The organism is Sphingomonas liriopis, assembly GCF_024211255.1.
Taxonomy (GTDB): domain Bacteria; phylum Pseudomonadota; class Alphaproteobacteria; order Sphingomonadales; family Sphingomonadaceae; genus Sphingomonas; species Sphingomonas liriopis.
The window spans coordinates 1-111610 of sequence record NZ_JAMLDY010000011.1 but is presented as its reverse complement, the minus strand read 5'-3'; the positions used below and the strand labels follow the sequence as shown (position 1 = coordinate 111610).

The window sequence follows — 111610 nt, the reverse complement described above, 5'->3', positions numbered from 1 at the left end:
CCAGCCGATCGTCGACCGGCTGCGCGCATCATGGACCAGTATCGAGCATTTCGTCGTGATGGACGGTGAAGGCCCGGGCACGTTCGCCGCGCTGATCGCCGCCGAGGATGGCGATTACGCTTGGGCTACGGGTCCGGAGCGTGAGCCGTGCATGCTCTGCTATACCAGTGGCACCACGGGCAATCCCAAGGGCGTGCTGTACGAGCATCGCTCGACGCTGCTGCATGCGATGCTGGTGGTGTCGCCGGCGGTGCTGGGCCTGTCATCGGCGGAGGTGCTGTTGCCGGTCGTGCCGCTGTTCCATGCCGCCGCCTGGGGGACGCCGTTCGCCGCGCCGCTGGCGGGAGCGAAGCTGGTCTTCTCCGCGGTCAACGACGCCAAGGTGCTGTGCGAGCTGATGAACCGCGAGGGCGTCACCATTTCATCGGGCGTACCGACGGTGTGGCTGGCGATGTTCGCGCATATCGATGCGACCGGCGAGACGCCGCGGGCGCTCAAGATGGCGACGATCGGCGGATCGGCGGCGCCGCGGGCGATGATCGCGCGGCTGATGGATATGGGGGTCGAGGTCAAGCATCTGTGGGGGATGACCGAGACGTCGCCGGTCGCGACGGTGGGCTCGCCACCCGAAGGATGGGAGGAGTGGACGCGCGACGACCAACTCGACCTGCTGACCAAACAGGGGCGCATCCCCTATGGCGTCGAGCTGACGGTGATCGACGACGATGGCCGCCAGCTGCCGCGCGACGGCGCCAGCGCCGGGCGGCTGCACATCCGCGGCCCCTGGGTGGTGAAGCGCTATTTCGGCGCCGAGGCGGATGCGATCGATGCCGAGGGCTGGTTCGACACCGGCGACGTCGCGGTGATCCACCCCGACGGCACTATGCAGATCACCGACCGGTCGAAGGACGTCATCAAGTCGGGCGGCGAATGGATCAGCTCGGTCGATCTGGAAAATGCCGCGATCGGCTGCCCCGGCGTCGCCGAGGCGGCGGCGATCGGCATCGCGCATCCCAAGTGGGACGAACGCCCGCTGCTGGTCGTGGTGCGCAAGCCGGGCAGCGATGTCGGCGAGCGCGCGATCCTCGACCATCTGGCGGGCGTGGTGGCGAAATGGTGGCTGCCCGATGCGGTGGTGTTCGTCGACAGCCTGCCGCACACCGCGACGGGGAAATTGCTGAAGACGGCGTTGCGGGAGCAGTTCAAGGATTACCGGCTGGCGGCGTGAGGCGCGGAGTGATGTGGGGCTTCGACTTGCCAACATCCTTCGTCACCCCGGACTTGTTCCGGGGTCCACTCTGCGGCGAGGCGCGGCGGCTTGAGGGGAAACCGTGCGCCCGTGGCCCGGTGGACCCCGGAACAAGTCCGGGGTGACGGAGGAATTGGGAGAGATTCGACCTTCCGACGACGCATGACACCGCCCGGCATCCCTTTCGGCGATCGTGGGCTGACATTTCCCGCCCCTTCCCTACAGTCCGCTCATGGCGATCGGACTGGACAATGCGGGCTTCAGCGATGCGCTGGTAATCCTGGGGGCGGCGGGGCTGGTGATCCCCGCCTTCGCGCGCTTTCGGGTCAGTCCGGTGATCGGGTTCATCCTAGTCGGCATGCTGGTCGGCCCCAAGGGGCTCGGCATGCTGACCGCGCAGGCGCCGTGGCTCTATTATTTCACCATATCCGATCCGCATTCGATCGAGCCGTTCGCCGAATTCGGCATCGTGCTGCTGCTGTTCTCGATCGGGCTCGAACTGTCGTTCCGGCGGCTGTGGGCGATGCGCGCGCAGGTGTTCGGCACGGGACCGGCCGAGCTGATCGGATCGGCGGTGCTGATCGCGGTGGCGGTGCACATGCTGGGACAGGATTGGGCGGGGGCGGCGGGGCTCGGTCTGGCGCTCGCGCTGTCGTCGACCGCATTGGTGCTGCCGCTGGTCGGGACGACGAGTCCGGTGGGGCGCAGCGCGTTCGCGATGCTGCTGTTCGAGGATCTGGCGCTGGTGCCGATCATCTTCGCGCTGGGCGCGATGGCGCCGACCGCCTCCGATGAGGGCTGGGTCGGCATCGCCGGCGTCGCGCTGCGCGGGGGCGCAACGGTCGTCGTCATGTATCTGGGCGGGCGGCTGGTGCTGCCGCGCCTGTTCGCGCAGGCGGCGCGGACCAAAAGCCCCGAGCTATTCCTTGCCGCCTCGCTGCTCGTCGTCATCGTCGCCAGCGTCGCGACCACCGCCGCCGGGCTGTCGCCGATCGTCGGCGCGCTGCTCGCCGGGCTGCTGATCGCCGAGACGGAATATCACAGCGAGGTCGAGGTGATGACCGCGCCCTTCAAAGGGCTGGCGCTCGGCGTATTCCTCATCACCGTGGGGATGAGCGTCGACCTCGCCGAGGTACTCGCCAACTGGCCGTCGCTGCTCGCCGCGGTGGTCGCGGTGGTCGGGGTGAAGGCGATCGTCACCTACCTCCTGCTGCGCGTCGCGCAGACCGGGCGCGGCATCGCGGCGGAGACGGGGCTGCTGATGGGCAGCCCGTCGGAGACGACGCTGATCGTGCTGGCGACCGCGGCGCAGGCGCAGCTGATCCTGCCGTCGACCGCCGCCTTCTGGCAGACGGTGACCGCGATCGGGCTGACGATCACGCCGCTGCTCGCCAAGAGCGGGCAATTGCTGTCGCGCGGGATCGAACGGGGCCGTCCCGGCGACGACCTGCCGATCGACGACACCGGCGAAGGCCCGGGCGCGGTGGTGATCGGCTTCGGCCGCGTCGGGCGGATGGTCGCCGACCTGCTCGCCGTCCACGGCCAGCGTTATATCGCGGTCGAGGCGGACATCGATACCGTCACCGAGGCGCGTGCGGCGGGCTACCCGCTGCTGTTCGGCGATATCGCGCGCGCCGAGCTGGTCGACCGGCTCGACCTCGCGCGGGCCCGCGCGCTGATCCTGACGATGGACGATCCGGTGCTGACCGTGCGCCTCGCGCGGCGGATGCGCGCGCTGGCGCCCGACCTGCCGATCATCGCGCGCGCCCGCGATCCGCGTCATGCCGCAGAGCTGTACCGCGCCGGGGTGACCGATGCGGTGCCCGAGACGCTGGAAAGCTCGCTGCAACTGTCGGAAGCGGTGCTGGTCGATCTGGGCGTCGCGATGGGGCCGGTGATCGCCTCGATTCACGAGAAGCGCGACGAACTGCGCCAGTCGATCCGCGCCGAGGCGGAGATGGATCGCGATCCGCGCATCCGGCGGGTGCGGCGTCTGGGCGAGGCGTTGTAGAGACCGGAGAGCCCATCACGACCCGTTCGTGCTGAGCCTGTCGAAGCACCTGGGACCCACCTGCCCTTCGACATGCTTAGGGCGAACGGTGGAGGGTGTTCAGGTGTACAGATCGACCACCGTCGCCCCCTCGCCCACCGCGTCGAGCAACAGCGTGCGGTGGCAATGCTGCGGATCGCGTTCGTAGCAGAGCAAGGCGCTCGGCATCTCGGCGGCAAGGCCGAGCATGATCGCGGCGGCCGCCTGCGCCTCCGGCAGTTCCAGTTGCTCGTCGTAGACCGCCTCCAGCGTCGCGACGTCGCCCTTCTTGGCGGCATCGCGTCCACGTTTGGGGGTACCGAGCGCTTTCAGGTGGACGTAATCGATCCCCGCCTCCTTCAGGCTGGCGGCGAGCGACGATTTGGAAAAGCCCGGGCGGCGCGACAAGGGCAAGGCGCGTACATCGATGACGCGCCGTACGCCGGCCTTCGTCAGCGCAGCGAGGAAATCGGCCATCGTCGTGGCCTCATAGCCGATGGTGTAGATCGTGGTCATGGCAACCCGAACGCACCGGGGCCGCGGTGCGTTGCCCGCCGCGTCCGCGGAGCCTAATGCGCGTGGCATGATTCATGACATCCATATCGTCGGCGGCGGCCTCGCCGGATCGGAAGCGGCGTGGCAGCTTGCCGAGGCGGGATTGCGCGTCCGTCTGTCGGAGATGCGCGGTTCGGGCGAGCGCACGCCCGCGCACCAGACCGATCACCTCGCCGAGCTCGTCTGTTCGAACAGCTTCCGCTCGGACGATGCCGAATCGAATGCGGTCGGGCTGTTGCATCAGGAGATGCGTGCGCTGGGATCGCTTATCATGGCCCAGGCGGATGCGCATCGCGTGCCGGCGGGGTCGGCGCTGGCGGTGGATCGCGACGGCTATTCGGCGGGGGTCACCGCGGCGCTCGCCGATCATCCCAACGTCACGCTGGTGCGCGAACGGGTGGACGCCCTGCCGGAGGGGCCGGCGATCCTCGCTACCGGGCCGCTGACCGCTGCGGCGCTGGCCGAGGCGATCGGCGGCGCGACGGGCAAGGAGGCGCTCGCCTTCTTCGACGCGCTCGCGCCGATCGTCCATGCCGATACGATCGACATGGACGTGGCGTGGAAGGCGTCGCGCTGGGACAAGGGCGAGGCCGACTACATCAACTGCCCGATGACGAAGGACGAGTATCTCGCCTTCCACGCCGGGCTGATCGCCGGGGAAAAGACGCCGTTCAAGGACTGGGAACAGGACACGCCCTATTTCGAGGGGTGCATGCCGATCGAGGTGATGGCGGAGCGCGGGGTCGACACGCTGCGCTACGGCCCGATGAAGCCGGTCGGGCTCGACGACCCGCGTACCGGGCGCTGGCCCTATGCGGTGGTGCAGCTGCGCCAGGACAATGCGCAGGGCACGCTGTGGAACATCGTCGGGTTCCAGACCAAGCTGAAACATGCCGAGCAGGTGCGGCTGTTCCGCACCATCCCGGGCCTGCAGAACGCCGATTTCGCGCGGCTGGGCGGGCTACATCGCAACACCTTCATCCGTTCGCCCGAACTGCTCGACCCGACGTTGCGGTTGAAGAGCCGGCCCAATTTGCGCTTCGCCGGGCAGATCACGGGATGCGAGGGCTATATCGAGAGCGCCGCGATCGGGCTGCTCGCCGGGCGCTTCGCCGCGGCGGAACTGCGCGGGGAGACGCTGGCGCCGCCGCCGATCGAGACGGCCCTGGGCGCGCTGCTCGGCCATATCACCGGCGGCGCGGAGGCGGCGACGTACCAGCCGATGAACGTCAATTTCGGGCTGATGCCGCCGATCCCGGGCCGGACCAAGAAGGCCGATCGCAAGCGGATGTACACCGACCGCGGCCGCGCGGCGTTCGCGCAATGGCGTACGCCGGTTGCTGCACCTGAGCCCGTCGAAGGATAAGCAGCGTCAGCTGTCCTCGGCCGATGCCGCCTGCTGCGCCGGCGGGCATTTGGCGCGTGAGGGCGCCTTGCGTTTGACCGCGGTGGTGGCGAATTCGGTGGCGTTCATCGCGCCGGATTTGTCGCGGTCGGCGGTGGCGAACTTGGTCGTCGCCCGGATCGCCCATTCGTCGAAGTCGAGGCGGCCGTCGCCGTTGGTGTCGAGCTTGGCGAACGCCTTGCGTCGTGCGGCGAGATATTCGTCGCGCGTGACCTTGCCGTCGCGGTCCTTGTCGTAGCGGTTGAAGCGCTTTTCCTCGCGCGTCGCGGCGGTGGCTTCGGGGACCTGCGGATCGGCTGACAGAGCCTCGCCAGACGCTACCGCCTGCGGCTGTGCGGGAAGGATCGGCACCGACCGCGCCTCGCCGCCGTGGAGCAGCATCCAGCCCGCGCCGGCCGTCGCCAGGATCGCACCGCCGCCCGCCCAGTATCGCCACATGATCCGCGTCCCCCGACTATCCGGCAGTCGAGGCTATCAGCAATCCGGCCCCGCGCAAGAGTTCAGCGACCGGCGATCTGGAACCGCGTCATCCGGGCGAAGTCGTGGACGGGCGTCGTCCCGTCGATCCGCAACAACTGGAACAGGGCGAGCGCGCCCAGTGGCCGGATCGACCGCGGCCACGTCTTGGCAAAGCCGGTCGCGAATGCTTCCCTCGCCTGCGACATCGCGATATCGGCGATCCTAGGCGCGCTGACATGCAGCGCCAGATCGGCGAGCGCCCACCCCCGCCCCGCCGCCGACACGCCATCCGCATCGCCGTCCATCAGGCGCGCAACGAGGCGGAACAGTCGCGCCCCGCGCCGCTCGGCGTGGCTGGCGAGCCCGTCGGCATCGAGCGGATCGAGCAGCACCTCCCACCCTTCGACCAGGGTCGCGAGGTCGGCACCGGTGACGCCGTGGGGCAGCGCCGCGGCCTGCAGGTCGCGCAACACAGGTTCGGCGGGCGCGGGCGCGATGTCGAGCCGCACGAGCGCGTCGTGCCACCAGGTCAGCCGCATCTGCCCGACCAGCGGCTCGCGCGTCGTCCGCACGATCCCGGCGAGCCGCGCGTCGAGCGCGAGCATGGCGGCGAATCCCGCACGAACGCTTGCCGGCGCATAGCCGATCGCGAGTTGCCGGTCGGAGGGAAGCGGATCGGTCATCCGATCCCGCTGCCCCGCCACGCCGCGATACGCAAGCCGGCGGGGGCGTGTTCGCGCGAAACCGCTACGAGTAGCGAGGCGCAATACAGGGGCGACGGGGATGCCGCCGCCCCCCGGTCGATCAGATGATCTTCTTGACCGTGGCAACGATCTTTTTGGCGTCGATCAGCGCCTTCTTCTCGAGGTTCGCCGCATAGGGCAGCGGCACGTCCTCGTTGGTAACGCGCAGTACCGGCGCGTCGAGGTCGTCGAAGCCCTCCTCCATCACGATCGCGGTGATCTCGCTCGCGATCGAGCAGGTCGGCCAGCCTTCCTCGACCACGACGAGGCGGTTGGTCTTGGCAAGGCTCTTGAGCACCGTCTGCTTGTCGAGCGGGCGCAGCGTCCTGAGGTCGATCACCTCCGCCTCGATACCCTCGCCCGCCAGCGTCTCGGCGGCTTCGAGCGCGAGGCCGACGCCGATCGAATAGCTGACCAGCGTGACGTGGCTGCCCTCGCGCATGATCCGCGCCTTGCCGATCGGCAGGACGTAATCGTCGAGCTTGGGGACGTCGAACGAGCGGCCGTACATCAGCTCGTTCTCGAGGAAGACGACGGGGTCTTCCGAGCGGATCGCCGCCTTCAGCAGGCCCTTGGCGTCGGCCGCGTCGTAGGGCGCGATGACGATCAGGCCGGGGACGCTCGCATACCAGGGACCGTAATTCTGGCTGTGCTGCGCGCCGACGCGGCTCGCCGCGCCGTTGGGGCCGCGGAAGACGATCGGGCAGCGCATCTGGCCGCCGGACATGTAATTGGTCTTGGCCGCCGAATTGATGATGTGGTCGATCGCCTGCATGGCGAAGTTGAACGTCATGAATTCGATGATCGGCTTCAGGCCACCCATCGCCGCGCCGGTGCCGACGCCGGCGAAACCGTATTCGGTGATCGGCGTGTCGATGACGCGGCGATCGCCGAACTCCTCGAGGAGGCTCTGCGTGACCTTGTAGGCGCCCTGATACTGGGCAACCTCCTCGCCCATCACGAAGACGCGGCCGTCCTTACGCATCTCCTCCGCCATCGCGTCGCGCAGCGCTTCGCGGACGGTGGTCTTCACCATCTCGGTGCCTTCGGGGATCGCGGGGTCCTGAACGCCGTCGTTCTTCGCCGCCTCGAACAGCTGGCGCGCGCCGGTCTCGACCTTTTCCTGCGACGGGTGAGCCGAGTCCTCGACCTTATCGGCCGGCTTCTTCTCGTCCGCCTTGGCATCGGCCTTGGGGCTGTCGTCCTTGGTCCCAGCCCCTGCCGACGTCGCCGCGTCGGCGCTCTCGCCATCCTCGAGCAGCGTCGCGATGACCGCGCCGACCTTCACATTGTCTGTGCCTTCGGCGACGACGATCTTGCCGATCGTGCCTTCGTCGACGGCTTCGAACTCCATCGTCGCCTTGTCGGTCTCGATCTCGGCCATGATGTCGCCGGACTTGACCGTGTCGCCTTCCTTCACAAGCCACTTGGCGAGCGTGCCCTCCTCCATCGTGGGGGACAGCGCGGGCATCTTGATCTCGATCGCCATCAGTAGGACTCCACCAGCACGTCGGTGTAGAGCTCGGTTTCCTCGGGCTCGGGCGTGCTTTCGGCGAAATCGGCGGCTTCGTTCACGGTCTTGCGGATGTCCTGTTCGATGGTCTTGAGGTCGGCCTCGGTCACGCCCTCGGCCTCCAGCAGCTTCTTGACGTGCTCGATGGGGTCGGACTTGTCGCGTACCCCCTGCACTTCCTCGCGGCTGCGGTATTTGGCGGGGTCGGACATGGAATGGCCGCGATAGCGATAGGTCTTCATCTCGAGGATGACCGGACCCTTGCCGGCGCGGACCCAGGCGAGCGCCTCCTCGGCGGCACCGCGGCAGGCGAGCACGTCCATGCCGTCGACCTGGATGCCGGGAATGCGGAAGCTCTCGCCGCGGCGATACAGCTGATCCTCCGCCGAGGCGCGGTTGACCGACGTTCCCATGGCATATTGGTTGTTCTCGATCACGAAGATGATCGGGAGCTTCCACAGCTCGGCCATGTTGAAGCTCTCGTACACCTGGCCCTGGTTGGCCGCGCCGTCGCCGAAATAGGCGAGGCACACGCCGCCGTCGTTGCTGTACTTGTGACCGAAGGCGAGGCCGGTGCCGAGCGACACCTGCGCGCCGACGATGCCGTGGCCGCCGTAGAACTTATGTTCGGTCGAGAACATGTGCATCGAGCCGCCCTTGCCGCGGCTGATGCCGGCGGCACGCCCGGTGAGCTCGGCCATGATGACCTTGGGATCGATGCCGTAGGCGAGCATGTGGCCATGGTCGCGATAGCCGGTGATGACCGAATCCTTGTCGCCGTCCAATGCCGACTGCAGGCCGACCGCGACCGCTTCCTGGCCGATGTAGAGGTGGCAGAAGCCGCCGATGAAGCCCAGACCATAGAGCTGCCCCGCCTTTTCCTCGAATCGGCGGATCAGCAGCATGTGCCTGTAGAAGTCGAGCAGCTGCTCCTTGGTCGCTTCGAACGGCTTGGGATCGGCGGGGCGCTCGCGATTGGAGAGCGGTACGGCGGGAGGAGCAGGCGATTTGGCCACGTATTACCTCAACGGTCCTGGGGAAGTGACCGAGCCTATAGGCCGGGTTGTGTTGGAACATCAATTCCCTGGGCCAAGTTGGCTGTGACGTAGCGTTTCCGGGATGCGCACTTCGCTCCTCCCCGGCACGGGGAGGTGGCATCGCGCACCGGTGACGGAGGGGGCTTTCCGCAGGCGATGTGGTTTGTGGAGGCCCCCCTCCACCATGCTGCGCATGGCCCCCTCCCCGTGCCGGGAGGAATGAGGACGAGATAGACCAACTATGTTGCCCTTCCCGCCCGCGCGCGGCAAAGCTCGCCCCCGCATGGCCACCCATCCGTTCCGCATCGCCAATTTCCGCAGCTATTGGCTGTCGCGCCTGTCGGGGACGATCGCGCAGACCGCGCTGGCGATCGTGATCGGGTGGCAGGTGTACAGCATCGCGCGTGAGACGATGGACGTGCGGCAGGCGGCGTTCCTGCTCGGCATGATCGGCGCGGCGCAGTTCGTGCCGCTGTTCCTGCTGACCCCGGTCACCGGCCTGGTCGCCGACAGCATCGACCGGCGCTGGATCGTGCGGGGGACGACCGCGCTCATCACCGCGGTCGCGGCGATGCTCGGTGTGCTGACCTGGCTGGGCGATCTCACGTTGCCCGCCCTGTTCGTCGCGGCGGTGCTGATCGGCATCGTGCGCGCCTTCACCGGCCCGGCCTATTCGGCGCTGGCCCCCAATTTGGTGCCGCGCGAGAGCCTGCCGACCGCGATCGCGATCTCGTCGATCGCGTGGCAGGTCGGATCGATCGCGGGGCCGAGCGTCGGCGGGTTGCTCTACGCGGTCCATCCCGATGTCGCATACGCTGCGATCACCGGCCTGTTCGCGCTGGCGCTGGCCACGATGTTCCTGATCGGCCCGGTGCCGCAGCCGCCCGCACAGACCGACAAGCACCCGCTTACCCGCATCCTCGACGGCTTCCGCTACGTCGCCAACAACCGGCTGGTGCTGGCGACGATCACGCTCGACCTGTTCGTCGTGCTGCTCGCCGGCGCGACCGCGCTGCTGCCGATCTATGCGCGCGACATCCTGCACGTCGGCGCACAGGGGCTGGGCGTGCTGGCGGCGGGCATGGGGATCGGCGCGGCGATCGCGGCGGTATGGTTTTCGTTCAAGCCGATGGATTCGAACGTCGGCACCAAGATGCTGATCGCGGTGATCGTCTTCGCGGTGGCGGTGTTGACCTTCGGCCTGTCGACCAGCTTCCCGCTCAGCCTTGCGGCGCTGATCGTCGCGGGCGGGGCCGACATGGTGTCGGTCTACGTCCGCCAGTCGCTGATCCAGCTGCACACGCCCGACGAGATGCGCGGCCGGGTGAGCGCGGTGTCGCAGCTGACCATCTCGGCGAGCAACGAACTGGGCGAGGCGGAAAGCGGGCTGATGGCGTCGCTGCTCGGCCCGGTCGGCGCGGTCACGTTCGGCGGGATGGCGGCGATCGTCGTCACCCTGCTGTGGGCGCGGCTGTTCCCCGAACTTCGCGCCGCGCGGACCTTCGATCCGCCGGATATGTTACAGGTCGAACCCCAACACGGAGAAGCCAAGCCATGAAGGCCAACACCATCCTGGAGACGATCGGCAACACGCCGCACATCCGCGTGTCGAAGCTGTTCCCGGACTCCGAAGTATGGATCAAGTCGGAACGCTCCAACCCCGGCGGGTCGATCAAGGACCGTATCGCGCTCGCGATGATCGAGGCGGCGGAGGCGAACGGCGACCTCAAACCCGGCGGCACGATCATCGAGCCGACCAGCGGCAACACCGGCGTCGGCCTCGCGATGGTCGCGGCGGTGAAGGGCTACAAGCTCGTCCTCGTCATGCCCGAATCGATGTCGCTCGAGCGGCGGCGGCTGATGCTCGCTTATGGCGCGACCTTCGACCTCACCCCGCGCGAGAAGGGGATGAAGGGCGCGATCGAGCGCGCGATCGAGCTCGTGCACCAGACGCCCGGCGCGTGGATGCCGCAGCAGTTCGAGAACGGCGCCAACATCGACGTCCACGTCCGCACGACGGCGCAGGAGATCCTCAACGATTTCCGCGATTCGCCGATCGACGTCATCATCACCGGTGTCGGCACCGGTGGCCACATCACCGGCGTCGCCGAGACGCTGAAGAAGGCATGGCCGAACCTCAAGGTCTTCGCGGTCGAACCCGCCGCCTCCCCCGTCATCGCCGGTGGCCAGCCCGGGCCGCACCCGATCCAGGGCATCGGCGCAGGGTTCATCCCGCGCAACCTGCACACGCAGGCGCTGGACGGCGTGATCGAGGTCGACGCCGCGGTCGCCAAGGACATGGCGCGGCGCTCGGCACGCGAAGAGGGTATCCTCGTCGGCATCTCGTCCGGCGCGACGCTGGCGGCGATCCTGCAGAAGCTGCCCGACCTGCCCGACGACGTGCGCGTACTCGGGTTCAACTACGACACCGGCGAACGCTATCTGTCGGTCCCGGACTTCCTGCCCGAACAGTGAGCGTGTTTTCGCCCTCACCCTTCGGCGCTACGCGCCTCTTCCCTCTCCCGGCGGGAGAGGGAGGGAGCGCCGCAGGGTTTCCATGAAAGTAATACTTTCATGGTGACCCGCAGGCGCGGAAGGGTGAGGGCGACTTGATCGCATGATGTCGCGTCCACTTTCTGCCGTCCTCGCTGCAACGGCCCTCGCCGCCGTCGCGGTGCCGGCGCTCGTCGTCACTCACCCGCCGGCGATCCCCAAGCCGCACAAGCGCGTCGCCCTGCCGCGCCGCGTCGTGCCCGCGGCCGAGCTGCCGTCGGTCGAGCCGGTCGCCTATGTCGACCTGTCGCCGGAGGACGCCAAGGCGTTCAACGCCGAGGTCCCCTTCTCCACGCTCCCCAATCCGCCCGCACGGCCGTTCCGCTTCGCCGGCAGCGACGAGGAGCGTGCCCGCGCCACCGACTGCATGGCGGCGGGCGTGCTCTACGAGGCGGGCGACGATACCGAGGGCGAGCGCGCCGTCGCGCAGGTCGTGCTCAACCGGCTGCGCCATCCGGCGTTTCCGAAGACGGTGTGCGGCGTGATCTTCGAAGGCGAGGAGCGAAGCACCGGGTGCCAGTTCAGCTTCAGCTGCGATCACGCGCTGACCCGCTGGACGCCGACCGGCGATGCGTGGCGGCGGGCGCGCGAGGTTGCCGCCGCGGCGCTGTCGGGCGCGGTCTACCGGCCGGTCGGCTATGCGACGCACTACCACACCGACTGGGTCGTGCCCTATTGGCAGGCGAGCCTCGACAAGGTCGTCGCGGTGCACAGCCATCTGTTCTTCCGCTGGACCGGCTGGTGGGGCACGCCGCCGGCGTTCAACCGGCAGGTGAGTTCGGCCGAACCGGTGATCGCACAGCTCGCGCCGATCTCCGACGCGCACAAGACGGCGGCGGCGCTCGCCGAGGCGGAGACGGCGCTGCTGGAGGCGTCGGAGGCGTTGGGCATGGTCGTCGCGTCCGACGCGGCGAGCGAGACCGCCCCGCTCGCGCCGGCGAGCGGGGATACGGACAGTTTCCTCGTGACCTTGCCTTCCGGCGTTCAGCCCGACCTGTATCCGACATTGGCCGCCAAGGCGTGCGGCGAGCGCAAGACCTGCCGATTCGCCGCCTGGACCGACGCGGGCAAGACGCCGGCGAGCGCGCCGCTGACCGCCGATCAGGTCGCGACGATGGCGTTCAGCTATCTGCGCGACCGCGATACGGGACTGGAGCGGACGCTGTGGAACTGCGCGCAATTCCCGCGGGCCGACCGGCGACAGTGCATGAAGCGGCAGGTGCTGCTCACCGCCCTGCCCGCACCCGTTGCGACGTCGACGCCGGTGGTGGCGAAGGGGCCGGACGATCTGGGCGGGGTGCGGCGCAAGGCCGAACCGGCGCTGGCGACGACGCCCGGGATTCCAGGGAAATAGTGGCGTTCGTTCCCGAACGGCTCCCCACTCCCCTCGTCACCCCGGACTTGTTCCGGGGTCCACCGTTCCGCGGGCGCATCGCGCCGATGACAAAGCGTAGGCCTCGCCGCGGAGTGGACCCCGGAACAAGTCCGGGGTGACGGGGGAGTTTGCGCGGGTGCACGTATCCCATTTACGCTCCATCCCGCGAGCAACTACCTGCGCCCGCGGATCGCCTTCACCAGCGCGGCCTTGTCCATCTTCGACCGCCCCGCGATCCCGATCTCGCGCGCTTCCTTCAGCAGGTCCGCCTTGGTTCGCTCTTCCAGCTGCGTGCCGCGATGGTCGAGCGAGCCGTTCGCCTTCGCATTGGCGATGCGCGCCGCCTTTTCCTTCGAATTGCCCTGCTTGCGCAGCTCCTCGTACAGGCCGTCATCCTTGATCTGCGCGCCGTGGTCCTTCGCCATCATCCGTCTCCTCGTCTCCGGCGCCCGAAACGCGCGGATCCGAAAACGGTTCGAAATTCGATGTGACAGACAGGCGACAAAGCCGGAATGCGTTCCTATATGGCCACCCGCCCGATGTGAGCCCCCGCCATCATGCTGACGACCCATCCCTTCGAAGACGACACGCTGCACGAAGAGTGCGGCGTATTCGGCGTGTCCGGCAGCGACAGCGCCGCCGCGCTCGTCGCGCTCGGCCTCCACGCGCTCCAGCACCGCGGTCAGGAGGCCGCCGGAATCAGCAGCTTCGACGGCCATCATTTCCACACGCATCGCGCGATGGGCCATGTCGCCGGCAATTTCGACCGCGACGACGTGATCCGCGCGCTCCCCGGCACGTCCGCGGTCGGCCACGTCCGCTATTCGACCACCGGCGAGACTGCGCTGCGCAACGTCCAGCCGCTTTATGCCGACCTGTCGACCGGCGGCTTCGCGGTGGCGCACAACGGCAATATCTCCAACGCGATGAAGCTGCGCCGTGAGCTCGTCCGCCGGGGATCGATCTTCCAGTCGACCTCCGACACCGAAACGATCATCCACCTGGTCGCGACGTCGAACTACCGCACGCTGCTCGACCGGTTCATCGACGCGCTGAAGCAGATCGAGGGCGCCTACAGCCTCGTGGTGATGACGCCCGAGGGGATGATCGCGTGTCGCGACCCGCTCGGCATCCGGCCGCTGGTGATGGGCAAGCTGGACGGCGCGGTGATCTTCGCGTCCGAGACGGTGGCGCTCGACGTGTGCGGCGCGACCTTCGAACGGCAGGTCGAGCCGGGCGAGCTGGTCATCGTGCAGGGAACGGAGGTACGATCGATCCGCCCGTTCGCACCGATGGCACCGCGGCCGTGCATCTTCGAATGGGTCTATTTCAGCCGCCCCGATTCGATCGCGGGCGACCAGTCGGTGTACACGGTGCGCAAGGCGATCGGCGCGCAGCTGGCGATCGAATCGCCGGTCGAGGCGGATTACGTCATCCCCGTCCCCGATTCGGGCGTGCCCGCCGCGATCGGCTATGCGCAGGAATCGGGCATCCCGTTCGAACTCGGCATCATCCGCTCGCATTACGTCGGCCGCACCTTCATCCAGCCGGGCGACAAGGTCCGCCACCTCGGCGTCAAGCTGAAGCACAACGCCAACCGCGCGCTGATCGAGGGCAAGCGGATCATTCTCGTCGACGATTCGATCGTCCGCGGCACCACCAGCCTCAAGATCGTGCAGATGATGCGCGATGCCGGCGCGGCGGAGGTGCACATGCGCATCGCCTCGCCGCCGACGCGGCACAGCTGCTTCTACGGCGTCGACACGCCCGAGCGCGCCAAGCTGCTGGCGGCGAAGCACGACGTCGGCGGGATGACCGACTTCATCCACGCCGACAGCCTGTCGTTCGTGTCGATCGATGGCCTGTACAAGGCGCTGGGCGAGGCGAAGCGCGCCGACGTGCGGCCGAAATATTGCGACGCCTGCTTCACCGGCGATTATCCGACGACGCTGACCGACCACGACGACGTCGCCGAGGTCGACCAGTTCGCGATGCTGGAAGAGCGGGTCAACTGATGGCGAAACCATTGGAGGGGCAACTGGCGCTGGTCACCGGCGCCAGCCGCGGCATCGGCGCCGCGACCGCCATCGCGCTGGGTGCGGCGGGCGCGCATGTCGTGCTGACTGCGCGTACCGCCAAGGATCTGGAAGGCGTCGAGGAGACGATCTTCGACGCCGGCGGATCGGCGACGATCGCGCCGCTCGACCTGACGCAGACCGACAGTATCGCGCGGCTGGCGACGGCGGTCGGCGAGCGCTGGCAGGCGCTCGACGTGCTGGTGCTCAACGCCGGGATGCTCGGCAGCCTCGCCGCGGTGCCGGCGATCGATCCCAAGGAACTGGCGCAGGTGCTGACCCTCAACGTCAGCGCGCAGGTGGCGATGATCCAGGCGTTCGACCCGATGCTGCGCAAGGCGAAGTCCGCGAAGGTGATCGGCGTCACCTCCAGCGTCGGCCGCAATCCGCGTGCCTATTGGGGGGCCTATGGCGCGTCCAAGGCGGCGTTCGAGACGCTGCTCGAAGCCTATGGCGACGAGACGAGCGAGATCAGCGCGATCCGCACCGCGGTGCTCGACCCCGGCGCGACGCGGACCCGGATGCGCGCAAGGGCCTATCCGGGCGAAGCGCCGGAGTCGGTCAAGCCGCCCGAGGTGGTGGCCGAACGCATCGTCGCGCTGGCGATCGCAGGTTTCGCCGCGGGGCATCGCGAACGGGTGCGCTGACCCGCTCGCAATGACGATCAGGTTTTGACCAGCGTCACCTGCGCGACGTCGATACCGCCGCCGCGGAAACCGCCTTCGCAATACATCAGGTAATAGCGCCACAGGTCGCGGAAACGCGCGTCGAGGCGTTCGGGCAGCCGCCCTTCGCGGTCGGCCGCGTCGAACCGCTCGCGCCAGCCACGCAGCGTCTCCGCATAATCGAGGCCGAAGGCATGGGTGTCGGTCCACGCCAACCCCCGCGCCTCGCACAGCGCGCGGAAGCGGCTTTCCGACAGCAGCATGCCGCCGGGAAAGACGTAGCGCTGGATGAAGTCGACGCTCTCGGCATAGCGTTCGAACACGTCGTCGGCGATGCTGATATACTGGATCGCCGCCCGCCCGCCGGGCTTCAGCATCCGCGCCAGCGTATCGCAATATGCGGGCCAATAGGCCTGCCCCACCGCCTCGACCATCTCGATGCTCGCCACCGCGTCGTAGGTGCCGGTGACGTCGCGATAGTCGGTCAGCGAGACGGTGACGCCGGGCAGCGCGCGCGCATCGACTGCTGCTTTCTGCTCGGTCGACAGGGTGAGTGCGTGGACCCGGCGCCCGGCCGCCGCGGCGGTGGCGGCGAATGAGCCCCAGCCGCAGCCGATCTCGAGGATCGTGTCGCCCGGCGCGGTGCCGGTGCGGGTCAGGATCGCGGCGAGCTTGCGGTCCTGCGCCATCGCCAGCGTGTCGCCGGGCGCATAGATCCCGCTCGAATAGGTCAGGCCGGGATCGAGCCATTCGCGGTAGAAGTCGTTGCCGAGGTCGTAATGGTCGGCGATGTTGCGGCGCGCACCCTTGCGGTCGTTGCGGCGCAGCGCGTGCCAGCCGCGCAGCAGCAGCTTGGGAATACCCCCCGCTCGTGCCGCGCCGGCCAGCGGCACGCGGTTGCGCATGAACAGGTCGAACAGCGGCACCGGATCTGGACTCGACCAGTCGCCGTCCGCCCAGGCTTTGTACCAGCCGACCGACCCGCCGCTCGCCAGCCGGACGAGCGCGCGCCAGCGGTGCAGCGTCACGATCGGCACCGGTCCCGGCATACGGCCGCCGAGCAGCCGGCGCCTACCGTCGGGCAGCCGCGCGTCGATCGCGCCGCTCGCGAGGCCGGCGTCGATCCGGTCGAGGAACCGGTGGAAGATCGGGGCGAGCGCGCGTTGCTGTATCGTGTCCCGAAGCATGTCGGGCGCGCTCATGCCGCAGGTTGTCGTGTGTGGGAAGGCCTGAACCTTGCCTCCGTTCGCGCTGAGCCTGTCGAAGCACCTTGGACGCCGACTAGCCGAGGCGCGATCTTGATGACTGTAACTGAACCCGTTCGTGCTGAGCCTGTCGAAGCACAGGTGAGTCTCATCTGCCCTTCGACAGTGAGCAGGTGAAACGTTGGAGCATTCCAGAGTCATCGGGCGGGGATCATGGCCTCCCCCAGCGTCAGGATCGCCGTGACGTGGCGCCGCGCGATCTCGAGCGCATCGTCGCCGTAGCCGCCGCCGACCGTGCTCGCGAGCGGCACGCCGCGGGCGAGCCGCGCGACCAGCCGTTCGCGGCGGACGAGGCCGTCGAGCGTCAGCGACAGCCGGCCGAGGCGGTCGCCGGCGAAGGGATCGACGCCCGCCTGATACAGGATCAGCTGCGGCCGGTATTCGGCGAGGAAGGGGGCGAGCGTGTCCTCCAGCGTCGCCAGATATGCCTCATCGCCCAGCCCGTCCGCCAGACCGACGTCGAGCGTCGATCGCGCCTTGCGCGCCGGAAAATTCTTGTCGGCATGGATCGAATAGGTGGCGATCCCCGGCCTGCCGGCGAGCAAGGCGGCGGTGCCGTCGCCCTGGTGCACGTCGCAATCGACGACCGCGAGGCGATCGACCGTCCCCTCCTCGACCAGCCGCACCGCGGCAAGCGCGAGGTCGTTGAACACGCAATAGCCCGCACCGGTGTCGGCGAGCGCGTGGTGGCTGCCCCCCGCCGTGTTGGCGGCGAAGCCGTGGCGCAGCGCGAGATGCGCGGCGAGCCAGGTGCCGCCGGGCACCACCGCCGCGCGCGCCGCGACCGCGGGGGTCACCGGAAAGCCGATGCGGCGCGTCTTCATCGCAGGCACTCGCGCCTCCAGCACCTCGGCGACGTAATCGGGATCGTGCACCGCCTCCAGCCACGCGCGCGGCATCGGTTCGGGCGTGTGCCATGCGACGCGCGCACCCTCGGCGATCAGCAGGTCGCGGATCAGACCGTTCTTGTTCCAGCGATAGGTGGAGCGCGCCGGGGCGGGCGCGACATAGGCGGGATGATGGACGATCGCGATCACGCCCCTTACGTAAGGGCTCGAGCGACGCCGCCCAAGCGGCGACCCGAGGAGAGCCGCATGACCGATACGCCTGCCCCCGCCCCCGCTCCCTATGTCCGCCCCGACGTGCGCGGCTTCCTCGACTATCTCAACGCGATGCCGGGGCCGCGCACGCACCAGATGACGCCGGAGGCGGCGCGGCAGGTCTATGCGGCGATGAAGGACGTCGCCGATCCGCCGGTCGGCGACCTCGCGCTGGTCCGAGACCTCGTCATCCCCGGCCCCGCCGGCAGCATCCCCGCCCGGCTGTTCGATGCGCGCGAAACGCGCCAGCCGGGGCCGGCGCTGGTCTTCTTCCACGGCGGCGGCTTCGTCATCGACGATCTCGACACGCACGCCAGCTTCTGCGCGGAGATCGCGCGGGTGCTCGACGTGCCTGTCGTCGCGGTCGACTACCGGCTGGCGCCCGAACATCGCTGGCCCGCCGCGCCCGACGATTGCGAGGCGGCAGCGCGCTGGGTCGCGGACAGCCCCGCCGAACTGGGGCGCAGCGTCACCAGCCTGATCCTCGCCGGCGACAGCGCCGGCGGCACGCTGACGATCGTCGCGGCGATGGACCTCCGCGATCGGCCCGCCGCGGTGCCGGTGATCGTGCAGGCGCCGATCTATCCCGCCGCCGACACGTCGCGTGACTATCCCTCGTTCGACCGGTTCGCCGACGGCTTCCTGCTGACCCGCGACACGATGCTGTGGTTTGCCGACGCCTATGCCGCCGATGTCGCGCACAGCCGCGGTTCACCGCTGCTGGGGCCGCTGGAGGGGTTGCCGCCGGCGGTGATCGTCACCGCCAGCCTCGATCCGATCCGCGATCAGGGGCGTGCCTATGCCGCCGCTCTGGTGCAGGCGGGCGTGCCGGTCGTGTTTCGCGAGGCGGTCGGCAACATCCATGGCTTCGTGACGCTGCGCAAGGCGATCCCGTCGAGCCAAGCCGACGTCGCTGGCTATCTCGCCGCGCTGAAGGACGTGATCGCGGAGGCGGAGGGCGCGCGCGTCATGGCGCAGGCGGCAGGACGATGAGCGACCTTCCCTACCGCCCCTGCGCCGGCGTGATGCTCGTCAACCGTGCGGGCAAGGTCTTCGTCGGCCAGCGGATCGATACGACGCTGGAGGCGTGGCAGATGCCGCAGGGCGGGATCGATCCCGGCGAGGACGCCTATACCGCCGCGCTCCGCGAGCTGGGCGAGGAGACGGGCGTGGCGCCCGACAAGGTGACGCTGATCGCCGAGGCGCCGGGCGAGTTCCTCTACGACCTGCCCGCCGACATGGTCGGCAAGGTGTGGAAGGGCAAATGGCGCGGACAGCGGCAGCGGTGGTTCCTGTTCCGCTTTCTGGGCGAGGACGGCGACATCGACATCGCGACCGTGCATCAGGAGTTCCGCGCGTGGCGGTGGAGCGATCCCGCGGATCTGCCGGCCATGATCGTGCCGTTCAAGCGCGCGCTGTACGAGGATGTGCTCGCCGCATTCCAGCCTCATCTCGCCGCAGGTGAAACGGGTTGAGCCGTTTGGGGGTTGGCTGTCCGGGGCGAGGCGGTAGAGCCGGGGCGTGCGCCGTTTCCTCCCCCTGATCCTCGCTCCGTTGCTGCTCGCCAACGCCGCCGCCGACGAGGCGCCCGACGATACCAAGGTGCCGATCCCGGCGGCGATCCGGTCGATGCTCGACGCCGCGATCGAAAGCGGCAACGACGGCGACGTGTCGGTGGTGGTCAAATACGCCCGGCTCGCCGATCCGGCGAGCGCCGACGCGGTGCTGGCGATCGCACAAAAATGGCGCAACGATCGCGCGCAGGCGCGCCAGACGACGATCCGCCAGGCGAGCATGTTCGACCTGTGGAGCGGCCGCGCCGAGCTGGGCGGCTATGTCACCACCGGCAACACCGACAGCAAGGGCGGCTCCGCGGTGCTCGACCTGACCCGCGAAGGGCTACAGTGGCGCCACAAGTTCCACGTCCAGGCGGACTATCAGGAAAACGCCGAAATCACGACGCGCGAACATTATCTCGCCAGCTACGAACCCAATTTCAAGATCGACGACCGGCTCTACGTCTATGGTGCCGCGCAGTACGAGGCGGATCGGTTCCTGGGTTACTACAACCGCTATTCCGCCTCCGCCGGCGTCGGCTACAGCGCGATCAAATCGCCCAAGATTCGTCTCGACCTCGAACTGGGGCCGGCGTTCCGGCAGACCGCCTTTACTGACGACACCGAGCAGAGCAACGTCGCCGCCCGCGGCACGCTGGCGTTCAACTGGCGGCTGCTGCCCGGTTTGTCGGTGACGCAGAACGCGTCCGCCTATGTGCAAAGCTACAATTCGACGCTGAGCGGCACGACCGCGGTCAACGCCAAGCTGATCGGGCCGCTGTCGGCGGCGCTGTCGTACAACGTGCAATATGAAAGCATGCCGCCGGCGGGATCGGTGTCGACCGACACGACGAGCCGCGCGTCGCTGGTGTACAGCTTTTAGGAAGAGGCGAAACTTCTCCATCTGCCCTCCGTCACCCCAGCGCAGGCTGGGGTCCACCGCGCCGCAAGCGCATCGCCCGCGCATCCAGCCGCTCGCCTCGCCGCGGAGTGGCCCCCGGAACGAGTCCGGGGTGACGAAGGATGTGGGGCAACGGTTCCCCCCGCCCCGCCCTTCGTCTAGCATCCCCGGATGAGAGGATTGTCGGAACACGAGCGCGCGCTGGTCGAGGGGATCGACCAGGCGGCGATGCTGGATCAGGTCGAACGCTGGGCGGCGGTGAACAGCGGGACGCGGAATCTGGTCGGCGTCGCGCGGATCGCCGGTTTGCTCGCCGACGCCTTCGCGGTGTTGCCGGGAGAGATCACGCTGGTCGAACCCGAACCGGTCGAGGCGGTCGGCATCGACGGCACCGTGAGCAAACTGGAGCACGGCCGGCACCTGCACCTCAGCGTTCGCCCGGAGGCGCCGGTGCGGATGCTGTTCACCGGTCATATGGACACCGTCTATCCGGCCGATCACCCGTTCCAGACGCTGACCACCCGCGACGACGGAACGATCAACGGTCCCGGCACCGCCGACATGAAGGGCGGCCTTGCGGTGATGCTCGCGGCGCTGACGGCAGTCGAAAGGGCCGGCAACACCGCCGCCTTCGGCTACGACGTGGTCATCAATTCGGACGAGGAAACGGGATCGCTGTCCTCCGCCGGCCTGCTCGCCCGCGCCGCGGCGGAAAAGGTCGCGGCGCTGACCTACGAACCCGCGCTCGCCGACGGCACGCTCGCCGGCGCGCGCGGCGGTACGGGCAACTTTTCGATCGTCGTGCGCGGGCGCAGCGCGCACGCCGGGCGCAACCCTGAGGACGGGCGCAACGCGGTCGTCGCCGCCGCGGCGCTGGCGGTCAGGCTCGTCGAGGCACGCGCGCCGGGGCTCGCGGTCAACCCGGCGCGGATCGACGGCGGCGGGCCGAACAACGTCGTGCCCGACCTCGCCATCCTGCGCGTCAACTTCCGCCCGGCCAGCGCGGCGGAGATCGCGCGCGCGCAGGAGGCGATCGCCGCCGCCGTCGCCGCGGTCGCCGCCGCGCACGACGTGCGGATCGAGGTGCATGGCGGCTTCAACCGCCCGCCCAAGCCGCTCGACGCCGGCGCGGAGCGGCTGTTCGCCACCGTCGCCGAAGCCGGCGCCGACCTCGGCCTGACGATCGGCTGGCGCGCGACCGGCGGGGTGTGCGACGGCAACAACATCGCCGCCGCCGGCGTCCCCGTCGTCGATACGATGGGCGTGCGCGGCGGTGCGATCCATTCGACGGACGAGTATATGATCGTCGACAGCCTCGCCGAGCGCGCCGCGCTGTCGGCGCTCACCATCAGCCGCATCATCGCGAAGGGACGGCCATGACGTTTCGGATCAGGGCGGCGCGGACGCGCGACCTGCAGCACCTCTACGAGATGGCCAAGCTGACCGGCGGCGGCTTCACGAACCTGCCGCCCGACCGCACGTCGCTGCGCACCAAGCTCGAACGCAGCGCCGCCGCCTTCGCGCGCGACGAGGCGACGCTGGGCGACGAACTGTTCGTGCTGATGCTCGAGAACGTCCGAACCGGCGAGGTGCGCGGCACTTGCCAATTGTTCACGCAGGTCGGGCAGCAACATCCCTTCTACAGCTATCGGCTCGGCACGCTGACGCAGCACAGCAAGCAGCTCGCTCGCACCTTCCGCGCCGAGATGCTGGCGCTGACCACCGATCTGGAGGGCGCGTGCGAGGTCGGCGGGCTGTTCCTCCATCCCGGCGAGCGCGCCGGCGGGCTGGGACTGCTGCTCGCACGCAGCCGCTATCTGTTCATCCGCGCCCACCGCGCGCGCTTCGCCGACCGCATCCTTGCCGAGCTTCGCGGGATCATCGACGAAGCGGGCGGCTCGCCATTCTGGGACGGCCTCGCCGGGAGGTTCTTCGGGATGAATTTCCAGGACGCGGACCAGTTCAACGCGATCAACGGCCACCAGTTCATCGCTGACCTGATGCCCAAACATCCCATCTACACCGCGATGCTGTCCGAAGCGGCACGCTCGGCGATCGGCCTGCCCCACCCGTCAGGCCGCGCGGCGATGCGGATGCTGGAGAACGAAGGCTTCCACTACGAAAACTACATCGACATCTTCGACGGCGGCCCGACGATGACCGCGCGCACCGACAAGGTCCGCACGATCGAGGCGGCGCGCGAGGCCCGGATCGTCGCGATCGATGGCGACGGCGGCGACGAGGCGCTGGTCGCGACCGGCCGGCTCGGAGATTTCACCTGCGCCTTCGGACTGGTGCGCAGCGTCGGCGACGGCATCGTCCTGTCGCGCGACTGCGCCGAGGCGCTGGGCGTGGCGGAGGACGACACCGTCCTCCACGTCGGGCGGTGGTAAGATGCTGACCGAGATCAATTTCGACGGCATCGTCGGGCCGAGCCACAATTATGCCGGCCTGTCGGCGGGCAATCTCGCCGCGACCGCGCATGCCGGGCAGGTGTCGCAGCCGCGCGCCGCCGCGCTGCAGGGGCTCGACAAGATGCGCGCCAATCTGGCGCTGGGGCTGACGCAGGGGGTGCTGCTGCCGCACCGGCGGCCCGACCATCGCTGGCTGGCGGCGCTCGCGACGACCTACGACACCGCCCCAACGGTGTTGCAGGCTCAGGCGATGTCGGCCTCGGCGATGTGGGCGGCGAATGCGGCGACCGTCTCGCCCGCGCCCGATACGGCCGACGGGCGCTGTCACCTGTCGGTCGCCAACCTCATGACGATGCCGCATCGCAGCCACGAATGGCCCGAGACGCTGGCGCAGCTGCGCACCGCCTTCGCGCATGAGGCGTTCGCGGTGCACGGCCCGGTGCCGGCGCCGTTCGGCGACGAGGGCGCGGCGAATCACATGCGGCTGGCCGCAAGCCACGATGCGCCGGGGGTCGAGGTGTTCGTCTACACCCTGCCCGGCGGCCCCTTCCCCGCGCGCCAGCATCCGACCGCGAGCGAGGTGATCGCCCGCGCGCACGGGCTCGATCCCGCACGCACGCTGTTCGTGCAGCAATCGGCCGAAGCGATCGCCGCCGGCGCTTTCCATAACGATGTCGTCGCGGTCGCCAACGAGCGCGTGCTGTTCGCGCACGAACACGCCTTCGCCGACAAGGAACGGTTCTACGCCGACCTGCGCCGCCTGCTGCCCGAGGTCGAGATCGTCGAGGTGGCGGCGAGCGACGTGAGCCTTGCCGACGCGATCGCCTCCTATCTGTTCAACGCGCAGCTGGTGACGACCGACGCCGGCCCGACGCTGATCGTGCCGACCGAGGCGCGAGCGACGCCAACGGTATGGAACTGGCTGGAACGCCACCGTACCGGCAACGGACCGATCCGCCGGGTCGAGACGGTCGACGTCGCCCAGTCGATGGCGAACGGCGGCGGTCCCGCCTGCCTGCGCCTGCGTGTCGTCGCCGACCCTGCGACGATCGACCCACGCTTCCTGGTCGACGCGGCGAGGCTCGACCGGATCGCCGCGGTCGTTCGCCGGTGGTGGCCCGAGGCGATCGACCCCGCCGCGCTCGGCGACCCGGCGCTGGTCCGCGACGTCGAGGCGGCGCATGGCCAGCTGCTCGACGCGCTCGACCTGTCGGGTTACTTGACGGTTAACCACGCCGGCTGAACCGGAACGCGCGGTTTTCCGCCATTGGCCCGCGGCTTGCTATGCGCCCGCCATGTGGACCCGGATCAAGCGCCTTTTCACGATCAAGACCAAGTTCGAGGCGTTCCTGGTGATCTACGGCCTCGGCCTCGGCGCGGTCGAGCGGGGCGTGCATTACCTGCAGCAATATCCCGGCTGGGGTGGCTGGATGCTGTTCGCCTGCTGCCCGATCGCGGTGTTCATGGTCGGCGGCGTGCTGCTCGATTCGGTCGAGCGCCGCCAAGAGGACTAGCGGCCCCCGATAGGATAAGTTCGTCGCATCCTGCGCCCGCCGCCCTATCTGGAAGCGCATGAACGGGCTTACCCATTTGCAGCGGCTGGAAGCCGAAAGCATTCACATCATGCGCGAAGTCGTCGCCGAGGCGGAACGCCCGGTGATGCTGTATTCGGTCGGCAAGGATTCGGCGGTGATGCTGCATCTCGCCAAGAAGGCGTTCTTTCCGGCGCGTCCGCCCTTCCCGCTGCTGCATGTCGATACGACGTGGAAATTCCGCGCGATGTATGATCTGCGCGCGCGTGCGGCGGCGGATGCGGGGATGGAGCTGATCGTCCACACCAACCCCGATGCGGTCGCCGCCGGGATCAACCCGTTCGATCATGGCGGCCGCCATACCGATCTGTGGAAGACCGAGGGGCTGAAGCAGGCGCTGAAGGCCGGCGGCTTCGACGCAGCATTCGGCGGTGCGCGGCGTGACGAGGAGAAGAGCCGCGCGAAGGAGCGCATCTTCTCGTTCCGCTCGGCGAGCCAAGGCTGGGACCCCAAGGCGCAGCGGCCCGAATTGTGGAAGCTCTACAACGCGCGCATCCATCGCGACGAAAGCATCCGCGTCTTCCCGCTGTCCAACTGGACCGAGCTCGACATCTGGCAGTACATCCTGGCCGAGGGGATCGAGATCGTCCCCCTCTATTTCGCCGCGCCGCGCCCGACGGTGGAGCGCGACGGCATGCTGCTGATGGTCGACGACGATCGTTTCCGCCTGCATCCCGGCGAGGTGCCGGTGGAGCGCTCGATCCGGTTCCGCACCCTGGGCTGCTACCCGCTGACCGGTGCGGTGGAAAGCGAGGCGGCGACGCTGCCCGCGATCATCCAGGAGATGCTGCTCACCACCACCAGCGAACGCCAGGGCCGCGCGATCGACCACGATCAGGCCGCGAGCATGGAGAAGAAGAAGCGCGAGGGGTATTTCTGATGACCGTGATTCGTCACCCCGGACGTGTTCCGGGGTCCACCGAGAAGCTGGGCGCGCAGCTTGAGCCTCTATCGCGAACCTTTCGCACGCGGAAGAGTGGACCCCGGAACACGTCCGGGGTGACGGGGGAATGGCACCCATGACCGCCTACACCCCCGACGCGCTGATCGCGGCGGACATCCACGCCTATCTCGACACCCACGCGCACAAGTCGATGCTGCGTTTCATCACCTGCGGGTCGGTGGACGACGGCAAATCGACGCTGATCGGGCGGCTGCTGTACGATTCGAAGACGATCTTCGAGGATCAGCTGAGCCAGCTCGAGGCGGACAGCCGCCGGCTCGGGACGCAGGGGCAGAACATCGATTTCGCGCTGCTGGTCGACGGCCTCGCCGCCGAGCGCGAACAGGGGATCACGATCGACGTCGCCTATCGCTTCTTCGCGACCGACAAGCGCAAGTTCATCGTCGCCGACACGCCCGGCCACGAACAATATACCCGCAACATGGTGACCGGCGCCTCGACCGCCGATGCCGCGGTGATCCTGGTCGATGCGCGCAAGGGCGTGCTGACGCAGACACGGCGCCATTCGTTTCTCGCGCATCTGATCGGCATCCGCCAGCTGGTGCTCGCGGTGAACAAGATGGACCTCGTCGGGCACGATCAGGCGACGTTCGACGGAATCGTCGCCGATTATGCCGAGTTCGCCAAAAGCATCGGGATCGAGGGCTTTACCGCCATCCCGCTGTCGGGCCTCAGCGGCGCCAACATCACGACGCGGTCGGAGGCGATGCCATGGTACGACGGCCCGGCGCTGCTGCCGCATCTGGAAAGCGTCCCGCTCGATGCCGATCGCGCCGCTAAGGCGCCGTTCCGGCTGCCGGTGCAATGGGTCAACCGCCCCGATCTCGACTTCCGCGGGTTCGCCGGCACGATCGCGGGTGGGCGGGTTCGCGTCGGCGATGCGGTGCGGATCGTGCCGTCGGGACGGACCACCCGCATCGCGCGGATCGTCACCTTCGACGGCGACCGCGATCAGGCGAGTGCGGGCGAGGCGGTGACGGTGGTGCTCGCCGACGAGGTCGACTGCTCGCGCGGCGACGTCATCGCCGCGGCGGACGCCCCGCCCGAGGTCGCCAACCAGTTCGAGGCGACGATCGTCTGGCTCTCCGACACCGCATTGGTGCCGGGGCGCGGCTATTGGCTGAAATCGGCGACGCGCACCGTCGGCGCGACGGTGCAGCCGCCGGGCCATGTCGTTGACGTCAACACGCAGGCGCAACTCTCCGCCAAGACGCTGGAGCTGAACGACATCGGCGTCGCCGAGGTGTTCACCGACGCGCCGATCGTCTTCGCGCCGTACGAGGACAGTCACGAACTCGGCGGCTTCATCCTGATCGACCGCGAGACCAACGCAACCGTCGCGGCGGGCATGATCCGCCACGCGCTCCGCCGCGCGCAGAATGTCCACTGGCAGTCGGTCGACATCACGCGCGAGGCGCATGCGCGGCAGAAGGGGCAGTCGCCGCGGCTGCTGTGGTTCACCGGCCTGTCGGGATCGGGCAAATCGACGATCGCCAACCTCGTCGAGAAGAAGCTGCACGCACTCGGCCGCCACAGCTTCCTGCTCGACGGCGACAACGTGCGCCACGGGCTCAACAAGGACCTCGGCTTCAGCGACGCCGACCGGATCGAGAACATCCGCCGTGTCGGCGAGGTCGCGCGGTTGATGACCGATGCCGGGCTGATCGTGCTCACCGCGTTCATCTCGCCGTTCCGTGCCGAGCGCGACATGGTGCGCGGGCTGCTGCCACCGGGCGAGTTCGTCGAGATCTTCGTCGATACCGCGCTGGCGGCGGCCGAGGCGCGCGACGTCAAGGGCCTGTACGCCAAGGCGCGCGCCGGCGAGATCGCGCACTTCACCGGCATCTCCAGCCCCTACGAACCGCCCGAGCGGCCCGACATCCATATCGATACCGTGCGCGAAAGCGCCGAGGCTGCCGCCGAACGGATCGTCGAGCATGTGCTCGGCGTGTGGAGCTTCGAGCTGTGAACGACGTCGATCTCGCCCGTAGCGTTGCCGAGGAGGCGGGCGCATTGCTGCTCGCGATCCGCGATTCGAGCGCGGCGACCGGCAAGGCGCTGGGCGACGCCGGCGATGCCCAGGCCAATGCGCTGATCCTCGAGCGGCTGCGCGCGGCGCGGCCCGACGACTTCATCCTGTCCGAAGAGTCGCTCGACGACCGCGCGCGCTGCGCGGCCGAGCGGGTGTGGATCGTCGATCCGCTCGACGGCACGCGCGACTATGCCGAGGGGCTGGACGATTGGGCGGTGCATATCGGCCTCGCCATCGGCGGCCGGCCGACGGTGGGCGCGGTGGCGGTGCCGACGACGGGGCGTATCTACACCACCGCGGAGGCGTGTGCGCGGACGCGCGTCTGCGGTCTGCCGCCGCGGATGGTGGTCAGCCGCACGCGCGCGACCGACATGGTCGAGCGGGTCGGCACGTTGCTGGAAACGACACGGGTCGGCATGGGCTCAGCAGGTGTGAAGGCGATGGCGGTGGTCGATGGCCGCGCCGACATCTACCTCCACGACGGCGGCCAGTACGAATGGGACAATTGCGCGCCCGCCGCGGTGGCGCTGGCGGCGGGGCTGCACGCGTCGCGGATCGACGGCAGTCCGCTGGTCTACAATTGCGCCAATCCGTTGCTGCCGGATTTGCTGATCTGTCGGCCGGAACTGGCGGAACAGGTGCTGGCGGCGGTGGCGGCGGTTCGGTGACCCATCCCGTCCGTGCGTGGCGGGGGACTAGATGACGGCAGCCGCTTCCGCCTTCCCCTCCGCGACACTCGCCGCATCGGCGTAGCGGCGCGCGATGATCGCGCAGGCGATAAGCTGGATCTGGTGAAACAGCATCACCGGCAGCAGCACCGCGCCCACTTGCGCTGCCGGAAACAGCACGCCCGCCATCGGCACGCCCGAGGCGAGGCTCTTCTTCGACCCGCAGAACAGCAGCACGATCCGGTCCTCGCGCGAGAAGCCGAGCATCCGGCCCGCGAGCCAGGTGAACAGCAGCACGATCCCCAGCAACGCGGCGCACAGCCCGCCGATCAGCGCGAGGTCGGCGCCCGACACGCGGCTCCACAGCCCCTCGACCACCGCGGCACCGAAGGCGGTATAGACGACGAGCAGGATCGATCCCCGATCGACGATGCCGAGCAGCCCCTTGTGCCGCGCGATGACGCCACCGACCCATGGCCGCAACAGATGCCCGGCGACGAACGGCACCAGCAATTGCAACACGATCGATTCGACAGCCGCCAGCGAGATGCCGCTCCCCTGCCCGCCGATGCCGCTCCCCATGCCGCTCATCGTGACCGCGACCAGCGCCGGGGTCAGCACGATGCCGATCAGGTTGGAGAAGGACGCGCTGCACACCGCCGCGGCGACGTTGCCGCGCGCGATCGCGGTAAAGGCGATCGACGACTGCACCGTCGAGGGCAGCAGGGTGAGGAACACCATCCCCGCCGCGACCGGCCCGACCAGCCCCGGTACGTTGGCGAACGCCAGCCCCAGCAACGGAAAGACGACGAAGGTGGTCGCGACGACCGCCAGATGCAGCCGCCAGTTGCGCGCCCCCTCCCAGATCGCGTCGCGCGACAATTTGGCGCCGTGGAGGAAGAACAGCAGCACGATCCCGACATCGGCGGCATCGCTCGCGATTCTCCCCCACATGCCGCGGGCGGGCAAGACGCTCGCCAGCAACACCGTGCCGAGCAGCATCAGGATGAACGGTTCGAAAAACGACAGGAAACGCCGGATCATGCCCCGCCCTAACGGCTAAGGGCGACGATGGCACCCCCGCGGCGACGACCGTGGCCCAGAAACGGAAACCCCCGCCAGACCAGTGGCCTGAACGGGGGAAAATCCTGGTGCACCCAGAGCGATTCGAACGCCCGACCCTCAGATTCGTAGTCTGATGCTCTATCCAGCTGAGCTATGGGTGCACTCAGGAGGCGCGCTGATAGCAGACGGGCGCGGGCGCGCAAGTGCGTTGCGCCATTTTCTTGGGGCGCATACAGCCAGGGCCATGAAAACCGCCCCCGCGCTCGTCCTCCTCGCCCTCGCGCTGCCGGCCTGTACGCGGGACGATACGGTCTATCCGTCGCTCTCGCCGCGCGCGGTGGAGAAACTGGGGTTCGCGGAGCCCGAGGTGGCGGTGGTCGAGGCCAAGCCCGATCCGGCGCTCGACGCGCGCATCGCCCAGCTGGGTCGTTCGCTCGACGCGCTCGCCAAGGGCGCAACCACCGATGCCGCAAAGGCGGAGGCCGCGGCACGGCGTGCGCGCGGCCAGGCGGTCGGCAGCGATGCGTGGCTGGAGGCGCAGACCGCGCTCGCCCAGCTCGACGACTGGCGCGCGCAGACCTCGTCGCTGCTCACCGATATCGATCAGATTGCCAGCGACCGCGCCGCCGCGCTGGCCCCCGCCTATCCCGGCCTCGCCACCCTGCGCGAGCGCGCCTCGGCCGAGAATCAGCGACAGAGCGCGACGATCGACCGGCTGCAAGCGGCGCTACCCGCCGCCTAGCGCTTCCACTTCAGCAGCGGCAGGATCGTCGAATAATCGTCGGTCCATGCCGCGAGTCCCGCGCGCGGGGTCAGCGGCGTCCAGTCGCCATTGTCCTTCGCCAGCGCAGCGAGCGTCGCGCGGTCGCGCGACAGCGCGATCCACTGGCTGGCCGATGCGATCGCGGTATATTTGGGCGGCTGGTAATAGAGTTTCGCCGCGTGCCAGCCGCCATCGCGCGCCACCGCCGCGACCACGGGTTCGAGGTCGAGGAAGCGGTTGGAGATATGGACCATCAGCAACCCCTTGGGCTGCAGCACGCGCGCATAGGTCGCGAACGCCTCGCGCGTCATCAGGTGCATCGGGATCGCGTCGGACGAAAAGGCATCGAGTGCGAGCAGGTCGAGACCCGCTGACGCTTCGCGCTCCAGACTGAGCCGCGCATCGCCGACGCGGATCGCCGGATCGGGCAGGCAGTTCTTCAGATAGGTGAACTGGCCGGTGTCGCGCGCGATGCGGATCACCGCCGGATCGATCTCGTAGAAACGCCAGCGCTGGCGCGGCTGCGCGTAGCAGGCGAGCGTGCCCGTGCCGAGGCCGACGACGCCGACCCGCGCCTGCGGTCCATACAGTCGGTCGAGCGCCCCCATCGCGCGGCCGATCCCCGATGGCGGGGCGTAATAGGTCGTCGGCAGCCGCTCGAGCACCGGGCTGCCGGTGAACTGGATGCCATGGACGGTGGTGCCATGGTCGAGCTCACGCACGCCGCGTCCGTCGCGCACCGTATAGACGCCGAAATAGCTACGCGTCCGCGCGCCATGCTCCAGCGACAGCTCGACCGCGCGCCAGCCGCCGAACATCACCAGCGTCGCGGCGAGGATGATCGCATAGGCCGGCCGCGCGCCGACTGCGGCGATGCCGATCGCGGCGATGCCGATGAAGGTGAGGCCCTGATGCCCCTCGCCGAACAGCGCCGTCGGCCCGCGGAAGGTGAGGCCGGCGAGCACCAGCAGCACGGCGACGACCACGGCATAGGCGATGCGCCGCTTGGCGGGCGTGACCCACAATCCACGGATGCGCGCGGTCAGGAACACCTGCGGCACCAGCAGCCCGGCGGCGAAGATCAGGATGGGATATTCGTAGGTCCAGTCGAACACCACCGGCGCGACCAGCGCGGCGAACACTCCGCCCAGTGCTCCGCCGAACGCCATCGCCAGGTAGAAGCCGGTCAGCCGGTCGGGCTCGGGCCGCAGACGGTACATCTGCGAATGCAGCGCGACCGAGACCATGAACAAGAGCGTCAGCGCGATGGCGAGGTTGACCAGCGGCGATTCGTTGAAGCCCCCGATCATCACGCCGCCGAACATCAGGATGGTGATCGGCGCGATCCGGGTCAGCAGGTCGGCAACGCTGCGATCGGCCGCGAAGGCGATCGTGAAGCTGAGCAGGTACAGCCCGAGTGGCAGCACCCAGAGCAGCGGCATCGCGACGATATCGGTGGTGATATAGGTCGAGGTCGCGAGCATCAGCCCCGACGGCACCAGTGCCAGCGCGATCCAGTGCAGCACCCGGCGACGTGTCGCGGGCGCGCTTGTCGGCCGCGCCGTCTCGCCGGTCGCGGCACGCGGCAGCCGCAGCGTGCAGGCAAGGACGAGCAGGATCAGCAGCACATAGCCGCCGGTCCACATCCAGCTCTGCGCCCTGAGCGCCAGCAGCGGTTCGACCAGCAACGGATAGGCGATCAGCCCGCCGAAGCTGCCGAGGTTGGAGGCGGCGTAGAGCGCGTAGGGATCGCTGCCCCGGCTCGCGATGCTGAACCAGCGTTGCACCAGCGGCGCCTGCGCGGAGACGGCGAAGAACAGCGGCCCGATCGACGCACCGAGCAGCCACGGCACCCACAGCGCGGGCGTGACGTTCGCCGGACCGGCGGCCAGCGACAGCCCGATCGGCAGCCACGCCGCTGCAGCGAGCAATACGCCCAGATGCACGACCGCCTGATACAGCGGCCTGATCCGCCCCAGCGCATGGGCGTAGGCGTAGCCGGCGAGCAGCAGCGTCTGGTAGACGAGCATCGCCGAATTCCACACCGCCGGCGCGCCACCCAGCCGCGGCAAGGCCATCCGCGCGACCATCGGCTGGACGAGGAACAGCAGGAACGATCCGGCGAGGATCGTCGCGACGAAGGTGATCCGCGCAGCCCGGCCGATCCCGGCCTCAACCATGGAGCAGCCGCGCTGCATGCGCCGCGTGATAGGTCAGCACACCCGCGCAGCCAGCGCGCTTGAACGCCATCAGCGTTTCCAGCACCAGCGCATCGCGTTCGCCCGCGCCGGCCGCGACCGACGCCTCGATCATCGCATATTCGCCCGACACCTGGTACGCGAAGACCGGCACCTCGAACCGCTGCTTCACCCGCACGACGATGTCGAGATAGGGCAGCCCCGGCTTCACCATCACGCTGTCGGCGCCCTCGGCGAGGTCGAGCGCGACCTCGCGCAGCGCTTCCTCGGCGTTGGCCGAATCCATCTGGTACGTCTTCTTGTCGCCCTTCAGCAGGCCGCGGCTGCCGACCGCGTCGCGGAACGGGCCGTAGAAGCCGCTGGCATATTTGGCGGCATAGCTCATGATCTGGACGTTGTGGGCGCCCTCGCCCTCCAACGCCGCGCGGATCAGGCCGATGCGCCCGTCCATCATGTCGGACGGCGCGATGATGTCGGCGCCGGCGCGCGCCTGGTTGACCGCCTGATGGATCAGCAGATCGGCGGTCGTGTCGTTGACGACATAGCCCGCCGCATCGACCAGCCCGTCGTGGCCGTGCGTCGTATAGGGATCGAGCGCGACGTCGGTCAGCACGCCGACCTCCGGCACCGCATCCTTGATCGCGCGCGTCGCCCGGCACATCAAATTGTCGGGATTGAGCGCCTCGCGCCCGTCGTCGGTCTTGAGCTGCGGCGGCGTGTTGGGGAACAGCGCGATGCACGGGATGCCGAGGTCGCGTGCCTGCTTCGCCCGCGCGACGATGCCGTCGACCGACCAGCGCGAGACGCCGGGCAGGCTGGGGATCGGCTGTTCGACGCCCTGCCCCTCCACCACGAACAACGGCCAGATCAGGTCGGCGGGGGTGAGGACGGTTTCGGCGTGGAGCCGGCGGCTCCAGCCGCTCGCCCGGGTACGGCGCAGTCGCAGCGCGGGAAAGGATGCAGACATGCGCGGGCTTTGCGGGATCGTGCGCCCCTCGGCAAGCGTTACGCTCGCGTAATCCTTGTGGGGGAACACGTCCGTGCCTGAATTCCGATCGGCGGCGATGATCGTCAATGCGAAGTCCCGCAAGGGCCAGGCCCTGTTCAAGCGCGCCTGCGCGGCGATGGACGGCCTGCCCTTCCCGGTCGATGCGCATGCGGTCGAGGACCCCGAGGATCTTGAGGCGACGGTGGAACGCGCGCTGGCCAGGAAGCCCGACCTCGTCATCCTCGGCGGCGGCGACGGCACGGTCAGCGGCCTCGTCGACCTGCTCGTCGGCAAGGGCATCACGCTGGCGGTGCTGCCGCTCGGCACCGCGAACAGCTTCGCGCGCACGCTGGGGCTGCCGCTCGATATCGAGGGCGCGATCGACGTCATTCGTACCGGGCGGCCCAAGCGGATCGACCTCGGCATGATCGACGGCGACTATTTCGCCAATTGCGCGGCGATGGGGATCAGTCCGCAGATCGCCGAAACGGTGCCGCATGGCCTAAAGAAACTGCTCGGCCGGATCGGCTATCTCGGCTGGGCGACCTATCAGTTCGCGCGGTTCAAGCCGTTCATGCTTACCGTCGACGACGGCCATGAGGTGAAGCGAATGCGCGTCGTCGAGGTGCGCATCTCCAACGGCCCCTATCATGGCGGCACCTGGCTGGTCGACGAAGCGTCGATCAATTCGGGCGAGATCGTCGTGCAGGCGGTGACCGGCCGCTACAAGCGGACGCTCGCCAAGAACTGGGCAGCGAGCTTCTTCGGCCACGATTCGCGGCATCAGGATACGATCGCCTTTTCGGGCAAGTCGCTGAAGATCGACACCAAGCCCTCGCTGCCGATCTCGATCGACGGCGAGGTGCTGGCGCATACCCCGGTCACCGCGAAGGTCGCGGCGGGGGTGATCGAGGTGATGGTGCCGGCGGAGACGAACTGACGGGAAACGCAAATCCCGCCGTTCGCCCTGAGCCTGTCGAAGGGCCTGAGTCTCCATGCCCTTCGACAGGCTCAGGGCGAACGGTGCGAGGGGCGGTCTACCCCACTGGCATCTGCTTGCCGGTCGGTTCGGAATCCGCCTTGGCATGCTCCTCGCCCTGGACCGCCGGGATCAGCCGCCCCTTGCGCCAGCCGCCGGCGCGATAATAAGCGATCGTCATCACCATCGACGCCGCCGACCCCGCAGGGAAACTCCACCAGATCGCATCCGCGCCCCAGCCGGGCTCCAGCGCATAGGCGAGGCCCAGCCGGATCGGAAACAGCGCGATGGCGAGGATCACCAGCGGGCCGACGACGGCACCGTTGGCGCGCACCGTCGCCGACAGCACCATCGACACGCCGAACAGCAGGAAGCTTGCCGAACCGATGATGTTGATATGCGCGGCAAGGTCGATCGATCCGGCATCGCTGCCGAGAAACAGCCCGAGCACCAGACGGTCGAGCAGCGCGAGAACCACGATCAGCGCGGCGGTCATCGCGAGGTTCAGGATCACCCCCGACCGCGTGATCCGCGCCACCCGGTCCCAGCGCCCGGCACCGATATTCTGCGCGACCATCGCGCTGACCGCGGCGCCGACCGACATCGCCGGCATCTGGATATAGGTCCACAGCTGCGACGCCGCGCCGTACGCGGCGGTGGTCGTCGTGCCATAGCCGTTGACCAGCCCGATCATCGCCAGCGCCGATCCGGTCGCGACCAGCATCTGCAGCCCCATCGGAATCCCCTTGGCAATGATGGGGCCCAGCAGGGTGCGGTCGGGAATCAGATAGCGCCACTCGCTGCCGCGCAGCCGCACCACCAGATCGCGCCGGTAGACGAAGGCGAGCAACGCCGCGAAGGACACGGTATTGGCGATGAAGGTGGCGAGCGCCGACCCCTCGATCCCCAGCGCGGGGATCGGCCCGATGCCACGGATCAGCACCGGGTTCAGCGTCACGTCGACTAGCGACCCCAGCGCCATGAACTTGAGCGGCGTCACCGAATCGCCGGTGCCGCGCAGCGCCATCGTCAACAGCACCGACAGGAATCCCGTCGGCATCGAGACGAAGATGACGCGCAGATAGGCGAGCGCCAGCGGATAGGCGTCGGCGGGCGTCCGCAGCGTCGTCAGGATCGCGGGCGCCGCGAACCAGCCGACGACGACGACCAGCACCGACAGGACGCCGAACAGGCCGAACGCGGTGCCGAACACCCGCCGCATCCCGTCGATATCGCGCCGCCCCATCGCCTGCCCGATCAGGATCGTCGCCGCCATCCCGAACCCGAACACCGCCGAGATCAGCAGGAACATGACCAGCCCCGCATTGGTCGTCGCCGCCAGCGCGCGCTCGCCAAGCAGCTGCCCGATCCAGATCGCGTTGATCGACCCGTTGATCGACTGGAGCACGCTCGACCCCAGGGTAGGGAGCGCGAACAGCAGCAGCGTGCGGCCGATCGGGCCGGACGTCAGGTCACGCTTCGGTTTGGCCATCGGTCTTCCCCCTCATCGTCGGTCGTGCAGGATGGTGGAGGGACCCGCCCACCATTGCCACCCTTCCTCCGTCACCCCGGACTTGTTCCGGGGTCCACCCGTCCGCGTAACCAACGGCCGGCGGGCGTGCGGAACGGTGGACCCCGGACCAGGTCCGGGGTGACGGGGGAGGTAGACCAAGCGTGTTACCCCAGCCGCGCCAGCGCCGCGGACAGCCGCTCGGCCTCCGCCGCCTTGTCGGCATGATCGGCACGCGCCTTGTCCACCGCCTCGGGCTTGGCCCGCTCGACGAAGCTCGCGTTACCAAGCCGCCCGGCGAGCGCATCGCGTTCCTTCTCCGCCGCCGCGACGCCCTTGGTCAACCGCGCGCGCTCGGCATCGAGGTCGATGACGCCGTCGAGCGGAATGACATAGGTCGCCTCGTCGACGACCAGCTGGATCGCCGGGCCGGCCGGCGCCGCATCCTGCGACACGTCCTGCAACCGCGCGAGCTTGCGCAGCGTCGTATGGGCGCCGTTCAAACGCCGCTGCGTCGTCGCATCGGCATCGCGGACATAGGCGGTCATCGGCGCGCCCGGCGCGATGCCGAGCTCGTTCTTGGCCGCGCGAACCTCGCCGATCAGGCGGATACGCCAGTCGATGTCGGCCATCGCCTCGGGATCGATGCTCCGCGCATCCGCCTGCGGCCAGTGCGCGACAATCAGCTCGTGGTCGCGCGGGTTGGCGTGCCACAGTTCCTCGGTGACGAACGGCATGAACGGGTGGAGCAGCACCAGGATCTGGTCGAGCACCCACGCCGCCACGCCGCGCGTCTCCACGGCATGGTCGGGATAGGTCGCCGCATCCTCGCCCAAGGTCGGCTTGATGAGCTCGAGATACCAGTCGCAGAACCGGCTCCAGACGAACTGGTAGATCGCGTCCGCCGCCGCGTCGAAACGCAGGTCGGCGAGCGCAAGGTCGATGGCCTGGATCGTCGCGATCGTCTCGCCGATGATCCATTTGTTGACCGGCAGCGTCGCCGCGGGCGCGTCGAGCGAGGTGCTCGCGCCGATCCCGTTCGCCTGGCAGAAGCGGCTGGCGTTCCACAGCTTGGTCGCGAAGTTGCGATAGCCCTCGACCCGCTTCTCATCCATCTTGATGTCGCGGCCCTGGCTCTCCATCGCCGCCATGAAGAAACGCAGCGCGTCGGCGCCGTAGGTGTCGATCAGCCCGAGCGGATCGACGGTATTGCCCTTCGACTTCGACATCTTGGCGCCGTCGGCGGCGCGGACGAGGCCGTGGAGGTAGAGCGTCCTGAAGGGTACATCCTTCATGAAATGGATGCCCTGCATCATCATGCGGGCGTCCCAGAAGAACAGGATATCGAAGCCCGAGATGAGCACGTCGTTGGGATAACGCCCGCCGAGCGTCGGGTCGTTGTTCTCCGGCCAATCCATCGTCGCGAACGGCCAAAGTGCTGAGGAGAACCACGTGTCGAGGACGTCGGGATCGCGCCAGATCATTGGATAAGGATGTTTCTCCGGTTCGTTAATACCCTTGAGGTACGCATCAGCAACACTATCCACTACTTCCACATCATCGACGTAATGCAGGCGTGCTTGAGCTAAAGCCTCTTCCTCGGTTTCACCAACGAAGATAGCAAAATTTCCATTGGCTCCATCGTATGTGCGGCTACCATTCGTTTCTATTTTAGGCCCAAACCACGCCGGGATCTGGTGGCCCCACCACAATTGGCGGGATACGCACCACGGCTGGATATTGTCCATCCAGTTGAAGAAGGTCTTTTCCCAGGTCTTGGGGACGATCTTGATCGCCTCGCTGCGCACCGCCTCGATCGCCGGCCTGGCCAGCGTCGCGGCGTCGACATACCATTGGTCGGTCAGCCACGGCTCGATCACCACGCCCGACCGGTCGCCATAGGGCGTCTGGATCGTGCGCGGTTCGGCGTCGTGCGTTTCGCCGTCCTTGTCGACGTGCGGGATCAGGACTCCGTCCGCCTTGAGCCGTTTCACGACCGCCTTGCGCGCGTCGGCCGTCGTCAGGCCCAGCAGGTCGGCGGGGATCAGGCCGTCACGCGTCTGCACGACCTGCGCCTTGGCATCGAGCATGTTGAGCATGTCGCGCGCCTCGATCCCCGCGCGGCGACCGACCTCGAAATCGTTGAAGTCGTGGCCCGGCGTGATCTTCACCGCACCGGATCCCAGTTCGGGGTCGGCATGCTCGTCGGCGACGATCGGGATCAGCCGGCCGGTAATCGGCAACCGCACCTGCTTGCCGATCAGCGCGGTGTAGCGCGCGTCGTCGGGATGGACCGCGACCGCCATGTCGGCGAGCATCGTCTCGGGCCGCGTCGTCGCCACCTCGATGAAGCCCGATCCGTCGGCGAGCGGGTAGCGCAGGCGCCAGAAATGCCCCTTGATCTCGCGTGTCTCGACCTCGAGGTCGCTGATCGCGGTGCCGAGGCCCGGGTCCCAGTTGACCAGCCGCTTGTCGCGATAGAGCAGGCCCTGCCGGTGCAGCTCGACGAAGACCTTGAGCACGGCCTTCGAAAAGCCCTCGTCCATCGTGAACCGCTCGTTCGCCCAGTCCATCGAACAGCCCAGGCGCCGCAGCTGGCGGGTGATCTCGCCGCCGCTCTCCGCCTTCCAGTCCCAGACCTTGGCGACGAACTCCTCGCGGCTGAAATCGGTGCGCTTCTGCTGGCGCAGCGCCATCTGCCGCTCGACGACCATCTGCGTCGCGATGCCGGCATGGTCGGTGCCGACCACCCACAAGGCGTCCTTGCCCTTCAGCCGCGCATGCCGCGTCAGGATGTCCTGCAACGTATTGTCGAGCGCATGGCCGATGTGGAGGCTGCCGGTGACGTTGGGCGGCGGGTTCACGATCGTCCACGGCTCGGCGTGCGGCCGGTCGGGACGGAACAGGCCCTTGTCCTCCCAATGCGCATACCAGCGCGATTCGATGGCGGCGGGGTCGAAGGTCTTGGGAAGCTCGGTCATGGCCCGCCTGTAGCCACACGGCGCGCCGCTGAGAAGCCGGCCCGATCCCATCGCGGTATACGACCGCTTAACCCCGCCATTTTAAGGCGATCCGGATCAAGGATTCGATTGCCCATGTCGCGCGACCTGCACCACGACCACGACGAACTGCGTGCGATCATGCATCGCTTCGCCACGATGATGGCCCAGGGCCCCGATGCGTTCGATGCCTCGCTGCACCGCGACCGCGTCGCCTTCTCGCAGCTGTTCCAGGCACATATGGTCGCCGAAGAGAAGGCGGCGCTCATCGCGCTGGGCAATGATCCAAAGCGGCTGAAGGGATCGGCCGACCTGAAGGCGCTGTTCCGCGATTACAGCGCGCACGTCAGCGCCTGGACGCCGCCGCGGATCAAGACGGATTGGCACGGATATCGCAACGCGGTGCTGGCGTTGCAGAAACGGCTTCGCACCCGGATGGACTGGGAGGAACGGGAGATCCACCCCCGCCTCCCCCGGTATCGCGCCGCCTAGCGGGCGTCCTTCGTCCAGCGGTCCATCCAGCCGAGCACTTCGCGATACCATTGCCGCGAGTTGCGCGGTTTCAGCACCCAATGGTTCTCGTTGGGGTTGACCAGCAGCCGCGACGGGATGCCGCGGCGCTGGAGCGCGGTGAACGCCGCCAGCCCCTGCGTGTAGGGGATGCGGAAGTCCTTTTCGCCGGTGATGACCAGCTGCGGCGTCTTCCAGTTCTGGACGTGGTTGACCGGGTTCCATTTCTCGAACGCGGCGGGGTCCTCGTAATAGGCCTTCTGCCCATGTTCCCATTCGTCGAACCACAGTTCCTCGGTCTCGTACGCCATCGCGCGCGCGTCGAAGACGCCGTCGTGCTGGACGATGCACTTGAAGCGATCGGGCCACTGGCCTTCGATCCAGTTCATCATATAGCCGCCGTAGGAAGCACCGAGCGCGCAGGCGTTGTTCGCGTCGAGCCAGCCGAACCTGTCGGTCGCGGCCTTCAGCCCCGCCTTCAGATCGTCGAGCGGCCAGCCGCCCCAATTGTTGCTGATCGCATCGGTGAAGGCCTGGCCGTAGCCGGTGGACCCATGGAAATCGACCGCGACGAGGCCGTAGCCCGCGCCGGCGAACACCGCCGGGTTCCAGCGGTACGACCAGCTGTTGTCGCTCGACCCCTGCGGCCCGCCATGGACCATGAACGCGATCGGCACCTTGCCCGTGCTGCCATAGGGCTTCACCGCATAGCCCCGGACGGTATCGTTGTTGGCGCCGGTGAAGCCGAACCGGGTGACGGTCGGCATGTCGATCCCGGCGAGCTTCGCGGCGTTGACCTCAGTCAACCGCGCGACCTTGCCCTTTGCGGGCACGCTGTAGAAATCGTCGGGCGCGGTCAGGCTGTTCATCGCCACCACCGCGCCCTTCGGCGTCGGCACGACCGCGGAGACATGCCCCTGTTGCGTCAGCCGCGTCACCTTGCCGGTGGCGGGATCGACGCTGAACAGCGGGTTTTCCTGCGTGTCCTGCGCGGTGACGTAGATGCGCTTCGAATCGGGCGACCAGGCGATCGAGCCGACCGACCGGTCCCAGCTTTCGGTCAGGCTGCGCACCTGCCCTGTGGCGAGATCGCGCAGCATCAGCACCTGCCGGTCGGCCTCGAACCCCGGCCGCTTCATCGCGAACCAGGCCAGGCTGCGCCCGTCGGGCGAGACGGTCGGCAGATTGTCCGTCGCCGTGTTGCCCTCGGTCAGATTGACCGGCGCGGCGGAACCGTCGGCGGGGGCGGACCAGATGTCGAGGTTGGTCGACAGCGGCTCCGTGTTGCCCGCGACGCGCAGCGCGAAATAGACGGTCTTGCCATCCGCGCTCCACGACACTTCCTCAGCCCCGCCGAAGGGACGCGAAGGCGCATCGCCGTCGAGCCCGTGCTCGATCGCGACGCCGTCGCCCGGCGCGCCCGCGGCGGTCAGCGGCAGGACGAACAGCTGCGAATGCGTGCCGTCGACCCAGGTGTCCCAATGGCGCACGAACAGCTTGTCGTAGACGCGGCCCTCGCCTGCGTTGGGGTCCTTCTTCTCGACCGCGGGGGCAAGGCTCGGCGCATTGGGCTTGCGATCGGCCCAGACGAGGATCCTGTCCGCCGCGGGCGACACCTTGAAGCCGCCCAGCCCGCCCTGGAACCCGGTCAGCTTCTTCGGCGCACCGCCGGTGACCGGCACCGACCAGATCGCATCGTCGCCACCCTTGTCGGACTGGAAATAGACCGTCTGGCCGACGATCTGCGGCGCATTCTCGTTGACCTCCGCCTCGTTGAGCAGCGGTTCCGGCTTTGCGCCTTTGCGCGACAGGTCGAGCCGCCACAGGTCGTAGCGGCCGCGGTTGGCGGCGAGATCGGTCTCGCGCTGTGCCCATACCAGCCACTTGCCGTCCGCCGAAACGGTCGGCGCGCCGATACGGCTGAGGGTGGAGACGTCATCGATGGTCAGCTGGCGGGCGGCGGCAGGCGCGGTCAGCGCGGCGGTGGCGAGCAGGCTCGCGGCGAGGAGGGTCTTCATGGGGCGGAGGGTATGCCGATCGCGGGGCGGGAGCAACGGCTCTCCTCGCTCACATTCGTCATCCCCGCGCAGGCGGGGATCCATACTGGCTGACGCTTCGGCTCGAGTCACCGACGGTAGTGATTATGGATCCCCGCCTCCGCGGGGATGACGCGTGAGGGCAGAGAGGAAAACCCCCTCAGCGCATCTGCGCAGTAATCTTCGCGATCTCGCGCGCGACCATCGTCTCGACCATCTCGGGCAGATTGGCATCCAGCCATTCGCGCAGCATCGGGCGCAGCATCTCGCGCACCAGGCCCTCCAGTGTCCCGTCGCTCTCCGGCTCGGGCTTGACGAGCAGCTTGCTCAGCGTCTCGAGCGAGCCGAGGCTGGCGGCGGCGGTGCGTTGCGACAGGATCGGTTCGTCGGTCATCGCAGGTTGAACGGGTGCCGCGCGCGCAGGTTGCGGCGCGGCGGCGTGCGGCGGCGGTGCGGGCGCCGCCTGCACCCGCGGAGCAGACGCGGGTTCGGGCTCCGGTTCGCGCTGCGGCGGCAGCTCGCGCTGCGCCACGGGCTGCGGCATCGGGTCGCTCAGCTCCAGCACCTCTTCGGGCTCGGGCTCGATCGGCTGCGGCACCGCGCGCGGGCGGCGGCTGCGCGCCTGCGTGCCCTCGCCTTCTTCGGCGATGATCCGTTTGATCGACGAAAGGATCTCTTCCATCGACGGTTCGGCGCTCATATCCCCCATGGCCCTTTTACGTCCCTGCCCGTCTGCAAGCGCCCTTATTGGCGGTTCGGCGAGGACGCACCTGTGGTTAATGCGGGGCTTCTGTCAACCGGCGTATCGAGCAGCGGGTCGAGCGGTTTGGTGACGGTCGCGGTCTGCGGCGGCGTCTGCGCGGTGGTCGTCGCCACCGGTGCGGGCTCGCCGTCGCTGGCGAAATCGTTGATCCGGTTCCGCACGCGCTTGTAGTTCACCGTCGGGTCGTACAGCGCGCCGCCGTCGAGCCCCAGGTCGCGCGCCTCGGCATCGCCCATCGCGGCGAGCAGCGCGAAGCCCGCGACATAGGCGTCGCGCCGCGCCGTCACCAGCGTCACCTGGCTGTTGAGCAATTCCTGTTCGGCGTTGAGGATGTCGAGGATGGTGCGCGTGCCGACGCTGTTCTCGGCGCGCACGCCCTCCAGGCTCAGCTTGTTGGCGTTCACCGCGGTTTCGGACGATGCGATCACCTGCTGCGACGACTGCCATACCGCATAGGCGGAACGCGTCTGCGAGATCACCGCACGCTCGGTCGCGGTCGCCAGCTCCAGCGCCTGACTGCGCTGCGCCTCCGCCTGCCGCACCTGCGCGCCCGGCCGCCCGCCCTGGAACAGCGGCAGCGTCAGTTGCAACCCCGCCGATGCCGAGGTGCCGGAATTGGGTGAGATGCTGGAATTAGGCAGCGATCCCAGATAGTTGAAATAGTTCGCGCCGGTTACTGCCGACACCCGCGGCAACCGCCCCGCCTTGGCGGCGCCGATGTCGTAGCGCGTCGCATCCGCCTGTCGCCGCGCGGCGATCAGATTGGGGTTCTTGCCCAGCGCCTCGCTCACCGCATTGGTCGGCGAAGTGGGCAGATTGGGCAGCACCGGCGGCTCTTCGAGCGCGACCGGCGGCGATCCCACCACCTGGATGTAGTTTTCGCGGCTGGAGATCAGCTGCGCCTCGGCCTGTTGCAGCTGCGCGCGGGCGAGCGCCAGCCGTGCCTCCGACTGCGCGACGTCGGTGCGGGTCAGGTCGCCGACCTGAAAGCGATCACGGCTGGCGCGCAGGTTGACCTCGAGCACGCGGACGTTCTGCTGGTTCAGCCCCGTGATCGCCTCGTCGCGGATCACGTTCATATAGGCGGCGACGACGTTGGTGAAGGTGTTCGCCTCCGTCCCGCGCAGCGTCGCGCGGCCGGCATCGACCCGCGTTTCGGCCGCGCGCACCGAATTGCGCACCGCGCCGCCCTGATACAGCGGCACCGACAGGTTGAGCGATCCCTGCCCGTTGCGCTCGGGATTGAGGAAGTTGTTGTTCGCCTGCAGGACATTGTCGGTGATCTGCCCGGTCGCGTTGACACCCGGCAGGCCGCTGGCACGCGCGATCGGCACGCTTTCGTCCGTCGCGCGCAGCGCCGCGCGCTGCCCGGTCAGTGTCGGGTTCGATGCATAGGCCTTGGCCAGCGCCTCGCGCAGCGTTTCGGCGCCCGCCGGTGCAGCCAGCCCCACCAGTGCCGCGCCCCCCAGCAACAGTCCGCGCATCATCCCCCCGTCGCCCATCTACTAGAACCTGAAACGCTGTGGACTGGAAAAGCCCGGCAGGATCACGCAATCGCTGTCGAGGAACGGCGACAGGCCGAATCCGCCATCGGTCTTGCGCCCGCTCGCCAGCCGCGTGACGCCGCGCTCGACCAGCCCGGTAACGACGCGGCCGCCGGTCCTGACCTGTCCGACCAATGCATCGGGAACGTGCTCGATCGCCCCGTCGATCACCAGCACGTCATAGGGCGCACCCTCTGCGTCACCGGCGCCGAGCGGTCCTTCGACGACGCGCACGTTCGCCGTGCCCGCCAGCGCCTCGCGCGCCAGCGCGGCGAGCGAGGCATCCTCCTCGACCGCGACGACCTCGGCGACGATCTGCGCCAGGATCGCGGCGGCATAGCCACCCGCGGCGCCGATCAGCAGCACGCGATCGCCCTTTTCCAGATAGGCTTCGGTCAGCAGCCGGCCGGTGACCATCGGCAGGTTGATCGCCCGGCCGCCGGCGACCGGCAGCGCGGTGTCCCGATACGCCATCGCACGCTGCGCGGCGGGCACGAACGCCTCGCGCGGCAGCGTATTCATCGCGACGAGCACGCGCTGGTCGCTGACCGCATTGGTGCGCAGCTGGCTCGCGACCATCGCGTGCCGCATCGTTTCCGACGCGGCGCCATCCGGCATGATGTTGTCGAGGCTGATGTTCATGATGACCCCTCTCGCACAACCGTATTATGTGCGCAATACACTTCGTGACAGACCGGCTTGTATCGCGCGCGTTCCGCCGCGCCAAGCGTCGGTTGCGGCCGATGTCGCGCATGGCCAGCGCGTGTGGTAGCGGGTAAGGACGCGGCCATGATCCCTGCGACCTATCACAAGTTCATCGACTGGATCGGCGACGGCACCGGCCTGCCCGATACGATCCTGCACATCCATGCGGGGCTGGCGGTGCTGATGCTCGCCCGCCTCGTCACCCGCCGTTCGCTCGGCAGCTTCGTGCCATGGTCGTTCGTGCTCCTCGCCGAAACGTTCAACGAGGTGATGGACCGGCTCAACTTCGGTTCGTGGCGCTGGGCGGATACGACGTCGGACGTGCTCAACACCCTGTTCTGGCCGACGGTGATCTGCCTCGGCATCCGCCTGCGCCCGATGCTGCTGCCGCGCGACGTCGCGCGGGTGAGGATGACGGACGGCGGGATCGACGACGCGACGCCCTGACGCGCGCACTCGTTGGAGGCCCGACCGGGAATCGAACCCGGGTGCAAGGATTTGCAGTCCTCTGCGTCACCACTCCGCCATCGGGCCTCGACGCGGGAGGGCGGCTGATGATCGGTTTTCCCGCGACCGTCAACCGCCGATTTGCAGCAGCCGTTCCAGCATCGCGACCAGCGGCAAGTCGGCGGGCGGCATGGCGAGCGCACGCATCGCCGCCGGCCTGACCCAGGCGAGCGCGCTCGCCTCCAGCGCCCGTGGCGTGCCCCGCCAGTCGCGGATCGTGTAGAGCAACAGCAGCAGGTGCCGCTCGCCCAGCCCCGCGCTGGCGAAGGTCAGCGGCGTCAGCGCCCCGGCGTCCACCGCGATGCCCAGCTCCTCGGCCAGTTCGCGGACCAGCGCACCTTCCAGCGTCTCGCCCGGTTCGATCTTGCCGCCGGGAAATTCCCACAGGTCGGCCATCTGCTTGCCCGGCGGCCGGCGTTGCAGCAGCACCCGCCCCTCGCCGTCGATCAGCGCGGCGGCCACCACCGGCATCAGCCGCAGCGGCATTGCCGCCGGTGCGGCCCCATCGTCAGCCATTCCTTAAGCCTTCCCCATTATGGCGGATCGCATGACATCGCGTCACCCGCTTCTCCGTCGCCTGTTCGGGCGGTTGACGCCAGCCCTGCGTGACGTCCGGGGTGCGACCGCGGTCGAATACGGGCTGATCCTGGCGATGATCGTCGTCGTCATGATCGTCGCGCTGAAGGGGCTCGCCGGCGTCACGGTCGGCATGTGGACCGACGTCAGCACCAAGGTCATCAGCGCCAAGTGAACCCAGGCGCCCGTCGCCCCGAAAAAAGCGATTCGGCCTTAAACCTTTGGCAACCTCGTACGGCTAATCATGATCGCGCTGCTCCGGTTCACCGGTTCAGCCGGGTGACTGAAGTTTCGAATAATGGAGACCGGAATGCAGACGATTCGCAAGTTCATCAAGAACAGCAAGGGCGCGACCGCCATCGAGTACGGCCTGATCGCCGCGCTGATCGCCGTCGCCGCGATTGCTGCCATGCAGGGTCTGGGCTCGAAGCTCACCAAGACCTTCAACAACGTTTCGTCGAACATGACCGCCACGTAAGAGCGCGTCGTTCGACTGAAAGTACCGGGGCGGCGGAACATCGGTTCCGCCGCCCCTCTTTCGTTAGGCGCCGACGATGACGGAAGTGGCGCTACAGCCGCCCCATCGCCAGGAACTTCTCGCGCCGTTCCCGCCGCAGCGTCTGTGCATCGCGGTTCGCCAGCGAATCGAGCGCCTCGGCCACCGCATCGCCCAGCAGGCGAGTCGCCTCCGCCGGATCGCGGTGCGCGCCGCCCAGCGGCTCGGGCACGATCGTGTCGATCACGCCGAAGCCCTTGAGATCCTGCGCGGTCACCCGCATCGCCTCGGCCGCGTCCGCCGCCTTGTCCGCGGTGCGCCACAGGATCGACGCGCAGCCTTCGGGGCTGATGACCGAATAGATGGCGTGTTCGAACATCAGCACGCGATTGCCCGCCGCCAGCGCCACCGCGCCGCCCGATCCACCCTCGCCGACGATCGCCGCGACGACCGGCACGCCGGCGGCCAGGCACGCCTCGGTCGAGCGCGCGATCGCCTCGGCCTGCCCGCGCTCCTCCGCCTCGATGCCGGGGAAGGCGCCCATCGTATCGACCAGCGTCACCACCGGCAGGCCGAACCGCTCGGCCAGCCCGACCAGACGGATCGCCTTGCGATACCCCTCGGGCTTGCCCATGCCGAAATTGTGCCGGAGGCGCGTCGCGGTGTCGGAGCCCTTCTCATGCCCCAGCACCATGACCTTGCGCCCGCGGAAGGTCGCGAAGCCGCCCATGATCGCCTGATCGTCGCCGAACGCGCGATCGCCCGCCAGCGGCACGAATTCATCGAACAGCCCGGCAACGTAATCCTTGAAATGCGGCCGTTCGGGATGCCGCGCGACCTGCGTCTTCTGCCACGGCGTCAGCTTCGCGAAGGTATCGCGAAGCAGCTTGTCGGACTTCGCCTGCAGCCGCGCCAGATCGGCGGCGATGTCGATCGTGCCGTCCGCCGCGGTCGCGCTCAGTTCGTCGATCCGACCCTGCAGTTCGGCAATCGGTTTTTCGAATTCGAGGAAGCTCGCCATAGTGCCGCCGGTTAAGGACGCCGCGGCCCCGCGTCAACGCGAAGGCATGTCGCGGAGCGGATGGCGCGTGTTGACCAGCTCGACCAGCCGGCTGGCATCGACATGCGTGTAGATCTCGGTCGTCGCGATATCGGCATGGCCCAGCATAGATTGCAGCGCGCGCAGGTCGGCACCACCGGCGAGCAGATGCGTCGCGAAGGCATGGCGCAGCACGTGCGGGCTGACCCGGTCGGGCGACACCCCCGCCTCCGCCGCCAGCGCCTTGACCAGCTGGTACAGCCGCACCCGCGTCAGATGCCCCTTGCCCGACGGGAACAGCCATGCGCGATCGACCGCGACATGCGTCCGCCACGCCGCCACCGCGGCGCGCGCGCGGTCGGAGATCGGCACCAGCCGTTCGCGCCCACCCTTGCCCTTCAGGATCAGGAACGGGCGGTCGGGATGGATCGCGTTGCGCGGCAGGCTGACCAGCTCGGTCGCGCGCAGCCCCGATCCGTAGAGCAGCTCGACCAACGCCGCGAGCCGCAGGTCGTTGGGCAGCGGATGCGTCGCACTGGTTCGCTCGGCGATCGCCGCGAACAAGCGGTCGACGTCGGCGCGACCCAGCACTTTGGGCAGCGCCCGCGCCGTCCCCGGCCTTGGCAGCGCCTTGCCCGGATCGTCGCCGCGATGCCCCTCGTCGAGCAGGAACGCATAGAATCGCCGCAACGCCGCCGATTTGCGCGCCACCGTGCTGCGCGCCAGCGTGGCCCAGCCTTCGGCCAGCGCCTGCAACTGCGTCTCGCCCGCCGCGACCAGCCCGTCCGGCACCGCCGCGGACGCCAGCATCAGGTCGCTGCGATAGGCGGCGATCGTGTTCGCCGCCGCACCGGCCTCCGCACCGAGCATCTCGAGGAACCGCTCGATCAGCGCCGAATCGCTCAAACCCGCGCCAGCGCCTCCGCCGCGATCATCCGCGCCTCGCCTTCCAGCCCGACCGCGCGCAGCGCCCCGACGATGCGATACAGCATCGCCGGCGGCACGCCACGCCACGCCGGCGTCTGCATGCCGATCGCGGCGAGCAGCACGACATTGCCTTGCTGCCCCTCCGCCGCGGCGCGATCGATCGCGCGCGTCCAGGCGTTCTGCGCACCGATCCGCACGTCCAGCGCCTCGGCGGCCCGCTCGATATCGTCGGGCGCCAGCCGCCCGAGCCCCGCCAGCCCGGCGAAGAACAGTCTCTGCTTCAGCGCCGCATCGCCGCGGCCCGCATAGGAGGACAATTGGCGATAGCTCAGCCGCCCGCCCGCGTCGGGATCGGCGAGCGCGATCATCGCCCAGGCGTCGCTGCCCTCGTCCACCGCCCCGCGCCAGCGCGCCGCGCCGCGATCGATCCCCGCGGTCAGCATCGACGCGACCAGCAGGGGCGCCTCCTCGATCCCCGTCCGCACCGGCAGCCGCGCCGCGGCGCGCGCGGTCAGCACCAGCCGCGCATAGGGCGGCTCGCCGCCCGCTTTGTCGGCGACACCCCACAACTGCCGCATCGCGGCCAGCCGCGCATCCACGTCGTTGCCGACATAAGCGGTGCGCAGGTCGTTGGCGGTGCCGCTCGCCGCGGCGGGCATGTCGTTGGCGGCATCGACCGCGCTGTAGAGGTCGACCAGCGCCGCGGCCGACAGCACGCCCTGCCCCGCCGCCGCATCCGCCGCACCGATCCGGTCGGCGAGCGGGATACCCGGTGCCAGCGCATACCAGTAGCGCGCCTGCCGCCCGGTCGCATCGAACAGCTCGTCGGGGATCGTCACGCCGGTCGCCGCGGCAAGGCCGAAGCGCCACGCGGTCAGGTCGCCGACGCCCGCCCATTCGATCGTCACCGCCTGCCCGCCGCCCGGCGCCGCGCCGACGACCTTCTGCGCCAGTTGCAGGTCGATCCCGCTCGCGACATTGCGCCGCCGCGCCGCGGTCAGCAGCGCCTTAGCGCGCGCCGGCTCGGCAGCGAGGCCGGCGCACATCGCCTGCGCCAGCGTCCAGCCGCGCTCGCGCGTCGCGGCAAGCCCGGCGTCGGCGATCCCGCACAATTCCGCCGGATCACCCGTCGCCAGCGCCGCGTTCATCGCGACCTGATACAGTTTCGGCGTGTAATCCGCGTTGTCGACGCTCTGCACGACCGCGCGCGCCGCCACCGCCTCGCCCATCCGCAGCAGCAGCCACGCGCGCTCGGCGGCGAAATCGGCGCCGTTGAGCTTTTCGGGCGTATCGAGCTGCGCGACCAGCGTCCGCCGCAACAGGATCGACAGCCAGCGCGACGGCAGCGGCGCGGCGACCCGCCGCATCAGCCCCTCGACGAAGCCGCCGTCCGCACCGCGGAACGCCTCGGGTCCCAGCGCGCCCTCGCGCGGGCCTGCCGGTCCGATCCGGTCGAGCGAGCGGCGCGCGAATTCAGGCATCTCATATTGCGCCAGCACGTCGGGATCGACCGTCGGCGTGGCCGTGGGCGTCGCACTGGCGGTCGGCGTCGGCGTGTCCGTCGGCAACGGCTGGACGAAGCCGGTCGCCGCCGGCGCCGGCGCTGCCCCGGTCGCGGCGGGTCGCGGCGCGCTCGTCGTGGCCCGCGCGGTGGGCTGCGCCGCCGGTTCGCCGAAGCCCGGCGGCAGGATCGATTCGGGACGCTCCTGTCCGTTCGCCGCGCCATAAGCGTTCAGCGCGGCGACCGCGATCGTCAGGACCGCGCCGCCCCGCGCCAGCGAGAGCAGCCGCGCTCTAGCTGAGGTTGGCAAGCGTCACGGCCTTTTCGACATGGGTCTGCGGCCGCTCGGACGCGCGGCCGGCGAGTAGGAACAGGCCGCCGACCACCACCACGAGGACGACGATGACGGAAAGGACGAAGCGCGACATAGAAGACCTTGCGACACGGAAACGCGAACCGGAGCTTTTGCCCCGTCCTGACCCGCTGTATAGCGCACCCGGCCATGTTGCAAAGCGCTTCCCCCTCCGCCGGACCCGACCGCACCGCCACGTCGCGGGCGATCGTGCTCGTCGGGCTGATGGGGGTCGGCAAATCGACCGTCGGCCGGCGCCTCGCCGCCCGCCTGCGCCTGCCCTTCGTCGATGCCGACCATGCGATCGAGGAAGCGGCGGGGATGACCGTCGCCGAGATCTTCGAACGTTTCGGCGAACCCTATTTCCGCGACGGCGAACGCCGCGTCATCGCCCGGCTGATCGACGGCACGCCCAAGGTGATCGCGACCGGCGGCGGCGCGTTCATCAACGCCGACACGCGCGCGCTGATCCTCGGCCAGTCGACCGCGATCTGGCTCCACGCGCATCCCGACGTGCTCGCCGAGCGCGTCGGCCGCCGCGACACCCGCCCGCTGCTGCGCGGCAAGAACCCGCGACAGGTGCTCGCCGAGCTCGCCGCGATCCGCAATCCCATCTATGCCGAGGCGCATATCCACATCACCAGCAACAAGACGCCGCACGAAACCACGGTCAACGCGATCCTGAAGGCGATCCGCGACGGTTCCAGCGCGGGCGCGGCACCGGCATGACACGCATCACCGTCGATCTGGGGACGCGCAGCTATCCGATCCTGATCGAGGCGGGGCTGCTCGCCCGCGCCGCCGAACACCTCGCGCCGCTCGCCCGCGGCCGGACGATGGCCATCGTCACCGACGAGAACGTCCGTCCGCATCTGGCGACGCTGCAGGCCGCGCTCGCCGACGCCGGCCTCGCCAGCGAGGCGATCGTGCTGCCGCCGGGCGAGACGACCAAAAGCTGGACGCATCTTACCGAGCTGTGTGACCGGCTGCTCCAACTCGGCGTCGAGCGCGGCGACCATGTCGTGGCACTGGGCGGCGGCGTGATCGGCGACCTCGTCGGCTTCGCCTGCGCCATCCTCAAGCGCGGCTGCGGCTTCGTCCAGATCCCCACCACCCTGCTGGCGCAGGTCGACAGCTCGGTCGGCGGCAAGACCGCGATCAACACCCGCGCCGGCAAGAACCTCATCGGCGCCTTTCACCAGCCCTCGCTCGTCCTGATCGACCCGTCGGTGCTCGACACGCTGCCCCTGCGCGAGGTTCGCGCCGGCTATGCCGAAGTCGTCAAATACGGCCTGATCGACGATCCCGCCTTCTTCGCCTGGTGCGAGGCAAATGGCGCGGCGCTGCTGGCCGGCGACCCGGACGCGCGCCATTACGCCATCGCCCACGCCGTCGCCGCCAAGGCGCGCATCGTCGCCGCCGACGAGCATGAAACCAACGGCACCCGCGCCCTCCTCAACCTCGGCCACACCTTCGGCCATGCGCTGGAGGCGGAGGCCGGCTTCGACGGCAGCCTGATCCACGGCGAAGGCGTCGCCGCCGGCTGCGCCCTCGCCTTCGCCTTCTCCGCCGCGCAGGGCATCTGCCCGCCCGGGGACGCCACCCGCGTCGCCGCCCACTGGCGCGCCGTCGGCCTCCCCGACGGTCTCGCCGCCTCGGGCATCACCGCCAGTGGCGCCCGCCTCGTCGACCACATGCGCCACGACAAGAAGATGGCGGCGGGCACCCTCCCCTTCCTGCTCGCGCGCGGCATCGGCCAAACCTACCTCGACAAGACGGTCGACCTCGCCACCGTCGAAACCTTCCTCGACGCCCAGCCCCGCTGATGCCCAACGGCATCGCCAAGCAGAATCTGCCGACGAAGGTCTGCCCGGCCTGCAACCGCCCGTTCGCGTGGCGCAAGAAATGGGCGAAGGACTGGGACGCGGTCGTTTATTGTTCGGACGCGTGCCGGAAGAAGCGGTGAGGGCGTGGTTCGGTGGTGAGCCGACAGGCACCTTTGCGCTGGCCCAGAGGCGAAGCAGACGTTGCGGCCAGCCGCCTCATACGTGATACATACGTCATGATCGCACTGGCCTTGTTGCTGCAAGCAGCTTCCGCTCCTCCTGTTCCTCCCCCTCCCAAGGAGAGCTACTTGGCTGCGGTTGCGCTTTGGCGAGATAATGCACCGTCGGAGGCGGAAAGGCGTTCGGCTATTGATAGGGCGGTCGGGATGGCCGCGTCCGGCGCGCTCGCCGAAGTAGGCATCCAGGTCATCTACACGAAACGAGGCTCTGTTAGCCGATGGCTAACCAAATTTGACCAGTTGAAGCCCATTATCGCGCGGCATGTCCCTGCTGATTTGCACAAATCCGATGGACTTGTAGCAGATTGTGTCATCAACGATCTTGCCTACGCTCTGTCTTCGGATGAGATCGGCAGAGTCAGAGAGTTTTTTTCAACGGTCGCGGGAAAGAAATTCTGGTCTATATCCGGTGTATTCCACGATGCCATGCTAGAATGCTATAGGACAACGCTCAACTTAAAGGCCGATTATGCCGACTTTCTCGCAGTCGGTCTGCGCCCGCCCAAGCCACCGAAGCCGAGCAGGCCGCAGGGAAACCTCGTATACTAAAGAACCGATCAGACGCCCGTTTATTGGGATCAGGATGCATTACCACATCGTCCCGCATTGATTTTTGACGACTGACGCTGGAACGGCTGGGAATGGGCGTTAGCAGCCATGAATGGGTACAACCCCCTCAAGCCCCCCGCATCGTCCACGCCAGCCACAGCCAGCCCGCGATCAGCAGCGCGCCGCCGATCGGCGTGATCGCGCCGAACCAGCGCGGCGCGCCCAGCGCCATCAGGTAGAGCGTCGCGGCGAAGATCGCGCCGCCGACGACGAACAGCCAGCCCGGCCCGCGCGCGTCGAAGCGGATCGCGACCAGCGCCGCGACCGCGTGGATCAGCTGGTAATGCGCGCCGATCTTCAGCCATTCCGCCGCCGGGCCGCTCGCGCCATGCGCGCCGAACGCGCCCGCCGCGACCGCGATGGCGCCGGCCAGCGCCACCAGGATACCGAGGATCATCGCGGATCATTCCCCCAGGGTTGCTGTTCGGCGACCATCGCGCGGGCGGCGCGCAGGTCGCCCGCCTCGATCTGGATGCGCAGCCGTTCCTTGTCGCGCGACCGGTACGTCTCTTCGGCACGGTCGATCTCGGCACCGGCGATGCCGAGATCGCGCATCGCGACGCGCGCCATCTTCACCGCCGATTCGAGCACCTCGCGCACGACGAACACCGACGAGGCCGCCTTCAGCCTGACCAGCGCGCGACGGTCGAACGCGCGCACGTAGATCGCGGCATTGGGGAACGCCTCCTTCACGCCCTCCAGCATATCGGGCTGGATCTGGTCGCCGTCGATGCAGAACAGGATCAGCTCCGCGTCCGCCGCGCCGGCCTGTCGCAGCAGGTCGAGGCGGGTGCCGTCGCCGTAATAGACCTTGGCGCCGAACTCCCCGGCGATGTCGATCATCTCGATATCGGTGTCGATCAGCGTCACCGGAATGCCCTGCGCCAGCAGCATCTGCCCGACGGTCTGACCGAACCGCCCATAGCCGACGATGATCGCATTGGCGCCGTCCGCCGTGGGGCCGTCACGCGCCTGGTCCTTCGCCACCGGCTCCTCGCGGAATTTGCGCGTCGCGCCCATCAGGAACGGCGTCGTCGCCATCGACAGCGTGATGATCGCGCCGAACAGGCTGGCAGCGTCGGGCGCGATCAGCAGCCCGGCCTGCGCCTGTGCGAACAGCACGAAGCCGAACTCGCCGCCCTGACTGAGCAGCAACCCGAGCGCCAGCGCGCTGCGCCACGTCATCCGGAACGCGAGGCCGATGGCCATGATGACCCCGGTCTTGGTCGCGATCAGCGCCAGCGCCATCAGCGCGACGAACACCGGCCGTTCGGCGATCGCCTGCAGGTTGAGCATCATGCCGACCGCGAGGAAGAACAGGCCGAGCAGGATCGACCGGAACGGCTCGACGTCCGCCTCCAGCTCGTGCCGATAGGGGCTGTCCGCCAGCATCACGCCCGCGATGAACGCGCCCAATGCCGTCGACAGCCCCAGCGCCTCCATCACCGCGGCGCTGGCGATGACGGTGAACAGCGCGGCGAAGACGAACATCTCGCGCTCGCCGAGATTGCCGATCAGCCGGAACAGCGGCCGCAGCAGGAAACGCCCGGCGAGGATCAGCCCGCCGACCGCCAAGACGGTATACAGCGCCAGCAGCCACCCCGGCGGGCCGTTGGCATCCGCCGGATTGCGGCTCATCGCCGCGACGATCGTGATGAGCGGCACGATCGACAGGTCCTGGAACAGCAGGATCGAGAACGCCCGCTCGCCGAACGGCGTCCGCATCCGCCCCGAGGATTGCAGCATCGGTAGCACCTGCGCGGTCGACGACAGCGCCAGCGGCAGCCCCAGCGCGAACGCCGCGGGGACCGAGAAATGCGCGAAGCCCCACACCACCGCGGTGATCGCCAGCCCGCAACCGACGACCTGCATCAGCCCGAGGCCGAAAATCTCCTGCTTCATCCGCCACAATCGCGTCGGGTTCAGCTCCAGCCCGACGACGAACAGCAGCAGCGTGATGCCGAGTTCGGCGATCCCCATCTTCGATTCGGCATCGCCGACCACGCCCAGCACATGCGGCCCGACGACCGCGCCGGCGACGAGGAAGCCCAGCGTCGCACCCAGTCCGAGCTTGCGGAACAGCAGCACGAAGGCGAGGCCGGAGCCGAGCAGGATCACGCCATCGCGAAGCATCGACACGTCGTGTGCCGCCTCATGCATGCGCGTGCGCCTCGCGTGCGGCGAAGGCCGCTTCCGCCGCCGCCTCGAACGCCAGCCGGATCGACGGATGCCGCGCGGTATAATCGAGCGCCGGCTGGAACACGGCGAGGCCCGGCCAGTCGGGCATATCCCCCGCGCGCGCCAGCCACGCGGTCAGCGCATCGCGCGCCGCCGCCAGTTCCTCGGGCGTCCTGCCGAGGATCGCGGCGCCGAGCAGCGACGCCGATGCCTGCCCCAGCGCGCACGCCCGCACCAGCAACCCGACCTCGCTCACCCGCCCGTCGTCGCCGACGCCGACGTCCACCGTCACCCGGCTGCCGCAGATCGGCGAGCGCTTCTCCGCGCTCGCCTGCGCATGGTCGAGCCGCGTGTGATGCGGGATCGACGCCGCCAGCCGCAGGATCTCGGCATTGTAGAGCGGAGCATTCATTGCGCGTTACCCATGCTGTCGGCCTGTTCCACGCTCTGCCGCGACCCGAACACCGGCTGTCCGCGACGGCGGCGGTCGACGAAATCGGCGATCCCCGCGCTCGTCGCATTGAGGAGATTGTACGTCCGCGACGCGGTCATCCATTCGGGCCGCCGCGCCGGCCCGCCGCGCGCGGTATCGACCAGCAAGGCGGCGACGAGGAAGCCGAGGCTGGCGATGATGAGCCCCTTCAACGCGCCGAAGCCGAAGCCCAGCGCGCGATCGACCGGCCCCAGGATCGACTGCCGCGTCCGCTTGCCGATCGCATTGGCGACCAGCTTGCCGCCGATATAGGTGCCCCCCGCGATCAGCGCGAACGCCGCCACCGCCGCGCCCGACGGCGTGCCGATCACCGCAGACAGCTTGGCGGCGAGCGCGACGTGGAACAGCTTGAGCATCGCGACGATCGCCACCCAGGCGAACAGCGACAGCACCTCGGTCACGAAGCCCCGCTTGAGCCCGAGCAGCGCCGCACCCGCGACGCAGAGGAGAACGATGATATCGAGTGCGGTCAGCGCCATGCATTCGGGAATAGGGATGCGGGGGCGATGCCGCTAGTCCCGGTGGCACGGGAGACGCACACGAGATATTCCCTTCGCCCTCACCCTTCCGGCGCTTCGGGGCACCCATGAAAGTATTACTTTCATGGGACCCCTACGCGCCTCCCTCCCTCTCCCATCGGGAGAGGGAAGAGACGGCGAAGCCGTCGATAGGGTGAGGGTGAGGCGGAGCGCCCGGCCCCGTCACCGTCCCAGCATATGCTCCACGAACGCACCGAGCGTCGCGAAGCCGGTCAGGCGCAGCGCATTCTCGTCCTTCGCCACCGCGCTCGGCACCAGCGCGCGTTCGAACCCCAGCTTGCCCGCCTCCTTCAACCGCAGCGCGCCGTGTGCCACAGGACGAACTTCGCCCGACAGTGCGACCTCGCCGAACGCCACCGCATCGATCGGCACCGGCCGCTCCGACAGCGCCGACACCAATGCCGCCGCCACCGCCAGATCGGCCGCCGGGTCCTGCACGCGATACCCACCCGCAATATTCAGATACACCTCGGCGTTCGAGAAGCTCAGCCCGCACCGCGCCTCGAGCACCGCCAGGATCATCGCGAGGCGCCCGCTGTCCCAGCCGACCACCGCACGCCGCGGCGTCGCGCCGCTCGCCAGCCGCACGACCAGCGCCTGGATCTCGACCAGCACCGGCCGCGTCCCCTCCAGCGCGGGGAACACCGTCGTCCCCGTCACCCCCTCGTCGCGCTGCGTCAGGAACAGCGCCGACGGATTGGACACTTCGGTCAGCCCCTCGCTCTGCATCGAGAAGACGCCGATCTCGTCCGTCCCGCCGAATCGGTTCTTGATCGCGCGCAGGATGCGATACTGATGGCTGCGCTCGCCCTCGAACGCCAGCACGGTATCGACCATATGTTCGAGCACGCGCGGCCCCGCGATCGACCCGTCCTTGGTGACGTGCCCGACCAGCACCAGCGCGGTGCCGCGCTCCTTGGCGAAGCGGATCAGTTCCTGCGACGACGCACGCACCTGGCTGACCGTGCCGGGCGCGCCCTCGATCAGGTCGGAATGCATCGTCTGGATCGAATCGATCACCAGCAGCGCCGGCGGCGGCCCCATCGACAGCGTCGTCAATATGTCGCGCGTCGAGGTCGCCGCCGCCAGCTGCACCGGCGCATTGCCGAGCCCCAGCCGCCGCGCGCGCAGCCGGATCTGGTCCGCCGCCTCCTCACCCGAGACATAGGCGACACCGCGCCCTGCGAACGCGAGCTTCGCGGCCGCCTGCAACAGCAAGGTCGATTTGCCGATGCCCGGATCGCCGCCGATCAGCGTCGCCGACCCCTCGACGAAGCCGCCGCCGAGCGCCCGGTCGAGCTCGGCAATGCCGGTCGCCATCCGTTCGGGAAGCACGATATCGGCGTCGAGCCCGACCAGCTGCACCGTGCGACCGCCGGTACGCAGGTCGTGCTTGGCCTGAAACGGCGTGACGACCGTACCCGCCTCCTCGACCAATGTGTTCCACTCGGCGCAATCGCCGCACTGCCCCGCCCAGCGATGCGACACCGATCCGCACGCCTGACACACGTAACGCTTCTGTGGTTTCGCCATGGATGGCGGTGTAGCGAAACGAGAACGGGAAGGGAACAAAAATCCTGCGAGAGCCGGGACAAGGCCACGTCAAACTCCTCCGTCACCCCGGACTTGTTCCGGGGTCCACCGTCCCGCAGGCGTCTCGCGCAATGACGAGCCGTGCGCCCCGCCGCAGAGTGGACCCCGGACCAAGTCCGGGGTGACGAGGGAGTTGGTCGGGCGGCGGACCAATCAGCCCGGTATCTTCAGCCCTCGCTGCACCGCCGGCCGCGCCAGCCCGCGTTCGAACCACTTGGCCACATTCGCGAACCGCTCGAACCCGACCAGCTCCCCCGCGCCGTAAAAGCCGGTCAGCCCGTTGACCCAGCCCAGCATCGACACGTCCGCGATCGAATAGTCATGCCCGAGGAACCAGTCTTTCCCCGCCAGCGCCGCGTCCATCACGCCGAGCAACCGCGCGGCCTCCGCGACGTAGCGGTCACGCGGGCGCTTGTCCTCGTAGTCCTTGCCGGCGAATTTGTGGAAGAAGCCGACCTGCCCGAACATCGGCCCGACGCCGCCCATCTGGAACATCACCCACTGGATCGCCCGCCAGCGCCCCGCCGGATCGGCCGGCACCAGTTGCCCGGTCTTGTCGGCGAGGTACAGCAGGATCGCGCCGCTCTCGAACAGCCCGAACGGCTCGCCCCCCGGGCCGTCCGGATCGACGATCGCCGGGATCTTGCCGTTGGGATTGAGCGACAGGAACGCATCCGACTTCTGGTCGTCGGATGCGAAGTCGATCTTGTGCACCTCGTACGGCAGGCCGATCTCCTCGAGCATGATCGACACCTTCACCCCGTTGGGCGTGGGCAGCGAATAGAGCTGGAGCCGGTCGGGATGCGCGGCGGGCCAGCGCCGCGTGATCGGAAAGTCGGACAGATCGGTCATCATCGCGTCCCTCGTCGTGGAAGGCCGCCGACATAGTCACGCCGCATTCGCGACGCTATGGGCGGCACCATCATGCAACCGTCGGACCTTCGCGTCGCGCTGTTCAGCGGCAACTACAATTACACCCGCGACGGCGCCAACCAGGCGCTCAACCTGCTCGTGCGCCATCTGCTCGACCGCGGCGTGACGGTGCGCGTCTATTCGCCGACCACCGACCATCCCGCCTTTCCGCCGACGGGCGACCTCGTCTCGGTGCCCGCGATCCCCGTGCCGGGCGGGCGCGAGGAATATCGCCTCGGCCGTTACCTGCCGAAGGCGACACGCGAGGATCTCGAGGCGTTCGCTCCCAATATCGTCCACGTCTCCGCGCCCGAATTCCTCAACCACGGCGCGGTGACCTGGGCTCGCAAGCACGGCGTGCCGAGCGTCGCCTCGTTCCACACCCGCTTCGAGACCTATTTCCGCTATTACCGGATCGGCTTCGTCGAACCGGTCATCAAGGCGATCATGACCCGCTTCTACAACCGGGTCGATCGCGTCATGCCGCCCAGCCCCAGCATGGGCGAGGAGCTGCGCGCCTGGGGCGTGACCACCCCGATCACCATCTGGTCGCGCGGCATCGACCACGACCGGTTCAAGCCGGCGCGCCGCGATGACGCGTGGCGCCGCAGCCTCGGCATCGCCGATTCCGACATCGCAATCGGCTTTCTCGGCCGGCTGGTGAAGGAAAAGGGCCTCGACGTCTTCGCCAAGGTCGCCAAGGACCTCGCCCGCCGCGGCGTGCCGCACAAGGTGCTGGTGGTCGGTAAGGGCCCCGCGCAGGACTGGTTCGCGCAGCAGGTGCCGGGCGCGATCTTCGCCGGCTTCCAGTCGGGCGACGATCTCGGCCGCGCGGTCGCGTCGATGGACGTGTTCTTCAACCCGTCGATCACCGAGACGTTCGGCAACGTCACCACCGAAGCGATGGCCGCCGGCGTCCCCGTCGTCGCCGCGCGCGCGACCGGCGCGGTCGACCTGGTCGAGGACGGCGTCACCGGCTTCCTGGTCGAGCCCAAGGACGTGACCGGCTATGCCGATGCGATCGCGCGGATCGTCGCCGATCCGGCGCTGAAGGCGGCGATGGGCGACGCAGGCCACGCCCGCGCCGCCGGCTATCTGTGGGATACCGCGAACCAGACGGTGCTGGACACGTATATGGAGTTGCACGGGGGGTAGGCCGACTTACCGGGCGGCGACACTTTCAACGCATCCCCCGTCACCCCGGACTTGTTCCGGGGTCCACCGTCCCGCGGGCGTATCGCTCCCACCTCAAGCCGCTTGCCTCGCCGCGGAGTAGACCCCGGAACAAGTCCGGGGTGACGAGGAGATTTGAGGCGCACGCCCCCCCGACACGCTCACCCCGCCCGCCAGTCGAACGTCAGCGGCGCCTCGCGAAACGCGAACCGGTCGAGGTGGCTCGCCACCACGCCCTGCATCCGCGCATCGTCCTCGCCCTCCGGCACGGTCAGCACCAGATCGAGGCTGTCGCTGTCCGCCCGCATCGCCAGCACCGATCCGTTGGGGAAGACGATGCTCCCTTCCTCGGGTGTGAAGCTCACCTCCATCTTGTGGCTCCAGTGCTTGGCGAGCTGCTGGAGATAGCGGCTGGCCGACCCCGTCGGCACGCGTGCGACCGAGACGCTCATTTCAGCCGCTCGATCTTGCGCACGACCTCGTCGATCAGTTCGGCGACCGCGTGCGAGGCGTCTTCGGACAGGTCGTCCGCCTCCAGCCGGTTCTGCAGCACGGTGCGCAGGTTGCGCATCGCCCGGCGGATCGGCGCGCGGTCGCTGCGCGCGCGGTGCGCGCCGACCTCGGCCAGCCGTGCCATCAGCGCCGCGACCTGCTCGGCATGTTCGGCGAGGTGCGCCGTCCCTGCCCCGGTCACGACGAAGCGTTTGCGCGCGGTCTCCGACGGCTGTTCGGCGATCAGCTCCATCTCGGCGAGCATCGTCAGCGCCGGATAGACCATCCCGGGGCTGGGCGCATAGGCGCCCCCGGTCAGCTCCTCGATCGCCTTGATGAGTTCGTAGCCGTGGCGCGGCTCGTCGGCGATCATCCTGAGCAGCACGAGCCGCAGCTCGCCGCCGTCGAACATCCGTCGCCGGCCACCGCCGCCACGGCCGTCCTCGCGCGGATCGCCACGCCCGAAGTCCCAGCGCACCGCGAACGGGCCCCGCGACCATTCCCCGCCGCCCCGCGGCCCGCAACCGCGTCCACCGCGGCCATGCATATGTGCAAACATCGTATCATCCTTCTGTATCACGATGCGCTCAAGATATATCGCAGCTTTCCGGTGTCAGGACCGTTCGAGATATATCTTGATAGTCGGTTCGAAAGTCTCACCGCGCATGACCTTTCGCGCATCCGACGTGGGGGATGACGCGCCCTGCCCGTCGCCCTATCTCGTGCGGATGGCAGACCTGCTGACCGGCATCGAACCGGAGCCAACCCCCGATCCCGTCCGCGACGACGCTCCCCTCGCCGACCGGCTGCGCCCGCGCGCGCTGGACGCGGTCGTCGGGCAGGAGCATCTGACCGGCCCCGACGGCGCGATCGGCCGCATGGTCGCCGCGGGGCGGTTGTCGTCGATGATCCTGTGGGGTCCGCCCGGCACCGGCAAGACGACGATCGCGCGGCTTCTGGCTGCCGCGGTCGACCTGCGCTTCGTCGCGATCAGCGCGGTCTTCTCAGGGGTAGCCGACCTCAAGAAGGCGTTCGCCGAGGCGCGCGACCACGCGCGGATCGGCAAGCGCACCTTGCTGTTCGTGGACGAGATCCACCGTTTCAACCGCGCGCAGCAGGACGGCTTCCTCCCCTATGTCGAGGACGGCACGGTGACTTTGGTCGGCGCGACGACCGAGAACCCCTCGTTCGAGCTCAACGCCGCGGTGCTCAGCCGCGCGCAGGTGCTCATCCTCCACCGCCTCGACGCCGCCGCGCTCGCCAAGCTGCTCGACCGTGCCGAGGCCGTGGAGGAGCGCCCCCTGCCCCTCACCCCCGACGCGCGCGCCGCGATGATCGCGCAGGCCGACGGCGACGGCCGCTTCCTGCTCAACCAGGCCGAAACATTGTTCTCGGTCCGGCTCGACGCGCCGCTCGATCCCGCCGGCCTGTCGGATTTCCTGCAGCGCCGCGTCGCCGTCTACGACAAGGATCGCGAGGGCCATTACAACCTCATCAGCGCGCTGCACAAAAGCATCCGCGGTTCCGATCCCCAGGCCGCGCTCTACTATCTCGCGCGCATGCTGACCGCGGGCGAGGAGCCGCTGTTCCTGCTGCGCCGCCTGACCCGCGCCGCGGTCGAGGACATCGGCCTCGCCGACCCGCAGGCGCTCGTCCAGTGCATCGCGGCCAAGGATACCTACGACTTCCTCGGCAGCCCGGAGGGCGAACTGGCGATCGCGCAGGCGTGCCTGTATCTCGCCACCGCCCCCAAATCGAACGCCACCTATATGGCGCAGAAGAAGGCGTGGCGCAGCGCGAAGGAGACGGGGTCGCTGATGCCCCCCGCCAACATCCTCAACGCGCCGACCAGGCTGATGAAGCAGATCGGCTACGGCGCCGACTACGCCTACGACCACGATGCCGAGGACGCCTTCTCGGGCGCCAATTACTGGCCCGACGAACTGTCGCCGCAGACCTATTACGAACCGTCGGGACGCGGCTTCGAGGCGCGGCTACAGGAACGCCTGGCGCATTGGGACGCCTTGCGCGCCAAACGCCGGCCCTGATCCTGCCGCACCCTCTGGACTACGCGGCCCGCCTGTCGCATGGAGCGCGCGAATGCCGGTTTAGCTCAGCTGGTAGAGCAGCGGTTTTGTAAACCGAAGGTCGCGGGTTCGATCCCTGCAACCGGCACCACCATCACAATTGCGCGCTCTCGGCGACCTGTCGCGCCGCCGCCGCGCTGCGGTCGTAATAATAGAGCGCCGGCGCCTCATAGGTGATGAGGTACAATCGGCCACCGATCATCGCGCCCCGGCCCTCGCCGCGCCGCCGCAGCGTGTCGTCCTGCCGGACGAAGCTGTAGGTGAAATGCACCCCCTTCGCGCCGGCGAAGGTCGCCGGTTCGATCGTGCCGATCGTCATCGACGCGGTGCCGAGCGCGATGCGGTAGCTGTTCTCCAGCAGCGCGGGAATGTCGGTGACCAGCATCGTCGTCGATACCGTCGGCAACGGCTTGGTCTTGCGGCTGACCTCGCGGAACAGCGGCCGTCCGCTCTCGATCCCGCCGTAGAAGGTGAGGTCGTTGAGCGCGTCGCCATCCAGCGTCCACGTTTCCGCCGCGCGTCCCGGCCGCGCGCCCAGCCGGTTCCATTCGGACGTCGGCAGCACCGTCATCGCCGACTTGGCGACCGCGATCCGCTGGCCTGCTACGACCAACTTGTTGCCGGCTGCGGCCGGCACCCCGCAGGCGAGCGCGACGGCGGCGAGCGGCAGAAAAAGGGAACGCAGGCGCATGGACGACCTCATGAGGCGACGAGGGTGGCGATGATCGATGCATCGTTGGCATCGGGTTTGCGGCGGAGGTATTCGCGTAACGCGGTCTTGGCGGGCTCGACCTGCTGGCTACGCATCAGCGCCAGCCCTAGGCCGCGATACGCCTCCGCGCCGGCGTCGCCGCGGGCGATCGCCTCCTGATAGAAACCCGCCGCGCTCACCAGATCGCGCGGATGGCCGCGCATGCGGTACAGCTCGGCACGGGCGAACAGCAGCGGCGTCGCCCAGCCGCCCACGGCGAGCTGGCCGAGCAGATATTCGCTGCCGCCGAAATCGTTCAGCCTGATCTGGTCGTCGAGCAGCATCGGCAGCCACGGCGCGATCGCCGCACGGTAACCGTCGACGCCTGCCGACCCGTCCGCGTCGGGAAGCTCCGCCGCGGCGGAGCGCAGATAGGTCGCCCGCGCGAGGTTGGTGGGGTGCGAGGCGAAGAAGCCCGCGGCATAGCGCTGGTCGGGCTTGCGATGCCGCCCGATCGCGGTCGCGTCCGCCTCTCCCATCATCCGGTCCCAGATGTCGGCGGCGGCGTGCGAGGGATAATGCGACGCGGCGAGATAGCGGACGCCGATCATGTCCGCCGCTTTCTCCTGCGCGCGATCGAACGCGTAGAAGCCCCCGACCATGTCGACCTGAAACGCCGCGCTGTTGGCGACCAGCACCGATGCCCATGCCATCAGGTCGGTGCCGCTGCGCCGGTTGCGGAAATCGGCGAGGCCGTGGCGCAGCTCGAAATGCCCGAACTCATGTCCCAGCACCGCGCCGAGCTCCGCCTCGCTGCGCAACCGCAGCAGCGCGCCCGACCAGATCGTCATCATGCCATTGGGCCGCATCGTCGCGTTGAACGCGGGCACATGGACGATGTAGAGCCGCACGCCCTTGCACCGATCCTCGCCGACGGTGCGGCACAGCACGCCGCGCACGAAGGCGTTGAGCGCGGGATCGCGCATCACGTCCGCCGAATCGCGCAGCCGCCGCTCGTCCTCGTCGGCGATCATCCACGCGCCACGCTCGTCGACGTTGGTCGGCTCGTACGCCGCGACATAGGGCGGTAACGGCGGCACCTTCTCCGCCGCGCTTCCAGCGCCGGCGACCGCGGTCGCCGCCAGCATCGCCGCCATCAGGCGCCGCACGATCACCGCCCCGCCGATGCGACGACCGTGGCCGCCGCCGGCCGGCCGGGAAAGCCCTCGAGCAATTGCCGCACGCGCTTGTCGGCCCCGTCGGCCTCGCGCACGTCGCCGCCCATCTGCAGGTCGGCGTTGAGCCAGACGAGCTCGCCGGTGTGCAGGTCGACGAGGCCGGCGAACCCCTTGTGCACACCGGCGGTGACCGGCACGCGCGCCAGCGCCGCGAACACCTGCAGCACCTTGCGCCCCGTCGAGCCGAAATGATCCTCGGTGGTGACGAACAAAGCATAGTCCGCGCCCGACAGGCCGGGCAGCCGCGCGACGTCGGCGCCCAGGCTCCATGCGAACTGGTCCTTGCGCTTCTTGGTCGGCAGGCGGTTGCCGGGAAAGAACTGGAACTCGATCACCGATTGCGCGACCGCATCGAACAGCGCCTGATATTCGGCGAGCGCCGCCGCATCGGCACCGACCGGCTCGACATAGTCGACGACGGTATTGCCGAGCTGCCCTTGCGCCTTCGCCAGCGCACGGCCGATGTTCTCGCGCGCCTGCTGAGTCCAGTCGGCGTTGGGTTCGAACATCCCCGCGGTCGATTGCGCACCCACCCTGATCGACGGGCGGAGCAGGACGATCCGCGCGGTGCCCGGCTGCAGCGTGAAGCCCGGCTTCACCCCGGTCTTCTCCTGCGCCTGCACCGGCACGACGGCCAGCATCGTCGCCGCCATCACGGCCAGCATCGTGCGCACGAATCGCATCGCTATTCCCCCTCGACCGGACTCCCACATCCGATTCGCAGCCGAAACTATCACGCCGGATGGGGCTGGCAAGATGCCGGCGGGAGGGCACAAACCGCCACGACGGGCGTTACGCCGGCGCAATGGTTTCTCGTCCCCTGAAGGTCGCCAGCTACAATATCCACAAGGGCATCGGCCTCGACCGCCGCCGCAACCCGGAGCGCGTGCTGGAGGTGCTGCGCGAGGTGGATGCCGACGTCATCGCGCTGCAGGAGGCCGACCGCCGCTTCGGCACGCGCGAATCGGTGCTGCCCGGCCACCTGCTCGACGAACACAGCGACTGGAAGCCGGTGGAGTTCGGCATGCGCGCGCTGTCGATGGGCTGGCACGGCAACGTCATCCTGGTCCGCAAGTCGGCGGAGGTCGTCGCCCGCGCCGCCATCCATCTGCCCTCGCTGGAACCGCGCGGTGCGGTGATGGCGGAGGTCGCGACGCATGCCGGCATCGTCCGCATCGTCGGCATGCACCTCGACCTCTCCGGCCTGTGGCGGCGGCGGCAGGCGGCGGCGATCATCGCGCAGGTCGATGCCGCGACCGAACGGCGGCCGACGATCCTGATGGGCGACCTCAACGAATGGACCGCCGCGGCGGGATGCCTGCGCGATTTTTGCCGCGACTATCGGATGGCGGCGACCGGCCCCAGCTTCCATTCGCGCCGGCCGGTGGGTAGGCTCGACCGCATCATGGTGTCGCAGGATCTCGTCGTGACCGAATGCGGCGTCCACGCCAGCGCCGCCGCGCGCAAGACGTCCGATCATCTGCCGATCTGGGCGACGCTGGCGCCGGCATGATCCCGACCGGACGCCGTCGCTGATGCGCGAGAAGGAACTGCGCCTCGCGCTGGTCTGCTACGGCGGCATCAGCCTCGCGGTGTACATGCACGGCATCACCAAGGAGGTGTGGCGCATGGTGCGCGCCAGCCGCGGCGCCCATGCCGGCGATCCCCCCGGCGACGGCAGCGAAGGCATCTATCGCGCGCTGCTCGCGGAGATCGAGGGGCTGGCCGACCTCAAGGTCCGCGTCCTCGCCGACATCATCGCCGGTGCCTCGGCGGGCGGGATCAACGGCATCTTCCTCGCACAGGCGATCACTACGGGACAGAGCCTCGAGCCGCTGACCGACCTGTGGCTGACCTCCGCCGATGTCGAGGCGCTGATCGATCCCGAAGCGGCGCCGGCGAGCCGCTTTTCCAAGATGTGGGCGCTCCCCCTCGCCTGGGTCGCCGCCGGGCGCAGCGCCGACAAGGTCGAGGAGCTGGACGAAGCCACGCGCGACGAGGTGCGCACCAAGCTGTCGCATTTCGTCCGCTCGCGCTGGTTCGAACCGCCCTTCGGCGGCGCGACCTTCACCGGACTGCTGCTCGACGCGTTCGAGGCGATGGCGCACAGCGATGCGGGCCCGCGCCTGCTCCCCGACGGCCAGCCGCTCGACCTGTTCGTCACCTGCACCGATTTCACCGGCCATCCCGAACGGCTGCGGCTCAATTCGCCGCCCGAGGTGATGGAGACCGAACACCGCATCGTCCTCGGCTTTTCCGATCACGGCGCCGGCGGTACGCTCGGCGCGATCCCCGACCTCGCCTTCGCCGCGCGCGCGACGTCGAGCTTCCCCGGCGCCTTCCCGCCATTCACCGTCGGCGAACTGGACGGCGTGCTGGAGACCCGCAGCATCGCCTGGCCCGAACGCCGCGACTTCCTCAAACGCGCGCTGCCGCGCCAGTTCGCCGCCAACCAGGCGGACAAGGCGGTGCTGATCGACGGATCGGTGCTCGCCAACGCACCCTTCCGTCCGGCGATCGACGCGCTCAAGGAACGCCCCGCGCGACGCGAGATCGACCGCCGCTTCGTCTACATCGACCCCTCGCCCGGCATCAAGATCCGCCTCGGCTCGGGCGGCGCAAAGCCCGGCTTCTTTCAGACGATCCTGGGCGCGCTGAGCGATCTGCCGCGCCAGCAGCCGATCCGCGACAATCTCGACGCGATCGCCGACCGATCCGACCGCATCGACCGGATGCGCGGCATCGTCACCGCGCTGCGCCCCGCGGTGGAGGAGGAGATCGAGGCTTTGTTCGGCCACACGCTCTTCCTCGACCGGCCGACTCCGGCGCGGCTGATCGCCTGGCGCCGCCGCGCGCAGGCCGCCGCGGCCTCGCGCGCCGGCTACAGCTACGCCGCCTACGGCCATCTCAAGCTGAGCGGGGTAGTCGCGACGATCACCGCGCTGCTCTACCACGTCGGCGGCGAACCGGGGCAGCAGCGCTGGCGCCGCATCCGTGCCGGAATCGAAGCGGCGATCGCGGAACGCGGCTTCGGCGGCGTCGCGCCGAGCTTTTCGGGCAAGGAAAGCGCCGCGACGATCGACTTCCTGCGCACCTTCGACATCGGCTTCCGCATCCGCCGCCTGCGCCTGATGGCACGCCGGCTGAGCGAGATCGAGGCGGACGGCGTCGATGCGACGGCGATGCGCGATGCGATCTACACCTCGCTCGCCGCCTATCTCGACCGCCAGCGCGCCGACGATCATCCCCACCTGCGCCATCAGGTGCGCCGCCTGCGCGGGCACGAGGCGGGGCCGCTGCTCGACATGCTGGGCGAGGCGCTGAACCTCACCGCGCTCGACGGCGACACCGACGCGCGGCTGGCAGACGCCTTCGCGACGCTCGACCGCGCGACGCGGCGGGCGCTGCTGCTCGCCTATCTCGGCTTTCCCTATTTCGACTCCGCGACGCTGCCGCTGCTGCAGGGCGAGGGGCTGGACGAATTCGACCCGATCAAGGTCGACCGCATCGCCCCCGACGACGCCACCGCGATCCGCTCCGGCGGGGCGGAGGCGACGCTGAAGGGCATCCAGTTCAACAGCTTCGGCGCCTTCTTCAGCCGCGCCTATCGCGAGAACGACTATCTGTGGGGCCGGCTGCACGGTGCCGAACGGATGATCGACATCTGCGTCTCGACGCTCCCTTCGACGGTGCGGATGAAGGCCGGCCGCGTCGCCGCAATCAAGCGCGCCGCCTTCCGCGCGATCCTCGACGAGGAGGAACCGCGCCTCACCGCGATTCCGGCGCTGATCGCCAGTCTGCGGATCGAGGTGGGGTAGCCGTCGCCTAACTTACATCGTCACCCCGGACGTGTTCCGGGGTGACGAGGGGGTTAGGCACGTCGCATGCGCCCCTCTGGCCAATTGCGCCCCACCCCGCTACCCTCCCCCGGCCTCGGGAGTGTCGCATGCAGTTCCTCAAGATCCTGTTCTGGTTCCTGCTCGCGTTCGTCGCGGCGCTGTTTACCTATGGCAATTGGACGCGGATCCAGATCAATCTGTGGAGCGGCCTCATCGCCGACGTGAACCTGCCGCTGCTGCTGCTCGTCACCTTCCTGATCGGCTTCCTGCCGACCTATCTGTATCTCGGCACGGTGCGCTGGCGGCTGCGCCAGCGGCTCGCCTCGTGCGAGCGGATGCTCGCCGACAATCGCGCGGTGGCGGCGCCCGCGGCGCCGGCGTTCGTCGCCGACCCCGCGCCGGTCGCGATCGACGAGCGACCGGCATGAGCCCGATCTACGTCGCGATCGACACGCCCGACATCGCCCGCGCCAAGGCGATCGCCACGCGCACCCGCGCGCATATCGGCGGCATCAAGCTCGGCCTCGAATTCTTCTGCGCACACGGCCAGCCCGGCGTGCGCGAGATGGCGGAACTGGGGCTGCCGATCTTCCTCGACCTCAAGCTGCACGACATTCCCAACACCGTCGCGAAAGCGGTACAGGCGCTGAGCCCGATCGAGCCCGCGATCCTCACCGTCCACGCCAGCGGCGGCCGCGCGATGCTGGAGGATGCCAAGGCCGCCGCGCCGCTGCATACCAGGGTCGTAGCGGTGACGATGCTGACCAGTCTCGACGCCAGCGACCTCGCCGCGACCGGCGTCACGGGCAGCGCGCACGATCAGGTGCTGCGCCTCACCGAACTCGCGCACGAATCGGGCATCGACGGCATCGTCTGTTCGGGTGCCGAGGTGGCGGCGGCGAAAGCGGCGTGGCCCAAGGGTTTCTTCGTCGTCCCCGGCGTCCGCCCCGCCGATGGCCCGGTCGGCGACCAGAAGCGCGTCGTCACCCCCCGCGCGGCGCTCGACACCGGCGCGTCGATCCTCGTCATCGGTCGGCCGATCACGCAGGCCGAAGATCCCGATGCCGCCGCCCGCGCGATCGGCGCGACCCTCTGACGTGGCGCTGATCCGGCCCTTCGTGCCGGCGAGCGACTTTGCGCTGTCGCAGGCTTTCTACGAAGCGATCGGCTTCAGCTGCCTGTATCGCGACGAGGAATTGGCGATCCTCGACTTCGAAGGCGCGGGCATCCTCCTCCAGAATTACTATCAGAAGGAATGGGCGGAGAACTGCATGTACCAGTTCTTCGTCGGCAATCTCGCTGCCTGGTGGCCGCGTACGGCCGATCTTGCCGGGCGCTTCGGCGTCCGCGCGCCCGTCGCGCCGGAGTTGAAACCCTGGGGCTTGCGGGTCGGCATGCTCTTCGATCCCGCCGGCGTGTTGTGGCAGGTGTCGGAGGAGACGAAGAGGTAGGCGCGCCAGAACCCTTCCACCCCGGCGAAGGCCGGGGTCCAGTTTGGGTAAGTTTGCGATGACGTACCATGGCCGTCGCCGCTGGATCCCGGCCTTCGCCGGGGTGGCGCTGGCAATGACGCAAAGACGCCGCCCTGCCGCAGGGTGCCGGAAAGGCTGGTCATCCCTCCGATCGACATCGCTTCCGCCCCGCCCCGATCCGGCTATAGCGACACCATGCCCACCCTCGCCAAGATCTGCGGCCTGACCACGCCCGAAACGCTCGACGCCGCGCTGCGCCATGGCGCGGCCTGTGTCGGCTTCGTGTTCTTCCCGCCCTCGCCACGCCATCTCTCCGCCGATCGCGCCGAACAGCTGGCGGCGCGGGTGCCCGGCCACGTCCGCCGCGTCGGCGTGTTCGTCGATCCCGACGACGAGACGGTAGAGCGCGCGGTGGCGAACGGCCGGCTCGATGCGTTGCAGCTCCACAAGACCCCGCCCGCCCGCGCCGCCGCGATCCGCGCACGAACGGGACGCGAGATCTGGGCGGCGGTCGCGGTGAAGACCCGCGCCGACCTCGCCGCCGCGCCCGCCTTCGTCGGCGCCGCCGACCGCATCCTCTACGACGCCAAGACGCCCGACGGCGCGGCGTTGCCCGGTGGCATGGGCCTGCGCTTCGACTGGTCGTTGCTCGACGGCGTGCGGCATCCGCTGCCGTGGGCGCTGTCGGGCGGGCTCGACGCCGCCAACGTCGGCGACGCGATCGCGCGGACGGGCGCGCCGCTGGTCGACGTGTCCTCGGGCGTCGAATCCGCGCCGGGGGTCAAGGATGTGGACAAGATCGCCGCCTTCCTTAAAGCGACGCAGCCATGAACGCCCCCAATACCTTCCCGAATACGTTTAAGGCGCAGCCGGACGAGCGCGGCCACTTCGGCCAGTTCGGCGGCCGCTACGTCGCCGAGACGCTGATGCCGCTGATCCTCGACTTGGAGCGCGAATATCGCGCCGCCAAGGCCGATCCCGCCTTCGCCGCGCAGTTCGACGACCTGATGGAACATTATGTCGGTCGCCCCAGCCCGCTCTATCACGCCGAGCGACTCAGCGCCGCGGTACGCGAGGGCGCGGAGCCCGGCATGGGCGCGCAGGTCTGGTTCAAGCGCGACGAGCTGAACCACACCGGCGCGCACAAGATCAACAATTGCATCGGCCAGATCCTGCTCGCGATCCGCATGGGCAAGACGCGGATCATCGCCGAAACCGGCGCGGGCCAGCACGGCGTCGCCACCGCCGCGGTCTGCGCGCGCTTCGGCCTGCCATGCGTCATCTACATGGGCGCCAAGGACGTCGCGCGGCAGCAGCCCAACGTCTTCCGCATGAAGCTCTTGGGCGCCGAGGTCCGCCCGGTGACCAGCGGCGCGCAGACGCTGTCGGACGCGATGAACGAGGGCCTGCGCGACTGGGTCGCGAACGTCCACGACACCTTCTACATCATCGGCACCGCCGCCGGCCCGCATCCCTATCCGGAGCTGGTGCGCGACTTCCAGAGCATCATCGGCCGCGAGGCGCGCGCGCAGCTGCTTGACCGTACCGGCAAGCTGCCCGACCTGCTCGTCGCCGCGATCGGCGGCGGATCGAACGCGATCGGGCTGTTCCACCCGTTCCTCGACGATCCGAGCGTCGGCATGCTCGGCGTGGAGGCGGCTGGCCATGGGCTGGAGGGCAGCGAACATGCCGCCAGCCTGGCGGGCGGCTTCCCCGGCGTGCTCCACGGCAACAAGACCTATCTGTTGCAGGACGAGGACGGCCAGATCGCCGAGGGCCATTCGATCTCGGCGGGGCTCGACTATCCCGGAATCGGGCCGGAGCATGCCTGGCTGCGCGACATCGGCCGCGTCGAATATACCAACGCGACCGACGTCGAGGCGCTCGACGCCTTCCAGCTGCTGTGCCGCACCGAGGGGATCATCCCCGCGCTCGAACCGGCGCACGCGATCGCCGCGGTCGCCAAGCGCGCGCGCACCATGCGCGACGACCAGATCATCCTCGCCAATCTGTGCGGGCGCGGCGACAAGGACATCTTCACCGTCGCCGACGCGCTGGGGGTGGCGATATGAGCCCGCGGCTCGCCGCCGCGTTCGCCAAGGACCGCCCGGCGCTGGTGACCTTCGTCACCGCGGGCGATCCGACGCCGGATGCGACGGGCGCGATCCTCGACGCGCTGGTCGCCGGCGGAGCGGACGTCATCGAGCTCGGCATGCCGTTCACCGATCCGATGGCGGACGGCCCGGCGATCCAGGCGGCGAACATCCGCAGCCTCGCCGCCGGTACGCGCACCGCCGACATCCTGTCGATCGCCGCTGCCTTCCGCGCGCGGCATCCCGACGTGCCGCTGGTGCTGATGGGCTATGCCAATCCGATGCTGCGCCGCGGCCCCGACTGGTTCGCCGAAGCGGCCGCCGCCGCAGGCGTCGACGGCGTGATCTGCGTCGATATCCCGCCCGAGGAGGACGATGCGCTCGGCCCCGAGCTGCGCGCGCGCGGGATCGACCCGATCCGCCTCGCCACGCCGACCACCGATGCCGCGCGCCTGCCGCAGGTGCTCGATGGCGCGAGCGGTTTCCTCTATTACGTTTCGGTCGCCGGGATCACCGGGCTGCAACAGGCGGCACAAGGCTCGATCGACCAGGCGGTGGCAAGGCTGAAGGCGACCACCGATCTGCCCGTCGCGGTCGGCTTCGGCGTCCGCACGCCTGAACAGGCCGCGGCGATCGGCGCCGTCGCCGACGGGGTCGTCGTCGGTTCGGCGATCGTCGAGCTGGTGGCGCAGCACGGCGCCGATGCGCCCGCCGCCGTGCGCACCTATGTCCAATCCTTGAGCGAGGCGATCGCCTCGTCGCGAAAGGTCATTCGATGAGCTGGATCACCAACGTCCGCAACGCCTTGCCCTTCGTCGCCAAGCGTGAATCGTCCGACGAGAATCTGTGGCACAAGTGCAAGGGCTGCGGGCAGATGGTCTTCACCCGCGAGCTGGAGGAAAACCTCTACGTCTGCCCGAAATGCGATCATCACGAACGCATCGGCCCCAAGGAGCGGTTCGCGCAGATCCTCGACGAGGGCAGCTGTGCCGAACTGCCGGTGCCCAAGGTGCCCGAGGATCCGCTCAAGTTCCGCGATTCGAAACGCTACACCGATCGGCTGAAGGCGGCGCGCACCTCGGCACAGGAACAGGACGCGCTCATCAACGCGCGCGGCACGATCCTGGGGCATCGCATCGTGATAGGCGTGCAGGACTTCGCCTTCATGGGCGGATCGATGGGCCTCGCGGTCGGCGAAGCCTTCGTGCGCGGCGTCGAGGCGGCGATCGCCGACAAGGTGCCCTACGTGATCTTCACCGCCGCCGGTGGCGCGCGGATGCAGGAAGGCATTCTCAGCCTGATGCAGATGCCGCGCAGCACCGTCGCGATCCAGATGCTGCACGACGCCGGCCAGCCCTATATCGTCGTGCTCACCGATCCCACCACCGGCGGCGTCACCGCGAGCTATGCGATGCTGGGCGACGTGCAGATTTCGGAGCCCGGCGCGCTGATCGGCTTCGCCGGCCAGCGGGTGATCGAGAGCACGATCCGCGAAAAGCTGCCCGAAGGGTTTCAGCGCGCCGAATACCTGCTCGACCATGGCATGCTCGACATGGTCGTCCACCGCAAGCAGCTGCGGGAGCGGCTGGCGACGGTGATCGGCTACCTATCGGCGGCGAAGGCGGCGTAACGGCGAGGAAGATAGGGAGCGGCGCGTGCTCCCCATTCCCGTCGTCACCCCGGACTTGTTCCGGGGTCCACCTGGCCCCAAGCGAACGGCAGGAGCTCCAAGGCGAACGCCTCGCCGCGGAGTGGACCCCGGAACAAGTCCGGGGTGACGACGGATTTTTGGCGAGCGAACCTCAAGACATGCCAGACCACGCCACCTCAACCGATCCCGCCGTCCAGCACCAGCTCGACCGGCTTTGGGCGCTTTCCCCCGGTGCCGACATCCTCGGCCTCGAACGCATCACGCGCCTCCTCGCGCGGCTCGGCGATCCGCATCTGGCGATGCCGCCGGTCTTTCATGTCGCCGGCACCAACGGCAAGGGATCGACCTGCGCCTTCCTGCGCGCGGCGGTCGAGGCCGCGGGGCATGACGTCCACGTCTTCTCCAGTCCGCATCTGGTGCGCTTCAACGAACGCATCCGCATCGCCGGACGGCTGATCGACGACGCGACGCTCGCGGCGCTGCTGTCCGAGGTCCTCGATGCCGCCGGCGATGGGGCCGACGGCATCGGCGCGAGCTTCTTCGAGGTGACGACCGCTGCCGCCTTCCTCGCCTTCGCGCGCACGCCGGCGGCGGCGACGATCGTCGAGGTGGGCCTCGGCGGCCGGCTCGATGCGACCAACGTCGTCGCGCAGCCAGCGGTGACCGGCATCGCCGCGCTCGGCATGGATCACGAAGCCTTCCTCGGCACCCGCATCGTCGATATCGCCGGCGAGAAGGCCGGCATCGCCAAGCCCGGCGTCCCGCTGGTCACGATGGACTATCCAGCCCCCAGCCGTGCCCGCATCGCCGCGGCCGCCGCCGCGGCCGGCGCTCCGGTGATCGCGCGCAACGCAGCGTGGTGGAGCGACACCGCGCGTACCACCATGCGCTATCGCGACGCGGGCTTTTCGGTCGTCACGCGCCGTCCCCGCCTCGTCGGCCCCCATCAATCGCGTAACCTCGCGCTCGCCATCGCCATGCTGCGCCATCAGGGCGCGTTGCACATCTCCGAAGCGGCGATGCGTGCGGCGGCCGACTGGGCGCATTGGCCGGCCCGGATGCAGCGACTGGGCGACGGCCCGCTCCACGCGCGGCTACCTACCGGCAGCGCGCTCTGGCTCGATGGCGCGCACAATCCATCGGCGGCCCAGCCCGTCGCGCGGGCATTGCGGACCATCGCCACCGGGCAGCCGGTCGTGCTGGTCCTCGGCATGCTCGCCAACAAGGACGCGGCCGGTGTGCTGCGCATCCTCGCACCATCGGTCGCGCGGCTCGTCGCCGTGCCGGTACCGGGGCACGCCCATCACGCACCCGAAGCATTGGCGGCGCTCGCGGATAGCTTCGGCATCCCGGCGGACACCGCGAACGATCTGCCGGACGCACTGGATCGCGCGGCCCGCGATGGTGCGAGCGTCGTGCTGATCGCCGGATCGCTCTACCTCGCCGGTGAAGCGCTCGCCCGCAACGACGAGACGCCGGGCTGACGGATTAATTGCGATTGACTTGCAATAGCGGATTATAGACTGTCGGCGGCGAATACAGGAGTCGCCGTCCATGTCCGAACTGACCACGACCATCGCCGCGCTGCCCCACGCCCTGCCGGCGTGCCCCAACGCGCGGATCGCGCTGTTTACGCTGCGGCGGATGGGCGCGCACGGCCTGCACGACGCGCGCGCCAGCCATGCGCTCTTCACCGCATTCGGCGAGGATTTCCGCCGCCCGCTGGTGCTGATGCGCGCATTGATGAGCGATCTCGCCGGCACCGCCGCCGACACGATCGCGATCGCACCCTGCTGCTGCGCCCGGATGACCGCCGCGGAACGCGCGCTGCTGACCGTCCTGGCCCGCGTCGAAACCGCGCCGGACACCGCGCGGCTGCTCCTGAGCGACCTGCTCGGCGTACGCCGCGTCGATGCCGTGCTGGCCAGCATGGCGGTGGTCGCAACCGCCTTCGCCGACGACGGCCGGCCGATCTGCGCCTAGACATCTATCCCACGGATGATGGCGCGATCCTTTTTTGGAATGAAGGACGCCGTGGCCGCAGAGTGCCGTCGGCATACGCTGCTGCCGCCGCCATCGCCTTTTGGTCCGATTGAGGCCCGAACCTAGACCTCCCCGCCCCGCCCCGCTAGTCCGGCGGGCATGAAGCTTATCATCGGCAACAAGGCGTATTCCAGCTGGTCCCTGCGCGGCTGGCTGGCGTGCAAGCAATCGGGCCTTCCGTTCGAGGAGGTCGTCGTGCCGCTCTACGACGCCGAATGGGACCGGCGGCGCGAGGGCGCCGAATTCGCGCCGTCGTCGGGCAAGGTGCCGATCCTGTGGGACGGCGAGGCGGTGGTGTGGGACAGCCTCGCCATCGTCGATTACCTTGCCGACAAGGTCGGGCGCGAGCGGTTCTGGCCCGCCGACGAAGCGGCACGCGCGATGGCGCGATCGATGGCGGCGGAGATGCACTCGAGCTTCACCGCCTTGCGCCGCAAGCATGCGATGAATATCCGACAGGTCTTCCCCGCGAAACGCCCCGACGACGACGTGCTCGCCGACCTTGCCCGGATCATGGAATTATGGGCGCAGGCGCGCGCGCGCTGGGGGGGCGACGGCGATTTTCTGTTCGGGCAGTTCGGCGCGGCGGACATCATGTTCGCGCCGGTCGTCACGCGCATCCTCACCTATCAACTGCCCGTCGCGCGCTTCGCGCTCGGCTATATGGACGCGGTGATCCAGCATCCGTGGATGCAGGACTGGATCGCGGGCGCGCAGGAAGAGGATTGGGTGATCCAGCAATACGAACAACCCAGCGCATGATTTCCCGCGCATGATCGACGTCCTGGCGCTGGCGCAGGCGCTGCTGCGCGCGGAGAGCGTGACACCGGCGCGTGGGGCCGTGTTCAACGTGCTGGAGGCGGCGCTGGTGTCGATGGGTTTCGCGGTCGATCGCTTCGTCGTCGGCGCGGCGCCCGACGGGCCGGTCGAGAACATGATCGCGCTGCGGTCGGGCGCGGCGCGGCATCTCGCCTTCGCGGGGCATGTCGACGTCGTACCGCCCGGCACCGGCTGGGACGGTTCGCCATGGTCGGGCGAAGTGCGCGGTGATTTGCTCTACGGCCGCGGCGCGGTCGATATGAAGGGTGCGGTCGCGGCGTTCGTCGCGGCGGCATCGCGCGCGGCGGGGCCGACGCTCAGCCTGCTCATCACCGGCGACGAGGAAGGGCCGGCGACGTTCGGCACACCCGCGCTGATCGAGCGGATGGCCGCGCGTGGCATTGCCCCCGACCTGTGCCTCGTCGGCGAGCCGACCTCGGTGCGGCAGCTCGGCGACATGGTGAAGATCGGCCGGCGCGGGTCGGTCAACATCTGGATCGTCGTGCCGGGGCGGCAGGGCCATGTCGCCTATCCGCACCTCGCCGACAATCCGGCGGGCAAGCTGGCGAAGGCACTTGCCGAACTGGAGAATATGGCGCTCGACGAAGGCAATGCGTGGTTCCAGCCGTCCAATCTTGAGATCACCGACATCGCGATCGGCAATCCCGCGCACAACGTCATCCCGGCGCGCGCCGAGGCACGGATCAACATCCGCTTCAACGACGAGCAGCGAGGCGATGCACTGATCGACCGGGTCACCGAGGTGGTGCGCATTTATGCGCCTGAGGCGACGGTGACCGGCAAGGTATCAGGCGAGGCGTTCCTGACCGAACCGGGCGCCTGGACCGCGCTGGTCAGCGCCGCGATCGAGGCGCGAACCGGGTTGGTCGCGGAGCTGTCGACCTCGGGTGGGACGTCGGACGCGCGGTTCCTGTCGAAACTATGCCCGACGCTGGAGTTCGGACTGCTCAACGCGACGATGCATCAGGTCGACGAGGCGGTCGCGGTCGCCGATCTCGAAACGCTGACCGCAATCTACGCCGATGTGATCGCGCGGCTATCCTCCTGACCCTTCTTCCTTTCAGCGAGGGGAGATCAGCGGCCTCTTCTTAACACGATGTAGAGCGCCCCCTGCCCGCCGTGCCGCGGATGGGCACCGCGCACGGCGGCGATCGCGTCGGCGTGGCGAGAGGCGGCGAGCCAGTCGGCGATCGCCGCGCGGATCGCGCCGCGGGCGTGGGGGCGTTCGCTTTCCGGGCGCGGCGGCTTGCCGGTGACCAGCAACAGCACGCGGTCGCCGCGGGCGATGGCACGCGACAGGCCGTCGTCGAGCATCGCATGCGCGGACGACAGCGTATGGCCGTGCAGGTCGATCGAACTGTCGGGGCTGACGATGCCGCGCGACAGGCGCTTGTCCCAGCCGCCGTCGAGCGTGTTCTGCCGCGGCGACGGTGACGACGCCGCCGGGCGGATGGGGGCGGGCTGAGGCGCGGCGATGGCGCGGGTCAGCGCCTTGGACGGCCTGGTCGCCTTCGCCGGCGTGGCGGGGACCGGTGGGCGCGGCGGCGGGGTGACGCCGCGCAGCGGTTTCACCGTCGCCATCACCCGCGCCCACAGGTCCGCCTCGTCAGGGTTGAGCGGGCGCACCGGGCGTCCCATACGGATCGTAGCGGCCGCCCTGCAACCGCGCGAGCGTGCCGATCGGCAGCAGCAGGAAGGCGGTGCCGCGCGCCGCCATGCCGCCGGCGGTTGCCTCCGCGGTCGGGCCGGCGCCCCAGAACGTGTCGAAGCGGTTGCTGCCCTTGATCGCGCCGCCGGTGTCCTGCGCCACCCACAGGCCGCTCGCATCCTGCCGGTCCATCGACAGGAACACCGGCGCCCCCAAGGGCACGTATTTGACGTCGGCGGCGGCGCTGACCCCGCCGTTGACGACATAGCCCATCGCCCCGACCGGCGGCGTGTTGAGTTCGCGGAAGAACACGAAGCTCTTGTTCTCCGCCATGATCGCGCGGCCCTCGGCGGGGTGTGCGTGCAGCCAGGCGACGATGCCCTGCATCGAGGTCTGGCCGGGTGCGAGCAGCCCCCTAGCCTTCATCAATGCGCCGATGCCTGTGTAGTCGCGGCCGTTCTGCGTGTCGTAGCCGACGCGCATGATCTCGCCGTTCGGCAGGCGCAATCGGCCCGATCCCTGGATCTGGAGGAAGAACACCGCCGCCTCGTCCGCGCCCCAGGCGAGCACCGGCGCCTTGCCGTCGAGCACGCCGGAGTCGATCGCGGCGCGGTCGTAATAGGGGACGAGATTGCTGCCCTGGACGCGGCCACGGATCTTCTTGCCCTTGAGGTCGGCGGTGAACTGGCCGAGGTCGACGTCGATCAAATCGTCGGGGCGGGCATAGATCGGCACCTCATAGCCCGGCCGGCGCTCGCGCGAGGCGGCGATCTCGGGCTCGTAATAGCCGGTGGCGAACGCCTTGCCGTCGCCGACCTGCACCGACTTGAAATTGGCGACAAAAAAGGCACGCGCACCGCCGCGCGGCACATCGGCCGCGGCGGCGCAGGCGGGCTGCCAGTCGGCACCGCGGGTCAGTCCCGAAGGATCAGCGCGGCGCATCAGCCCGGAACAGCTCGAAAGGAACGCCTGGCGCGCCGCCTCCGCCTGCGCTTCGGTGATCGGCAGGGTATCGAGCGACGGACCGGGCACGATGCCCGCGGTCACCGCCGTGGTCGCGCCAAGATTGGCGACGACGGGCGCGGCGAGCAGAGGGGTCGCGCCCGCGATGCGACCGTCGAAGGCGCGGCCGCTGGCGATCTGCTGCCCCGGCGCGCTGGGACGGGGTGCGGGGCGGGCGGGCGCACGCGGAGGCTGCGAAACAGGCGCATTGCCGGTGGCCAATGGCACCACCCGGCCACCGCAGGCGCTGAGGGCGAGAGCCAGCGCAATGCTGGCGACGGCGCGATTACCGGTCATCGAAAAGTCCCCGTGTGTCCGCATCCGGTGCGGTATCCCGTGGCTCTGCCGAAGCGGCCATGCGGGGACAAGCCGTTGTTTGCGCTTCCCGTCACCCCGGACGTGTTCCGGGGTCCACCGTTCCGCCAGCGCAGCGCTCTAAAAGCAAAGGCTTCGCCTCGCCGCAGAGTGAACCCCGGAACAAGTCCGGGGTGACGGGAACGTGGTTCGGACAAAAGCGTCCGCGCCCCTATTCCTCGTCGGTGTCGGCGAGCTTCCAGTTGGGATCGCGGCTCTTGAGCGTGCGGGCGAAGGTCCAGACGTCGTGCGTCTCGACCGCGTCGGTCAGCGAACCGGCGATGACCTGCCCTTCCGCATCGCGGGTGACCGCGGCGATATCGGCGTCGAAGCGGACGGTAATCCGCGCCTCGCGCCCCTCCAGCGCCGCATCGGCGACGACCGCGCGTTCGATCGAAATCAGGCGATTGTCGAGCGTCTCGCCCGCCTCGCGCCGCGCGGCGATCGCTTCGCCAAAGGCATGCGCGACATCGGGTTCGGCGAGGTCGGCCAGCGCCGCCTCGTCGTCCTGCCAGAATGCCTCCAGCGTCATCCGGTACGCTGCCTGCGCACCGCCCAGGAACTGGTTGACGTCGAAACCCTGTTCGGCCGCGATGATCGCGCGCAGGCCGGCTTCGGCGCGCGGTTCGATGTTGCGGCTGATCGGCTCGCGCGCCTCGGGCGTCGCGTCGATCGTGCGTGGCACGGCGGCGGTCGTCGTCGGGCGATCCTCGGCGGCGCGCGGCAACGGCTGCTGTTCGTGGCCGGTGCGCTTGCCGAGGACGCTGTACAGGCGCAGCGCCAGAAACGCCGCCACCATCGCGAGAAGAACTACGTAAAACACCGTGCCTCCGATCTTGACCGATACATAGGCCGAAAGCCCCTGAATTCAAACCACGCGATTCGCGGCCTCCCGCCCGTTGAATCCACCGGCAGGCGCTGCTAGGCGCGGGCGCCATCGGCATCGAACGCCCGACGGGTCGCTTCGGTCCCCCCATTCGCTTCACTTCGAGGATCATCTTCATGGCCGACCAGGACAACGGCACCACGATCGACACGCAGCCGCTGACCAACGGCGAGGACAATGCCCCCGCCGCCGGCCTGATCTCGCAATACGTCAAGGATCTGTCGTTCGAAAATCCGAACGCGCCGGCGATCTTCCAGAACCCGTCGCCGCCCGCGATCGACGTGCAGTTCAACATCGGCACCGCGCAGGTCGGCGAGGAAGTGCACGAGGTCGTGCTGAAGATCGACGTCAAGGCGGAGGCCGACGGCCAGACCGCGTTCATCGTCGACCTGACGTATGCGGGCCTGTTCGGCCTGCGCAACGTACCGGCCGAGGCGATCCAGCCCTTCCTGCTCGGCGAGGCACCGCGCCTGCTGTTCCCGTTCGCGCGCCGCGTGCTCGCCGATTGCGTCCGCGACGGCGGCTTCCCGCCGCTGCTGCTCGAGCCGATCGACTTCGCGCAGCTGTACCTGCAGCAGGCGGACCAGAATGGCGGCGCCTTCTCGGTCGGCGACGTCGGCCACGCCTGATCCGTCGGGCGGGGGCGTAATCGCGTGAACCTGACCAGGGCGCTGGGCTCGGTCGGCGGGCTGACGCTCGCCAGCCGGGTGCTGGGGCTGGTGCGCGACGCCGTGTTCGCGCGCTTCGTCGGCGCGGGGTTCGCGTCGGACGCGTTCCTGATCGCCTTCCGCTTGCCCAACATGTTCCGCGCCCTGTTCGCGGAAGGGGCGTTCTCCGCGGCGTTCATCCCGATGTTCAACCGCAAGGTTGCCGATCCCGACGGCGACGGGCTGCCGACCGGCTTGCGCTTCGCCGAGGACGCGCTGTCGGTGCTGCTGCCGATCCTGATCGGCATGACCGTGCTGATCGAGGTCGCAGCCTGGCCGGTGACGTGGCTGCTGACCTGGGGCTTCAACGACGCCTCGCACGACCAGTTCGCCTATGTCGTGCTGCTGTGCCGGCTGACCTTTCCCTATCTGCTGTTCATCAGCCTCGTGTCGCTGCTGGGCGGCATCCTCAATTCGCTACACCGCTTCTGGGTGGCGGCGGCGGCGCCGATCCTGCTCAACCTGACGCTGATCGTCGCGCTGCTCGTCTTCCACAGCGACCTGCCGATGATGACCGCGCGCAACCAGGCGATCGCGGTCAGCGTCTCGGGCGTGCTGCAGTTCGCGTGGCTGTATTTCGCCTGCCGTACCGCGGGCGTGCACCTGCGGATCAAGGCGCCACGGCTGGGGCCGGACGTCAAGCGGCTGCTGTCGCTGATCTGGCCGGCCGCCACCGGCGCGGGCGCGGTGCAGATCAACCTGCTCGTCTCGACCGCGCTTGCCGCCAAGTTCCTGCCGCACGGATCGGTGACCTATATCTACATGGCCGACCGGTTGAACCAGCTGCCGCTGGGGCTGGTCGGGATCGGGCTCGGCACCGTGCTGCTGCCGACGATCTCGCGCCAGCTCGGCAAGGGCGACGAAGCATCGGCGATGGAGACGCAGAATCGCGGCATGGAGCTGGCGCTGCTGCTGACGCTGCCGGCGACCGCGGCGCTGATCGTATGCGGCGCGCCGATCATCGCGGCGCTGTTCCAGCACGGCAAGTTCGACGCCGTCGACACCGGCTTCACCGCGCAGGCGCTCGCCGCCTTCTCGATCGGCCTGCCGTCGTACATCCTCGTGAAGGTGCTCACCCCCGGCTATTATGCGCGGTCGGACACGAAGACGCCGGTGCGCTATGCGATGGCGTCGATGGTGGTGAATCTGGTGCTCAATCTCGCGTTCATCGTCCCGCTCAAGCACGTCGGCCCACCGCTTGCCACCGCGATCGCGAGCACGGTCAACGTCGTGCTGCTGTATCGCACGCTGCGCCGGCGCGACCAGTTCGTGCCTGACATGCAGCTGAAGCGCCGCGCACCGCGGCTGGCGATCGCCGCGCTCCTGATGGGCGTCGTGATGTACTTCCTCAACGATCTGTTCGCACCCTATACCACCGGCGCCGGCCTCGCGCGCTGGGGCGCGATGGCGGTGCTGGTCGGAACGGGCGCGCTCGTCTATGCCGCGGCGGTGTTCGCGACCGGCGCCCTGCGCCCCGCGGACATCCGTCAGCTCATCCGTTCCAGATAAGGCTCCCCATGCCCACGAAGCGCGTCGTCTCCGGGATCAAGCCCACCGGCAATCTCCACCTCGGCAATTACCTCGGCGCGGTGAAGCAGTGGGTCGCGATGCAGGATGCGATCCAGGCGGAGGGCGGCGAGACGCTGTACTTCATCGCCGACCTGCACGGCCTCACCGAATGGATCGCGCCCGCCGACCTGCGATCGCAGACGATCGAGATGACCGCGACGCTGGTCGCCGCGGGGATCGATCCCGACCGCTCGATCCTGTTCAACCAGGCGCGCGTGCCCGCGCACAGCGAGCTGTCGTGGCTGCTCAACAACGTCGCGCGGGTCGGTTGGCTCAACCGCATGACGCAGTTCAAGGACAAGGCCGGCAAGAACCGCGAAGGCGCCAGCGTCGGGCTGTACGACTATCCGGTGCTGATGGCAGCGGACGTATTGCTCTACAACACCACGCATGTCCCGGTCGGCGAGGACCAGAAGCAGCACCTCGAGCTGGCGCGCGACATCGCGACCAAGTTCAATGGCGATTATGGCTGCGAGCTGTTCACGCTGCCCGAGCCTTTGGTCAGCGCCGCGGCGCCGCGGATCATGAGCTTGCGCGATGCGTCGGCAAAGATGTCCAAGTCCAATCCGTCCGAGCAATCGGTGGTCAAGCTGATCGATTCGGACGAGGTGATCGCGGACAAGTTCAGGAAGGCCAAGACCGATCCCGACCTGCTCCCCGATACCGTCGAGGAACTGGCCGGACGCCCCGAGGCGAAGAACCTCCTGACGATCTTCGCCGCCCTCGCCGACCGGACGCCGGCCGACGTGCTGGGCGATTACGCCGGCAAGGGCTTCGGCGCCTTCAAGCCCGACCTCGCCGATCTGGCGGTGGCGAAGCTCGGGCCGATCCGCGACGAGATGGTGCGGCTGCTCGACGACCGCTCGGCGATCGACGCGATCCTCAACAAGGGTGCAGAGAAAGCGCGCGAGCTGGCCGCGCCGGTACTGCGCAGCGCGCAAGAGGCGATGGGGCTGGTGCTCTAACGCCCTGAGGGACGGCTATCGCTGGCGGAGCGCGATCGGCGGCCACGCAGGCCCCGTCACCCCGGACTCGTTCCGGGGTCCACCGGGCCACCAGCGTCGCGCTTGCATCTCAAGCCTCGCGCCCCGCCGCGGAGTGGACCCCGGAACAAGTCCGGTGACGGAGCCTTTTGGGCACTGACCGACCCAAATAACCGATCAATGGGGGGTTACGCCTCCAGCTCCCGCATCAACGTCCTGACCGCCGTGTCGATGTCGCGGTCCTGGTCGCGCAGCTCCTCGATCTTGCGGACCGCGTGGATGACCGTCGAATGATCGCGGCCGCCGAATTTGCGGCCGATCTCGGGCAGCGAGCGGGTGGTCAGGCGTTTCGCCAGATACATCGCGATCTGACGCGGGCGCGCCACCGCACGGCTGCGGCGGGCGGAGACGAGGTCTAGCGGCTTCAGTTCGAAATGCTGGCTGACGAGCTTCTGGATTTCGTCGATCGTCACCCGCCGCTGCGCGCCGCGGAGCACGTCGCCGAGCGTCGCGACCGCGAAGTCGAGGTCGATGCTGTCGCCGGTCAGCTGCGCATAGGCGACGACGCGATTGAGCGCGCCTTCCAGCTCGCGGATGTTGGCGTGGATGCGGGCGGCGAGCAGGTCGAGGACCTCGGCGGGGACCTTGGCCTCGGGCAGGTCGGCGAGTTTCCGGTCCAGTATGGCACGGCGCAGCGTGAGGTCGGGCGCCTTGATGTCGGCGACGAGGCCGACCGACATGCGGCTGACGATCCGCGCCTCGACGCCGTCCAAAGCCTGCGGACAGCGGTCGGCGGAGATGACGAGGCGTTTGCCCGCGCTCATGATCTCGTTGACCGTGTGGAAGAACTCCTCCTGCGTCGCGTCCTTGCCGGCGATGAACTGGAGGTCGTCGATCAGCAGCAGGTCGGCGCCGCGCAGCCGCTGTTTGAAGCTGTGCGTGTCGCGCGCGCGCATCGCCGCGACGAAATCGAACATGAAGCGCTCGGCCGACATGCAGATGACCGTGGCATCGGGATGTTGCGCCAGAAAGGCATGGCCGATCGCATGCATCAGATGCGTCTTGCCCTGCCCCGTCCCCGAATGGAGGAACAGCGGGCTGAACCGCGGCACGCCGGGTTCGGCGAGCACCCGCGCGGCGTTGAACGCGACGCGGTTGGCGGCATCGACGACGAACCGGTCGAAGGTGAAGCGCGCATCGAGCACCGGCCGCTCGCCCGCCGGCTTGATCGGGAAGGCGGCGGCGAGCGGCGGCACCGGCTGCGCCGTGACGGGCGCCACCGGGGCCGGTGCGGGCGCCTCAGGCGTCTCGGCGACCAGCGTCACCGCCACCGGCGAAGCGACCCGCGTCTCGATCGACACGCTGCGCACGTTGGGCAGCAGCGTGCGGAATTCGAGCATCAGCCGGTCGGCATAATGGTTGCGGACCCAGTTGGTCATGAACGCCGACGGCAGGCCGAGGCGGATCGAATCGGCGTCGCCGTCCTCGATCAGCTCCATCGGCTTCAGCCATTGTTCGAAGAGCCGCGCGCCGGCCGATTCGCGCAGGTTGCTGCGGACGCGCGACCAGGCGCGCTGCGCCTCGCTCTCCGTCACCGCCGCTGCCCACGAATCGTTCAACGCATGCTTCTCCGTTGCCGGAACGACGACCATGTCGCGCCAGCCGTTCGTTCGAGACAGACAGATCCCCCCTAACGGCCAACGGCCGTTCGGCATCCCCACGCTGTTCAGGTCCCGCCGGCGATGAACATCACTGCGGTGGAGTCGAGTTATGAAGCCTGGGGCGAGTCGATCAACCCCCGCGCAGGTCACATTCCTGAAATAAACGGGATTGACAGCCCATCGCCCGCGGAAATGCGTCAGGAAATCTTACAAGCTATTGATTATCGACATTTTTCTCGAGAATTCGAGGGTCAGGCCGCGAACGAGGCAGGCACGAATCGCGGTGACTCCTGTGTTTCTCTTTTCGTTCCGCACGGGTCCATTTCGGGCATCAAAAAAGCCCGCCGGGACGGACCCGACGGGCTTCATGAAAGGGCGTTGCGACGCGGGTCAGGCGAGCGTGGTGACCGCCTTGGTCAGGCGCGAGAACTTCCGGCTCGCGGTATTCTTGTGCAGCACGCCTTTGGCGACGCCACGCTGCAGTTCCGGCTGCGCCGCCGCGAGTGCGGTGGTCGCCGCAGCCTTGTCGCCCGAAGCAAGCGCCGCTTCGACCTTCTTGATGAAGGTGCGGATGCGGCCGACGCGGGCACCGTTGATGTCGGCGCGGCGGGCATTGCGACGGATGCGCTTCTTGGCTTGCGGCGTATTCGCCATTCGGTACGTCCTTGCGAGTAATGTGGTCGATGTCAGAAAGGCGCCGGGAACACCCTACGCCGTCTCGAAGGCAGCGCCCTTAACGACTGCGGCTGCGCGGGTCAACCATGAGCGCTCAATTGCGCTGGCACTTCGAGCAGTAGAAGGTCGAGCGGCCGCTATCGACCCGGCGCTTCACGACGCCGCCGCAATCGCACGGCTGCCCTTCGCGACCGTAGACCAGGAACTGCTTGGAGAAATAGCCGAGTTCGCCGTCGGGCCGCGCATAGTCGCGCAAGCTCGATCCGCCCGCGTCGATCGCGGCGAGCAGCACCTCGCGCACCGCGGTCACCAGCCTTTCGAGTCGCGGCAAGGCGATCTGCCCCGCGGCGCGGGTCGGCGCGATGCGGGCGACGTGGAGCGCCTCGCAGACGTAGATGTTGCCGAGGCCCGCGACGATGCGCTGATCGAGCAGCATCGCCTTGATCGGCGCGGTGCGGCCCTTCAGCGCGTCGTGCAGATAGGCGCCGGTGAAATCCGGCCCCAGCGGTTCGGGCCCCATCGCCGCGAATGGTGGATAGGCGTCGAGCGCCGCGGTCTCGACGAGGTCGAGGAAGCCGAATCGGCGCGGATCGTTGAGCGCGAGGCTCCGCCCCTCGCCCGTCTCGATCAGCAGATGGTCGTGCGGCAACGGCTCGACGGGATCGACCCGCCAGCGGCCCGACATGCCGAGATGGAAGATCAGCGTATCGCCGCGATCGGTGTCGATCAGCCCGTATTTGGCGCGCCGGCCGAGCGCGGTGACGGTGGCGCCGGTCAGCCGCTGGCGCAGGTCGACGGGAATCGCCTTGCGCAGGTCGGCACGGCGCGGCTCGACCAGCGTCACGCGCTGACCCGCGAGGACCGGGGTCAAGCCGCGGATGGTGGTTTCGACTTCGGGAAGCTCTGGCACGTCCGATCAGCTAGGTTGCGTTTGCCCCGGCCACAAGCCACCGCTAGGGCGTACCCCATGACCGATACCCCCACCGGAACCGTCTCCTTCGGCTATGAGGACGTCGCGCCTGCGGAAAAGACCGCGCGCGTCGGCGGCGTCTTCGCCAGCGTCGCGAAGAATTACGACCTGATGAACGATGCCATGTCGGGCGGCATGCACCGATTGTGGAAGGACCGCTTCGTCCGCCGCGTGGGCCCCCGCGAGGACGAGCAGATCCTCGACATGGCAGGCGGCACCGGCGACATCGCCTTCCGCCTCGCGACGTCGGGCGCTGCGGTGACGGTCGCCGACATCAATCCGGCAATGCTCGAGGTCGGCATGGAGCGCGCCGCCAAACGCGGCATCGACGGGCTGGTGTGGACCGAGGCGAATGCCGAGACGCTGACCTTCCCCGACCGGTTCTTCGACGCCTATACGATCGCCTTCGGCATCCGCAACGTGACGGACATCCCCAAGGCCTTGCGCGAGGCGCATCGCGTGCTGCGGCGTGGCGGGCGGTTCTTCTGCCTCGAATTCTCGACCACGACCTGGCCGGGGTTCAAGGAGGTGTACGACGGCTATTCGCACAAGATGGTGCCGAAGCTGGGGCAGCTGCTCGCGCAGGATGCCGACAGCTATCGCTACCTGATCGAATCGATCCGCCGCTTTCCCGACATGCCGACGTTCAAGGGCATGATCGCTGACGCCGGCTTCGTGCGGACGCGCGTCGAGCCGATCCTCGGCGGCCTCGTCGCCATCCATAGCGGCTGGAAGATTTGATGGACCAAGCCGGAAAGCCCCTCCCCTTCAGGGGAGGGGTTAGGGGTGGGGGATGTCTCACCGAGACCCACGCCCGTATCCTCCACCCCAACCCCTCCTCTGAAGAGGAGGGGCTTTTCCTGTGACCGCTTCCGTCGTTCATATCTGGCGGCTCTGGAAGTGGGGTCGTATTCTGGCGCGCCACGGCGCGCTCAGCGGCATCGCGCGTGATCCCAACACGCCCGCACCGGTCAGGCGTCTGATCGGGGCGATCCAGATCGGGGTGCGCGTGCCCAAGGTGCCGCGCTACGCCGATGCGTTCCAGGCGATCGGCCCCGCCGCGATCAAGCTCGGCCAGACGCTCGCCACCCGTCCCGACCTCGTCGGCGAGGCGGCGACGCAGGACCTGCTGCGGCTGCAGGACCAGTTGCCGCCCGTGCCCTATGCGACGATCGCCGCGGCGATGGAGGGCAGCTTCGGCCGGCCGCCGTCCGACCTGTTCGCGAGCATCGAGGAAACGCCGGTCGGCGCCGCCTCGATCGCGCAGGTGCATCGCGCTGTCACCACCGACGGCCGCACCGTCGCGGTCAAGGTGCTGCGCCCCGGCGTCGAAGCGGATTTCACGCGCGCGATCGCGACCTACGAATGGGCGGCGGCGCAGCTGGAGGGGATGAGCGTCGAGGCGCGGCGGCTGCGCCCGCGGCTGACGGTCGAGAACTTCAAGCGCTGGACCGCGCGCGAACTGAACTTCCGGCGCGAGGCGGCGTCGGCGTCCGAGCTGGCCGAGGCGATGACCGCCGAGCCCGATTTTCTGGTCCCCGCGATCGACTGGCAGCGTTCGACCGCGCGCGTGCTGACCGTGGAATGGGTCGACGGCATCAAGCTGTCCGACCGCGCGGCGCTGGTCGCGGCGGGATACGACCTGCCGCATCTCGCCAATACGTTGGTGCAGGCGTTCCTGCGGCAGGCGATCGCGGAAGGGTTCTTCCACGCCGACATGCACCAGGGCAATTTGTTCGCGCTGCCCGGCAACAAGATCGCCGCGATCGATTTCGGCATCATGGGCCGGATCGACCGGCGCGCGCGGGTGTGGCTGGCGGAGATCCTCTACGGGCTCATCACCGGCAATTACAAACGCGTCGCCGAGATCCATTTCGAGGCGGGCTACGTCCCCAGCCACCACAATGTCGCGGAGTTCGCCACCGCCTTGCGCGCGGTCGGCGAGCCGATGCGCGGGTTGCCGGTCAAGGACATGTCGATCGGCATGATGCTCGACGGGCTGTTCAGCATCACCCGCGATTTCGACATGGTGACGCAGCCGCATCTGCTGCTGCTGCAGAAGACGATGGTGATGGTCGAGGGCGTCGCCACCGGGCTCGACCCCAATATCAACCTGTGGGAGGCAGCCGCCCCCTTCGTGCGCGAATGGATCAGGACCGAACTGGGGCCGGAAGCCGCCATCGCAGATCGCCTGATCCGCGACGTGCGCACGATCGCCGGGCTGCCCGAGCTGATCCGCCGGATCGAGGCGCGCTACCCCGCGCCGGGCGGCGAGCCCCCCGCCCCGCCGCTCAAGGAGATCGAGGTCGTGCGGATCGGCGGCGGCTGGCGCTATGCCGCGGTCGCCTTGATCACCGCGGCGGCGAGCGTCGGTGCGTCGTGGCTGGTACTCCACTGACGCGATGATCCGCCGGCCGCTCGCTCCCCTGTGGTTCGCTGTGCCGTCGCGCTTCGCCGGCGTGTCGGCGCGCAACGGCTGGCTGGGGCTGGCGGCGCTGGCCGGGCTGTTGCTCGCGACGCTGCTGGTCTTCGCGACGCCGGTGCCGAGCGCGGCGCTCGACCGGCCCGCGGCGCAGGCCGACGGTCAGACCGACCTCGCGCTGTACGAGACGATCGTCGAGAACGTCCGCCATGGCGGCGGCTATTATGCGACCGCGGCGGAGGCGATGCGTGCCGGCGACTATCCGCTCAAACCCTTCGTGACGATGCGGCTACCGACGCTGGCGGTGGTGCAGGGCGCGCTGCCGCATGGCGTCGTGGTAGCGCTGCTCTACGTCCTGGCGGTGGCGGTGGTGCTGGCATGGTGGACGCGGGTGCGCGGTGCCTTCGCGCGGACGCCGCCGCGGGTCATCGCGATGGTGCTGCTGGCGGGGGGCATGATCCCCTTCGTCCAGTCGGACCTGATCGCCTTTCACGAGATCTGGGCGGGGCTGTTCCTTGCCTTGTCGCTGGGCGTGTATCGCAGCGACGACTGGCTGCCCGCGGTCGCGCTGGGCCTCGCCGCCGCGCTGATCCGCGAGACGGCGGGGCTGTACCTCGCGCTGATGGCGGTGATGGCGCTGGCGGAGGGCGAGCGGCGCGAGGCGACCGGCTGGCTGGTCGCGGGCGCGGTGCTGGCGACGGCGCTGGCGGCGCATGCGCATGGCGTCGCGGCGGTGGTGCGGCCGCTCGATGCCGCCTCGCCAGGCTGGGCGGGGCAATTGGGCTTCGGCTTCTTCGTCAGGACGATGATCGTGTCGACCGGCCTCGTGCTGGCGCCGGCGTGGCTCGCCGCACCGCTGGTCGGCCTCGCGCTGTTCGGCTGGGCGGCGTGGCGCGATGCGCTCGCGTTGCGCGTGCTGGTGCTGCTGTGCGCCTATGCCGCGGTGTTGAGCGTGTTCGGGCGGCTCGACACCTTCTATTGGGGATTGCTGGTGGCGCCGTTGATGCTCGTCGGACTGGCCGGCGTGCCCGATGGATTGCGCGATCTGGCCACGGCGGCGCTCGACCGGCGGCAGATCACGGTGAAGAGGATCGTTCGATGACGCGTATCCTGCTGATCGTCGGGGGCGGCATCGCCGCCTACAAGGCGTGCGAGCTGATCCGGCTGCTCAAGAAGCGCGGCCATGCGGTGCGCTGCGTGCTGACCGAAGGCGGCAGCCATTTCGTCACGCCGATGACGCTCGCCGCACTGAGCGAGGATCAGGTCTACACCAGCCTGTGGGACCTGAAGGACGAGGCGGAGATGGGGCATATCCAGCTCAGCCGGCAGGCCGACCTGATCGTCATCGCGCCCGCCACCGCCGACCTGATGGCGCGGATGGCGGCGGGCGTCGCCGACGATCTCGCCACCACGCTGCTGCTCGCGACCGACACGCCGGTGCTCGCCGCGCCGGCGATGAACGTACGGATGTGGCAGCATCCCGCTACCGTGCGCAACGTCGCCCGGCTGCGCGCCGACGGCATCACCGTGCTGGAGCCGGACGAGGGCGCGATGGCGTGCGGCGAATATGGTCCCGGCCGCCTGCCCGAACCCGAGGCGATCGCCGCCGCGATCGATCGTGCGCTGGCACCGGCGGCTGGGCCGCTGGCGGGTCGCCGCATCCTCGTGACCGCCGGGCCGACGCATGAGGCGATCGATCCGGTGCGCTATATCGCCAACCGCTCGTCGGGGCGGCAGGGGTTCGCGATCGCGGAAGCGCTCGCCGATCTGGGCGCGGCGGTGACGCTGATCGCCGGCCCGGTGACGCTGCCCACGCCAGCGGGCGTACGGCGGGTCGACGTCGTCTCCGCGCAGGACATGGCCGATGCGGTGACGCGGGCGCTTCCCGCCGATGCGGCGGTGATGGTCGCCGCGGTCGCCGACTGGCGCGTCGAGGCGGCGCCTCAGAAGGTCAAGAAGGGCGATGCGCCGCCCGCGATCGTGCTGACCGAGAATGTCGATATTCTCGCGACGCTGGCGCATGGGGACGAGCGACCGCGGATGGTGGTCGGCTTCGCGGCGGAAACCCAGAACGTCGTCGAGCACGCCGTGGCCAAGCGGCTGCGCAAGGGCGCGGACTGGATCGTCGCCAACGATGTGTCGGGCGATGTCTTCGGCGGCGACGCCAATACCGTCCATCTCGCCACCGCCGACGGCGTCGAACATTGGGAGCGCCTGCCCAAGGACGAGGTGGCGCGACGGCTCGCCGCCCGGATTGCGGATGCACTCCAAGGTTCTTGATATGTTCCTGGCATGGCGTTAGCTTCCTGTCGAAGGGAGACGGCGCATGAATCATTATGTGACGCTGGGAGCGAACGACAGCGATGCCGCCAACGCGTTCTACGACAGGGTATTGGCGACCATCGGCTGGGCCTCGCATGCGTCGTTTCCGGGGTGGCGCGGCTATTCGGCGGGCGGAACCGGCGAAGGCCTGACCGTCTGGGTGTGCAGCCCGTTCGACGGCATGGCGGCGAGTGCCGGTAACGGATCGATGGTCGGCTTCGCCGCATCGTCGCGTGAGCAGGTCGACGCGTTCCACGATGCGGCGTTGCAGGGCGGCGGACGGAGCGAGGGCGCTCCGGGACCGCGTCCGCACTATGGCCCGGATTGGTATTCCGCCTACGTGCGCGACCCCTCGGGCAACAAACTCGCCGTGGTCCACAATCCGTGACGGGGGCCATTCGACAACGGCATGGCATCGGCGCTAGATGACGGCCATGACCGACCCGATCGCGATCCGTATCCGTCATCTGCCGCATGGCGAGGGGCTGCCCCTCCCCGCTTATGCGACCGCAGGCGCGGCTGGGATGGACGTCGTTGCGGCCGAGGAACTGACGCTCGCCCCCGGTGCGCGGGCGGCGGTGGCGACCGGCTTCGCGCTGGCGATTCCCGAGGGCTACGAGGTGCAGGTGCGGCCGCGGTCGGGGCTGGCGCTCAAGCACGGCATCACCTGCCTCAACACCCCCGGCACGATCGATTCGGATTATCGCGGCGAGGTGAAGGTGATCCTCGCCAACCTCGGCGACGCGCCTTTCCCGATCGCGCGTGGCGACCGTATCGCTCAACTCGTCCCCGCCCCGGTTCAACGCGCGACGCTGGAAAGCGTCGACGACCTCGACGATACCGTGCGGGGAAGTGGAGGATTTGGGTCCACCGGCCGATGATGAGTCTATTCGTTCTGGCAGCACAGCTGGCCGGCGCATCGCCGCTGCCGATGCCGCCGCAGGATTGGACCGTGCTGCGTCCCCTGCCCTATGCCCGTGATGCCGATGACGGCGCCAGTCTGTCCGCCTTCGTCCGTTCGGAGGTGAAGGCAGGGCATTGCGCCGCGGCGACGCTCGCGGCGGACGGCTGGACGTTGAAAATCGACTTGGCGGTGCTCATCGGCCCCGCCGGGCAGCCGCGCCGGATCGTTCCCCGCGCGATCGCCTGCCCGTCGGTCGAGCAATATGCGGCCGGGCTGGTATCCAGCTTGGCGCGCAGCAATATCGCGCCCAACGCGACCGAGCCAGGCAGCTGGTATCGCACCAGCCTCACCTTCTCCTGGCCCCAGTGACCACGTACGACGCGACGCTCTCCGACGGGGAACTCACCCGCTACGTCCGGCATATCGTCCTCAAGGAGGTTGGCGGCGACGGCCAGCGGCGCTGGCGGGCGGCGCATGTCGTGGTCATCGGTGCGGGGGGCATCGGTTCGCCCGCCATCCAGTATCTTGCCGCGGCGGGCGTCGGGCGGCTGACGATCGTCGACGACGATGCGGTCGATCTGTCCAACCTGCAGCGCCAGACGATCTATGCGACCGGGGATATCGGCCGCGCCAAGGCCGATGCCGCGGTCGCGGCGGCGCGGCGGCTCAACCCGCATGTCGCAGCGGCGGCGCTGCGCCTGCGGATCGATGCGGCGAACGCCGCCGACCTGCTCGCCGGCGCGGATGTGGTGCTCGACGGCTGCGACAATTTCGCGACCCGGCTGTGCGTCGCCGATGCGGCCCATGCCGCGCAGGTGCCGCTGGTGTCCGCCGCGATCGGTCAGTTCGATGGCCAGCTGGGCGTGTTTCGCGGCTGGGAGGCGGACAAGCCCTGCTACCGCTGTTTCGTCGGCGACGATCCCGAACGCGCAGGGGTCAGCTGCGCCGAGGACGGCGTGCTGGGCCCCATGGCGGGCATGGTCGGCAGCCTCGCGGCACTCGAGGTGCTGCGCGCGATCCATCCGTTCGGGGAGGACAGCGCCGGCAAGCTGTTGCTCGCCGACACGCTCGGGCTGCGTTTTCGTACGCTGCGGCTTCCCAAGGACCCCGGCTGCCGGACGTGCGGACAAACGTGACGCCGGCCCACCCCCGTTCGCCCTGAGCCCGTCGAAGGGCAGGTGAGTCCCAATGTGCTTCGACAGGCTCAGCACGAACGGGTGAGGTCCGTCCGCGAATTCCAGGTGTCAGCGCAGCAGCGTCTCGGCGAACGCCCGCACGCCCGGCCCGATGTCCTCCCGCGCGAGCGCCAGCGCCAGGTTCGCCTGGATATACCCCGCCTTGTCGCCGCAATCGTAGCGCTGGCCGTCGAAGGTGAAGCCGTGGAACGGCTGCTGCCCGATCAGCTGCGCCATCGCATCGGTCAACTGGATCTCCCCCCCGGCACCCTTCTCCTGGCTCTCGAGGATGCGCATCACCTCGGGCTGCAGGATGTAGCGGCCCGGAATCATCAGATTGGACGGCGCGGTACCCTTCGCCGGCTTCTCGACCAGCGCCGTGACCTCGGTCAGCCGCCCATCGACCGCACCGGGCGAGATGATGCCGTATTTGTCCGTCTCGCTGTCGGGCACTTCGAGCGCGCCGACGATATTGCCGCCGACCTGATTATACGCCTCGACCATCTGGGCGATGAAGCCCGGCTTGCCGACCATCAGTTCGTCGGGGAGCAGCACCGCGAACGGTTCGTCGCCGACTATCTCGCGCGCGCACCACACCGCATGGCCGAGCCCGAGCGGCTCCTGCTGGCGGACGTAGACCGGCGAACCCGGCTTCTGGCGGATCCCCTCGATGACGGCGAGCGACTTGCCGCGCGCGCGCATCGTGTCCTCGAGCTCGTAGGAGATGTCGAAATGATCCTCGAGCGCGCCCTTGCCGCGGCCGGTGACGAAGATGATCTGCTCGATCCCCGCCTCCAGCGCTTCCTCCACCGCATACTGGATCAGCGGCTTGTCGACGACGGTCAGCATCTCCTTGGGCATCGCCTTCGTCGCCGGCAGGAACCGCGTCCCGAGACCCGCGACGGGGAATACTGCCTTGCGCACCCGCTTGATCGTCATCGTCGTCCTTCTCGTCTTGGCGATGCTTAGCCGCATATTAAGACGCCGGCCTTAGCTTTACGGCATGAGCGCTACAACCCGCCCGAAAGTCCTCGTCATCTTCGGTACGCGCCCGGAGGCGATCAAGCTGTTTCCGGTGATCCGCGCGCTTGAGGCGGACGGGGGGATGGAGGTCGTCACCTGCGTCACCGCGCAGCATCGCGGCCTGCTCGACCAGGTGCTCGCTATCGCCGGGCTGACGCCCGACATCGACCTCGACCTGATGGAGCCGGGACAATCGCTCGATCGGCTGACCGCGCGACTGCTCGTCGCGCTCGGCGAGGTGATGGACCGCGTCGCGCCCGATCGCGTCGTCGTGCAGGGCGATACCGCGACCGCGATGGTCGGCGCGCTGGCGGCTTATTACCGCAAGATCCCCGTCGCGCATGTCGAGGCGGGACTGCGCTCGGGCAACATCTACCATCCCTGGCCCGAAGAGGTGAACCGCCGCATCGTCGCGCCGATCGCCGACCTGCATTTCGCGCCGACCGACACCGCCGCCGCCGCGCTCTCCCGCGAGAACGTCGTCGCGGGCGTCCACGTCACCGGCAATACGGTCATCGACGCGCTGCACTGGACGCGGGGCCGGATCGCGGAGCAGCCGGTGCTGGCATCGGGGCTGGACGACATCGCCGCGCGGTTCGCGGACCAGCGCATCGTGCTGGTCACGACACACCGGCGCGAGAATTTCGGCGACGGCATGACGGGGATCGCACGGGCCATCGCGCGCATCGCCGCGCGCCAGGATGTCGCCGTCCTCTTCCCGATGCACCCCAATCCCAATGTCGTCGCGGTGATGGACGCGATCCTCGGCGATGCCGCCAACGTCGCGCGCATCGCGCCGCTCGATTATCCCCAGTTCATCCGCGCACTCGAACTGTGCACCCTCGCGCTGACCGATTCGGGCGGCGTGCAGGAAGAGGCCCCTGCCCTCGGCAAGCCGGTGCTGGTGATGCGCGACACCACCGAACGTCCCGAAGGCGTCGTCGCCGGCACCGCGAAGCTGATCGGCACCGACGAAGACCGCATCGTTTCCGAAGTCTTCACGCTTCTCGACGACAAGGCAGCCTATTCCGCCATGGCACGCGCCCACAATCCGTTCGGGGACGGCCAGGCCAGCAACCGGATCGCAAGGATCGTCGCCGATGGTTTCGGACTCTGAACTCAAGGTCGTCGTCCTCGGCCTCGGCTATATCGGCCTGCCGACCGCGGCGGTGATCGCGCGCACCGGGGCGATGGTACTCGGCGTCGACGTCACGCCATCGGTCGTTGATACCGTCAATTCGGGACGCGTGCATATCGAGGAGGTCGACCTCGACGGCCTGGTTTCCGGCGTTGTCGCGCGCGGCAGCTTGCGCGCCTCGACGCAGATCGAACCGGCCGACGTCTTCGTCATCGCGGTGCCGACGCCCTTCGCCGAGGATCATGCTCCCAACATCGGCTATGTCCTGCAGGCCGCGACGACGATCGCCGCGGTGCTGAAGGCGGGCGACACGATCATCCTCGAATCGACCTCACCGGTCGGCACGACGGAGAAGGTCCGCGACCTGCTCGCGCAGCTGCGCCCCGACCTGCGCGTGCCCGGCCGTACCGGCGAAGCGGCGGACGTCGCGATCGCTTATTGCCCCGAGCGCGTGCTGCCCGGGCGCATCCTCGTCGAGCTGATCGACAACGACCGCGTCATCGGCGGCATCACGCCGCGCTGTGCGCGCAAGGCGCTCGCCTTCTACCGCCGCTTCGTCCGCGGCGCCTGCGTCACCACCACCGCGCGCGCGGCGGAGATGACCAAGCTGACCGAGAACGCCTTCCGCGACGTCAACATCGCCTTCGCCAACGAATTGAGCCTCGTCGCCGACACGATGGGGGTCGACGTATGGGAGGTGATCCGCCTCGCCAACCGCCATCCGCGCGTCAACATCCTGCAGCCCGGCCCCGGCGTCGGCGGCCATTGCATCGCGGTCGATCCCTGGTTCCTGGTCCATGCCGATCCCGCCAACACGCCGCTGATCCGCACCGCGCGGCTGGTCAACGACGGCAAGACCGATCACGTCGTCGCGCAGGCGGCGGCGCTGGTCGAGGCACGGCCCGGCGCGACGGTCGCCTGCCTTGGCCTCGCGTTCAAGGCGAACATCGACGATTTCCGCGAGAGCCCGGCGCTGAAGGTGGCGGCCGATCTGGCCGCACGATTCGGACCTCGCGTGGCGATCGTCGAACCCTATGCCGACGCGCTGCCGGCCGCGTTCGACGGCACCGGCGCGACGCTGATCGACATCGATACCGCGATCGAGGCTTGTGCGATCATGATCGTGCTGGTCGACCACGACGTCTTCCGTTCGGTGCCGCTGGAGGAACGCCGCGACAAGGCGGTGCTCGATACGCGTGGTATCTGGCCCGATCAGCCGGCGGCCGCGCCGATGCCGACGGGATTGCGCCTGGCGAGCTGAGCGCTTTCACCGGGGGTTCAGGGTGTTGCAGCCAGGAACGCGGCAGCCTATCTGCCCAACCCGGCTCGATCGACAGGATTCCATGCTCAAGAAGCTGCTCAAGGGGCGCCGCGCGGCGGCCAGCCCGGCTGCCGCGATTCCCGATGGCGAACGCGTCTACGCGATCGGCGACGTGCACGGTTGCGCGGCGCTGCTCGACCGGTTGCTGGCGAAGATCGCCGCGGACGATGCCGACCGCGGTCCCGCGCGCACGACGCTGATCTTCCTCGGCGACCTCGTCGACCGTGGTCCGGATTCGGCGGGCGTGATCGAACGCCTGTGCCGGCTGGCGGCGGAACGCCCCGACACCCGCTTCCTGCTCGGCAATCACGAGGAGGTGTTCCTCGAATCGCTGAGGGGCGAGCCGAAGGCGTTGCGGATGTTCTGCCGGATCGGCGGGCGCGAGACGATCCTGAGCTATGGCGTCGATGCGGCCGATTACGATCGCATGGATTACGACGAACTGTACGATGCGCTCACGCGCCGCGTGCCGGCGGATCATCAGGCGTTCCTCGGCGGGTTCGAGGACCTGATCGTGATCGGCGATTATGCGTTCGTCCATGCCGGCGTCCGTCCCGACACCGATCTTGCCATGCAGCGCGGCGCCGACCTGCGCTGGATCCGCAAGCCGTTTCTCGATCACAACGGCACGCTGGAGAAAATGATCGTCCACGGCCATACGATCAGCCAGGACCTCGACGTACAATCCTATCGGATAGGCGTCGACACCGGTGCTTACGAGACCGGCAAGTTGACTGCGCTTGGTCTGGAAAGCACGTCGCGCTGGACGGTACAGGTCGAAGCGAACGCCGAATAAGATAAACTACGCCGGCGCGACACCTATATGGGGTTCACACGTCGGTCGGCGCTGCTAAGGTCGGAGCGGCGTTGCATGTTGCACCGCCGCAACGGTCGCGAACCAAATCGCGGAGCGACCGGCAAAAGGTTGTCATGCTGACCTAGTTGCGGCATGGCGACCGGTGACGAGCACTAGAGGGAGTTTTCTATGCGTCTTGGGAAGTATCTGATGGCCGCTGCGGCTGCCACCATGGCTGTTGCTCCGGCGGTTGCCGCTCCGGCGAACCCGGCTGCCAGCCTGTCGGTGTCGAAGTCGGTTCGCACCGGTTCGGCCTCGGCGAAGAAGAACGAGCTGGCCGGCGGCGGCATCCTGATCGCGGTTCTCGCGGCGGCTGCCGTGGTTGCCGGTATCGTCGTGGTCGCCGACAGCGACGACAACGCCGACAGCAACTAAGCTGATCGATAGCTTCGGCTAGGAAATAGCGGCCTTCGGGCCGCTATTTTTTTGTCCGGCGCAGATCGCCCGGATGGCCTGGGCGGCGGGCGGACATGAAGAAGCCGGCGCTGGTGGCAGCGCCGGCTTCTTCGTTTTGGCAATGTGGGCGGACAGTCCGTCCCAGTCCGATGAGCCCCACCTGTCCACCAGGGCGAACGGTGGGAGAAGGATCAGCGACCGGCGGGGGGCGGCACGGCGCCCGGCGGGAGTGCGCCGGGGGGCATCGCGCCGGGCATGCCGGGCATGCCGCCCCGTTGCGCCTGCGCCTGCATCTGGCGGACGACCGATTCGGGCAGGAAGTCGATGAGCTCGACGTCGAACGCCAGCGTCGAATTGGCGGGGATCGGCCCCTTGGTTTCGGCGCCATAGCCGAGCGACGGCTTGATCCAGACGCGGTATTTCGCGCCCTTGGGCATCAGCTTGAGCGCTTCGGAGAAGCCGGGGACGACGCCGGCGACGGGCATCGGCGTCGGCTGCTGCGACTTGTCGAAGGTGGTGCCGTTGAGCAGCTTGCCCTCGTAATTGACGAGGGCGACGTCGGTGTCGGTCGGCCGCGCGGCGCCGGGGGCGCCGGGCTGGATCACCTTGTACTGGAGACCCGAAGGGGTCGTCGTCACGCCGCTCGCGCGGGCGTTGCGGGTCAGGAAATCGTCGCTCTGGCGGGCGAGCAGGAAGGCCGCGACGCAGGCCAGCGCGATGCCGACCCAGAGATAGACGAGATAGCTGCGCTTGACGGGCTGCAGCGGAACGGCGGTGACGGTCGACATCGGGGCACCTGGAGCTGTGGTGCCGGGCCGGCCGTCACCGGTTCAAAGGTCACAAACGTCACACGAACGCGGCCATCGTCCGACAGCCGGTTCGAGCGATGATCCGTGCAATTACAGGGGCTTAGCGGGCACCGTCACGTTCGGCGCGCTTGCGCTCGAGCTTGCGGGCGCGGCGCACGGCGGCGGCACGCTCGCGCGCGCGCTTTTCCGACGGCTTCTCGTAGTGACGGCGCAGCTTCATCTCGCGATACACACCCTCACGCTGCAGCTTCTTCTTGAGCGCGCGAAGAGCCTGGTCGACATTGTTGTCGCGGACGACGATCTGCATAAAACCCAATCACTCCGGTCAATAGCTAATGCGGCCGCAGACAATGGGTCCGCGCCGTGCGAACGGTGCCCCTAGCAGCGCCGTCGCGGGTTGGCAACCCGCGGGTGGTTTTGGGGATGAGGTGGTGGATGGGGTGTCGAGAGGCGTGATCTTCGTCGTTTTTAGTACGATCCCGTCGCTCTCACACACGTCTCGTCATTCCCGCGAAGGCGGGAATCCATAGTGGCTGACCTGGCGGCTCCAGCATTGGCGGTAGTGATTATGGATTCCCGCCTTCGCGGGAAAGACGAGAAGAGGGGGATGGACGAAGGCCGGCCCTTCCCGCCCCCGTGACTTTCGCGGCGTTCTTCCCCAAAGCCCTGGGGGACACAGGCAGTTTCGCGAGGGTCGCTGGTGGGCAGGATGATGGCGGCGGTGGCGCGGGTGTGGGTCGTGGTGCTCGTCGCGATGGCGGTGCCGGCGATCGCGCAGCCTTCGCCGGTGGATGTCGCGTCGGCGCAGTTGAGCCGGGCGGAGGGCGAGCTTGCCGCGGTCGATACGGCGCTGGATACGCGGGTCGATCGGGCCGCGCGGGCGCAGCTGCGCGATCGGGCGCTGGCCGCGCAGGGCGATGCCAAGGAGGCGGCCGACCAATTGCGCGGCCAGCTGGCGCTGGTCGATGCGCGGATCGCCGGGCTGGGGCCGCCGGTGGCGGGGGTGGTCGAGGCGGCGGATATCCGCGCCGAACGCCGCGCACTGGCGCAGTCGCGCAATTCGCTCGATTCGAAGGTCAAGCGCGGTCAACTGATCGCGGTCGAGGCGGCGCAGTTGGTCGCGGAGATCGACCAGACGCAGGCCGCAGAGCTGGGCGAGCGGATCGCGGTGCGCGCGCCCTCCCCCCTCTCACCGCATTTCTGGAGCGAATTGTTCGCCGCGGTACCGCGCGACGCGCGCCGGATCGCGACGTTTCTGGGGCGCGAGGGTGCGCAGATCGATAGCGGGCTGCGCGGCGGGTTTCCGTGGGGCGGCGTGCTCGGTGCGCTGCTGGCGTTCGCCTTGCTCTTCCCGATCCGGCAGCTGTTGCGTGGGCTGGGCCAGCGTTACCTGATCGTCGATGCGCCCGGGCATCGCGTCCGCCGCTCCGCCAACACCCTGTGGCGCGTGCTGATCGGCACGGCGATGCCGACCGCCGCCGCCTTCCTGTTCGTGCAGGGGCTGCGCTGGTCAGCTTTGCTCGCGACGGCGTGGAATCCGCTGGCGCAGGCGCTGGTCGTCGCGGCGGTGTTCGCGGGCTTCACCGCGTCGCTGGGCGCGGCGTTCCTGATGGCGCGCCAGCCGTCGTGGCGGGTGGTGCCGATCGCCGATGCCGCCGCGACCGCGCTGCGCCCGGTGCCCTGGGGCCTCGCGACGCTGACCTTCGCGGTCATCATGACCGGCGCGTTCAACGGCGCGGCGGGCGTCAGCCCGGCCGCTCTGCTCGCGACGCAGGTGGTCGAGGTGGCGGCGCATATCGTGCTGATCGGCGGCACGCTGCTGGTGATCGGCCGGCTGCGCACGCGCGCGGCGGCGGACGGCGCGGACGAACAGGAAGCGGCGGCGAGCGCCGGGGTCGGCGCGGTCACGCTGACCGTATGGCTGATCGTCGCGGGCGCGGGGATCGCGCTGCTCGCCGGCTATGTCGGACTGGCGATCACCGTCGTGCAATTCGTGCTGTGGGCGACGTTGCTCGGCGTATCGACCTATCTGCTGATGGTCGTCATCGACGACGTCGCGACCAGCCTGTTCCAGCGCGACAGCCGCATCGGCCAGACGCTGCGCCATGGCCTGGGCCTCGGCGGCAGCGCGGTCGACCAGTTCGGCGTGCTGCTGTCCGCGGTACTGCGGCTGGCGGTGATCGTCATCGCGCTGGGGCTGATGCTGTATCCGTTCGGCGCGGGGTTCGGATCGTTCGTCGACCGGGTCGCGGGATTGGCGCAGGGCGTGCAAATCGGCGGCGTCGCGATCTCGCCGGGCACGATCCTGCGCTTCGTCGCGGTGCTGGCGCTGGGCATGTTCCTCGTCCGCCAGTTCACCGGCTGGCTCGACCAGCGTTACCTGCCGAGCACGGGCCTCGACGGCAGCGTGCGCAATTCGATCCGGCTGGTCGCGCGCTATATCGCGATCGCGCTCGCCGTGGTGTGGTCGCTCGCCTCGCTCGGCATCGGCATGGAGCGGATCGCGCTGCTGCTGTCGGCGCTGTCGGTCGGCATCGGCTTCGGCCTGCAGGCGATCACGTCGAACTTCGTCTCCGGCCTGATCCTGCTCGCCGAGCGGCCGATCAAGATCGGCGACCTGATCCGCGTCGGCACCGACGAGGGCGACGTCAAGCGGATCAGCGTGCGATCGACCGAGATCGAGCTCGCCGACCATTCGACGCTGATCGTCCCCAACAGCGAACTCATCACCAAATCGGTGCTGAACAAGACGCTGGGCGGGCAGCCGGGCCGTATCCAGATCCGCTTTTCGGTGCCGATCGAGAGCGACGCCGACCATGTCCGCGCGCTGGTGCTGGAGACGTTCGCGGGCGAGCCGGCGGTGCTCGACACCCCCGCCCCGGTCGCGCAGATCGAGGGGATCGCCGACGGCCGCATCCTGTTCGTCTGCTACGGCCATGTGTCCAGCCCGCGCGCCACCGGCGAGGCGCGCAGCGCGGTGCTGCTGACGCTGTTGCGGCGGATGCGCGAGGAGGGCGTCGAGCTCGGCACGGTGCCGCAGCGGCTGGAGCTGATCCCGCCCGCCGCGGCGAACGACGGGAGCAACGGCTGATGGACGGCGAGCATGTCGCGATCGTCGGCGGCGGCTTCGCCGGCACGCTGCTGGCGATCAACCTGATGCGCCACGACGGGCCGCGCGCGACGCTGATCGAGCGGCGGCGAGCACAGGTGGCGCGTGGCGTCGCGTATAGCGCGGCGCATGACGAGCATCTGCTTAACGTCCGCGCCGGCAACATGAGCGCGCTGCCCGACGATCCGGGGCATTTCGTGCGCTGGCTGGAGGCGCAGGGGCTGGGGGACGCGAAGACGTTCGTGCCGCGGCGGGTGTATGGCGCCTATCTGCGCGGGATGCTGGACGAGGCGGTCGCCGCCAACCCCGGGCGGCTGACGCTGGTCGAGGGCGAGGTGGTGGCGCTGGAGCGCTGCGAGGACGGCGTGGCGCTGGTCGGCGACGACGGCACGCGGATCGGTGCCGATGTGGCGGTGCTCGCGGTCGGCAATTTGCCGCCGCATACGCCGCCCGGACTCGATCCCGAGTTGCTGCCGCCGGGCTGCTATCGCGCCGACCCATGGGCGGGGGATATCGCCGAGGGTCTGGGTGAGGACGACACGGTGGTGCTGGTCGGCAGCGGGCTAACCGCGATCGATGCGGCGCTGATGCTGGACGCGTCGGGGTTCAGCGGCAGCGTGCTGGCGATCTCGCGGCGCGGACTGGTGCCACGCGCGCATGCCGAGACGGTGCCGCAGCCGGGATTGCGCGAGAAGCCGGCGGGTGGGCTGGCTGATCTGGTGCGCGGCGTGCGGGGGCGGGCGACGGCGGGCGGCTGGCGGGCGGCGGTCGACGAGCTGCGGCCGGTGACGCAAATGCTGTGGGGCGCCGCCGATGCGGTGACGCGGGCGCGATTCCTGCGCCATCTGCGGCCCTATTGGGACGTGCACCGCCATCGGCTGGCGCCGTCGGTGGCGGCGCGGGTCGAGGCGCTGTGTGCGAGCGAGCGGCTGCGGTTCGCGGCGGGGAAGCTGGTGGCGGCGGTGGCGGATGGCGATGGCGCGCGGTTGCGCTGGCGGCCGCGCGGGAGCGAGGCGGTGATCGAGACGCGGGCGGCGCGGATCGTCAATTGCACCGGGCCGCAGGGCGACCTGCTCCGCTCCGCCGAGCCGCTGCTGCGCCGGCTGATCGCCGACGGGCTGGTGCGACCGGACGCGCTGCGGATCGGGCTCGACGTCGATCATGAATCGCAGGTCATCGGCCGCGATGGCACCGGGGACGACCGGCTCTATTGCATCGGGCCGATGACGCGCGGCGCGCTGTGGGAGGTGGTGGCGGTGCCGGATATCCGCCAGCAGAACTGGACGCTCGCGCGCCGGCTCGCGCATGCGCAATGGGTGGGTGGCGAGGGGTTGTAGCCCCCCGCCCCGCCCGCTTACCAGTTCAGGCCGATGCGCGCGTAGAGATAGCGGCCGTTGAAGCCGAACGGCGAATAATAGGGGAAGCCCAGCACGCCGGTCGTGTTGTTCGCGGCGCTCTGGCGGTCGGGATAGACGTCGAACAGATTGCTGACGCCGAGGCCGATCTGCGCGCCCTTGGGGGCGGCATAGCGCAGTTCGAAATCGGTGATCGCGTGCTGGCCGGTGTGGACGTCGGCGGTGCCGCTCGCCAGCGTGCCGGGCTGGTTGACGTCGCCGTAATAGGTGACGCGGGCGAGCGCGCCGAGTTCGCCGAGCGACCAGTCGATCGAGCCGGTGACCTTCTCGCCGGGCGTCCCCTGTTCCAGCGTGAAGATGCGGCTGCGCGCGAACAGCGTCGGCGCCGGGCTGAGCGTCGCGGTCGAGGTGGGGACGCGCGTCACCGCGATCGTGTTGACGTTGCCCGCGATCGTGAAGTCGAACGCGCCCGCCGCCGCGGTGCGCCAGCGGTAATGCGCGACCGCGTCGATCCCCTTCGTGGTGCTGGCGAGGCCGTTGACGAAGAAGCGCGCCGCCGAGACGTTGAACGGTGCGAGCAGCCCGGCGACCTGCGTGCTGAAGGTGCCGGCGATATTCTCCGACAGGCCGATCTGGTCGCGGATGCGGATATGGTAGGCATCGACCGTCAGGTCGAACCCGCCGGCGCGGATGACCGTGCCGACCGAGAAGTTGGTCGACTTCTCCGGCTCGAGCGGCAGGCCGCCCAACGCGGTGCCGACCGGGCTGGTCGAGGGATAGGTGCCGGTCAGGATCGGCACGCCGTTGGTGACGACCGAGGCGACCTGCGTGAAATATTGCTGCTGCAGCGAGGGCGCGCGGAAGCCGGTCGAGGCGGTGCCGCGCAGCGCGAACCAGGGCGCGAGGTCGTAGCGAGCGGAGACCTTGCCCGTGGCGGTGCTGCCGAAGTCGGAATAGGTCTCGCCGCGTCCGGCGAGGCCGAACAGCAGCTTGTCGGTCAGCTGCGCCTCGAGATCGAGGTAGATGCTGCCGTTGCGGCGGCTGCGCTTGGTTTCGTTGCGCGGCGCGAATCCGCCGAACCCTTGCGCCCCCGGTGCCGATCCCGCCACCGCATCGGTCGTGGTCGCCGGATAGTCGTAGGAGGCGCGCTCGCCGGCGGTGATCTTATAGCCCTCGCGGCGGCCCTCGATGCCGAAGGCGACGTTCAAGGACTGGAAGACGTCGAACTTGCGGGTGACATCGAGGCCGGCGACGTACTGGTCGTAGGCGACGGCGCCGTCGTAGAAGTTGCGCGGGGTCGACGAGCCATAGGCATAGTTCGCCGAGTTCAGCGTGCGGAAGTCGATCGTGTTGCGGCCGTAGCTGACCGACAGGTCGACGTCGAAGTCCGACACGGTGCCGCGCAGGCCCACGGCCGAATTGATGTCCTTCGACCGGGTGTTGATGATCGGCAGGAAGCCGTTGGGATAGCCCGCCAGCGCCAGTTGCTGGCGGGTGGTGGCTGCGGCGGCGGTTTGGGCGGCGGGGTTGATGCGCGGGAAGGCGGCGCCGCGCGTATCGCGGTCCTGATAGCCGCCGAACGCGTAGAGGCTGAGGTTATCGGTGAGCGAGGTGCCCGCGTTGACGAAGCCGGTGTACTGCTCGACCTCGGGATCGCCGTAGCGGCCGGTGACGCGGTTGGGCGACACGCGCGTGTCGATGTCGGCGCGGTTGGTCGGCTGGCGCTTCAGATACTCGCCCGAGAGGGTGATATAGCCGTCGGTGCCGAAGCCGATGCCCTGCCATGCCGAGGCGGTGACCGCGTGCTCGCCGGTGACGTGGCGGCTGTTGTTCGCGGTGTCGACCTGCGTGTCGTAGAAGCCGTAATTGACCTGCGCGCCGCCGCCCGAGCGGGCCTGCCGCAGGCGCAGGTTGATGACGCCGGCGATCGCGTCGGAGCCATATTGCGCCGAGGCGCCGTCGCGCAGCACCTCGATCCGGTCGAGCGCGACCGTCGGGATCGTGTTGAGATCGACCGCCGCGGAGCCGCGCCCCACCGTGCCGTTGGTGTTGAGGTTGGCGGAGGTGTGGCCGCGGATGCCGTTGATGAGCACCAGCGTCTGATCGGGCGACAGGCCGCGCAGCGTCGCCGGGCGGATCGCGTCGGTCGCGTCGTTGGCGGAGGGGCGCGGGAAGTCGATCGACGGCGCGATCGCCGACAGCGCGGCGCCGAGTTCGGTCGTCCCCTGCCGCTGCAGGCTGGCGCCGCTCAGCACGTCGACCGGCGCGACGCTGTCGAGGCGGCTGCGCCCCTGCGTGCGGGTGCCGGTGACGATGATGTCCTGGCCCTCGTCCGCCGCGGGGGCGGCGTCGGCGACGGGGGCGGATTGCGCGGGCTGTTCCTGCGGCGCGGGAGCGGCCTGCGTCGCGAGCGCGGCCGAGCTGGCGGCGAGCAGGAGTTCGCTGATGATGGTCACGTGGGGTCACCCTTTATGGAATCGTTGCGCTGCGACAGCGGATGCCGCGCATTTATCCCATCGACGGGGTGGATGATCGCCAAGAAAATCTATGCCGCACTGCGGCGCGGGTTCACGTCAGGCTTCGTGCGTCGCGCCGACCGGCAGCCCCTCGGCGTTGCGTTCGCGCACCGTCCACACCGCCGCGGCGGCGCAGACCAGCAGCACGCCGCACATCGTCATCACGTTGCGCGGATCGCCGCCGAGCAGCGGGCCGTAGAGGAACGGCAGGGTCGCGGCGAGCAACAGCATCGGGATGACGATCATCATGTTGAAGATCCCCATGTAGACCCCCGTCCGCTCGGGCGGGATCGCGCCGGCGAGGATGACATAGGGGTTGCCCATGATGCTCGCCCAGCCGATGCCGATGCCGATCGCGGGGACGAACAACAGCCATTTGTCGGTGACGTGCGGCAGCCACAGCATCCCTGCCCCGGCGAGGACGAGGCAGACCGCGTGCAGCCCGGCGGCACCCCAGCGGCGGGCGAGCGGCACCATCGCGAACGCCGCGACGAAGGCGACGCCATTGTACCACGCCGCCATCTCGCCGTTGGTCAGCACCGCGGAATGGAAGCCCGACGAATGCGCCTGCGCGGTGCCGTAGACCGACCGGCCGATCGAATAGATGACGTAGCCCCAATAGGCCTGCATCGCATACCATTGGAACAGGCTCATCAGCGCGAGCTTGCGCATCGCCGGCGGCATCGCGTGGATCGCGCTGCCGATCTCGACCAGCAGCGCCCCCGCCCCCTTGGGTTCGGCGGCGATGCGTGCGCGCTCGGCGGGCGACAGCGGCAGTTCGGGAACGCTGCGGATCGACCAGAGGATCGTCGAGAAGCTCAGCACCGCGCCGACCATGAAGGCGATGCGCGCGGTATAGGGGATGTCGTGCGCATCGACCCAGTCCTGGTTCATCCCGAACCAGACGAGCAGCGACGGCGTCAGGAAGGCGAGCATCTGCGCAAGGCCGGTGAACGCCGACTGGGTCAGGAAGCCGATCTGATGCTGGCTTTCGTCGAGCCGGTCGGAGACGTAGGCGCGATACGGCTCCATCGTGATGTTGTTGCCGGCGTCGAGGATCCACAGCAGCGACACCGCCATCAGGATCGAGCTGCTGAGCGGCATCAGGAACAGGCCCGTCGCGCACAGCAATGCGCCGAACAGGAAATAGGGCGTGCGCCGCCCCCAGCGCGAATCGGTGCGGTCGCTCATCGCGCCGATCAGCGGCTGGACGAGCAGCCCGGTCATCGGCCCCGCCAGCTGGAGCAGCGGCAGCGATGCCTCCGATGCGCCTAGATAGCTGTAGATCGGCGCCATGTTGCCGAGCTGCAACCCGAAGCTGAACTGCAGCCCGAGGAACCCGAGGTTCATTTCGAGGATGCGCGGCAGCGACAGACGGGGCTTGGCGGCAGGCACGTGCATCGAACGGCATCCTCGGTCGGTATGCCCGTCTGTTGCGGGCTGCCGGGCATTGTAACGCCCCGCAACGCGATTACAACAATCGATTGCATAGACGCCACTCCGCTTCCTCCGAACGCCAAACCGACCGATTATTGATATTGCTAGTGACTCGCAGGAAGGAGGTTGCTAGAGGCGCTCGCGACAAATCGGGAGCCAAGGGTGGATTACTGGACGATATTACTGGCCGGCGCGGCATCGATCGGCACGCCGGCGCAGCCCGCGGCGACGCCCGCCGACACGGACACGCCTGCGAAGGCGAGCGCCGCGGAAGACCCGCAGCGCAGCGACGAGATCCTGGTCGTCGGCAAGAGCTATGGCCGCGCGGTCGGCAAGACGGTGACGCCGCTGAAGGACACGCCCAACACGGTCAGCGTGATCGACCGCGAGCAGATCGAGGCGCAGAACCTGTTCACGCTGGAGGATGCGCTGACCGCGACCAACGGCATCACCGTCACCGGGGTGAGCAGCGAGGACCCGTCCTACGTTTCGCGCGGGTTCGCGATCACCAATTATCTGGTCGACGGCGTACCGACGCTGGCGTTCAACTTCCCGGGCGTCGTCCCCGACCTGTTCGCCTATGACCGGCTGGAGGTGCTGCGCGGCCCCGCCGGGCTGTTCAGCGGATCGGGCAATCCGTCGGGCAGCATCAACATGGTGCGCAAGCGCCCGCTCGACGCGTTCCGCATGCAGGCGTCGGCGGGTTACGGCAGCTACGATAACAAGCGGCTCGAACTCGACGTCTCCGTGCCGGTCACCAGCCGGATCGGCATCCGCGGCGGCGTGATGGCACAGGATCAGGACCAGTTCTTCGATGTCGCACACCGCAACCGGATCAACGCGTTCGGCGTCGCGAGCGTGGAGATCGGCGACCGGACGACGCTGACCTTCGGCGGATCGTACGACCGGTTCAAGCCGGCGATCCAGTCGGGCCTGCCCGGCTATGTCGGCGGCGCGGACGGCAGCGACGGGCGGCTGCTCGACGTCGCGCGCTCGACCTATCTGGGTGCCGACTGGAACCGCTTCCGGTCGGAGACGTGGACCGGCTTCGCCGAGATCGCGCACCGGATCAGCGATCGCTGGACGCTGCGCGCGACCGGCCTGTACACCGACGTCGATCGCATCGACATCTACAGCTATATCGGCGCGCAGCCGGTGACGGCAGCGAACGGCGGCACCACCAGCCACATCGCCTATCGCGGCGACAGTTTCGCGACGACGCGCGCGGTCGATTTCAACGGCGTCGGCAACTTCCCACTGTTCGGGCGCGAACAGACGCTGATCCTGGGCGCGGATTATCAGGCGCAGGATTATTCCAGCTATTACACGCGGCTGTCGAACTATGCGCGGATCAACGTCTTCAATCCGGTGTCGCCCGCCGAGCCGGTGCTCAACCCCTATGGCCCCTCGCCTTATTATCCGGTGCAGGGCTCAGGTGCGACCTGTCCCGCCACCGCGGTGACGCCGATCCCGGCCAATTGCGTCGCGCAGGTCTATGGCGGCACGCACACCATCGTCGAACAATATGGCCTGTACGGCCAGCTGCGGTTGCAGCCGGTCGCCGGTGTCACGCTGATCGGCGGCGGGCGGATGACGTGGTGGGAGCAGACGACCGACACGCTGCTGCCGACCGCGGCGCGGGGGCGACCGACCGGGATCGACGCGCGGTTCACGCCCTATGCCGGCGTGGTGTGGGACGTGACGCGCAAGCTCAACCTGTACGCGAGCTACGCCGACAGCTTCACGCCGCAATCGCCGCCCGCCGGCCGGGTGCGCGTCGGCGGCGGCACGGTGCAGCCGCTGATCGGCGACCAATATGAGCTGGGGAGCAAATGGTCGCTGATGCACGACCGGCTGCTGCTGTCCGCCGCGCTCTACCAGATCACGCAGCGCAACCGCCTGTTCAACCCGGCCGACGACCAGTCGATCTACCTCCAGATCGGCAAGGTCCGCGCGCGCGGGATCGAGGCGGAGGCGACCGGCGAGATCCTGCCCGGCTGGCGGATCAACGGCGGCTATACCTATACCAAGACCGAATATCTCGAGGATACGCAGCCGCAATACGAAGGGCTGGCGCTGACCCCGATCATCCCCAAGCATATGGTCAAGGCCTTCACCAATTACGCGCCGAAGGAGGGCGTACTGGCGGGCGCGAGCCTGGGCGGTGGCATCACCTGGTTCAGCGCGACGTCGGGCGGCACGCCGTCGATCCTCAACCCCAACGGCACGCGTACCGTGTCGTCGGTGGTGCGGCAGGGCGCCTATGCCGTGCTCGACCTGCGCGCCGGTTACCAGCTGACGCCGCAGGCTTCGGTATCGGTCAACGTCAACAACTTGCTCGACCGTAGTTACTACGCGCGGATCAGCTCGACCGCGCGCGGCAATTATTACGGCAGCCCGCGGACGGTGTTCGCGACGCTGCGGTACACGTTCGAATGACCGCGGGCGATGGCACCCAGCATGCCCGCGCGCGCTGGGCGCGGCGTGGCGATATCGGCCTGCGCGTCGTCGCGGCGATCCCGCTCGGCTATGCGAGCGCCAGCCTGTGGGCGATGGCGCTCGCCCGGCTGCTGCCCGGCGACCGGGCGGAGGCGACAGTCACCGCGACGCTGGTCGCACTGGCGCTGTGCGCGATCGCGGCGATGTGGGCGTTCGCGGCGCGCAGCGGCTGGCGCGCGGTGTGGACGCTGGCGCTGGCCGGCGGGATCGCCGGGGCCATCGCATGGGGCTCGATCGCAAGCGGGGGACGGTTATGAGCAAGGGCTTCCGGCAGTCGCAGGCGTTCCTCCACACCTGGTCCGGGCTGCTGCTCGGCTGGGTGCTGTTCCTGGTGTTCGCGGCGGGCACGATCGCCTTCTGGCGCGAAGGGCTCAACCGCTGGATGCGCCCCGAACTCGCACGCGTCGAACAGCCGATGCGCGCGCTCGCCGGCGCGCAGGCGTTCCTGACCAGCAAGGCGCCCGACGCCAAGACGTGGTTCATCACCGTGCCGAGCGCGCGCTCCGCCGGCATGCCGGTCCTGTGGGTGCCGCAACCCAAGGCGGGCGAGCAGCGGGGACCCCGCCGCGCCCGCCGCGATACGCAGGCGCTGATCGGCGCCGATGGACAGGTGGCGCACGCGCGCGACACGCGCGGCGGCGACTTCTTCTACCGCTTCCACTTCGACCTCCACTACATGCCGGTGATCTGGGCGCGCTGGATCGTCGGCTTCGCGGCGATGATGATGCTGGTCGCGATCTGCAGCGGGATCGTCACGCACAAGAAGATTTTCCGCGATTTCTTCACGCTCCGCCGTGGCAAGGGCCAGCGATCGTGGCTCGACGGGCATAATGCCACCGCGGTGCTGGCGCTGCCGTTCCACCTCATGATCACCTATACCGGGATCGTCACGCTGATGGCGCTGCTGATGCCGTGGGCGGTGGTCGCCAATTATACCGACGATGCCAAGATCAGCGCGGTGCTGTTCCCCGGTGCCGCCGTGGCCGAGCGCACGGGCCGGCCGGCGCCGCTGGTCGATATGGTCGCCATCGCACGCGACGCCGAACGGCGGCTGGGGGCACCGGCGGGCTATATCGACGTCAGCGAACCCGGCGATGCCGCCGCGCGGATCAGCGTCAGTGAAAGCGGCAATGCGATGCTGTCGTCGCGCACGCCCCGGCTGACCTATGACGGCGTCACCGGCCGGCTGCTGTGGCAGGCGCCCGCGCCCGGCGCGGCGGCGGAGACGGCAGGCGTGATGGTCGGCCTGCATGCCGGGCGCTTCGCCGGCTACGGCCTGCGCTGGGTCTACTTCCTGTGCGGGATCGGCGGCACGCTGATGGTGGCGAGCGGGCTAGTGCTGTGGACGGTCAAGCGGCGCGAGAAGCTGCCCGATCCGGCGCGGCCGCATTTCGGGTTCCGATTGGTCGAACGGTTGAACGTCGCGGTGATCGGTGGATTCCCGCTGGGCATCGCCGCGATGTTCGCTGCCAACCGGCTGTTGCCGGTGGCGATGGCGGGGCGGGCGGAATGGGAGGTGCACTGGCTGTTCATCACCTGGGGTACGGCGTCGGTCGCGGCGCTGGCCGCGGCGCCGGCGCGGGTCTGGCCGGCGCTGTTCGCGGCGACGGGGGCGATCCTTGCGGCATTGCCGGTGTACGACCTCGTCGCGACCGACCGGGGCCTGCCGGCGATGCTGCTGGCGGGCGACTGGATGATCGCGGGGATCGATGCCGCGATGGCGGTGTTCGGCGTCGCCTTCCTGCTGATCGCCCGTCGCATCGCGCGGTATCGGCCCGCGGCGAGGTCAAGCCGTGTCCGCCGTGTCGCCCCTGCCCCGCGCGTGCTGGAGCCTGCGGAATGAGTGTGATCATGTTTCTGCTGACTGCCCTCGCCTTCGGCCTGTTCGGGCTGGCGACCGAGGCGCATCACCGGCGCCGCTTCGGCTGCGGGCCGGGCGCGGGGCGATGCCGGGCGTTCCGGCGTGGCGCTTGGGTGTTGCTCGCGCTGGCGTTCCCCGCGGCGGTGCTGGCGCAGGGGTGGGTGTTCGGCCCGGTGCTGTGGAGCGGCGCGGTGATGGCAGGGGCGGCGGTCGCCTTCCTCGCGCTCAATTTTCTGCCGGCGGGTTCGGCAAGGTAAGGTCGCCCCCACCCCTCCGTTCGCCCTCGTCTTAGTGGAATGACGTAGAGTTGGTTTGCCGCGTAGGATGCGGAGCCGGGGTGGGGGTGGCCACCCCCACCCCGGCGGCCGGCTGTCGGATCGGGTTCGTCCGGTTCCC

Annotated in this window: 108 protein-coding genes and 3 tRNA genes (1 of these 111 cut by a window edge); 65 read left to right on the top strand and 46 right to left on the bottom strand. The window is 68.9% G+C overall.

Annotation, left to right across the window (positions count from 1 at the left end):
• Nucleotides 1-1228 carry the 3' portion of a long-chain fatty acid--CoA ligase gene (locus M9979_RS10835; RefSeq protein WP_254289371.1) on the top strand. 362 nt of this gene lie to the left of the window's left edge, so 1228 of the gene's 1590 nt are visible here — the last part of the coding sequence; its start codon lies beyond the left edge, outside the window; the stop codon is at nucleotides 1226-1228.
• A gap of 253 nt (nucleotides 1229-1481) precedes the next feature.
• Entirely contained in the window at nucleotides 1482-3260 is a 1779-nt protein-coding gene (locus M9979_RS10830; RefSeq protein ID WP_254289370.1) for a cation:proton antiporter domain-containing protein, read from the top strand.
• A 99-nt stretch (nucleotides 3261-3359) separates the two neighbouring features.
• Here the strand turns inward: M9979_RS10830 and M9979_RS10825 are convergent, their stop codons facing one another.
• Nucleotides 3360-3794, bottom strand: a complete 435-nt coding sequence (locus M9979_RS10825; protein ID WP_254289369.1) for a DUF488 domain-containing protein — start codon at nucleotides 3792-3794, stop codon at nucleotides 3360-3362.
• A gap of 67 nt (nucleotides 3795-3861) precedes the next feature.
• On the opposite strand from M9979_RS10825, the gene trmFO reads away from it, so the two are divergent.
• Complete coding sequence (gene trmFO, locus M9979_RS10820) at nucleotides 3862-5199, top strand: methylenetetrahydrofolate--tRNA-(uracil(54)-C(5))-methyltransferase (FADH(2)-oxidizing) TrmFO (RefSeq protein ID WP_254289368.1); 1338 nt, start codon at nucleotides 3862-3864, stop codon at nucleotides 5197-5199.
• 6 nt (nucleotides 5200-5205) lie between these two features.
• Here trmFO and M9979_RS10815 read toward each other — a convergent pair whose 3' ends face one another.
• The 4 genes from M9979_RS10815 to pdhA all read right to left on the bottom strand — a co-directional run bounded on the left by M9979_RS10815 (nucleotide 5206) and on the right by pdhA (nucleotide 8969).
• Nucleotides 5206-5676 (bottom strand): EF-hand domain-containing protein, encoded by a 471-nt coding sequence (locus tag M9979_RS10815; RefSeq protein ID WP_254289367.1) that lies wholly within the window; start codon nucleotides 5674-5676, stop codon nucleotides 5206-5208.
• A gap of 62 nt (nucleotides 5677-5738) precedes the next feature.
• Nucleotides 5739-6380 (bottom strand): squalene/phytoene synthase family protein, encoded by a 642-nt coding sequence (locus M9979_RS10810; protein WP_254289366.1) that lies wholly within the window; start codon nucleotides 6378-6380, stop codon nucleotides 5739-5741.
• 121 nt (nucleotides 6381-6501) lie between these two features.
• On the bottom strand, nucleotides 6502-7929 hold the full coding sequence (locus tag M9979_RS10805; protein WP_254289365.1) for a pyruvate dehydrogenase complex E1 component subunit beta: 1428 nt from the start codon (nucleotides 7927-7929) through the stop codon (nucleotides 6502-6504).
• Nucleotides 7929-8969, bottom strand: a complete 1041-nt coding sequence (pdhA, locus tag M9979_RS10800; RefSeq protein WP_254289364.1) for a pyruvate dehydrogenase (acetyl-transferring) E1 component subunit alpha — start codon at nucleotides 8967-8969, stop codon at nucleotides 7929-7931. Before pdhA ends, M9979_RS10805 begins: the two co-directional genes overlap by 1 nt.
• 304 nt (nucleotides 8970-9273) lie before the next feature.
• On the opposite strand from pdhA, the gene M9979_RS10795 reads away from it, so the two are divergent.
• From M9979_RS10795 to M9979_RS10785, 3 genes are all read left to right on the top strand, one after another.
• Complete coding sequence (locus M9979_RS10795; RefSeq protein ID WP_254289363.1) at nucleotides 9274-10548, top strand: MFS transporter; 1275 nt, start codon at nucleotides 9274-9276, stop codon at nucleotides 10546-10548.
• Nucleotides 10545-11465 carry a cysteine synthase A gene (cysK, locus tag M9979_RS10790; protein ID WP_254289362.1) on the top strand — a complete coding sequence of 307 codons (921 nt, stop codon included), beginning with the start codon at nucleotides 10545-10547 and terminating at the stop codon, nucleotides 11463-11465. The genes M9979_RS10795 and cysK overlap by 4 nt, the downstream gene beginning before the upstream one ends.
• Before the next feature lie 142 nt (nucleotides 11466-11607).
• On the top strand, nucleotides 11608-12897 hold the full coding sequence (locus tag M9979_RS10785; RefSeq protein WP_340689064.1) for a cell wall hydrolase: 1290 nt from the start codon (nucleotides 11608-11610) through the stop codon (nucleotides 12895-12897).
• A 194-nt stretch (nucleotides 12898-13091) separates the two neighbouring features.
• On the opposite strand, the gene M9979_RS10780 is transcribed toward M9979_RS10785, so the two are convergent.
• Nucleotides 13092-13346, bottom strand: coding sequence for a DUF7218 family protein (locus M9979_RS10780; protein ID WP_479725610.1), 255 nt, complete (start codon nucleotides 13344-13346; stop codon nucleotides 13092-13094).
• 129 nt (nucleotides 13347-13475) lie between these two features.
• Between M9979_RS10780 and purF the strand changes: the two genes are divergently transcribed.
• Both purF and M9979_RS10770 read left to right on the top strand, forming a co-directional pair.
• Nucleotides 13476-14933, top strand: a complete 1458-nt coding sequence (gene purF / locus M9979_RS10775) for an amidophosphoribosyltransferase (protein ID WP_254289361.1) — start codon at nucleotides 13476-13478, stop codon at nucleotides 14931-14933.
• Complete coding sequence (locus tag M9979_RS10770) at nucleotides 14933-15640, top strand: SDR family NAD(P)-dependent oxidoreductase (RefSeq protein WP_254289360.1); 708 nt, start codon at nucleotides 14933-14935, stop codon at nucleotides 15638-15640. Before purF ends, M9979_RS10770 begins: the two co-directional genes overlap by 1 nt.
• A 17-nt stretch (nucleotides 15641-15657) precedes the next feature.
• On the opposite strand, the gene M9979_RS10765 is transcribed toward M9979_RS10770, so the two are convergent.
• Both M9979_RS10765 and M9979_RS10760 read right to left on the bottom strand, forming a co-directional pair.
• Entirely contained in the window at nucleotides 15658-16860 is a 1203-nt protein-coding gene (locus tag M9979_RS10765; protein WP_254289359.1) for an SAM-dependent methyltransferase, read from the bottom strand.
• A gap of 200 nt (nucleotides 16861-17060) precedes the next feature.
• Nucleotides 17061-17960 (bottom strand): histone deacetylase family protein, encoded by a 900-nt coding sequence (locus tag M9979_RS10760; RefSeq protein ID WP_254289358.1) that lies wholly within the window; start codon nucleotides 17958-17960, stop codon nucleotides 17061-17063.
• A 57-nt stretch (nucleotides 17961-18017) separates the two neighbouring features.
• On the opposite strand from M9979_RS10760, the gene M9979_RS10755 reads away from it, so the two are divergent.
• From M9979_RS10755 to M9979_RS10710, 10 genes are all read left to right on the top strand, one after another.
• Nucleotides 18018-19016 (top strand): alpha/beta hydrolase, encoded by a 999-nt coding sequence (locus M9979_RS10755; protein WP_254289357.1) that lies wholly within the window; start codon nucleotides 18018-18020, stop codon nucleotides 19014-19016.
• Nucleotides 19013-19498: an RNA pyrophosphohydrolase gene (locus tag M9979_RS10750; RefSeq protein WP_254289356.1), complete on the top strand. Its 486-nt coding sequence runs from the start codon at nucleotides 19013-19015 to the stop codon at nucleotides 19496-19498. Before M9979_RS10755 ends, M9979_RS10750 begins: the two co-directional genes overlap by 4 nt.
• A gap of 46 nt (nucleotides 19499-19544) precedes the next feature.
• Nucleotides 19545-20462 carry a DUF481 domain-containing protein gene (locus tag M9979_RS10745; protein WP_254289355.1) on the top strand — a complete coding sequence of 306 codons (918 nt, stop codon included), beginning with the start codon at nucleotides 19545-19547 and terminating at the stop codon, nucleotides 20460-20462.
• A gap of 189 nt (nucleotides 20463-20651) precedes the next feature.
• Nucleotides 20652-21860 carry a hydrolase gene (locus tag M9979_RS10740; RefSeq protein ID WP_254289354.1) on the top strand — a complete coding sequence of 403 codons (1209 nt, stop codon included), beginning with the start codon at nucleotides 20652-20654 and terminating at the stop codon, nucleotides 21858-21860.
• Entirely contained in the window at nucleotides 21857-22873 is a 1017-nt protein-coding gene (locus tag M9979_RS10735) for an arginine N-succinyltransferase (protein WP_254289353.1), read from the top strand. Before M9979_RS10740 ends, M9979_RS10735 begins: the two co-directional genes overlap by 4 nt.
• A 1-nt stretch (nucleotide 22874) precedes the next feature.
• The gene (locus M9979_RS10730; protein WP_254289352.1) at nucleotides 22875-24137 is read left to right on the top strand and encodes an N-succinylarginine dihydrolase; all 1263 of its coding nucleotides are present in this window, start codon (nucleotides 22875-22877) and stop codon (nucleotides 24135-24137) included.
• A 52-nt stretch (nucleotides 24138-24189) separates the two neighbouring features.
• Complete coding sequence (locus tag M9979_RS10725) at nucleotides 24190-24408, top strand: hypothetical protein (RefSeq protein WP_254289351.1); 219 nt, start codon at nucleotides 24190-24192, stop codon at nucleotides 24406-24408.
• 58 nt (nucleotides 24409-24466) lie between these two features.
• Nucleotides 24467-25366 (top strand): sulfate adenylyltransferase subunit CysD, encoded by a 900-nt coding sequence (gene cysD / locus M9979_RS10720; RefSeq protein ID WP_254289350.1) that lies wholly within the window; start codon nucleotides 24467-24469, stop codon nucleotides 25364-25366.
• 139 nt (nucleotides 25367-25505) lie between these two features.
• Nucleotides 25506-27419 carry a sulfate adenylyltransferase subunit CysN gene (gene cysN, locus M9979_RS10715; RefSeq protein ID WP_254289349.1) on the top strand — a complete coding sequence of 638 codons (1914 nt, stop codon included), beginning with the start codon at nucleotides 25506-25508 and terminating at the stop codon, nucleotides 27417-27419.
• A complete protein-coding gene (locus M9979_RS10710) occupies nucleotides 27416-28150 on the top strand; it encodes a 3'(2'),5'-bisphosphate nucleotidase CysQ (RefSeq protein WP_340689063.1) in 735 nt (244 codons plus the stop codon). The genes cysN and M9979_RS10710 overlap by 4 nt, the downstream gene beginning before the upstream one ends.
• 27 nt (nucleotides 28151-28177) lie before the next feature.
• On the opposite strand, the gene M9979_RS10705 is transcribed toward M9979_RS10710, so the two are convergent.
• A complete protein-coding gene (locus M9979_RS10705) occupies nucleotides 28178-29194 on the bottom strand; it encodes a bile acid:sodium symporter family protein (protein ID WP_254289347.1) in 1017 nt (338 codons plus the stop codon).
• Between the two features lie 105 nt (nucleotides 29195-29299).
• Nucleotides 29300-29376: transfer RNA gene (locus M9979_RS10700), tRNA-Arg, on the bottom strand.
• Nucleotides 29377-29459: 83 nt separating this feature from the next.
• On the opposite strand from M9979_RS10700, the gene M9979_RS10695 reads away from it, so the two are divergent.
• Nucleotides 29460-29957: a hypothetical protein gene (locus tag M9979_RS10695; protein ID WP_254289346.1), complete on the top strand. Its 498-nt coding sequence runs from the start codon at nucleotides 29460-29462 to the stop codon at nucleotides 29955-29957.
• Here M9979_RS10695 and M9979_RS10690 read toward each other — a convergent pair.
• Both M9979_RS10690 and hemB read right to left on the bottom strand, forming a co-directional pair.
• On the bottom strand, nucleotides 29954-32158 hold the full coding sequence (locus M9979_RS10690) for a spermidine synthase (RefSeq protein ID WP_254289345.1): 2205 nt from the start codon (nucleotides 32156-32158) through the stop codon (nucleotides 29954-29956). The genes M9979_RS10695 and M9979_RS10690 overlap by 4 nt on opposite strands.
• A complete protein-coding gene (gene hemB / locus M9979_RS10685; protein WP_254289344.1) occupies nucleotides 32151-33143 on the bottom strand; it encodes a porphobilinogen synthase in 993 nt (330 codons plus the stop codon). The genes M9979_RS10690 and hemB overlap by 8 nt, the downstream gene beginning before the upstream one ends.
• 97 nt (nucleotides 33144-33240) lie before the next feature.
• Between hemB and M9979_RS10680 the strand changes: the two genes are divergently transcribed.
• Complete coding sequence (locus tag M9979_RS10680) at nucleotides 33241-34104, top strand: diacylglycerol/lipid kinase family protein (RefSeq protein WP_277998515.1); 864 nt, start codon at nucleotides 33241-33243, stop codon at nucleotides 34102-34104.
• A 97-nt stretch (nucleotides 34105-34201) separates the two neighbouring features.
• Here the strand turns inward: M9979_RS10680 and M9979_RS10675 are convergent, their stop codons facing one another.
• Nucleotides 34202-35635: an MATE family efflux transporter gene (locus tag M9979_RS10675; protein ID WP_254289342.1), complete on the bottom strand. Its 1434-nt coding sequence runs from the start codon at nucleotides 35633-35635 to the stop codon at nucleotides 34202-34204.
• A gap of 185 nt (nucleotides 35636-35820) precedes the next feature.
• The gene (locus M9979_RS10670) at nucleotides 35821-38634 is read right to left on the bottom strand and encodes a valine--tRNA ligase (RefSeq protein WP_254289341.1); all 2814 of its coding nucleotides are present in this window, start codon (nucleotides 38632-38634) and stop codon (nucleotides 35821-35823) included.
• A 114-nt stretch (nucleotides 38635-38748) separates the two neighbouring features.
• On the opposite strand from M9979_RS10670, the gene M9979_RS10665 reads away from it, so the two are divergent.
• On the top strand, nucleotides 38749-39144 hold the full coding sequence (locus tag M9979_RS10665; protein ID WP_254289340.1) for a hypothetical protein: 396 nt from the start codon (nucleotides 38749-38751) through the stop codon (nucleotides 39142-39144).
• On the opposite strand, the gene M9979_RS10660 is transcribed toward M9979_RS10665, so the two are convergent.
• From M9979_RS10660 to M9979_RS10645, 4 genes are all read right to left on the bottom strand, one after another.
• Entirely contained in the window at nucleotides 39141-41180 is a 2040-nt protein-coding gene (locus tag M9979_RS10660; protein ID WP_254289339.1) for a S9 family peptidase, read from the bottom strand. The genes M9979_RS10665 and M9979_RS10660 overlap by 4 nt on opposite strands.
• Nucleotides 41181-41358: 178 nt before the next feature.
• Nucleotides 41359-41907: a DUF2497 domain-containing protein gene (locus M9979_RS10655; protein WP_254289338.1), complete on the bottom strand. Its 549-nt coding sequence runs from the start codon at nucleotides 41905-41907 to the stop codon at nucleotides 41359-41361.
• Nucleotides 41908-41942: 35 nt separating this feature from the next.
• Nucleotides 41943-43448: a TolC family outer membrane protein gene (locus tag M9979_RS10650; protein WP_254289337.1), complete on the bottom strand. Its 1506-nt coding sequence runs from the start codon at nucleotides 43446-43448 to the stop codon at nucleotides 41943-41945.
• 18 nt (nucleotides 43449-43466) lie between these two features.
• Entirely contained in the window at nucleotides 43467-44147 is a 681-nt protein-coding gene (locus M9979_RS10645) for a protein-L-isoaspartate O-methyltransferase family protein (protein WP_254289336.1), read from the bottom strand.
• A gap of 147 nt (nucleotides 44148-44294) precedes the next feature.
• Between M9979_RS10645 and M9979_RS10640 the strand changes: the two genes are divergently transcribed.
• Nucleotides 44295-44657, top strand: coding sequence for a hypothetical protein (locus M9979_RS10640; RefSeq protein ID WP_254289335.1), 363 nt, complete (start codon nucleotides 44295-44297; stop codon nucleotides 44655-44657).
• Between the two features lie 13 nt (nucleotides 44658-44670).
• Here M9979_RS10640 and M9979_RS10635 read toward each other — a convergent pair.
• Together M9979_RS10635 and M9979_RS10630 are read right to left on the bottom strand one after the other, a co-directional pair.
• Nucleotides 44671-44744 (bottom strand) — tRNA-Cys (locus M9979_RS10635).
• A 42-nt stretch (nucleotides 44745-44786) separates the two neighbouring features.
• Nucleotides 44787-45233 (bottom strand): (deoxy)nucleoside triphosphate pyrophosphohydrolase, encoded by a 447-nt coding sequence (locus M9979_RS10630; RefSeq protein WP_254289334.1) that lies wholly within the window; start codon nucleotides 45231-45233, stop codon nucleotides 44787-44789.
• Nucleotides 45234-45264: 31 nt separating this feature from the next.
• Between M9979_RS10630 and M9979_RS10625 the strand changes: the two genes are divergently transcribed.
• Nucleotides 45265-45468, top strand: coding sequence for a Flp family type IVb pilin (locus tag M9979_RS10625; RefSeq protein ID WP_254289333.1), 204 nt, complete (start codon nucleotides 45265-45267; stop codon nucleotides 45466-45468).
• Between the two features lie 135 nt (nucleotides 45469-45603).
• The gene (locus M9979_RS10620; RefSeq protein WP_254289332.1) at nucleotides 45604-45771 is read left to right on the top strand and encodes a Flp family type IVb pilin; all 168 of its coding nucleotides are present in this window, start codon (nucleotides 45604-45606) and stop codon (nucleotides 45769-45771) included.
• Nucleotides 45772-45862: 91 nt separating this feature from the next.
• Here M9979_RS10620 and M9979_RS10615 read toward each other — a convergent pair whose 3' ends face one another.
• Genes M9979_RS10615 through M9979_RS17235 form a run of 4 tightly spaced genes read right to left on the bottom strand, consistent with a single transcriptional unit; the run spans nucleotide 45863 to nucleotide 49684 of the window.
• Nucleotides 45863-46810, bottom strand: a complete 948-nt coding sequence (locus tag M9979_RS10615) for an acetyl-CoA carboxylase carboxyltransferase subunit alpha (RefSeq protein WP_254289331.1) — start codon at nucleotides 46808-46810, stop codon at nucleotides 45863-45865.
• 33 nt (nucleotides 46811-46843) lie between these two features.
• A complete protein-coding gene (locus M9979_RS10610) occupies nucleotides 46844-47698 on the bottom strand; it encodes a tyrosine-type recombinase/integrase (RefSeq protein WP_254289383.1) in 855 nt (284 codons plus the stop codon).
• A gap of 32 nt (nucleotides 47699-47730) precedes the next feature.
• On the bottom strand, nucleotides 47731-49566 hold the full coding sequence (locus M9979_RS10605; RefSeq protein ID WP_254289330.1) for a hypothetical protein: 1836 nt from the start codon (nucleotides 49564-49566) through the stop codon (nucleotides 47731-47733).
• Nucleotides 49550-49684 carry a hypothetical protein gene (locus M9979_RS17235; protein WP_277998506.1) on the bottom strand — a complete coding sequence of 45 codons (135 nt, stop codon included), beginning with the start codon at nucleotides 49682-49684 and terminating at the stop codon, nucleotides 49550-49552. The genes M9979_RS10605 and M9979_RS17235 overlap by 17 nt, the downstream gene beginning before the upstream one ends.
• Nucleotides 49685-49758: 74 nt before the next feature.
• On the opposite strand from M9979_RS17235, the gene M9979_RS10600 reads away from it, so the two are divergent.
• The 4 genes from M9979_RS10600 to M9979_RS10585 all read left to right on the top strand — a co-directional run bounded on the left by M9979_RS10600 (nucleotide 49759) and on the right by M9979_RS10585 (nucleotide 52222).
• Nucleotides 49759-50337 carry a shikimate kinase gene (locus tag M9979_RS10600; RefSeq protein WP_254289329.1) on the top strand — a complete coding sequence of 193 codons (579 nt, stop codon included), beginning with the start codon at nucleotides 49759-49761 and terminating at the stop codon, nucleotides 50335-50337.
• Nucleotides 50334-51434: a 3-dehydroquinate synthase gene (aroB, locus tag M9979_RS10595; protein ID WP_254289328.1), complete on the top strand. Its 1101-nt coding sequence runs from the start codon at nucleotides 50334-50336 to the stop codon at nucleotides 51432-51434. Before M9979_RS10600 ends, aroB begins: the two co-directional genes overlap by 4 nt.
• Nucleotides 51434-51574, top strand: a complete 141-nt coding sequence (locus M9979_RS10590) for a DUF2256 domain-containing protein (RefSeq protein ID WP_254289327.1) — start codon at nucleotides 51434-51436, stop codon at nucleotides 51572-51574. The genes aroB and M9979_RS10590 overlap by 1 nt, the downstream gene beginning before the upstream one ends.
• A 96-nt stretch (nucleotides 51575-51670) precedes the next feature.
• Nucleotides 51671-52222, top strand: coding sequence for a hypothetical protein (locus M9979_RS10585; protein ID WP_254289326.1), 552 nt, complete (start codon nucleotides 51671-51673; stop codon nucleotides 52220-52222).
• A 127-nt stretch (nucleotides 52223-52349) separates the two neighbouring features.
• On the opposite strand, the gene M9979_RS10580 is transcribed toward M9979_RS10585, so the two are convergent.
• From M9979_RS10580 to M9979_RS10555, 6 genes are all read right to left on the bottom strand, one after another.
• Complete coding sequence (locus tag M9979_RS10580) at nucleotides 52350-52679, bottom strand: DUF423 domain-containing protein (RefSeq protein ID WP_254289325.1); 330 nt, start codon at nucleotides 52677-52679, stop codon at nucleotides 52350-52352.
• Nucleotides 52676-54442 carry a cation:proton antiporter domain-containing protein gene (locus M9979_RS10575; protein ID WP_254289324.1) on the bottom strand — a complete coding sequence of 589 codons (1767 nt, stop codon included), beginning with the start codon at nucleotides 54440-54442 and terminating at the stop codon, nucleotides 52676-52678. Before M9979_RS10575 ends, M9979_RS10580 begins: the two co-directional genes overlap by 4 nt.
• Complete coding sequence (locus tag M9979_RS10570; RefSeq protein WP_254289323.1) at nucleotides 54435-54872, bottom strand: iron-sulfur cluster assembly scaffold protein; 438 nt, start codon at nucleotides 54870-54872, stop codon at nucleotides 54435-54437. The genes M9979_RS10575 and M9979_RS10570 overlap by 8 nt, the downstream gene beginning before the upstream one ends.
• Nucleotides 54869-55432 carry a CvpA family protein gene (locus tag M9979_RS10565; protein ID WP_254289322.1) on the bottom strand — a complete coding sequence of 188 codons (564 nt, stop codon included), beginning with the start codon at nucleotides 55430-55432 and terminating at the stop codon, nucleotides 54869-54871. Before M9979_RS10565 ends, M9979_RS10570 begins: the two co-directional genes overlap by 4 nt.
• A 222-nt stretch (nucleotides 55433-55654) precedes the next feature.
• A complete protein-coding gene (radA, locus tag M9979_RS10560) occupies nucleotides 55655-57025 on the bottom strand; it encodes a DNA repair protein RadA (protein ID WP_254289321.1) in 1371 nt (456 codons plus the stop codon).
• Between the two features lie 213 nt (nucleotides 57026-57238).
• Entirely contained in the window at nucleotides 57239-57937 is a 699-nt protein-coding gene (locus M9979_RS10555; RefSeq protein ID WP_254289382.1) for a glutathione S-transferase family protein, read from the bottom strand.
• Nucleotides 57938-58009: 72 nt separating this feature from the next.
• On the opposite strand from M9979_RS10555, the gene M9979_RS10550 reads away from it, so the two are divergent.
• Nucleotides 58010-59152: a glycosyltransferase family 4 protein gene (locus M9979_RS10550; protein ID WP_254289381.1), complete on the top strand. Its 1143-nt coding sequence runs from the start codon at nucleotides 58010-58012 to the stop codon at nucleotides 59150-59152.
• 179 nt (nucleotides 59153-59331) lie between these two features.
• Here M9979_RS10550 and M9979_RS10545 read toward each other — a convergent pair whose 3' ends face one another.
• Nucleotides 59332-59622, bottom strand: a complete 291-nt coding sequence (locus M9979_RS10545) for a DUF2218 domain-containing protein (protein ID WP_254289320.1) — start codon at nucleotides 59620-59622, stop codon at nucleotides 59332-59334.
• Nucleotides 59619-60221, bottom strand: coding sequence for a PadR family transcriptional regulator (locus tag M9979_RS10540; protein WP_254289319.1), 603 nt, complete (start codon nucleotides 60219-60221; stop codon nucleotides 59619-59621). Before M9979_RS10540 ends, M9979_RS10545 begins: the two co-directional genes overlap by 4 nt.
• 169 nt (nucleotides 60222-60390) lie before the next feature.
• Here M9979_RS10540 and M9979_RS10535 point away from each other — a divergent pair, with 169 nt between their 5' ends.
• A complete protein-coding gene (locus M9979_RS10535; RefSeq protein WP_254289318.1) occupies nucleotides 60391-61710 on the top strand; it encodes a replication-associated recombination protein A in 1320 nt (439 codons plus the stop codon).
• Nucleotides 61711-61764: 54 nt separating this feature from the next.
• Nucleotides 61765-61840, top strand: a tRNA-Thr gene (locus tag M9979_RS10530).
• Nucleotides 61841-61843: 3 nt separating this feature from the next.
• Here the strand turns inward: M9979_RS10530 and M9979_RS10525 are convergent.
• Genes M9979_RS10525 through M9979_RS10515 form a run of 3 tightly spaced genes read right to left on the bottom strand, consistent with a single transcriptional unit; the run spans nucleotide 61844 to nucleotide 64361 of the window.
• Nucleotides 61844-62440, bottom strand: coding sequence for a hypothetical protein (locus M9979_RS10525; protein WP_254289317.1), 597 nt, complete (start codon nucleotides 62438-62440; stop codon nucleotides 61844-61846).
• Between the two features lie 8 nt (nucleotides 62441-62448).
• Entirely contained in the window at nucleotides 62449-63615 is a 1167-nt protein-coding gene (locus M9979_RS10520; RefSeq protein ID WP_340689062.1) for a M48 family metalloprotease, read from the bottom strand.
• Nucleotides 63612-64361, bottom strand: a complete 750-nt coding sequence (locus M9979_RS10515; protein WP_422921923.1) for a hypothetical protein — start codon at nucleotides 64359-64361, stop codon at nucleotides 63612-63614. Before M9979_RS10515 ends, M9979_RS10520 begins: the two co-directional genes overlap by 4 nt.
• Before the next feature lie 122 nt (nucleotides 64362-64483).
• Here M9979_RS10515 and M9979_RS10510 point away from each other — a divergent pair, with 122 nt between their 5' ends.
• From M9979_RS10510 to dapE, 13 genes are all read left to right on the top strand, one after another.
• Complete coding sequence (locus tag M9979_RS10510; protein ID WP_254289316.1) at nucleotides 64484-65191, top strand: endonuclease/exonuclease/phosphatase family protein; 708 nt, start codon at nucleotides 64484-64486, stop codon at nucleotides 65189-65191.
• A gap of 22 nt (nucleotides 65192-65213) precedes the next feature.
• Entirely contained in the window at nucleotides 65214-67496 is a 2283-nt protein-coding gene (locus M9979_RS10505; RefSeq protein WP_254289315.1) for a patatin-like protein, read from the top strand.
• A 128-nt stretch (nucleotides 67497-67624) separates the two neighbouring features.
• The gene (locus M9979_RS10500) at nucleotides 67625-67945 is read left to right on the top strand and encodes a lipopolysaccharide assembly protein LapA domain-containing protein (protein ID WP_254289314.1); all 321 of its coding nucleotides are present in this window, start codon (nucleotides 67625-67627) and stop codon (nucleotides 67943-67945) included.
• On the top strand, nucleotides 67942-68613 hold the full coding sequence (pyrF, locus tag M9979_RS10495; RefSeq protein ID WP_254289313.1) for an orotidine-5'-phosphate decarboxylase: 672 nt from the start codon (nucleotides 67942-67944) through the stop codon (nucleotides 68611-68613). The genes M9979_RS10500 and pyrF overlap by 4 nt, the downstream gene beginning before the upstream one ends.
• Nucleotide 68614: 1 nt before the next feature.
• On the top strand, nucleotides 68615-68968 hold the full coding sequence (locus M9979_RS10490) for a VOC family protein (protein ID WP_254289312.1): 354 nt from the start codon (nucleotides 68615-68617) through the stop codon (nucleotides 68966-68968).
• 216 nt (nucleotides 68969-69184) lie between these two features.
• Nucleotides 69185-69820 (top strand): phosphoribosylanthranilate isomerase, encoded by a 636-nt coding sequence (locus M9979_RS10485; RefSeq protein WP_254289311.1) that lies wholly within the window; start codon nucleotides 69185-69187, stop codon nucleotides 69818-69820.
• Nucleotides 69817-71061 carry a tryptophan synthase subunit beta gene (gene trpB, locus M9979_RS10480; RefSeq protein ID WP_254289310.1) on the top strand — a complete coding sequence of 415 codons (1245 nt, stop codon included), beginning with the start codon at nucleotides 69817-69819 and terminating at the stop codon, nucleotides 71059-71061. The genes M9979_RS10485 and trpB overlap by 4 nt, the downstream gene beginning before the upstream one ends.
• Nucleotides 71058-71861, top strand: a complete 804-nt coding sequence (gene trpA, locus M9979_RS10475; protein WP_254289309.1) for a tryptophan synthase subunit alpha — start codon at nucleotides 71058-71060, stop codon at nucleotides 71859-71861. Before trpB ends, trpA begins: the two co-directional genes overlap by 4 nt.
• Nucleotides 71858-72712 (top strand): acetyl-CoA carboxylase, carboxyltransferase subunit beta, encoded by an 855-nt coding sequence (gene accD, locus M9979_RS10470; RefSeq protein WP_254289308.1) that lies wholly within the window; start codon nucleotides 71858-71860, stop codon nucleotides 72710-72712. The genes trpA and accD overlap by 4 nt, the downstream gene beginning before the upstream one ends.
• Before the next feature lie 179 nt (nucleotides 72713-72891).
• Nucleotides 72892-74217, top strand: coding sequence for a bifunctional folylpolyglutamate synthase/dihydrofolate synthase (locus M9979_RS10465; protein WP_254289307.1), 1326 nt, complete (start codon nucleotides 72892-72894; stop codon nucleotides 74215-74217).
• 70 nt (nucleotides 74218-74287) lie between these two features.
• Entirely contained in the window at nucleotides 74288-74716 is a 429-nt protein-coding gene (locus M9979_RS10460) for a DUF6628 family protein (RefSeq protein WP_254289306.1), read from the top strand.
• A gap of 159 nt (nucleotides 74717-74875) precedes the next feature.
• On the top strand, nucleotides 74876-75538 hold the full coding sequence (locus tag M9979_RS10455) for a glutathione S-transferase family protein (RefSeq protein ID WP_254289305.1): 663 nt from the start codon (nucleotides 74876-74878) through the stop codon (nucleotides 75536-75538).
• A gap of 10 nt (nucleotides 75539-75548) precedes the next feature.
• Nucleotides 75549-76664 (top strand): succinyl-diaminopimelate desuccinylase, encoded by a 1116-nt coding sequence (gene dapE, locus M9979_RS10450; protein ID WP_254289304.1) that lies wholly within the window; start codon nucleotides 75549-75551, stop codon nucleotides 76662-76664.
• A 26-nt stretch (nucleotides 76665-76690) separates the two neighbouring features.
• Here the strand turns inward: dapE and M9979_RS10445 are convergent, their stop codons facing one another.
• From M9979_RS10445 to M9979_RS10435, 3 genes are all read right to left on the bottom strand, one after another.
• The gene (locus M9979_RS10445; RefSeq protein WP_254289378.1) at nucleotides 76691-77197 is read right to left on the bottom strand and encodes a Smr/MutS family protein; all 507 of its coding nucleotides are present in this window, start codon (nucleotides 77195-77197) and stop codon (nucleotides 76691-76693) included.
• 25 nt (nucleotides 77198-77222) lie between these two features.
• Nucleotides 77223-78563, bottom strand: a complete 1341-nt coding sequence (gene mltA, locus M9979_RS10440; protein ID WP_254289303.1) for a murein transglycosylase A — start codon at nucleotides 78561-78563, stop codon at nucleotides 77223-77225.
• Between the two features lie 229 nt (nucleotides 78564-78792).
• Complete coding sequence (locus M9979_RS10435) at nucleotides 78793-79443, bottom strand: Tim44/TimA family putative adaptor protein (RefSeq protein WP_254289302.1); 651 nt, start codon at nucleotides 79441-79443, stop codon at nucleotides 78793-78795.
• 179 nt (nucleotides 79444-79622) lie between these two features.
• Between M9979_RS10435 and secB the strand changes: the two genes are divergently transcribed.
• From secB to trpS, 3 genes are read left to right on the top strand one after another with little or no spacing between them, the layout of a single operon-like run.
• A complete protein-coding gene (gene secB, locus M9979_RS10430; RefSeq protein WP_254289301.1) occupies nucleotides 79623-80135 on the top strand; it encodes a protein-export chaperone SecB in 513 nt (170 codons plus the stop codon).
• Nucleotides 80136-80159: 24 nt separating this feature from the next.
• Nucleotides 80160-81722: a murein biosynthesis integral membrane protein MurJ gene (gene murJ, locus M9979_RS10425; protein WP_254289300.1), complete on the top strand. Its 1563-nt coding sequence runs from the start codon at nucleotides 80160-80162 to the stop codon at nucleotides 81720-81722.
• 8 nt (nucleotides 81723-81730) lie between these two features.
• Nucleotides 81731-82747, top strand: a complete 1017-nt coding sequence (trpS, locus tag M9979_RS10420) for a tryptophan--tRNA ligase (RefSeq protein WP_254289299.1) — start codon at nucleotides 81731-81733, stop codon at nucleotides 82745-82747.
• 206 nt (nucleotides 82748-82953) lie between these two features.
• Here the strand turns inward: trpS and dnaA are convergent, their stop codons facing one another.
• From dnaA to mutM, 3 genes are all read right to left on the bottom strand, one after another.
• Nucleotides 82954-84384, bottom strand: a complete 1431-nt coding sequence (dnaA, locus tag M9979_RS10415) for a chromosomal replication initiator protein DnaA (protein ID WP_254289298.1) — start codon at nucleotides 84382-84384, stop codon at nucleotides 82954-82956.
• Nucleotides 84385-84816: 432 nt separating this feature from the next.
• Nucleotides 84817-85080: a 30S ribosomal protein S20 gene (gene rpsT / locus M9979_RS10410; protein ID WP_254289297.1), complete on the bottom strand. Its 264-nt coding sequence runs from the start codon at nucleotides 85078-85080 to the stop codon at nucleotides 84817-84819.
• A gap of 115 nt (nucleotides 85081-85195) precedes the next feature.
• Nucleotides 85196-86011, bottom strand: a complete 816-nt coding sequence (gene mutM / locus M9979_RS10405; protein ID WP_254289296.1) for a bifunctional DNA-formamidopyrimidine glycosylase/DNA-(apurinic or apyrimidinic site) lyase — start codon at nucleotides 86009-86011, stop codon at nucleotides 85196-85198.
• A 57-nt stretch (nucleotides 86012-86068) separates the two neighbouring features.
• Here mutM and M9979_RS10400 point away from each other — a divergent pair, with 57 nt between their 5' ends.
• The 8 genes from M9979_RS10400 (at nucleotide 86069) to M9979_RS10365 (ending at nucleotide 92855) form a co-directional block, all read left to right on the top strand.
• Nucleotides 86069-86812 carry a class I SAM-dependent methyltransferase gene (locus M9979_RS10400; RefSeq protein WP_254289295.1) on the top strand — a complete coding sequence of 248 codons (744 nt, stop codon included), beginning with the start codon at nucleotides 86069-86071 and terminating at the stop codon, nucleotides 86810-86812.
• Nucleotides 86813-86933: 121 nt separating this feature from the next.
• Nucleotides 86934-88469: a 2-polyprenylphenol 6-hydroxylase gene (ubiB, locus tag M9979_RS10395; protein ID WP_254289294.1), complete on the top strand. Its 1536-nt coding sequence runs from the start codon at nucleotides 86934-86936 to the stop codon at nucleotides 88467-88469.
• 4 nt (nucleotides 88470-88473) lie between these two features.
• Nucleotides 88474-89595 carry a hypothetical protein gene (locus M9979_RS10390; protein ID WP_254289293.1) on the top strand — a complete coding sequence of 374 codons (1122 nt, stop codon included), beginning with the start codon at nucleotides 88474-88476 and terminating at the stop codon, nucleotides 89593-89595.
• On the top strand, nucleotides 89592-90773 hold the full coding sequence (gene coaBC, locus M9979_RS10385) for a bifunctional phosphopantothenoylcysteine decarboxylase/phosphopantothenate--cysteine ligase CoaBC (protein WP_254289292.1): 1182 nt from the start codon (nucleotides 89592-89594) through the stop codon (nucleotides 90771-90773). The genes M9979_RS10390 and coaBC overlap by 4 nt, the downstream gene beginning before the upstream one ends.
• Before the next feature lie 46 nt (nucleotides 90774-90819).
• Nucleotides 90820-91203: a VOC family protein gene (locus tag M9979_RS10380; RefSeq protein WP_254289291.1), complete on the top strand. Its 384-nt coding sequence runs from the start codon at nucleotides 90820-90822 to the stop codon at nucleotides 91201-91203.
• A gap of 46 nt (nucleotides 91204-91249) precedes the next feature.
• Entirely contained in the window at nucleotides 91250-91696 is a 447-nt protein-coding gene (gene dut, locus M9979_RS10375) for a dUTP diphosphatase (protein ID WP_254289290.1), read from the top strand.
• Nucleotides 91693-92088, top strand: a complete 396-nt coding sequence (locus M9979_RS10370; protein ID WP_254289289.1) for a hypothetical protein — start codon at nucleotides 91693-91695, stop codon at nucleotides 92086-92088. The genes dut and M9979_RS10370 overlap by 4 nt, the downstream gene beginning before the upstream one ends.
• The gene (locus M9979_RS10365) at nucleotides 92085-92855 is read left to right on the top strand and encodes a HesA/MoeB/ThiF family protein (RefSeq protein WP_254289288.1); all 771 of its coding nucleotides are present in this window, start codon (nucleotides 92085-92087) and stop codon (nucleotides 92853-92855) included. The genes M9979_RS10370 and M9979_RS10365 overlap by 4 nt, the downstream gene beginning before the upstream one ends.
• 108 nt (nucleotides 92856-92963) lie before the next feature.
• On the opposite strand, the gene galU is transcribed toward M9979_RS10365, so the two are convergent.
• The gene (galU, locus tag M9979_RS10360) at nucleotides 92964-93833 is read right to left on the bottom strand and encodes a UTP--glucose-1-phosphate uridylyltransferase GalU (protein ID WP_254289287.1); all 870 of its coding nucleotides are present in this window, start codon (nucleotides 93831-93833) and stop codon (nucleotides 92964-92966) included.
• A 64-nt stretch (nucleotides 93834-93897) separates the two neighbouring features.
• On the opposite strand from galU, the gene wecB reads away from it, so the two are divergent.
• The 4 genes from wecB (at nucleotide 93898) to M9979_RS10340 (ending at nucleotide 97607) form a co-directional block, all read left to right on the top strand.
• A complete protein-coding gene (gene wecB / locus M9979_RS10355; protein ID WP_254289286.1) occupies nucleotides 93898-95034 on the top strand; it encodes a non-hydrolyzing UDP-N-acetylglucosamine 2-epimerase in 1137 nt (378 codons plus the stop codon).
• Nucleotides 95018-96316 (top strand): UDP-N-acetyl-D-mannosamine dehydrogenase, encoded by a 1299-nt coding sequence (gene wecC / locus M9979_RS10350; RefSeq protein ID WP_254289285.1) that lies wholly within the window; start codon nucleotides 95018-95020, stop codon nucleotides 96314-96316. The genes wecB and wecC overlap by 17 nt, the downstream gene beginning before the upstream one ends.
• Before the next feature lie 82 nt (nucleotides 96317-96398).
• Nucleotides 96399-97172 carry a metallophosphoesterase family protein gene (locus M9979_RS10345; RefSeq protein WP_254289284.1) on the top strand — a complete coding sequence of 258 codons (774 nt, stop codon included), beginning with the start codon at nucleotides 96399-96401 and terminating at the stop codon, nucleotides 97170-97172.
• A gap of 210 nt (nucleotides 97173-97382) precedes the next feature.
• Nucleotides 97383-97607 carry a hypothetical protein gene (locus M9979_RS10340; protein ID WP_254289283.1) on the top strand — a complete coding sequence of 75 codons (225 nt, stop codon included), beginning with the start codon at nucleotides 97383-97385 and terminating at the stop codon, nucleotides 97605-97607.
• A 212-nt stretch (nucleotides 97608-97819) separates the two neighbouring features.
• Here the strand turns inward: M9979_RS10340 and M9979_RS10335 are convergent, their stop codons facing one another.
• Together M9979_RS10335 and rpsU are read right to left on the bottom strand one after the other, a co-directional pair.
• Nucleotides 97820-98416: an FKBP-type peptidyl-prolyl cis-trans isomerase gene (locus M9979_RS10335; RefSeq protein ID WP_254289282.1), complete on the bottom strand. Its 597-nt coding sequence runs from the start codon at nucleotides 98414-98416 to the stop codon at nucleotides 97820-97822.
• Nucleotides 98417-98537: 121 nt separating this feature from the next.
• Entirely contained in the window at nucleotides 98538-98744 is a 207-nt protein-coding gene (gene rpsU / locus M9979_RS10330) for a 30S ribosomal protein S21 (protein WP_017978269.1), read from the bottom strand.
• A gap of 402 nt (nucleotides 98745-99146) precedes the next feature.
• On the opposite strand from rpsU, the gene M9979_RS10325 reads away from it, so the two are divergent.
• Both M9979_RS10325 and M9979_RS10320 read left to right on the top strand, forming a co-directional pair.
• Complete coding sequence (locus M9979_RS10325) at nucleotides 99147-101528, top strand: DUF3772 domain-containing protein (RefSeq protein WP_254289377.1); 2382 nt, start codon at nucleotides 99147-99149, stop codon at nucleotides 101526-101528.
• Nucleotides 101528-102883: an FAD/NAD(P)-binding protein gene (locus M9979_RS10320; RefSeq protein WP_254289281.1), complete on the top strand. Its 1356-nt coding sequence runs from the start codon at nucleotides 101528-101530 to the stop codon at nucleotides 102881-102883. Before M9979_RS10325 ends, M9979_RS10320 begins: the two co-directional genes overlap by 1 nt.
• A gap of 17 nt (nucleotides 102884-102900) precedes the next feature.
• Here the strand turns inward: M9979_RS10320 and M9979_RS10315 are convergent, their stop codons facing one another.
• Entirely contained in the window at nucleotides 102901-105357 is a 2457-nt protein-coding gene (locus M9979_RS10315; protein WP_254289280.1) for a TonB-dependent receptor plug domain-containing protein, read from the bottom strand.
• Between the two features lie 117 nt (nucleotides 105358-105474).
• A complete protein-coding gene (locus M9979_RS10310) occupies nucleotides 105475-106818 on the bottom strand; it encodes an MFS transporter (RefSeq protein WP_254289279.1) in 1344 nt (447 codons plus the stop codon).
• Nucleotides 106819-107016: 198 nt separating this feature from the next.
• Here M9979_RS10310 and M9979_RS10305 point away from each other — a divergent pair, with 198 nt between their 5' ends.
• Genes M9979_RS10305 through M9979_RS10290 form a run of 4 tightly spaced genes read left to right on the top strand, consistent with a single transcriptional unit; the run spans nucleotide 107017 to nucleotide 111471 of the window.
• Nucleotides 107017-109293, top strand: a complete 2277-nt coding sequence (locus tag M9979_RS10305; RefSeq protein ID WP_254289278.1) for a TonB-dependent siderophore receptor — start codon at nucleotides 107017-107019, stop codon at nucleotides 109291-109293.
• Nucleotides 109290-109610, top strand: a complete 321-nt coding sequence (locus M9979_RS10300; protein WP_254289277.1) for a hypothetical protein — start codon at nucleotides 109290-109292, stop codon at nucleotides 109608-109610. Before M9979_RS10305 ends, M9979_RS10300 begins: the two co-directional genes overlap by 4 nt.
• The gene (locus M9979_RS10295; RefSeq protein ID WP_254289276.1) at nucleotides 109607-111196 is read left to right on the top strand and encodes a PepSY-associated TM helix domain-containing protein; all 1590 of its coding nucleotides are present in this window, start codon (nucleotides 109607-109609) and stop codon (nucleotides 111194-111196) included. The genes M9979_RS10300 and M9979_RS10295 overlap by 4 nt, the downstream gene beginning before the upstream one ends.
• An 8-nt stretch (nucleotides 111197-111204) precedes the next feature.
• Nucleotides 111205-111471 (top strand): DUF3325 family protein, encoded by a 267-nt coding sequence (locus tag M9979_RS10290; protein WP_254289275.1) that lies wholly within the window; start codon nucleotides 111205-111207, stop codon nucleotides 111469-111471.
• Nucleotides 111472-111610 lie beyond the last annotated feature (139 nt).

Excerpts from the sequence above, each read along its gene's own strand:
- M9979_RS10830 (WP_254289370.1), top strand. The coding sequence starts at position 1,482 with ATGGCGATCGGACTGGACAATGCGGGCTTCAGCGATGCGCTGGTAATC.
- M9979_RS10825 (WP_254289369.1), bottom strand. The coding sequence starts at position 3,794 with ATGACCACGATCTACACCATCGGCTATGAGGCCACGACGATGGCCGAT.
- trmFO (WP_254289368.1), top strand. The coding sequence starts at position 3,862 with ATGATTCATGACATCCATATCGTCGGCGGCGGCCTCGCCGGATCGGAA.
- M9979_RS10815 (WP_254289367.1), bottom strand. The coding sequence starts at position 5,676 with ATGTGGCGATACTGGGCGGGCGGCGGTGCGATCCTGGCGACGGCCGGC.
- M9979_RS10810 (WP_254289366.1), bottom strand. The coding sequence starts at position 6,380 with ATGACCGATCCGCTTCCCTCCGACCGGCAACTCGCGATCGGCTATGCG.
- M9979_RS10805 (WP_254289365.1), bottom strand. The coding sequence starts at position 7,929 with ATGGCGATCGAGATCAAGATGCCCGCGCTGTCCCCCACGATGGAGGAG.
- M9979_RS10795 (WP_254289363.1), top strand. The coding sequence starts at position 9,274 with ATGGCCACCCATCCGTTCCGCATCGCCAATTTCCGCAGCTATTGGCTG.
- cysK (WP_254289362.1), top strand. The coding sequence starts at position 10,545 with ATGAAGGCCAACACCATCCTGGAGACGATCGGCAACACGCCGCACATC.
- M9979_RS10785 (WP_340689064.1), top strand. The coding sequence starts at position 11,608 with ATGATGTCGCGTCCACTTTCTGCCGTCCTCGCTGCAACGGCCCTCGCC.
- M9979_RS10780 (WP_479725610.1), bottom strand. The coding sequence starts at position 13,346 with ATGATGGCGAAGGACCACGGCGCGCAGATCAAGGATGACGGCCTGTAC.
- purF (WP_254289361.1), top strand. The coding sequence starts at position 13,476 with ATGCTGACGACCCATCCCTTCGAAGACGACACGCTGCACGAAGAGTGC.
- M9979_RS10770 (WP_254289360.1), top strand. The coding sequence starts at position 14,933 with ATGGCGAAACCATTGGAGGGGCAACTGGCGCTGGTCACCGGCGCCAGC.
- M9979_RS10765 (WP_254289359.1), bottom strand. The coding sequence starts at position 16,860 with ATGAGCGCGCCCGACATGCTTCGGGACACGATACAGCAACGCGCGCTC.
- M9979_RS10755 (WP_254289357.1), top strand. The coding sequence starts at position 18,018 with ATGACCGATACGCCTGCCCCCGCCCCCGCTCCCTATGTCCGCCCCGAC.
- M9979_RS10750 (WP_254289356.1), top strand. The coding sequence starts at position 19,013 with ATGAGCGACCTTCCCTACCGCCCCTGCGCCGGCGTGATGCTCGTCAAC.
- M9979_RS10740 (WP_254289354.1), top strand. The coding sequence starts at position 20,652 with ATGAGAGGATTGTCGGAACACGAGCGCGCGCTGGTCGAGGGGATCGAC.
- M9979_RS10735 (WP_254289353.1), top strand. The coding sequence starts at position 21,857 with ATGACGTTTCGGATCAGGGCGGCGCGGACGCGCGACCTGCAGCACCTC.
- M9979_RS10730 (WP_254289352.1), top strand. The coding sequence starts at position 22,875 with ATGCTGACCGAGATCAATTTCGACGGCATCGTCGGGCCGAGCCACAAT.
- M9979_RS10725 (WP_254289351.1), top strand. The coding sequence starts at position 24,190 with ATGTGGACCCGGATCAAGCGCCTTTTCACGATCAAGACCAAGTTCGAG.
- cysD (WP_254289350.1), top strand. The coding sequence starts at position 24,467 with ATGAACGGGCTTACCCATTTGCAGCGGCTGGAAGCCGAAAGCATTCAC.
- cysN (WP_254289349.1), top strand. The coding sequence starts at position 25,506 with ATGACCGCCTACACCCCCGACGCGCTGATCGCGGCGGACATCCACGCC.
- M9979_RS10705 (WP_254289347.1), bottom strand. The coding sequence starts at position 29,194 with ATGATCCGGCGTTTCCTGTCGTTTTTCGAACCGTTCATCCTGATGCTG.
- M9979_RS10695 (WP_254289346.1), top strand. The coding sequence starts at position 29,460 with ATGAAAACCGCCCCCGCGCTCGTCCTCCTCGCCCTCGCGCTGCCGGCC.
- M9979_RS10690 (WP_254289345.1), bottom strand. The coding sequence starts at position 32,158 with ATGGTTGAGGCCGGGATCGGCCGGGCTGCGCGGATCACCTTCGTCGCG.
- hemB (WP_254289344.1), bottom strand. The coding sequence starts at position 33,143 with ATGTCTGCATCCTTTCCCGCGCTGCGACTGCGCCGTACCCGGGCGAGC.
- M9979_RS10680 (WP_277998515.1), top strand. The coding sequence starts at position 33,241 with ATGATCGTCAATGCGAAGTCCCGCAAGGGCCAGGCCCTGTTCAAGCGC.
- M9979_RS10675 (WP_254289342.1), bottom strand. The coding sequence starts at position 35,635 with ATGGCCAAACCGAAGCGTGACCTGACGTCCGGCCCGATCGGCCGCACG.
- M9979_RS10670 (WP_254289341.1), bottom strand. The coding sequence starts at position 38,634 with ATGACCGAGCTTCCCAAGACCTTCGACCCCGCCGCCATCGAATCGCGC.
- M9979_RS10665 (WP_254289340.1), top strand. The coding sequence starts at position 38,749 with ATGTCGCGCGACCTGCACCACGACCACGACGAACTGCGTGCGATCATG.
- M9979_RS10660 (WP_254289339.1), bottom strand. The coding sequence starts at position 41,180 with ATGAAGACCCTCCTCGCCGCGAGCCTGCTCGCCACCGCCGCGCTGACC.
- M9979_RS10655 (WP_254289338.1), bottom strand. The coding sequence starts at position 41,907 with ATGGGGGATATGAGCGCCGAACCGTCGATGGAAGAGATCCTTTCGTCG.
- M9979_RS10650 (WP_254289337.1), bottom strand. The coding sequence starts at position 43,448 with ATGATGCGCGGACTGTTGCTGGGGGGCGCGGCACTGGTGGGGCTGGCT.
- M9979_RS10645 (WP_254289336.1), bottom strand. The coding sequence starts at position 44,147 with ATGAACATCAGCCTCGACAACATCATGCCGGATGGCGCCGCGTCGGAA.
- M9979_RS10640 (WP_254289335.1), top strand. The coding sequence starts at position 44,295 with ATGATCCCTGCGACCTATCACAAGTTCATCGACTGGATCGGCGACGGC.
- M9979_RS10630 (WP_254289334.1), bottom strand. The coding sequence starts at position 45,233 with ATGGCTGACGATGGGGCCGCACCGGCGGCAATGCCGCTGCGGCTGATG.
- M9979_RS10625 (WP_254289333.1), top strand. The coding sequence starts at position 45,265 with ATGACATCGCGTCACCCGCTTCTCCGTCGCCTGTTCGGGCGGTTGACG.
- M9979_RS10620 (WP_254289332.1), top strand. The coding sequence starts at position 45,604 with ATGCAGACGATTCGCAAGTTCATCAAGAACAGCAAGGGCGCGACCGCC.
- M9979_RS10615 (WP_254289331.1), bottom strand. The coding sequence starts at position 46,810 with ATGGCGAGCTTCCTCGAATTCGAAAAACCGATTGCCGAACTGCAGGGT.
- M9979_RS10610 (WP_254289383.1), bottom strand. The coding sequence starts at position 47,698 with ATGCTCGGTGCGGAGGCCGGTGCGGCGGCGAACACGATCGCCGCCTAT.
- M9979_RS17235 (WP_277998506.1), bottom strand. The coding sequence starts at position 49,684 with ATGTCGCGCTTCGTCCTTTCCGTCATCGTCGTCCTCGTGGTGGTGGTC.
- M9979_RS10600 (WP_254289329.1), top strand. The coding sequence starts at position 49,759 with ATGTTGCAAAGCGCTTCCCCCTCCGCCGGACCCGACCGCACCGCCACG.
- aroB (WP_254289328.1), top strand. The coding sequence starts at position 50,334 with ATGACACGCATCACCGTCGATCTGGGGACGCGCAGCTATCCGATCCTG.
- M9979_RS10590 (WP_254289327.1), top strand. The coding sequence starts at position 51,434 with ATGCCCAACGGCATCGCCAAGCAGAATCTGCCGACGAAGGTCTGCCCG.
- M9979_RS10585 (WP_254289326.1), top strand. The coding sequence starts at position 51,671 with ATGATCGCACTGGCCTTGTTGCTGCAAGCAGCTTCCGCTCCTCCTGTT.
- M9979_RS10580 (WP_254289325.1), bottom strand. The coding sequence starts at position 52,679 with ATGATCCTCGGTATCCTGGTGGCGCTGGCCGGCGCCATCGCGGTCGCG.
- M9979_RS10575 (WP_254289324.1), bottom strand. The coding sequence starts at position 54,442 with ATGCATGAGGCGGCACACGACGTGTCGATGCTTCGCGATGGCGTGATC.
- M9979_RS10570 (WP_254289323.1), bottom strand. The coding sequence starts at position 54,872 with ATGAATGCTCCGCTCTACAATGCCGAGATCCTGCGGCTGGCGGCGTCG.
- M9979_RS10565 (WP_254289322.1), bottom strand. The coding sequence starts at position 55,432 with ATGGCGCTGACCGCACTCGATATCATCGTTCTCCTCTGCGTCGCGGGT.
- radA (WP_254289321.1), bottom strand. The coding sequence starts at position 57,025 with ATGGCGAAACCACAGAAGCGTTACGTGTGTCAGGCGTGCGGATCGGTG.
- M9979_RS10555 (WP_254289382.1), bottom strand. The coding sequence starts at position 57,937 with ATGACCGATCTGTCCGACTTTCCGATCACGCGGCGCTGGCCCGCCGCG.
- M9979_RS10550 (WP_254289381.1), top strand. The coding sequence starts at position 58,010 with ATGCAACCGTCGGACCTTCGCGTCGCGCTGTTCAGCGGCAACTACAAT.
- M9979_RS10545 (WP_254289320.1), bottom strand. The coding sequence starts at position 59,622 with ATGAGCGTCTCGGTCGCACGCGTGCCGACGGGGTCGGCCAGCCGCTAT.
- M9979_RS10540 (WP_254289319.1), bottom strand. The coding sequence starts at position 60,221 with ATGTTTGCACATATGCATGGCCGCGGTGGACGCGGTTGCGGGCCGCGG.
- M9979_RS10535 (WP_254289318.1), top strand. The coding sequence starts at position 60,391 with ATGGCAGACCTGCTGACCGGCATCGAACCGGAGCCAACCCCCGATCCC.
- M9979_RS10525 (WP_254289317.1), bottom strand. The coding sequence starts at position 62,440 with ATGCGCCTGCGTTCCCTTTTTCTGCCGCTCGCCGCCGTCGCGCTCGCC.
- M9979_RS10515 (WP_422921923.1), bottom strand. The coding sequence starts at position 64,361 with ATGCGATTCGTGCGCACGATGCTGGCCGTGATGGCGGCGACGATGCTG.
- M9979_RS10510 (WP_254289316.1), top strand. The coding sequence starts at position 64,484 with ATGGTTTCTCGTCCCCTGAAGGTCGCCAGCTACAATATCCACAAGGGC.
- M9979_RS10505 (WP_254289315.1), top strand. The coding sequence starts at position 65,214 with ATGCGCGAGAAGGAACTGCGCCTCGCGCTGGTCTGCTACGGCGGCATC.
- M9979_RS10500 (WP_254289314.1), top strand. The coding sequence starts at position 67,625 with ATGCAGTTCCTCAAGATCCTGTTCTGGTTCCTGCTCGCGTTCGTCGCG.
- pyrF (WP_254289313.1), top strand. The coding sequence starts at position 67,942 with ATGAGCCCGATCTACGTCGCGATCGACACGCCCGACATCGCCCGCGCC.
- M9979_RS10485 (WP_254289311.1), top strand. The coding sequence starts at position 69,185 with ATGCCCACCCTCGCCAAGATCTGCGGCCTGACCACGCCCGAAACGCTC.
- trpB (WP_254289310.1), top strand. The coding sequence starts at position 69,817 with ATGAACGCCCCCAATACCTTCCCGAATACGTTTAAGGCGCAGCCGGAC.
- trpA (WP_254289309.1), top strand. The coding sequence starts at position 71,058 with ATGAGCCCGCGGCTCGCCGCCGCGTTCGCCAAGGACCGCCCGGCGCTG.
- accD (WP_254289308.1), top strand. The coding sequence starts at position 71,858 with ATGAGCTGGATCACCAACGTCCGCAACGCCTTGCCCTTCGTCGCCAAG.
- M9979_RS10465 (WP_254289307.1), top strand. The coding sequence starts at position 72,892 with ATGCCAGACCACGCCACCTCAACCGATCCCGCCGTCCAGCACCAGCTC.
- M9979_RS10460 (WP_254289306.1), top strand. The coding sequence starts at position 74,288 with ATGTCCGAACTGACCACGACCATCGCCGCGCTGCCCCACGCCCTGCCG.
- M9979_RS10455 (WP_254289305.1), top strand. The coding sequence starts at position 74,876 with ATGAAGCTTATCATCGGCAACAAGGCGTATTCCAGCTGGTCCCTGCGC.
- dapE (WP_254289304.1), top strand. The coding sequence starts at position 75,549 with ATGATCGACGTCCTGGCGCTGGCGCAGGCGCTGCTGCGCGCGGAGAGC.
- M9979_RS10445 (WP_254289378.1), bottom strand. The coding sequence starts at position 77,197 with ATGGCGACGGTGAAACCGCTGCGCGGCGTCACCCCGCCGCCGCGCCCA.
- mltA (WP_254289303.1), bottom strand. The coding sequence starts at position 78,563 with ATGACCGGTAATCGCGCCGTCGCCAGCATTGCGCTGGCTCTCGCCCTC.
- secB (WP_254289301.1), top strand. The coding sequence starts at position 79,623 with ATGGCCGACCAGGACAACGGCACCACGATCGACACGCAGCCGCTGACC.
- trpS (WP_254289299.1), top strand. The coding sequence starts at position 81,731 with ATGCCCACGAAGCGCGTCGTCTCCGGGATCAAGCCCACCGGCAATCTC.
- rpsT (WP_254289297.1), bottom strand. The coding sequence starts at position 85,080 with ATGGCGAATACGCCGCAAGCCAAGAAGCGCATCCGTCGCAATGCCCGC.
- M9979_RS10400 (WP_254289295.1), top strand. The coding sequence starts at position 86,069 with ATGACCGATACCCCCACCGGAACCGTCTCCTTCGGCTATGAGGACGTC.
- M9979_RS10390 (WP_254289293.1), top strand. The coding sequence starts at position 88,474 with ATGATCCGCCGGCCGCTCGCTCCCCTGTGGTTCGCTGTGCCGTCGCGC.
- coaBC (WP_254289292.1), top strand. The coding sequence starts at position 89,592 with ATGACGCGTATCCTGCTGATCGTCGGGGGCGGCATCGCCGCCTACAAG.
- M9979_RS10380 (WP_254289291.1), top strand. The coding sequence starts at position 90,820 with ATGAATCATTATGTGACGCTGGGAGCGAACGACAGCGATGCCGCCAAC.
- dut (WP_254289290.1), top strand. The coding sequence starts at position 91,250 with ATGACCGACCCGATCGCGATCCGTATCCGTCATCTGCCGCATGGCGAG.
- M9979_RS10370 (WP_254289289.1), top strand. The coding sequence starts at position 91,693 with ATGATGAGTCTATTCGTTCTGGCAGCACAGCTGGCCGGCGCATCGCCG.
- galU (WP_254289287.1), bottom strand. The coding sequence starts at position 93,833 with ATGACGATCAAGCGGGTGCGCAAGGCAGTATTCCCCGTCGCGGGTCTC.
- wecB (WP_254289286.1), top strand. The coding sequence starts at position 93,898 with ATGAGCGCTACAACCCGCCCGAAAGTCCTCGTCATCTTCGGTACGCGC.
- wecC (WP_254289285.1), top strand. The coding sequence starts at position 95,018 with ATGGTTTCGGACTCTGAACTCAAGGTCGTCGTCCTCGGCCTCGGCTAT.
- M9979_RS10345 (WP_254289284.1), top strand. The coding sequence starts at position 96,399 with ATGCTCAAGAAGCTGCTCAAGGGGCGCCGCGCGGCGGCCAGCCCGGCT.
- M9979_RS10340 (WP_254289283.1), top strand. The coding sequence starts at position 97,383 with ATGGCCGCTGCGGCTGCCACCATGGCTGTTGCTCCGGCGGTTGCCGCT.
- M9979_RS10335 (WP_254289282.1), bottom strand. The coding sequence starts at position 98,416 with ATGTCGACCGTCACCGCCGTTCCGCTGCAGCCCGTCAAGCGCAGCTAT.
- rpsU (WP_017978269.1), bottom strand. The coding sequence starts at position 98,744 with ATGCAGATCGTCGTCCGCGACAACAATGTCGACCAGGCTCTTCGCGCG.
- M9979_RS10325 (WP_254289377.1), top strand. The coding sequence starts at position 99,147 with ATGATGGCGGCGGTGGCGCGGGTGTGGGTCGTGGTGCTCGTCGCGATG.
- M9979_RS10320 (WP_254289281.1), top strand. The coding sequence starts at position 101,528 with ATGGACGGCGAGCATGTCGCGATCGTCGGCGGCGGCTTCGCCGGCACG.
- M9979_RS10310 (WP_254289279.1), bottom strand. The coding sequence starts at position 106,818 with ATGCACGTGCCTGCCGCCAAGCCCCGTCTGTCGCTGCCGCGCATCCTC.
- M9979_RS10300 (WP_254289277.1), top strand. The coding sequence starts at position 109,290 with ATGACCGCGGGCGATGGCACCCAGCATGCCCGCGCGCGCTGGGCGCGG.
- M9979_RS10295 (WP_254289276.1), top strand. The coding sequence starts at position 109,607 with ATGAGCAAGGGCTTCCGGCAGTCGCAGGCGTTCCTCCACACCTGGTCC.
- M9979_RS10290 (WP_254289275.1), top strand. The coding sequence starts at position 111,205 with ATGTTTCTGCTGACTGCCCTCGCCTTCGGCCTGTTCGGGCTGGCGACC.